Raw genomic sequence first — 110,230 nt, forward strand, 5'->3', positions numbered from 1 at the left:
TCGCGGGCGTCGACGACCGTCAAGTGACGCCCCCGCCGGGCCTACGCGGTCGGGGCGTGCCCTCCCGGCGGGCGCGCCATGAAGACGTCGACGGCTTCCTCCGACTCCACGACGAAGCCGTGGCGTTCGTACAGCCGCCGGGCGGGGCTGCCGCGCAGGACGCTGAGCGCCACGGTCGTGTTCTGCGCGTCGCTCCGTTCGAGCACCGTGCGCAGGACGGCGGAGCCGAGCCCCCGGCCCTGGTGGCGGGGGGCGAGGTAGAAGTGCTCCAGCCACAGCCGGTCCTCGACGGGCCGGACGGTGACGCAGCCGGCGAGGTCGCCGCCGGCCATGACGACGGAGGTGTGCTGCGGGGAGAAGGCGTCCCGCAGCCGCTGCCGGACCCGGTGCTCGTCGTAGCGCCCGAGGCGTTCCAGGTCCGGCCGCATGACCGTGGCCCGCAACTCGACGAGCGCCTCGACGTCGGCCGGATCGCCGGGCCGCAGCGTCCAGTCGCGGGTCTGTGCCTGATCACCCATGGTGGGAGTATCGCAGGCGCCCTCAGTGCGGCACGGCCGCCGCCCGCCTGCCGGCCGTCCGCTGCCCCGCGCCGGCCTCGCGCGGGGCGAGCAGCCGCTGGGCGAGCGCTCCGAAGACCAGCCCGAAGGAGGTCCACAGGGTCACCTGGACGGCGAGCGCCGCCAGGCGGAACTGCCACAGCAGGGTGGCCGGGAAGGTCTTCGGCACCTCGTTGAACGACGGCAGGAACGCGTACGCGAGCCCGACGACGAGGACGAAGAAGGCACCGGCGACCAGCGTCGCGTTCCAGTTGCCCAGGCGGGGGGCGAGGCGCTTGCCGAGGATGACGGTGGCCACGGCCAGCAGCACGCTCAGCGCCACCATCAGGAAGAACAGGGCCGTGCGGGTGCCGATGGTGTCGGGGTCGCCGACGGAGGGCGGGTTGGCCGGGTACTTCAGGAACGGCACGACGTACACCGCGACCAGACCGCCCGCCGCCAGGAGCAGCGCGCTCGCGCGCGGCCCGAAGCGGCCGATGCGGCCGAGGGCGAAGCAGTACGCGAGCGCGGCGATGCCGCCGAACGCGACGCCGTAGACCAGGACACCGGTGGACAGGCCCGCGGTGGACTGCATCGTGCGGCTGACGGCCTCGACGCCGTGCTCGTGGGAGTGCGCCTCCTCGTAGGCGATGGCCGCGTCGACGCGCGGCTCGCCCAGGAAGTAGGCGACGACGAGGGCGAGCAGGCCCGCGGCGAGTCCCGCGAGCATGCCACGCACCAACAGGTTCCGGACGATTGCCGAGTTCATGGTGCTCGTACGTTCCGCGCCGCCGTCAGTGGCAGGGGAAGCCGAGCAGGTGGCGGGCGTCGTGCACCCACTCGTGCACGTCGGATCCGGACATCACGGAGGTGGCGCCCTGTTCGGCGCCGACGAAGTAGAGCAGGACCAGCATCAGAATGCCGAAGAAGACCGCCCAGGGGACGATCGCGCCGATCGGCAGCTTGGCGGGTACGGCGGTGGGGGCGGCGGTCGGCTGGATCGCGGACTGGGCCATGGCAGAACCTCCTGGGGAACTCGCGTCCCGTCTCGGTGGTGCACGAGACGACGGGGCGGGTCTGACTCACCCGCCCCGCACCCCGAAGGTGTGGGAACCGGGCTTACAGTGGCGCGACCGTGCCGGAGTCTCACCGGCTTCCGCGGGACCGTCGTCGGTGTCCGTCGTGGACACCGACCGAGAAGGTACCGCGAAGCGGAGGCGCGGCCAAGGGCGCGAAGGCGCACGACGGCGTGGACGGGACGACCTGTCATCCTTGGGACGACAGGGATGTCGGCCAGGGAAACGGACGTATGACGAGCCGAGTGACGTTGATCTCACCCGCGGTCGGTACGGCGCTGCGGGAGGCCCGGTTCGACGACGACCGTCCTCTCGACGAGACCGGACTGCGGCTCGCACGGGCCGCCCGCGACGGACTCCCCCCGGCGGACCGGTCCTGGGTCTCGCCCGCGGCCCGCTGCCGCGAGACGGCCGCGGCGCTGGGCCTGGAGGCCGTGTGCGCACCGGAGTTGACGGCTCTGGACGTGGGGCGCTGGCGGGGCGCGACCCTGGCGGAGGTGAGCGCGCGGGAGCCGGAGGCGGTGGCCCGGTGGCTGGCGGACCCCGCGTGCGCGCCCCACGGCGGTGAGTCGGTACGGGACTTCTGCGACCGGATCGCCGGCTGGCTGGAGTCGGCGGCGCAGGCGGCGGGGCGGACCGTCGCGGTCGTGGACCCGGAGGTCGTGCGGGCCGCCGCGGTCCGCGCGCTCGGGGCGCCCGGGTCGGCGTTCTGGCGGCTGGACGTACCGCCGTTGACGGCGACCGAGTTCAGCGGGCGGTCGGGGCGCTGGAACCTCCGGCTCGGGCGGGCGCTCCAGGCTCCCCTCACCCGGTAGCCGGCGCTTCGGCAGCCGGCGGGACGGCGCCCGGGTCCACGGCGAACGTGGTGATCACCGCGGCGTGGTCCGAGGGCCAGTCGTTGCCGGCCACGTCCGGCCAGGGGCGCGGGGTGCCGCTGACGAAGGTGGTGGCGTCCAGGACGCGCAGGCCGCGGCCGTTGTGCAGGACGTAGTCGATCCGGTCCTGCGGTTCGGGGCGTCCGCTGCCGTCCTCGTGCTCGGCGTGCACGGGCGACCAGGTGTGACCGGGGTGCTCGGCCGGGTCCGGGTGGGCCTCGCGGTAGGAGTCGCGCAGGCCCGCCTCCTCGGCGGCACGTGTCACCGGCCATGCGACGTCCGGCCGGTCGAGGTGGGAGGGGGCGTTGAAGTCGCCCACCAGCACGACCGGCCGGCTGTCGCCGGCGGTTCGGGAGACCCAGTCGAGCGCCTCCCGCAGCTGCGCGAGGCGCACTTCCTCGTGGGCGATCAGCTCGGCGGCCGGCAGCCTGTCGAAGGCGGCCTCGTAGGGGCCGTACGGCGTGTAGTGGAGGTGGACGGTCCACACGTCGACCTCGCGGTGCGGGCCGAGTCGGACGCGGGCGCCGGCCGCCCCGTAGAAGCCGACGCCGGGGTCGCCGAGGGCGGTCGTGATGGGGTGGCGGCTGATGATGCCGAGGTTCTCGCCGGCGCGGTGGTGGTGCCAGCCGAGGGCGTCGGCGAGTTCCTGGGCGGCGGTGCCGGCGGTCTCCTGGAGGCCGACGACGTCGACGCCGGTCTCCAGGATGACCTTGAGCTGTTTGGCGCGGTGGTCGTCGACCGCGCTGCCGCCGAGCCAGAGGTTCCAGCTCATGACGCGCAGTTCGTGCGGGACCATCGCGCGCAGGTGGTCCGGGGTGACGCCGGTGAGGCTGGTGCGCACGGTCCTGCCGGGTGCCGGGTCGATCGGCGCGAGGGAGGGGACCGCGAGGACGGCACAGCCGGCGGCCTCGGCGGAGCTGACGCCGGTCTGGGTGTCCTCGACGGCGACGCAGGCGGCCGGGTCGGCGCCGAGCAGGCGGCAGGCGGCGAGGTAGGGGTCGGGGGCGGGCTTGGTGCGCTCGGTGTCCTCGGCGGTGACGGAGACGGCGAAGCGTCCGGCCCCGAGCGTCTGCAGGACCGTGTCGGCGACCGCGCGCGGGGAGGCGGTCACCAGGGCGGTGGGCACGCCGTCGCGGGCGAGGGCGTCGAGCAGTTCCAGGGCGCCGGGGCGGGGTACGACGCCGGTGCGCACCCGGTCGGCGAACTCCCGGTGCAGGGCGTCGGCGACCGGCCCCGCCGGGGTGCCGACGGTTCCGGCGAGCCAGGCGGCGGTGTGCTCGACGGGGCGTCCGAGCACCTCCGGCTGGTCGGCGTCGGTCAGCGCCCTGCCGAGCCGGGCGGCGGCCTCCGCCACCGTCAGCCACCACAGCCGCTCGGTGTCGACGAGCGTGCCGTCCATGTCGAACAGGACGGCTTGCAGCGGCGGTTGCGACATGGGGTGCTCACTTTCAGGGGGTGTGGGGGAGGCGGGGTCCGGTGGTACCGGGCGGGGGCCGGGGGTCGGGGCGGGTGTCACTATTCGGCTTCTCCGCGCGGGGCGAACGCCTCGGGGGTCGGGTTCGCCGAGCGGCTCGACTGTCGGGGCCCGGCCTCCCGGACGGGGCGAGTGCCCGGGGCCGGGCTTTGCCAGCGGGGTCGGGTGTCGGGGCTCGGCCCGACCCGGCGGGGCGAGTGCCCCGGGCCGGGTCTTGCCAGGCGGGTCGGGTGTCGGCGACTCGGCTGGACAGGGCTGGGCGAGTGCCCCGGAGCGGGTCTTGCTAAGCGGGTCGGTGTCGGCGGCCAGGCTCGACCAGGCGGGGCGAGTGCCCCGGGGCGGGTCTTGCCAGGCGGGTCGGTGTCGGCGGCCAGGCTCGACCAGGCGGGGCGAGTGCCCCGGGACGAGTCTTGCCAGCCAGGTCGGTGTCAGCAGCCAGGCTCGACCAGGCGGGGCGAGTGCCCCGGGCCGGGTCTTGCCAGGCGAGGTCGGGTCGGGGGCCCAACTCTTGCGGGCCGGGCGCGTGCGGGAGGCCCGGGTTGACCGGGCGGGTCGGGTGGCGGACGTTCGGGCTCGCAGGACTCGGACGTGTCGAAGGCTCGGCTCCTTTCAAGGCGCGTCAGGCTCGGGTCTTGGCCTCAGAAGGCACGTCGGGCGCAGTGCTGACCTCCAGAAAGCCTGCAACCTCACCGACTCGGCCTCAGACGGCGCGTCGGCCTCAGAGCTGAGCCCCACAAGGCCGCCAGCCTCACAGGCTTCGCTTGAGAAGGCGCGGCTACCTCGCAGGCTTCGCTCCAGACGGCACTGCGACCCCACAAGCTTCGCTCCAGACGGCACTGCGGCCTTGCAGGCTTCGCTTCAGACGGCGCGGCGGCCTCAGAAGCATCGCTCCAGACTGCGCTGCGGCCCCACAAGCATCGCTCCAGACTGCGCTGCGGCCCCACAAGCTTCGCTCCAGACTGCGCTGCGGCGGCGCCAGGCTTCGTTCGTGGTGGCTTGGGGTGGGTCGGGGGTCAGGGGGTGCGTTCGGCGAGCAGGACTGGGCGGTTGGGCAGCCACAGGCGTACGGCCGTGCCCGCGGGGAGCGTGGTGGCCTCGTGGGTGGGCACGTCCGCCTTGACCTCCGTGGCGTCGGGGAGGCGGACGGTGAGCCGGGTGGTGGCGCCGAGGAAGGCCGTGGCCACCACGCGGGCGTCGCCCGCCTCGTCGGCCTCGACGTGCACCGCCTCGGGGCGTACCAGGACGTCGACCTCGTGCCCGGCCGGCGCCTCGCCGTCCACCGGCAGCCGCTGCCCGCCCACCTCGACGGCGCCCTGCGACAGGCGTCCCGGTATCCGGCTCATCGTGCCGACGAACTCCGCGACGAAGGCGGTGGCGGGCCGGCCGTACAACTCCGCGGGGGCGGCGCACTGTTCGAGCCGGCCGGCCCGCATCACCGCGACGCGGTCGGCGACCGACAGGGCCTCTTCCTGATCGTGCGTCACGAACAGGGTGGTGATGCCGAGTTCCTGCTGGAGCCGGCGGATCTCCTCGCGCAGGGTCAGCCGCACCTTGGCGTCCAGCGCGGACAGCGGCTCGTCCAGCAGCAGCACGCGCGGACGCAGGGCGAGGGCGCGGGCCAGCGCGACGCGCTGCTGCTGGCCGCCGGAGAGCTGGTGCGGGAACCGCTCCGCCTTGTCGCCGAGGCCGACCAGCTCCAGCAACTCGGCGGCGCGGGCGCGCCGTTCGGCCGTACGCACCTTGCGCATGCGCAGTCCGAAGGCGACGTTGTCGAGGGCGCTGAGGTGCGGGAAGAGGCTGTAGGACTGGAAGACCATGCCGGCGTCACGGCGGTGGGCCGGGACGTGGGTGACGTCCTGGCCGTCGACCAGCACCGCGCCGGAGTCGGGGTGTTCGAACCCGGCGAGCATGCGCAGGGCGGTGGTCTTGCCGCAGCCGGAGGGTCCGAGCAGGGCCAGGAACTCGCCGGGCCGCACGGTCAGGTCGAGGCCGTCGAGGGCGACGGTGGGTCCGAATTCCCGGCGCAGCCCGCGGAATTCGACGGTGGCTGCCTTCTGGCCGGCGGCCCGGTCAAGCGTGGTGAGGGTCATGGTTCATCCCTGGGAGGCGGCGGTGCGGGCGCGGCCGCCGAAGCCGGCGAGCGCGAGGAGCAGGGCCCACGTGACCAGCAGGCTGAGCACGGAGACGGCCACGGACAGCTGGGCCTGGGAGCCGCTGACGCCGACGATCCACACGGCGAACGGGCTGAAGCCCAGCAGCTGGGCGACGGTGAACTCGCCGAGCACCAGCGCCAGCGTGAGGAAGGAGGCGTTGAGCAGCGCCCCGCGCAGATTGGGCAGCACGGCCCGGACGAGCGCCTGCGGTGGGCTCGCCCCGCAGCTGCGGGCGGCCTCGACGAGGGTGCGCACGTCGACCGCGCGCAGTCCGGCGTCCAGGGCCCGGTAGACGAACGGCAGCGCCATCACGACGTAGGCGAGGACGAGCACGAACGGGAAGTCCGGGTTCTGCAGGGCCACGAAGGTCTCGAACAGCGGTGTGCGGGAGAGGTACTCGGGGCCCCACTTCAACACGGTGCCGATGCCGGCGACGAAGGCGATCGGCGGCACGACCAGCGGCAGCGAGCACACGACCTCCACGACGGGCCGCAGCCGGGGCGCGCCCAGGCGCAGGGCGACCGTCGCGGGCACCATCAGCAGCAGGACGAGGGCGATGGTGGCCGCGGCGAGTTCCAGGGAGAGCAGCAGGCTGGAGCCGAAGCCGGCGGTGCCGAGGATCTGCGTGTAGGCGTCGAAGGTGACGCCCTGCCCGGGCACGTCGACCGTGAACACCACGGAGGCGGCGAGCGGGATCAGGAAGTACAGCGCGGCCAGGCCCAGGACGGCCCACCGCCACGCGTTCAGGCGAGCCATCGCGCGCTCCTTCGTTGCAGGGGCAGGTAGACGGCCATGACCAGTCCGGCGACCAGGACCATGTCGAGGCTCAGGGCGAGGGCCACGTTCTCCTGGCCGACCAGGACGTTGCCGGAGATGGCGTCGGCGATCTGCAGGGTGACCAGCGGGACGGAGCTGCCGACCATGGCCGCGGCGGTGGCGTACGCGGCGAAGGCGCTGCCGAACAGCAGCACCAGTCCGCCGAGCAGTGAGGGCAGCAGCACGGGCAGGGCGACGTGCCGCCAGTACTGGACGGCGCTCGCGCCGTTGTTCTGGGCGGCCTCGCGCCACTGGGAGCGCAGGCCCTCCAGGGCGGGGGTGATGGTGAGGACCATCAGCGGGATCAGGAAGTACAGGTAGACGACGACCAGGCCCCAGAAGCTGTAGAGGTCCCAGCCCTGGTCGGCCAGCCCGAGGTGGCGGGTGAGCACGCCCGCGTTGCCGAGGGTGGCGACGAAGGCGAAGGCCAGCGGGACGCCGCCGAAGTTGGCGAGCACGCCGGAGGCGGTGAGCACCGCCTCGCGCAGGGCCCGGAAGCGGGAGGTGACGACGGCCTGCGCGAGGAACAGGCCGAGCACGGCCCCGGTCACGGCGGACACGGCGGACAGCTTGACACTGCCGAGGAGCGCGGTGAGGTAGGCGCCCTGGAGGGAGGCGGTGAGGTTCGCGGTGCTGTACGAGGCGGCGCCCGTGGCCGGGTTCTTGACGGTGAAGGCGCCGTCGAGCATCGCCAGTGCGGGAATCCCGAAGGCGAGCGCGGTGAAGACGAGCAGCGGGAGGACGGCGAGCCAGCCGGGGGCGCGGCGCCGCCGCTTCGGGGAAGCGGCGGTCACCACGTCGGCCCGCGTGAGGGTCGCGGTCATCCGGAGACGGCCTTCCCCCAGCCCTGGGCGAGGACCGTCTTGGCCTTGCTCTGCTGGGCCTCGGTCGGGAAGGAGGGCGTGCCGGAGACCTGGGGCAGCTTGGCGGCGGCCGTCTTGTCGAGGGTGCCGGCCTTCTCCAGGGCGGCCATCAGGACCGGGCGGGCGTAGCCCTTGAGCCACAGGTTCTGGCCCTCGGCGCTGTAGAGGTACTCCTGCCACAGGCGGGCGGCCGCCGGGTGCGGGGCGTCCTTGTTGATGGCCTGCGAGTAGTACTGGGCGTACTTGCCGTCGCCGGGGATGGCGACCTTCCAGTCGAGGCCCTTGGACTTGAACTCCTCGGCGTAACCGGCGTTGAGGTAGTCCCAGTCGATGCTGATCGGGGTCTCGCCCTTCTCGACGGTCGCCGGGGTCGACTCCACGGGCGTGTAGTTGCCGTTCTTCTTCAGCTTGGCGAAGAAGTCGAGGCCGGGCTGGATGTCGTCGAAGGAGCCGCCGTTCGCGAGGGCCGCCGCGTAGACGCCGCCGAAGGCCGAACCGGACTTGGTGGGGTTGCCGTTGAGGGCGACCTGGCCCTTGTACTGCGGCTTGAGCAGGTCGGCGAAGGTGGTCGGGCAGGTCTTGACCCGCTTCGCGTCGCAGCCGATGGAGATGTAGCCGCCGTAGTCGTTGTACCAGCGGGCCTGCGGGTCCTTCTGCGCGGTGGGGATGCCGGCGTAGCCGGCCACCTTGTACGGCGCGAGCAGGCCCTGCTGGGCGGCGCTGAGCGCGAAGGAGGAGCCGAGGTCGAGGACGTCGGGGGCGCGGTCCTGGCCCTGGCGGGAGGTGACGGCGTTGATCTCGTCCTGGCTGGAGCCGTCCGGGTTCTCCACCTGGACCTTGATGCCGTACTTCTTCTGGAAGCCGTCGATCAGGGCGCCGTAGTCGGCCCAGTCGCGGGGCAGCGCGATGGCGTGCAGCGTGCCCTCCTTCCTGGCTGCCTTCACCAGGGCGTCCAGGCCGCCGAAGGCGGCGGCGGAGGTCGCGGTGGCGGCGCTCTTGCCGTCGGCGGTGGTCGACGCGGTGTCGGGGGCGGCACCGCAGGCGCTCAGCGCGAGTGCGGCGACGACGGCCAGGGAGCCGCTCAGGACGGCTGTTCGCGGCAGGGACACGGTCACGGTCTCTCCAGGGGACGCACGAGGGTGAGGCACTACGGAGCACTTGTCTGAACAAGTTGGCCTCAGTAGGCCCGGCATGGGTGTCCCGCTCGTAAACTCTGGTGAAACCCTGACCTCTGTTTCGCTGGAGATCAGGCCACGTTTCGGTCGCGCCGCGATCTCGATTAGGCTGCTCACGCTGTGCACTGCGACCGACTCAGAGGGGAAGCATGGCCGCGCGACACGAGGAGATCGCCGACGAACTGCGCCGGGCGATCGCCCGCGAGGAGTACACGGTCGGCAGTCTGCTGCCCGCCGAGACCGAGCTCGCCGCGCACTACGGCGTCTCCCGGGGCACGGTCCGTCAGGCGGTGGCCGCGCTCACCGCCGAGGGACTGATCGGCTCCCGGCAGGGCGCCCGCCGTGTGGTGCTGGCCAGCCGCCGCAGCCAGAGCTTCGCCGAACTGCGCAGCTTCGCCCAGTGGGCCCGGGGCATGGGGCGCGAGGCGACGGGGCACGTCGTGACGCAGGAGTACCGGCCCGCGACCACCGAGGACGCCGTACGCCTTCAACTCGCCGAAGGAACGGCCGTGTTGCACGTGCTGCGGATACGCGGCCTGGACGGCGAGCCGGTGCTGCTGGAGCGGACGGTGTACGCCGACTGGATCGCCCCGGCCGTCGAGGCGATCGAGCCCGAGTGCCCGTCCGTCACCCAACGGCTGTACGAGGACACCGGGTTGGTCTTCGCCTACGGTGAGCACGTCATCGACGCGGTGGCGGCCGGCGCCCGGGACGCCGAACTCCTCGGCGTCCGCCGCACCAGTCCGCTGCTGCGGGTGCGCCGGGTCACCACGACCCACGAGGGCCGCCCGGTGGAATGGTCCGACGACCGCTACCGCTCGGACGCCGTCAGCTTCAGCGTCCACAACTCGATCGGCAACAACGCCCTGGCCCGGAAGACGGCGGGCTGAGGGGCGACCGGGCGGGCTGGGCGAAGGGCCCCCCGGAGGACGGGGAGCGGCAACGAGGTGCGGGACGGCGGGGAGGGGCGGGTCGCCGGCAGGGGTGGACGGCGGTCGGAAACGGCCCCGGTGACGGCCGTTATCCTCTGCGTCGCACGTGGTGTCCGGACGAGGCCGGGTGGGGTATGGGCGGCGAGAAAGTACGGTGGGGGATTCTGGCGACCGGAGGGATCGCGGCGGCGTTCACGGCGGACCTCGTGGACCTGCCGGACGCGGAGGTCGTGGCCGTGGCCTCGCGGCGGCCGGAGTCGGCCGAGGTCTTCGCCGAGCGCTTCGGGATTCCCCGCGCCTACGGCGACTGGACCGCGCTCGCGCGGGACGAGGACATCGATGTCGTGTACGTCGCCACCCCGCACTCGGCCCACCGCGCCGCCGCCGGCCTGTGCCTGGAGTCCGGGCGGGCCGTGCTGTGCGAGAAGCCGTTCACGCTGAACCTGCGCGAGGCCGAGGAGTTGGCGGCCCTGGCGCGGGAGCGCGGGCGCTTCCTGATGGAGGCCATGTGGATGTACTGCAACCCCCTCATCCGGCGTGCGGCGGCCCTGGTCCGCGACGGCGCGATCGGTGAAGTGCGCGCCGTGCAGGCCGACTTCGGCCTCGCGGGTCCCTTCCCGCCGGCGCACCGGCTGCGGGACCCGGCACAGGGCGGCGGCGCGCTGCTCGATCTGGGCGTCTACCCGGTGTCGTTCGCGCAGTTGCTGCTCGGCGAGCCCGCCGACGTGGAGGGGCGGGCGGTGCTCTCGGACGAGGGCGTCGACCTGCAGACCAGCGCGCTGCTGTCGTGGCCCGGCGGAGCGCACGCCCTGCTGCACTGCTCCATCATCGGCGACTCCCCCAGGACCGCGTCGGTCACCGGTTCACGCGGCCGTATCGACATCCCGCACACGTTCTTCCACCCCGACCGCTTCGTGCTGCACCGCGAGGGCCGCGAACCGGAGGAGTTCACCGCCGACCCGGCCGACGGACGTGTCAACAGCTTCCGCCACGAGGCGGTCGAGGTGATGCGCGCCCTGCGGGCCGGCGAGACCGAGTCGCCGCTCGTTCCGCTGGACGGCACGCTGGCCGTGATGCGCACGCTCGACGCGCTCCGGGACCGTATCGGCGTGCGCTACCCCGGAGAGACGGCCGCAACGGATCTGCTGCCCCGCTGACGCCCTGCCGGGTGATCGGACGCGGCGGCGCGCAGCGTGTCCACCAGCGACACCGGCCGCTCCCAGCGGTACCGGGGGTCCTCGCGGCTAGGACGAGCAGGTTCTCGTAGAGGCGCTGTGCCATGCGCCAGTTCCGCATGGGCAGCCACGCCCATCTGACTGGTCTCACTCGATCGGAAACCCTTCGGTAACGCCCACGGCAAGCGATTTCTCGGCACACGCGTGGCAGATTTTCCAGCAGCAACCGACAGGGTTGGTTCAACGTTCAAACAAGGGAGTTGCCCAGCTCACAGGCGAGAGTACGAGCGCATCCGGTTGACCGGCGGGCCCGAGGCGATGGTGCACGGCGGTTCCGTGACCGACCTGGTGCACCTGCTGGCCGAGTTGCTGGACAACGCGACCACGTTCTCCGCGCCCGAGGACCCGGTGCACGTCACCGCCGCCCACCTTCCGGACGGCCGGGTCGTGGTCGAGATCCACGACCAGGGCGTCGGTCCGAGCCCGCACGACTTCGCCGACCCTCAACCGCAAGCTAGCCGACCCGCCGGCCGTGGACGCCGCGATCTCGCGGCGTGTGGGCCTGTTCGTGGTCGGCCGTCTCGCGCAGCGGCTCGGCATCCGGGTCCAGCTGCGGCCCGCGAAGCAGGGCCGGGGCACCGTCGCGCTGGTCATGCTCCCGCAGACCACGCTGGTGACCGACAGCCGCGGCGCCTTCGCGGACGCCTCCGGTTTCGGGCACTGAGCAAGCCGGCGGGTGGGAACGGCGCCCCCGCCCGACGCCGCGACGATGCCTGCGGCGGCGCTCGCGTGGAACGCGGGGTAGGGGTGTGCACAGGACCCCGAGGCCGCCGTCACCGGCAGGCCGAGCCGCACAGCGAGAGGAAACGGGCAAGTGATCGACATCGCGAGGGAATACCGCCTGGGTCTGCCGGCGTGGATCGACGACGAGGTGGCGGACGTGCCCGCCGTCGTCCCCGACCGCGCCGACCGGATGCGCCTGGTGCACCGCCTGGCCGACCGCAACTGGCGGGAGGAGAGCGGCGGCCCCTTCGCGGCCCTTGTCGCCGAACGGGACACGGGCCGGATCGTGTCGGTGGGTGTCAACGTCGTGCTCGCCTCCGGCATCTCCAGCGCGCACGCCGAAGTCCTCGCCCTGGGGCTGGCGCAGGCCGCGCTCGGCAGCTGGGACCTCGGCGCCGAGGGGCTGCCGGCCCACGAACTGGTGGTCAACTGGCGGCCGTGCGTGCAGTGTTATGGCGCGGCCCTGTGGTCGGGGGTGCGCGGCCTGGTGGTCGCGGGCGAGGGCCCGGAGCTGGAGAAGCTCACCACGTTCGACGAGGGCCCGCTGCGCGAGGACTGGGCCGGGCAGTTGGAGCAGCGGGGCATCGAGGTGGTGCACGACGTGCTGCGGGACGAGGCGCTCGCCGTGTTCCGCGGCTACCGGGAGGCCGTGGACGCCGGCGAGGTCACCGTCTACAACGCCCGGGGCGGCAGCGAGTGACACGTCGTGGCGTCACGGCCCTCGTCACCTTCCACCACCTCCGCATACGAGGGGCCGTCGCAGCCGGCACCCGGGGACGTCCACTCGCCGCCCGGTCGGGGCGGTCAGGCCGGTTGCGCGCCGTCGGACGCGCGCGCCATGTCGACCGCGAGGGCCAGCTGCCGCTGCACCGCCTCGGGCAGCGGGGTGCCCTGCACGGTCCCCACCAGGTCTTCCGCCAGCCGGTGCAGCTTGGTGTTGGTGCGCTGCGAGGTGGTCACCAGCACGACCCAGGCCGCTTCCGGGCTCAGCTGGAAGGACGCCATCAGGATGCCGCGGGCCAGGTCGATGGCGGGCCGGGTGCGCATGGCACGGCGCAGCTCGACGACCTCCCTGAGCAGCTCCTGGTCGATCTCCTCGGGCGAGTGGCGGCCGACGGTGACGGCGGCGAGGGGACCGGCCCGCTCGGCGGGGCCGGGCGAGATGAACAGTTCCCGGGTGCCGGTGAGCTCCAGCAGCCGTTCCACCGTCGGCCCGCAGGCGCGGATGACGACCGTCTTGCTCTGGTCGAGAGCACGCCGGCGCAGGTCGAGCAGGAGGTTGAGCCCGGAGCAGTCGCAGAAGGCGACCTCGCCGAGGTCGAGGTCGACGCCGGTGGTCGAGCGGTCCAGGGCGTCGTGGAGCCGGTCGGCGAGCCGCCGGCCGTCGAGGTCCAGTTCACCGCGGACCGTGACCGTCGTACGGTCCCCGTCCGGTTTCACGTGGAGCGTCGCCGGACCGCGCGATGTCACCGGCGGGGCACCACCGACCTCCTCGCGCGCGGTGTCCTGCGTCGTGAGGGGCTGCGCCGACTGCGCAGGCTCCGGCATGGCGTCTCTCCCTCGCTGTGCTCGCCTGCCTCCGCTACCCAGATTTCCCTGATCGAGCCACATACGTCAACCAATACGTGAAATTTTGTTCGCGTTTTTGAATACCTGAACCACTTCTCGCTAGAGTTGAGACATGGATGGAGTGCCCGAGCCCCACACCGGATGGACCTTTCTGACCAATCACGCCCGCGTGCTGGCGGCCATCGCCGACAACCACAGCGCCCGCATCCGTGAGATCGCCGCCCACTGCCGCCTCACGGAACGCGCCGTCCAGAAGATCATTTCCGACCTGGAGCGGGACGGCTACCTCTCGCACACCCGGGAGGGGCGCACCAACACCTACCGCATCGACCCCGGCAAGGTGCTGCGCCATCCCGCCGAGGCCGGCCTGACCGTGGCCTCGCTGCTGTCCCTGCTGGCGCAGGACGAGGCGGCCCGCACGACCACGACGTCGGCGGACGGCGCCCGGCCGCACGCGCCGGCCTGAGCCGCCGGCCCGCTCGAAGGCGACGGGACGAGGTCCGCTCCGCCCTGCACCGGCGACGACGTAGTCTCGACGGAAGATCGCATCGAGCGGGGAGCGGGCGCGCATGAGTGAGACCGGGGCGGAGCCGGGGAGTTGCTGTGCGCCCTCGGCGGGTCGGCGGGCGGCCGACGCGGGGCCGGCGCCCGTGGCGCGTGCCGGGCGGTCCGCCGCCGGGGAGCGGGGGGACGCCGTACTGCTGCCGGGCGGTTCGTTCCTGATGGGGACCGACGACGCGCAGGGGTTCGCCGAGGACGGCGAGGGACCGGTGCGGAAGGTCACGCTCTCCGCGTTCCTGATCGACGCGTACGCGGTCACCAACGCCCGCTTCGCCCGCTTCGTCGAGGACACCGGCCATGTCACCGAGGCCGAGCGCTTCGGGTGGTCGTACGTGTTCGCCGGCTTCCTCCCGGGCGCGCTGCGCCGGGGTGCGCCCCGGCCGGAGCAGGCCCCGTGGTGGTGCGGTGTGCAGGGCGCCCACTGGCGCGCCCCCGAGGGCCCGGGCAGCACCGTCGACGACCGCGCCGGCCATCCGGCCGTGCACGTCTCCTGGAACGACGCGCTCGCCTTCTGCCGCTGGGCCGGTGCGAGGCTGCCGACCGAGGCCGAGTGGGAGTACGCCGCCCGGGGCGGCCTGGAGCAGGCCCGCTACCCGTGGGGCGACGAGCTGACGCCGGGCGGTGAGCACCGGTGCAACATCTGGCAGGGCCGCTTCCCCACCAAGAACACCGCGGAGGACGGCTACCGCGGCACGGCTCCCGTGGACGCCTACGCACCCAACGGGTTCGGGCTGTACAACGTCGCCGGGAACGTGTGGGAGTGGTGCGCCGACTGGTGGGGCACGCGGCACACCGCCGGGCCGCACACCGACCCGAGGGGGCCCGAGCGCGGGTCCGTCCGCGTCATGCGGGGCGGCTCCTACCTGTGCCACCACTCGTACTGCAACCGCTACCGCGTCGCCGCCCGCACCGCCAACACGCCCGACAGCAGCACCGGCAACCTCGGCTTCCGGTGCGCCTGGGACGCCTGAACATGACAGGTTCGTGAAGACGGGCAACGGTGCCGCAGTTCCCTGCACGACAAGGGACCGGCGATGTGGCAGACCGAGCCACACGACGACGACCGCGGCCGCGACGATCAGCGGGACCCCGGCCAGCGGTGCGCCCGCTCGCGCCTCCTCGCTCGTGTTCTCCGCGTCGGGCACCGAGCCTTCTCCGTCCGACGGCACCTCTCGCGGGGCGCGGGAACGGACGGCCGCACACGCCCTCACACCGCAAGAAGCCGCCCGCCCCCGCCGACGCGTCATCACTTTCACCACTCCCCCGCGCCGTCACCGGCTCCTGAGCCCGTCTTGCCGGGAGATGACCGCCAAGGTGGTCCGCCGACGGCCGTGGATGCGCGGATGGTGTGCCGTCGTGTCCGTTCCTGCGACCGGAGGTGAGCTCACAGCAGGTCGGCGAGACGGTCCACCTGGTGCGGGTCGCGGCCGTAGCAGTAGAGCATGACCTCGTCGGCACCGAGGTCGGTGAACCGGTCGATCGCGTCGCGGATGCCGGCCGGTGTGGTGAGCATGGCCGCGACCATCGTGTCCGCGCGGCCGGTGAAGGCGTAGTACGCGTGCATGGCGGCGCGGGCGTCGTCGACCACGTCGTCGGGGCCCAGCGCGACATTCACCTGCGCCACGATGCGCGGTGCGCCGTCGCGGCCGTACTCCTTCCAGAACCGGCGGACGGTGTCGAACAGCCCACCGGCCCAGGAGGGCGGCGCGGCGGCGAGGAAGCCGTCGCCCCAGCGCGCGACCCGTTCCAGCGCGGGGGGCTGGAAGCCGCCGAAGAGCACTTCGGGGCCGCCGGGCCGGGCGGGCGCGGGGCCGATCGGGCCGACGTCGTCGCCGTAGGGCTCGCCGGACCACAGGCGGCGCAGCAGCGCCAGCTGCGCGTCCAGGCGGCGGCCCCGGGTGCGCGGGTCGGTACCCGCGGCGCGGTGGTCGTCGTCCCGGCCGCCGACGCCCAGGCCGAGGACCAGGCGGCCGCCGGTCATCCGGTCCACGGTGGCGGCCTGCTTGGCGAGCAGGGCGGTGTCCCGCAGCGGGGCGAGCAGCACCTCGGTCTGGACGCGGACGCGGGTGGTGGCGCCGGCGAGGACGGCGAGCGCGGTCAGCGGCTCGGGGTTGTCGTACACGAGCCGGTCGAGCAGGCCCAGCGTGCTGAAGGGTCCGGCGTCGGCGCGCCGGGCCCAGGTGAGCAGGCCGGCGGGGTCGGCGACGGGCAGACCGATGCCTACGTTCATGAAGGAGACCTCCGAGAGGAAGGGTCGGCGAAGTCACTGCCGCCCCTCCGGCACCTCGGTGAGGTGGGACGCTCCCGCTCTGCGGCGTACTTCCGGGGAGTGTCGCGTCGAAGTGATCTCACTGTAGGGCGAGGCGTTCGCGCGGGACAACCGGATATCGCCCGGCCGCCGGCGCCGCGCCGGAGGACCGGTGGGTTGTGTGCCGGTCAGTCCAGGAATTGCGCCAGCAGGCGGTTGAGCCGGGCGGGTTGTTCGGTGGGCAGGGCGTGGTGGGAGACGTCGGGCAGGATCTCGACGGCCGCTTCGGGCAGGAGCCGGCGGACGGCGGCCGCGGTCGCGGGCACGTTGTGGGCGCGGCTGCGTCCGGCGAGGGCGACGAGGGTCGGCACGGTGCAGGCGCGCAGGTCGCGGGACTTGGGGCGGCGCATCGCCACGACCTTCGACCGGTGCGCCGAGGCGGCGTGGTCGAGGAAGGTCCGCCACACGGGGTTCTCGGGGAGGCTCCCGGTCTCCCAGCGGTGGAAGGTGCGGGCGCGCTCGGCGCTCGGGGCCAGCAGCGCGGGCAGTCCGTGGGCGAGGTAGCGCGGGCTCATGGTGGTGAAGCAGTTGACGGGATCGAGCAGGACCAGCCTGTCGACCCGTTTCGGCGCGTGCAGCGCGTAGTTGAGGGCGATCCAGGCGCCGTAGGAGTGCCCACACAGGTGCGCCCGGTCCAGGCCGAGGCCGTCGAGGAGCGTGTCGAGCCAGGCCGTCAGGTCGGCGGCGCCGCGCAGGGGCGCGCCGTCGTGGACGCTGCGGCCGATGTCCCCGATCACGTCCACCGCGTGGAGGCGGTGGGTGCGGGCCAGGTCGGCGGCGGTGGCGAACCACGCCATCGAGGTGGTGCCGCCGCCGGGCAGCAGCACGACCGGCGGACCGTCCTCGGGGCCGCAGATGTGGACACGGGTGGTGCCGTAGGAGGAGGTCAGGTCGAGAGCGTGGACCGGGGCGGGCCACAGCGCCAGGACGGCGTCGTACGCCGCGTGGAATTCCGGTCCATCCTGCACGGCTCCCATGTCCCCCACCTCGACTCGACCGCCGATTATCTCGATGGTCGAGATAATATCGGGTAATGGACGTCGACGAACAAGACCCCGGCCTGCAGCTGGTGCACCTCCTGCGCGCCGTCACGGTCGAACTCGACCTGTTCGCCGCCGAGTTCGCCGACCGCAACGGCCTGCATCCCACGGATGTCCGCGCCCTCATCCACCTGCTGGACGCCGGCCGGGCGGGACTGACCGCCACTCCGGGGTGGCTCGGCGGTCAGCTGGGGCTGAACTCGGCCTCCACCACGGCCCTGGTCGACCGGCTGGAGCGGATGGGGCTGGTGCGCCGGGAACGCGACACCCGCGACCGCCGGCGCGTGCTGCTGGCCGTGGAGGAGAAGGCGGTCGCCATGGGCTGGTCGTTCTTCGGGCCGCTGATCGGGCAGATGGTGACGGCGGTGCGCTCCTTCGACGACACGGAGCTCGCCGCGGTCCGCCGCTTCCTGCTGAGCATGCGGGAGGTCACCGCCGCGGGGCGGGAGTCGCTGCGCGGCTGAGGCCGTCACGGGCGGGCGGTCGGCGGGTCCGGGGCGGCGGCCCCGGGGCCTCCCTTCGCGACAAGGCGGCGTTCCGAGGCGGGGTAAGAGAAGACCTGCTCGGCCCGGAGGGCGGCGGAGGCGTCGGGGCCGTCGCCGTACGGGCGCAGGTCGTTGACCACCCAGGGGGCGGGGCCGCATGCGGTGAGGCCGATACGGACGTACCGGGCCGGGTGCGCGGGGAAGACGGCGTCCTGGGTGAACCAGCGGCCGGAGACCCGGGCTAGGGGGCCGCCGTAGTACGTGCCGTCACGGCTGACGACGATCGTGGAGCCGTACGGCTGTCCGCTGGTGTCGCGTTCGGCGTCGAGGGTGAGCCGGTCGAAGGTCTGCGCCTCTCCCAGGTCCACGGTGAGCCACTGGCCGGGCGTCCGGGCCGCGGCGGCCGCCCAGCGGGTGTTGACGTCCCCGTCGACGCGGCGGAGCGTCGCTGCCGTCGCTCGCGGTCGCGCGTCAACTCCCATGCCGCCCGCGCTGTCGGCGTCCGGGCCGGTCGCAGCCGCTCGACCGGGCCGGCGCGCCGTACTCGTAGGCGCCGATGGCGGGAGGCTCGACGGACGGGGGTGAGACCTCGGCGCGGGCGCCGCTCTTCGTCAGCGGTGGCAGGTGGTGACCGAGGGCGCCACGGGCAGGCGATGCCCGCGAAGCCACCGCCCAGCGACGACGTCCACGCCCGACTCGTCGCCGCCACGCAGCACTTGGCCGGTTCTGGACGAGTCCGTCGGCGCCGTCGCGGACCGTCTCCACCAGCCAGCGGCCGGGCCCCAGGGTGAGCGGCCGGGCGTCGTGCGACTCGGGGCGCCGGCGAGCCTCGTGGATCGCCTGCGTCCGTGTCTCCTAGTCGAGGGCGCTGCCCGCCCGCCAGGTCGCCCAGTCGACGTTCCAGTCGCCGTAGCCGTTGTTGGCGGGCACGGTGTCGGTGGAGTGGACGACCGTGACCGGGTCGCCCAAGTGGACCTGTTCGTAGAACCACTTGGCGTCGGCGGTGCTCATGCCGATGCAGCCGTGGCTGCCGTTGACCCGGCCGAACTTGCCCTCGTTCCAGGGCGCGGCGTGCACGAAGGTGCCCGAGGGGGTGAGCCGGACGTCCCACTTCACCGAACCGAGGTCATAGGCCTCGGGGCCGAAGATCTGCACCGTGCGGGAGTTCATGCGGATCGTGGGCGTCTTCTCCAGGACGACCATCGTGCCGTTCCAGGTCTCGTAGCCCTTCTTGCCGGTGGAGACGGGCAGCGTGCGCAGCTTGCTGCCGTTCCTCGACACCGTCATCGTCTTGCGGGCGGTGTCGACGGTGGTGGTCACCGCGTCGCCGACACGGAAGTTCACGACCCGGTTCTGCGTGCCGTACAGGCCGCCGACGTTCACGCCGTCGAGGTTCATCCGCAGCGTCACGGCGGTGCCCGGCTTCCAGTACGTCCGCGGGCGGAAGTCCACGCGGTCCCTGCCGTCGCGGTCGGTCATCCAGCTCCACGACCCCTCGACGGCCGGGCTGGAGGTGACCTTCAGGCGCCGCTCGACGGCCGCCTTGTCGCGGATGGGCTTGTTGAAGACGACCGAGACGGGCATCGCCACGCCGACCGTGGTGCCCTTGTCGGGCTGGTACTCCCCCACGAACGTACGGCTCTTGGGCGGCTCGGCGGTGGTGAAGGAGGCGTTGCGGCTCAGGTGCCTGCCGTCCGCTCCGGTGGCCCGGGCAACGACCCGGTAGGTCACGCCGGGGGCAAGGGGCTCGCTGGACGTCCAGGTGCCCTTGTCGTCGGAGAGGGTGCCGTGCAGCTTCCCCGGCCCCTCCGCGGTGACCGCCACGGAGGTGATCTTGCCGTCGCCCGCGCGTATGGTCACCTTCCGGTTCACGGCGACGGCCGCACTGTGGGCCGCGGGCGTGATGGTGAGCTGGTCGCGCTGGGCGGCGCCGGATCCGCCGGAGTCCGACGAACTCGTGCACGCCGCCAGCGTCAGCAGTGCCGCGGCGGCCGGCGCGGCGAGGCGCGGGCCGCGGTGGCGCCGGTGGGGGTCCCCGGCGCCGGGCGACGGTGCGGGTGTGCGCTCCATACTTCGTGTACCGCCTTCCGTGCGTCCCGGTGGGCGCTGTGAGACGGTTCGGGTAACCCGCCGGGCGGCCGGGATAACCCGGTCAGCCGGTGGCGAGGAGCTCCAGGGTGTCGATCACACGGTTCGAGAAGCCCCACTCGTTGTCGTACCAGGCGACCACCTTCACATGGCGGCCGTCGACGCGGGTGAGGGCCGAGTCGAAGATGGACGAGGCGGGGTTGCCGGTGATGTCGGAGGAGACCAGCGGGTCCTCGGAGTACTCCAGGACGCCGGCCAACGGGCCCTCGGCCGCGGCACGGTAGGCGGCCAGCACGTCGTCGCGGGTCACGTCGCGGGCGACGGTGGTGTTGAGCTCGACGATCGAGCCGACCGGCACCGGCACGCGGATGGAGTCGCCCGACAGCTTGCCGTCCAGGCCCGGCAGCACCAGGCCGATCGCCTTGGCGGCGCCGGTCGTGGTCGGCACGATGTTGACGCCGGCGGCGCGGGCCCGGCGGGGGTCGCGGTGCGGGCCGTCCTGGAGGTTCTGCTCCTGGGTGTAGGCGTGCACCGTGGTCATGAACCCGTGCTCGATGCCGGCGAGTTGGTCCAGGACCGCGGCGAGCGGCGCCAGAGCGTTGGTCGTGCAGGAGGCGTTCGAGACGATCGTGTGCACCTCGGGGTCGTAGGCGTCGGTGTTGACGCCGTACGCGAGCGTCACGTCGGCGCCGTCGGACGGCGCGCTGACGAGGACCTTGCGGGCGCCCGCGTCGAGGTGCGCGCGGGCCGCCTTGGCGGAGGTGAAGCGGCCGGTCGCCTCCAGCGCGAGGTCGACGCCGAGTTCGGCCCAGGGCAGCCGCCCGGGTTCGCGCTCGGCGAGCACCTTGATGCGGCGGCCGTCGACGACGAGCGTGTCACCGTCCACGCTCACCGGGCGGCCGAGGCGGCCGGCCGTGGAGTCGAAGGCGAGCAGCCGGGCGAGGGCGGCGGGCTCGGTGAGGTCGTTGACGGCGACGACTTCGAGGTCGCTGTCGCGCTCCAGCAGGGCGCGCAGCACGTTGCGTCCGATGCGGCCGAATCCGTTGATGGCGATGCGAGTCATGTGTGAGTCCCTTCGGTGCGTCACCCTCAGCCTCGCGCGCCGAAGCCGGACATGACCTTGGCGGGAGCGCCATGGTTCGCAAGGATCGCGCCAACGTGCCGAACGGGGGTCACTCGCCCCTGGTGAAGGTGCGCCGGTACTCGCTGGGGGTGGTCCCGAGGATGCGCTGGAAGTGCAGGCGCAGATTGGCGCCGGTGCCGAGCCCGACGTCGCCCGCGATCTGCTCCACGCTCCGCTCCGAGCGCTCCAGCAGTTCGCGGGCCAGGTCGATGCGGGCGCGCATCACCCACTGCATGGGCGTGTAGCCGGTGTCCTCGACGAAGCGGCGCGAGAAGGTGCGCGGCGAGACGGCCGCGTGCTGCGCGAGGATCTCCAGGCTGAGCGGTTCGTGGAGCCGGTGCAGGGCCCACTCGCGGGTCGCGGCGAACCGCTCGCCGAGCGGCTCGGGCACGCTGCGCGGCACGTACTGCGCCTGCCCGCCACTGCGGTAGGGGGCCGCGACCAGGCGCCGGGCCGCGTGGTTGGAGGCGGCCACGCCGAGATCGCCGCGCAGGATGTGCAGGCACAGGTCGATGCCGGAGGCGGCGCCGGCCGACGTCAGCACGCTGCCCTCGTCGACGAACAGGACGTTCTCGTCGACCTTGACCCGCGGATGCCTCTCGGCGAGCGCCCGCGTGTAGTGCCAGTGCGTGGTGGCGCGCCTGCCGTCGAGCAGGCCCGTGGCGGCGAGCGCGAAGGCGCCGGTGGAGATGGCGGCCAGCCGCGCGCCCCGCTCGTGGGCGGCGACCAGCGCCTCGACGACGGCCCGCGGCGGGTCCTCGCGGTCCGGGAAGCGGTACCCGGGCACGAACACGATGTCGGCCCACGCGAGCGCGTCGAGCCCGTCGGCGACGTGGTAGGCCAGCCCGTCCCCGCCGGTCACCAGCCCGGGCGCGGCGCCGCACACCCGTACCTCGTACGGCATGCTGGCCCGGGTCGTGAACACCTGCGCCGGAATGCCCACGTCGAGCGGCTTGGCCCCTTCGAGGACGAGGACGGCGACGCGGTGGAGGCGGGTGGGCGGCACGGGGAACAGCGTACGAGCGGGACGCCGCCCCGGCGCGCGGCCCGGGCCGCGGCCCACCTGTGCGTGGCCGCGGTGGTGGGGCACGCCGCCGCGGCCATCGCCAGGACGACGCTCGTCGTCACCGAACGCGCGCTCCACAAACACATCGGCAACGTCTTCCTGGAACTGGGCCTCCTCCCGAGCGACAGCGGCCACCGCCGCGTCCTGGCCGTGCCGGCCCACCTGGCCCACGCACCGGGGGCGGGACGACGTGACGTACGTCCGTCGACCGGGGTCTTCAACTCTTCGGCGGTTGCGGCTACATGGTGACGATGTCGTCGTCGCCGCGTCACCGGGGGTTGTGGGCATGGGTGATTTCACGCACCGGCCGGGCACGGCGTTCGTCGCGGGCGGCACCGGCGGCATCGGGGCGGCGATCGTGCGGACGCTCGCCGAGCGGGGCAGCGACATCGCGTTCACCTACCGGAGCAACGCCGGGGCGGCCGGCACGCTGGCCCGCGAGGTGGCGGCGCGGGGGCGCCGGGTCCGCGTCCTGTGTCTCGACCTGACCGACGACGCGGCCACCGCCCGGGCCGTCACCGAGAGCGCCGGGGCGTCGGGCGGGCTGCACACCCTCGTGTACGCCGCCGGACCGCACGTGCCCATGACCCATCTCGGCACCGTGGCGCCGGCCCGGTTCCGGGCCCAACTCGACGCGGACGCAGCGGCGTTCTTCAACCTCGTCCACCCCGCTCTGCCCCTGCTGCGCGGCAGCCGGGGCAGCGTCGTCGCCGTCACCACCGTCGCCACCCGCCGCTTCCCGGTCCGCGACGGCCTCTCCTCGGCGGCGAAGGGCGCCGTCGAGGCGGTCGCCCGCGCCCTGGCCGCCGAGGAGGGCCGCTACGGGGTGCGCGTCAACTGCGTGGCCCCCGGCATGCTCACCGACGGCAGCGCCGCCCGTCTGATCGACACCGGCGAACTCGACGAGGAGGCCCTCGCGGTCACCCGGCGCAACATCCCGCTGCGCCGCTTCGGGCAGGCCCGCGACGTCGCGGAGGCGGTCTGCTTCCTCGCCTCGGACCGGGCCGGGTTCATCACCGGGCAGGCCCTGGGCGTGGACGGCGGCTACAGCGTCTGACCGGCGTGGTTCCCTTGACGTCGACGATCTCCGCCCGCCCGCCGCAGGAGGACACGACGCCCATGCCCGCCCCTCTCGCCTCCTACGTCGACTCCTGGCACCCGGCACCGGTCACCGACGAGGACGCCCTGCCGCCCGGACCGGCAGCGGCCCTCTCCGCCCTGCTGGACCTGCCCGAGCCCGCCGCCGGGACCGGCGACCCGCTGCCGCCGCTGTGGCAGTGGCTGTACTTCCTGCACTGGGCGCCCCAGCGCGCCCTCGGCCCCGACGGCCACCTGCGCGACGCCCGCTTCCTGCCGCCCGTCCCCGACCGCCGGCGCATGTTCGCCGGCGGACGCAGCGAGATCACCGAGCCGCTGCGCCTGGGCGAGCCCGCCGAACGCGTCAGCAGCCTGGCCGCCGTCACCCCCAGACAGGGCCGCAGCGGCGAGCTGCTCTTCGTCACCGAACGCCAGGAGTTCCGCCAGCGCGGCCGCCTCTGCCTGGTCGAGGAGCAGACGATCGTCTACCGCTCGGGCGACGGCGGCGCGCCGCGCCATCCGGCCACGCTCGGCACCGCGGCCGTACCCGAGTCCGACGGACCGTGGCGGCTGCGCCTGCGGCCGGAGGAGACCCTCCTCTTCCGCTTCAGCGCGCTCACCGCGAACGCCCACCGCATCCACTACGACGCCCCGTACTGCCGGGACGTCGAGGGCTACCCCGGCCTCGTCGTGCACGGCCCCCTGCTGGCCCTGCTGATGCTGGAACTGGTCCGCACGAACGCCCCCGGGCGCCCCGGGCGCCCCGTACGCTCTCTGTCCTACCGTCTGCACCGGCCCGCGTTCGCCGGCGAGCACCTCCTCGCCGCCGGCACACCCGCCGGCGCGCGGGCCGCCCTGCACATCGCGACCCACCGCGAGCCCCGGCACGCCACCGCGGAGGTCACGTTCGCCTGAGGGCCCCCTCACCCGGCGGTGATTCCCCGCGGGGAATGGCCCGCAGCCCCCCGCCCCGGCTACAACAGGCCCGTGGACTTCCCCGGTGCGCTTCGCGAACGTCGTGTCCGTCGTCGGCTCAGCCAGCTGGATCTGGCGCTGCGGGCGGGCACCACCCAGCGCCATCTCAGTTTCATCGAGTCCGGCAGGTCGGTGCCCGGCCGGAACATGGTCGTACGGCTCGCGGAGTCGCTGGAGCTGCCGCTGCGCGAGCGCAACGAGCTGCTGCTGGCCGCCGGGTACGCGCCCGTCTACCCCGAGCGCCCGCTCGACGATCCGGCGCTGGCCCCCGTCCGCACGGCGATCGGCCACCTCCTGCGCGGCCATCTGCCGTATCCCGCGCTGGTCGTGGACCGGGGCGGCGACGTGATCGCCGCGAACACCGCCCTCGACCTGCTCACGCAAGGGGCGGCCCCCCATCTGGTGGGCCCGGGCACGAACGCCTACCGCCTCGCGCTGCACCCCGACGGCCTGGCTCCCCGCATCCGCAACCTCGCCGAGTGGGCCCGCCACATCCTGCTGCGCCTGGACCACCTGCCCGACCTGCGCGCCGAGCTCGCGGGATACGTGCCCGACCTGGCACCGTCCGACGGGGCACTGGGGTTCGCGGTGCCGCTGCGCCTGGCGTCCCCGTACGGCGAACTGCATCTGATGACGACCGTGACCACCTTCGCCACGGCCGTGGACGTCACCCTCGCCGAGCTGAAGCTGGAGGCGTTCCTGCCGGCCGACCAGGCGACCGCCGACGCCCTGGCGGCGGCCACCGGGCCCACGGCCGTGCCGGGCACGGCGGATCAGGCGCCCGGGAACATGTAGTCGGTCCTGATCCGGCCGTCGTCGTCGAGGACGAGGAGATCCACTCCCCCGCCCCTCACGTCGCCGGTCTCGGCGGACACCGCCTCCCACTCCACCTTCACCACGCCGTCGAGGCGGACCGCGTCCGCGCGACGGCGGAAGGTGAGGCCCTGCTTCTCGACGAACTGCTCGTGGCCGCGCGTCACCCGCGTCTCGATCGCGTCGTACCCGCGGGCCTGGAGCGTCTGGTTCCCGAAGCCGAGGTCAGCGGCGACCCGCCTGATCTCCGCGGGCGGATGCAGGACGTGTCTGCCGTCCTCGGCCCACAGCGCTTCGACGGCCGCGCGCCGCCCGGCCGCGTCCGGCACGTTCCACTGAGCGATGTAGCGGTCGGCCAACTCCTGCGGATCGACGTCCGTCATCTCCCACTCCCTGCCGCTGGTCACTGGGGACCCGATCCTGCGGCGCGCGGCGGCGACCGACAATTCCCCGCGGGGAATGGCCGGCGAACCGCCGGGCCCGGAGCGTGAGCGGCGTCACGCGATCACTACGATGAGAGCCCAAGACAACCATGCGGCCGACGCGTCGGACGACGTGCCGGCCGAGGTCGCCGAATGCCAGGGTCCGCTCCCCGGGCTGCGGTGATCTTCCTTCCAGGAGGACCTTCCGCATGTTCCGACGTATTGGCAACGCTGTCGTCCGACATCCCGTCTGGACGATCGTGGCATGGCTGATCGCCGCGGTGGCGATCGTCGCCACGGCCCCCAGCCTGCCCTCGAACAGTGACGAGAGCAGTTTCCTGCCCAAGAGTTACGAGTCCATCAAAGCCGCGGATCTGCAGCAGAAGGCGTTCCCCAGCGCCTTCACGCCGTCCGCGATCGCCCTGTACCAGCGCACCGACGGCGGCAAGCTGACCGCCGACGACAAGAAGGACGTCGCCCGGATCACCAGTGAGCTGGGCAAGAAGCACATCGACCAGGTCCAGAGGGTGATCCCCGGCCAGCCGTCGAAGGACGGCAGGTACGCCCTGACCCTGGTCCAGATGGACAGCAAGAACGCCGGCCAGCCGAAACAGGCCGACGCGGCGAAGGTGCTGCGCGACGACGTCAAGCAGCTCGCCAAGGGCACCGACCTCGACGTCAAGCTCGGCGGCTCCGCCGCCCAGGCCCTCGACCAGCAGGACTCCTCCAAACGCGGGGAGGCCCTGATCGGCATCGGCACCTTCGTGATCATCCTGGTCACGCTGCTGATCATCTTCCGGGCGCCGATCCTCGCCGTCCTGCCGCTGATCCTGATCGGTCTGGTGTCCGCGATCGCCAACGGGCTGATCGCCTACGCCACCAAGCTGTTCGACCTGCAGGCCAACAGTTCCGTCTCGTCCATCCTGATCGTCGTGCTGTTCGGCGTGGGCACGGACTACTTCCTGTTCCTGATGTTCCGTTACCGCGAACGCCTGCGCGCCGGCGACGAACCCAAGCAGGCCATGATCAACGCGGTCGGCCGGGTGGGTGAGGCCATCGCCTCGGCCGCCGGCGCGGTCATCATCGCCTTCCTCGCGCTGGTGCTGTCCACGCTGGGCTTCCTCAAGCAGATGGGCCCGGCCCTGGCGATCGCGGTCGGCGTCACGCTGGTCGCCGGCCTGACGCTGATCCCGGCCGTGGTCTCGCTGATCGGGCCGAAGGTGTTCTGGCCCTCGAAGACCTGGCAGCGGGAGCCGGAGACGGCCCGGTTCGCCGCGCTCGGCCGCGGGGTGCAGCGGCGTCCGGCGCTGACCGCCGCGCTGTCCGGTCTGGTCCTGCTCGCCCTGTCGGTCGGCGTCTTCGGCTACCACGCCACCTTCGACCTCGCCTCGGGCTCCATGCCCAAGACCAAGGAGTCGATGGTCGTCCAGGACGAGATGCAGAAGGCGTACTCGGCGGGCGCCGCCGCCCCCACCGACGTCTACCTCTCCAGCACCGACGGCAAGCCGCTCGACCAGTCGGCCTTCGCCGCCTACGCGCGCAAGCTCGCCGCCGTCGACGGGGTCGCCAGCGCCCGCGAGAACCAGGTCAACAAGGACGGCACCACCGCCGACTTCACCGTCACGCTGAAGTACGAGGCCTCCACCGACAAGGCGATCGACGCCGTCGGCAGGGTCCGCGACGTCGCCCACGCCAACGCGCCGGAGGGGACCACGGCCGTCGTCGGCGGCATGTCGTCGATCTACAAGGACATCGACGCGGCGGTCAACCACGACTACCGCACGGTCTTCCCGGTCGCCGCCGTCCTGATCATGGTGATCCTCGGTCTGCTGCTGCGCAGCGTGGTCGCGCCCTGGTACCTGATCGCCTCGGTGGGCCTGGGCTTCGGCGCCACGCTGGGCGCCACGGTCTGGATCTTCCAGGAGGGGCAGGGCAAGCCCGGGCTGATGTTCATGCTCCCGGTGATCATGTATCTGTTCGTGGTCGCCATCGGCACCGACTACAACATCCTCATGATCGCCCGGCTGCGCGAGGAGGCCCGCGAGGGCCGCGAACCGCGCGAGGCGGCCGGCATGGCGCTCCGGCACGCCGGCCCCACGGTCGCCGCGGCCGGCTTCATCCTGGCGGCCACCTTCGCCACGATGATGCTGGCGGGCAACTCGCTGCTGACGGAGATGGGCTTCGCGGTCTCCTTCGGCATCGCCGTGGCCGCGTTCGTGATGGCGATGTTCTTCACGCCCAGCCTCACCGCGCTGATCGGCCATGCCGCGTGGTGGCCCGGCCACGCCGACCGGGCCCAGACGCCCGCGGGGGCCGCGGGCGCCCCGCCGGTTGCCGCCGGCGAGGAGACCACCGCACACGACCCGGCCGGACGCCGCGGCTAGCGCACGGGGTCGACGGCCCGGCGAACTCCCGGGCCGTCGACCGGCGCGACCTCGGCGGGGAAGGCCGGCGTGCCGGCGGCTCCCCCGTCGCCGGCCAAGCGGGACCGCCGCGACGCCGGCCGGCCCGTACTCTCCGGCAAGGCGGTCCCGTCGCCGTGCCCGGCCGGGACGACGGGCCGGCGCATGCCCGGCCGACCGCGCGCTCCTCAGGCCCTCGCCGCCCCGTCGGCATCGGTGAGCGCCTGCCACGCCGTCGTCATCGTCGCCCCGGCCGAGCGGCCCGGCCCACGGCTTCCGCTCGCTCCAACTCCTCCACCAGCCTGGCGATCTGTGCCTTCTTCGTCTCGATCCCCCGGGCCAGCAGGCGCAGATGGGACGGTGACTCGGGTACGGCCGCCTCGAACTCCGCCAGCCTCCGCCGCTCGACGGCGAGCCGGGTGCGCAGCCGGGCCGCGGGGTCCGGGGGCGCGGGCTGGTGGGGGCCGTTGAAGACCACGTTGTACTTGGGGCGTTCGCTCCACACGACCCGGCGTTCGGCGGCCTCCGCGTCGGGCGGGTAGTCGATCTGGACGCCGATCACCTCGGCTCCCCACGGCTGTTCGCGCAGGTGCGTGCGGACCCGGGTGAGCGGACAGACGGATATGCCGACGTACAGCAGCCCCTCCAGGCCGTAGAGCCGGTACAGCGCGGTGCGGCCCGCGGCATGCAGGCTGCCCTCCTCGTCGAAGAGCGCGCGCAGGAACTGCGCGTCGACGTCCGCCATGGCACGGCCCCCCTCGGTTCGACTCCCGCGGTGCTCGTCCTCGTTCCCACGCTCTCACGCCCCTCTGACAATCCGGCCGGGACCGCTGGTAGCGTTGAACAAAAGTCATGGGTGACACAACGGCTCTCCATGGCGCTGAACTTATTGACCGGCGCGGTGTGGACCACGGGTGCAGATTTCGTCGCGCTCTCGTGTCGGACCCCGATGGCGATCTGAACCGTTCTGCGGTCGTTCAGCCTTCAAAGTCTTTTTCCGAGGCCATAATTCGCCCCCTTTTGCGGCCTTCCCCTACGCCGCCTCAGCCATGGGGGGAGCACAGGGGACTGCGCTATCTTCACGCCACCGCGAGTGCGTGAAGGAGCGGCGAATGCGGGAGTTCACCATCCCTCCACTGGAGTCGGTCCGGCCGGCAGGCGGACTGGCCGACACCGTCTTCACTCGTGCGAGCCAGGATCCCGGCGCGGTCGTACTCGGCAGAAAGGACGAGGACGGCCGGTGGTCCGACGTCACGGCCGCCGAGTTCGGCGCCGAGGTGACGGCACTGGCAAAAGGCTTATTGGCCAGGGGAATACGCTTCGGCGACCGGGTCGCCCTCATGTGCCGGACCCGGTACGAATGGACCCTCCTCGATTTCGCGCTGTGGACGATCGGCGCCCAGGTCGTGCCGATCTACCCCACCGCCTCCGCCGACCAGGCCAGGTGGATACTCCAGGACACCCAAGCGGTCGCGGTGCTGGTGGAGCACGAGGGCAACGCCATGACGGTGGCCCGGACGATGAGCCGGCTGCCGCAACTGCGGCACCTGTGGCAGCTGGACGCCGGCATCCTCCCGGAATTGCTGGACGCCGGAACGGATATCGACGACGCGACCGTTCACCGGCACCGGACGGCGATCACCCCGGGCACCGTCGCGACCGTCATTTACACCTCCGGTACGACGGGACGCCCGAAAGGCTGCGTGATCACCCACGGCAGCCTCATTCACGAGACGGACACCGTCGTAAGCCGCTGGGACCCGGTATTCCATTCCAAGAAGAACGACCAGGCCTCGACCCTGCTGTTCCTTCCCCTGGCGCACGTCTTCGGACGCATGGTGCAGGTCGCCGCGATCCGGGGCGGCGTCCGGCTCGGCCACCAGCCGGAACTGACGGCGTCGGCGCTGCTCCCGGATCTGGCGACGTTCCGGCCCACTTTCATCGTTTCCGTGCCCTACATATTCGAGCGCATCTTCAACGCCTCGCGCCGCAAGGCGGAGAAGGCCGGAAAAGGCCGCGCCTTCGATCAGGCGGTCCAGGTGGCCGTCGAGTACGCCGAGGCCATGGAGGCGCGTGCCTGGGGCGCCGGCCCCGGGCCGTCCGCGCGGCTGCGGTTGCGCCATCAGTTCTGGGACCGGCTGGTGTACGCCAAACTGCGGGCGGCCATGGGCGGGCAGTTGCGCCACGCGCTGTCGGGGGGCTCGGGCATGAAGCGTGACCTCGGACTGTTCTTCGCGGGCGCCGGCATCGCCGTCTACGAGGGCTACGGCCTCACGGAGTCGGCCGCCGCGGCCACCATCAACCCGCCCGAACGCACCCGCTACGGCACGGTCGGCCGGCCCATTCCCGGCACGACGGTGCGCATCGCCGACGACGGCGAGGTCTGGCTGCGCGGCCACACCCTCTTCCAGGGCTACCTCAACGCCCCCGCGGCCACCCGCGAGACCCTGCGCGACGGCTGGCTGCGCACCGGTGACCTCGGCGCCCTCGACGCCGACGGCTATCTCACCATCACGGGCCGCAAGAAGGAGATCGTGGTGACCTCCGGCGGGAAGAGCGTCTCCCCCGTGCAGCTGGAGGAACGCGTCCAGGACCATCCGCTGGTCGCCCAGTGCGTGGTCGTCGGCAACGACCGGCCCTACATCGCCGCGCTGGTCACCCTCGACCCCGAAGCGGTCCGGCACTGGCTCCACATGCTCGGCAAACCCGAGCTGACGGCGGCCGAACTCGTGGCCGACGCGGACCTGGAGACGGAGATACGGCGGGCGGTCATGGCCGCCAACACCCTCGTCTCGCAAGCCGAGTCCATCCGCACCTTCCGTGTCCTGGCCCGCCCGTTCACCGTCGAGCAGGGGCTCATCACGCCGTCGCTGAAACCACGGCGCAACGCCATCGCCGAGGCGTACGCCGAGGAGATCGACGCGCTGTACCAGAAGCGGCTGCAGACCAGATGAGCCGGCGCGCGGAGGAAGGACCCGTCATCGTGCCCGAGGCAGACGGCAGACACCGCCTCACCACGCTCACCGACCCGGACGCCCTGACCGCGTCCCTCGCGGACCTGACACGCGTCTACCTCGACGCGTACGCCGATCCCGAGCTGCTCGCCGGTCTGGAGCCGCCGGAGGAGTTCCTGCGGCGCTACCGGCGAGACCGCCTGGCGCCCGGCGTGCGGCTGGTGATGTCCACGGTCGCCGGGACCCCGGCCGGCTTCGGCTACGGCATCCTGCTCCAGGCCGACACCGACTGGTGGCACAGTCTCACCAACTCCGCCATGCCCGAGTCGTTCACCCGCGAGGACGGACGGCGTACCTTCGCCATCCACGCGATCGTCGTCCGGCCGCCCTACCGGCGGCTCGGCCACGGCAGGGCGATCCACCGCGCGCTGCTGCACGACAACCCGGTGGAGCGCAGCGCCTTCATGCTGCGCCCCCAGATCGCGGCCGCTCTGGCGCTGTGCGAGACGCTCGGCTACCTGTTCGTGGGCGCCGCCCGGCCGCACGGGACGCAGGCGACGTTCCTCAGCATGGTGCGCCCTGTGACCGACGAGGGCACGGACCGGCCGGTCCGCCGGCGCTGACCGCCCGGCGCGCGGAAATGCGTCGCGCGGGGTGCGGGCGAGCCGTTAGCCTCCGCGGGAGCAGAGCGGGGTACGTGACACCGGGAGGAGAGCCGGGATGGCGACGGAGCGCGTACGGACGGGCCGGCTGAGCCTGCTGCTCGACCAGTTCGACTGTGCCCGGGAGCGGGCGCAGGTGCGGCTGGAGGGGCTCGGCGACGAGGAGTACCTGTGGGAGCCGGTGCCGGGCTGCTGGTCGATCCGGCGCCGGGACGAGGCGGTGACGCCGAGGGCGTTCGGGCCGGGTGAGTGGGTGCTCGACCTGGGTGCCGCGGACATCCCCGCGAGCGAGTACGCCGAGGTGGCACGGCAGTTCGCGGACGGCATGACCGTCGCGAAGATCGCCGAGGACTGGAGTGTGAGCGTCGAGCGGGTCGAGGAGGTCCTCGCCCACACCGGTCCCGTGCCGCCGGACGTGTCCCCGGTCACCACGATCGCCTGGCGTCTGGGGCATCTGCACTACGGGTTCGCGGGCGAGTGGGAGTGGACGTTCGGCGAACGCCGCCGGGACCCGAAGCAGATGGTCGACTTCAGCCCGTCCGCCGCCGTGACCCTGGAGCGGTTCTGGGCGGTGATCGACCGCTGGCGCGACAGCGTGGCCACGGTGACCGAGGAACAGCTCGACACGGTCGGCTTCTCGCAGTACCCCTACGGCTCCAACCGCGACGACCGCTTCGTGGACGTGCTGTGGGGCGCCAACCTCGAACTCATCCACCACATGGCCGAGACAGCCCTCCTGCGCGACCTGTGGCAGAACCGCTTCCCCTCGTCACGGACGTAGGCCGCCGGGTCACGGACACCGGCGCAGCCAGTCGTCGAGCGCGGCGACGTTCCAAGGGGGGCGTTGGACCGGAAGACCGAGGCCCTGGTACGGGTGGACGCTGGGCCGTGCGCGAGGTCGATCCGCGCCGGCTGGGGGTTGGACGCGTGCTGCCAGGCGGCCCACTCTTCGGCGGTCGTGGGCAGCGGCGTGCCGTCGCGTCCAGGAAGAGTCAGTCGCCGGTGCTCTGGCGGCGGATTCTGGCGGCCACCTCGTTCTGTTCGGTCTCCCACCACGGGCGTACCCGGTCGGGCGTGGACGGGGTGCCGGGGTCCGGGGCGAGGGTGGCGTGCTGGGCGTCGAGGTGGCGGTCCAGGGCCGCGGTCTGGACGCGTTCGGCGCGCGCCCACTGGGCGAGGACCGCCAGCAGGAACGGCAGCGCGACCAGTTCGGCGATGCCGAGCATCGCGCCGCCGCCGATCTGCTGGTCGTGGTGGACGTCCGGCGCCCAGGACGGCGCGTGGTGCAGATACCACGCACCCGCGATCAACGTGCCGTGCGTCATCACGACCACCCCGGGGACCGCGTCGACGACGCCGTCCAGGAACACCAGCGCCGCCCGCACCGGATGCGTGCACCAGGCCGGCAGCGTCTCCTCCCGGGTCAGCACCGGTACGACGAACAGGCACCCGGCCGCCAGCAGGTTCAGGTACATCAGCTCGTGCAGCCAGCCCACCCGCAGGGCCGTGGCGAAGTACGGCGTGAAGTACACCGTCAGCTCGGTCGCCAGCACCAGCGCCGTACTGACCAGCGGAAACGTCAGCGCCCGCACCACCCGCCCGGTCATCAGCCGCCGCATCCGTGCCCCGGCGCCCGCCGGCAGCGCCGCCACGGCGAGCCGCAGCGGATCACCGAGGGCGAGGCCCAGCGGTGCCACCAGGTCGAGCAGGATGTTCTGCACGGCGGCCGGCCAGAACAGCACATGGTCGTAGACGGCGAGCCCGGACATCGTGGCCACCACCAGCCCGCCCAGCCCCAGCAGCACGAAGGCGGCGGCACGGGCCACCGGCCAGCGCTCCCCGCGCCGGCGCAGCCGCACCACGCCCCACCCGTACAGCGCGCCCAGGGCGAGGACCAGCAGCAGCGCCGGAACGTCCAGCTGCCACGAGGACAGCAGCCGCCCCGCGGTCAGTTCCGCGAGCTGTCCGGCCGACAGATCGGTCACGGCGTACCCCACCATCCGGTTCTTCCTCCCGACGCTCCCGACGCCTCCGGCGTTGCCGACGAGCCGGCGCGGGCGCACACCGGGACGCTAGTCCCCGCCCCCCGGACACCGGACGGCGGGGTCTACGGGACCGGCGCCGTCTCCGGCTCCGCGCCGGCCGCCGCGAGCCGCCGGTTGCGGCGCACGGAGGACCAGAAGGACCAGGCGATCAGGACGACGCCGACGAGACCGGTGATGACCTCGTTGATCTCGTACTGGATGGTGACCATGAGGATCACGGCGAGGGCGCCGATGGCGTAGTGGGCGCCGTGTTCGAGGTAGACGTAGTCGTCCAGCGTGCCCTGGCGCACCAGGTAGACGGTCAGCGACCGGACGTACATGGCGCCGATGCCCAGGCCGAGCGCCATCAGCACGATGTCGTTGGTGATGGCGAAGGCGCCGATCACGCCGTCGAAGGAGAAGGAGGCGTCCAGGACTTCCAGGTAGAGGAACATGAAGAACGCCGCCTGGCCGGCCAGCAGCACCGTCGACTTCGGCTTCTCCTCCTCTTCCTCCAGCCGGTTTTCGAAGTAGCCGGACAGCCCGCCCACCACCAGGTACGTGACCAGGCCGGCGATGCCCGAGGTCAGGACGGTCTGCGCCTTGTCGGCGTGGGCGCCGCCGTGCTGGTGGGCGTGGGTGGCGAAGGTGAAGGACGTGATCAGCAGGGCGATCATCGCGATGCAGACCGACAGCATGTCGACCTTGCCGAGCCTGGCCAGCGGGCGTTCCAGCCAGGCCAGCCACTGGATGTCGCGGTCCTCGAAGACGAAGTCGAGGAAGATCATCAGCAGGAACATGCCACCGAACGCGGCGATCGCCGGGTGCGCGTCGGTGACCAGTTGCTCGTAGCGGTTCTTGTCGGTCAGCGCCAGGTGCACGGCGTCGTACGGATTGAGCCGCGCGGTGACCGCGACGATCACGACCGGGAAGGCCAGCCGCATCCCGAACACCGCGATGAGCACGCCGACGGTGAGGAAGACGGTCTGCCAGAAGGCGTTCATCTTCTTCAGGACCCCGGCGTTGACCACGGCGTTGTCGAAGGACAGGGAGACTTCCAGCACGGCCAGGATCGACACGATGCCCAGGGCGGTCCAGCCGCCGTACAGCACACCAGCGGCCAGGCCGACCGCGGTGACCGCGAACGACCAGCGAAAGGTCCTCAGAAGCACGTGCGTTGTCTATCACGCCCGGCACCGGCGCGAGCACGTCACCCCTCGAACCGATACCCCATGCCGGGCTCGGTGATCAGATGGCGGGGGTGGGCGGGGTCCTTCTCCAGTTTCCGGCGCAACTGGGCCATGTAGACCCGCAGATAGTTGGTCTTGCCGCTGCTCGCGACCCCCCACACCTCCTGGAGCAGGTGTTTCTGCGTGATCAGCCTGCCGGGATGGGTGATCAGGATCTCCAGCAGGTGCCATTCGGTCGGCGTCAGCCGCACGTCCCGCCCGCCCCGGACGACCTTCTTGGCGCACAGGTCGACGGTGAACTCGTCGGTCTGCACCAGGGTCGTCTCGGGGGCCGGCGGATTCTCCTCGGTGCGGCGTACGGCGGCCCGCAGCCGGGCCAGGAGTTCGTCCATGCTGAACGGTTTGGTGATGTAGTCGTCGGCGCCCGCGTCGAGCGCGGCCACCTTCTCCTCCGACGCCTGACGCGCCGACAGGACCAGGATCGGCACCCGGGTCCAGCCGCGCAGGGCCGTGATGACGTCGACGCCGTCCATGTCGGGCAGGCCGAGGTCGAGCATCACGACGTCGGGCTGCCGCGCGGCCGCCAGTCCGAGGGCCGTGGCTCCGTCGGGCGCCGTGTCGACCCGGTACCGGCGTGCCCGCATGTTGATCACGAGGGCCCGTACGAGCTGCGGGTCGTCCTCCACCACCAATACCCTGGTCATCAGCCCCTCTTCGCCACGAGGTCCTTGAGCGCGATGTTGAGTTCGAGGACGTTCACGCGGGGCTCCCCGATGAAGCCGAGCGTGCGTCCGTCGGTGTGGTCCGCGACCAGCCTCTCGACCTCGGCGACCGGCAGCCCGTTCCGCTCGGCGACCCGGTGGACCTGGATCCGCGCGTACTGCGGGGAGATGTCCGGATCCAGGCCGGAGCCGGAGGACGTCACCGCGTCGGCCGGCACCTGAGAGGGGCGGACGCTGTAGCCGGGGACCGTGTTGTCCTTGACCACCTTCGCCTTCGCCGCCTCGACCTGGTCGACCAGGTCCTTGTTGTCGGCGGAGAGGTTGGTGGCGCCCGACAGCAGCAGCTTGTACCGCGTGTTGGCGCTGTTGGTGCCGAGGCCGTTGGCGGGGCGCGGCTGGAAGTAGTCCAGGCCGTAGCCCTGTTGCCCGATCAGCGAGGAGCCGACGACCTTGCCGTCCGCCCTGGTCTCGGAGCCGTTCGCCTTGCCGTGGAACAGCGCCTGGGCCACACCCGTGACGGCGAGCGGATAGACGACGCCGGTCACCAGGGTCAGCACCAGCAGGGCGCGCAGGCCCGCGCCGAGCAACCGGGCGGTGTGCGTGACGGAGTTGTTCATGGCGGTCAACCGATTCCGGGGATGAGGGAGATGAGCAGGTCGATGAGTTTGATGCCGGCGAACGGCGCGATCAGCCCGCCGACGCCGTAGACCGTGAGGTTGCGCCGCAGCATCCGGTCGGCGCTCACCGGCCGGTACTGCACGCCCTTCAGGGACAGCGGCACCAGCGCGATGATGATCAGCGCGTTGAAGACGACGGCGGAGAGGATCGCGGAGTCCGGCGAGGACAGGTGCATGATGTTGAGCTTGTCCAGCCCCGGGTAGACGGCCGCGAACAGCGCCGGAATGATCGCGAAGTACTTCGCGACGTCGTTGGCGATGGAGAACGTCGTCAACGCACCCCGGGTGATGAGGAGTTGCTTGCCGATCTCGACGATCTCGATCAGCTTGGTCGGGTTGGAGTCGAGGTCGACCATGTTGCCGGCCTCCTTGGCGGCCGACGTGCCGGTGTTCATCGCCACGCCGACGTCCGCCTGGGCCAGCGCGGGCGCGTCGTTGGTGCCGTCGCCGGTCATCGCGACCAGCTTGCCGCCGGCCTGCTCCCGCTTGATGAGGGCCATCTTGTCCTCGGGGGTGGCCTCGGCGAGGAAGTCGTCGACGCCCGCCTCCTCGGCGATCGCCCTGGCCGTCAGCGGGTTGTCGCCGGTGATCATGACGGTCTTGATGCCCATGCGGCGCAGCTCCTCGAACCGCTCGCGCATGCCCTCCTTGACGACGTCCTTGAGGTGGACGACCCCCAGCACCCGGGCGCCGTCGGCGTCCTCGACCGCCACCAGCAGCGGCGTCCCGCCCGCCTCGGCGATACGGTCGGTCAACTCCTGCGCGTCCCGGGCGACTTCGCCGCCCCGCTCTTCCACCCACGCGATGACCGAACCGGCCGCTCCCTTGCGGATCCTGCGTCCGCCGACGTCCACGCCGGACATCCGGGTCTGCGCGGTGAAGGCGATCCACTCGGCGCCGGCGAGCTCTCCCTGGTGCCGCTCGCGCAGACCGTACCTCTCCTTCGCCAGGACGACGACGGAGCGGCCCTCGGGCGTCTCGTCGGCCAGCGACGACAGCTGGGCCGCGTCGGCCACTTCGGCCTCGGTGGTACCGGAGACGGGCACGAACTCGGCGGCCTGGCGGTTGCCGAGGGTGATGGTGCCGGTCTTGTCCAGCAGCAGGGTCGACACGTCGCCCGCCGCCTCGACCGCCCGTCCGGACATGGCCAGCACGTTGCGCTGCACCAGCCGGTCCATGCCCGCGATGCCGATCGCGGACAGCAGCGCGCCGATCGTGGTCGGGATCAGGCACACCAGCAGCGCCACCAGCACGACCAACGTCAGGTGGGTGCCCGCGTAGTCGGCGAACGGCGGCAGGGTGGCCACCGCCAGCAGGAAGACGACGGTCAGCGAGGCCAGCAGGATGTTCAGCGCGATCTCGTTGGGGGTCTTCTGCCGGGCCGCGCCCTCCACCAGGTTGATCATCCGGTCGATGAAGGTCTCCCCCGGCCGCGTCGTGATCTTGATGACGATCCGGTCGGACAGCACCTTCGTACCGCCCGTGACGGCGCTGCGGTCGCCGCCGGACTCGCGGATCACCGGGGCCGACTCGCCGGTGATCGCCGACTCGTCGACCGAGGCCACGCCCTCGACGACGTCACCGTCACCGGGGATGACGTCACCGGCCTCGCACACCACGAGGTCGCCGACGGCCAACTCCGTGCCGGGCACCCGCTCTTCGGACTCCCCCACCAGCCGCCGCGCCACGGTGTCGGTCTTGGCCCTGCGCAGGGTGTCGGCCTGCGCCTTGCCGCGGCCCTCGGCGACCGCCTCCGCCAGGTTGGCGAAGACGACGGTCAGCCACAGCCAGGCGCTGATCGTCCAGCCGAACCAGTCGCCCGGGTCCTTGAAGGAGAACACGGTGGTCAGCACCGAGCCGACCCACACCACGAACATCACGGGCGACCTGACCATCACCCGCGGGTCGAGCTTGCGGAAGGCGTCCGGCAGCGACGTGAGCAGTTGCCCGGGGTCGAACAGGCCCGCGCCGACACGGCCTTCGGGGGACTTGTGTCCGGTGGGTGCGTCCTGGTGGGGGGCGAGGGTGGGAGTGGACATGGAGTCCTGCTTCTGTATGTCGGTCTTCTCTATGTCGGACTTCTGTGTGCCGGTCTTCTGTGTGCCGGTCTTCTGTGTGCCGGTGGTCATGACGCCAGCCCCTCGGCCAGCGGGCCCAGCGCCAGCGCCGGGAAGTAGGTCAGACCGGTGATGATCAGGATCGCGCCCACCAGCAGGCCGGTGAACAGCGGCTTCTCGGTGCGCAGGGTGCCGGCGGTGACCGGCACCGGCCGCTGCTCGGCGAGCGAGCCGGCCAGCGCCAGCACGAACACCATCGGCACGAAGCGGCCCAGCAGCATCGCCAGAGCGGTCGTCGTGTTGAACCAGTCGGTGTCGGCGTTCAGGCCCGCGAACGCCGAGCCGTTGTTGTTGGAGGCGGAGGTGAAGGCGTAGAGCACCTCGGAGAATCCGTGCGCACCGGAGTTGAGCATCGAGTGCGGCGGCGTCGGCAGGGCCATGGAGGCCGCCGTGAAGACCAGCACCAGCGCCGGGGTGACGAGGATGTAGCAGGCCGCCAGCTTGATCTCACGCGAGCCGATCTTCCTGCCCAGGTACTCGGGCGTACGCCCCACCATCAGGCCGGCGATGAACACCGCGATCACCGCCATGATCAGCATGCCGTACAGGCCGGAGCCGGTGCCGCCGGGCGCGATCTCGCCCAGCATCATGCCGAGCATCGTCACGCCGCCGCCGAGCCCGGTGAAGGAGGAGTGGAAGGAGTCCACCGCACCGGTCGAGGTGAGCGTCGTCGACACCGCGAAGATCGACGAGGAGCCGACCCCGAAGCGGACCTCCTTGCCCTCCATCGACGCGCCCGCCAGCTGCAACGCGCCCTCGTGGTGGGCGAACTCGGTCCACATCATCAGCGCCACGAAGCCGGCCCAGAGGGTGGCCATGGTGGCGAGGATCGCGTAGCCCTGCTTCACGCTGCCGACCATCACGCCGAAGGTGCGGGTCAGCGAGAAGGGGATCACCAGCAGCAGGAAGATCTCGAAGAGGTTCGTGAACGGGGTGGGGTTCTCGAAGGGGTGCGCGGAGTTGGCGTTGAAGTAGCCGCCCCCGTTGGTGCCCAGCTCCTTGATGGCCTCCTGCGAGGCGACCGCCCCGCCGTTCCACTGCTGCGTGCCGCCCGTGAACTGGCCGACCTCGTGGATGCCGGAGAAGTTCTGGATCGCCCCGCACGCCACCAGTACGAGCGCCGCGATCGCCGCGCCCGGCACCAGGATGCGCAGGGTGCCGCGCACCAGGTCGGCCCAGAAGTTGCCGAGTTCACCGGTGCGCCCGCGGGCGAAGCCGCGCACCAGTGCCACGGCGACGGCGATGCCGACGGCGGCGGAGACGAAGTTCTGCACGGCCAGACCGGCGGTCTGCACGACGTGCCCCATGGTCTGCTCGCCGTAGTAGGACTGCCAGTTGGTGTTGGTCACGAAGGACACGGCGGTGTTGAACGCCTGCGCCGGGTCGACCGAGGAGAAGTGCAGCGAGCCGGGCAGGACGCCCTGCAGGCGCTGGAGCAGGTAGAGGAAGAGCACGCTCACCGCGGAGAAGGCGAGCACCCCGCGCAGATACGCCGGCCAGCGCATCCGCGCGTCCGGGTCGACGCCGATGCCCCGGTAGATCCACTTCTCCGCACGCCAGTGCCGGTCGGCGGAGTAGACCCGGGCCATGTAGGTGCCGAGGGGATGGTAGGCGAGCGCCAACGCGCCTGCGAGGGCCAGCAGTTGGAGGATGCCGGCGAGTACGGGACCCATCGCTTGGCTCAGAACCTCTCGGGGAAGATCAGGGCGAGGACGAGATAGCCCAGCAGGGCGACGGCCACGACCAGGCCGACGACGTTCTCGGCGGTCACAGCTTCGTCACCCCCTTGGCGACGAGGGCCACCAGCGCGAAGCACGCGAGCGTGGTGACGACGAAGGCCAGATCGGCCATCGTGAGCTCCTGGGAGGGGTCGGGAATCCGCGAGCGGATCGGACGCATCGAGGAAACCCCGTCCCGCGGCGGACGCGACGTTCGTTGACGGGTCCCTTACGGCGGCCCGCTCGCCTTTGACGCGACTCTGACGACCCCGGGCCGGCCCGCGGTGGAAAGCGGCGCCCGGCGGGCCGGGACGCCCCTGGGCGGCGGCTGCGGCCACCCGCGTAAGAATCCCGTCAAGATGGGCCCCTGGACGCGAGGACCCCGTCAACGGCGGCTGCTCCTTGTCCTGCGGGCGTCTAGCGTCGGCCCCATGCGACGGAGCGGAGTGCCCGCGCCGGCCGGCGACCGCCACTGGCGGGGCGGGGCCCGGCTCGCGGTGGGCTGCGGCCTGGTCTTCGGCGCCCTGTGTCTGCTGGTGGACTGGGACGCGGACAGCCTCACTCCCCTGCGCGCCGTCCTCTGGCTGGCTCTGTCGGCCGCCGTGTGCGCCGTGCTGCTGCCGCCGCGGGTGAGCGCGGGCCCGGGCTGGCTGGCGGTCCGCGCCCCCCGGCGCCGACGCCTGGTCCGCACCGACGCGCTGACCGTCGTACGGCGGTACGACGGTGTCTCCTCCCACCTGGTCCTGCGCGACGCCGACGACCGGACCCTGTGCCTCGACTCGCGGGTGCTGGCCGCCAACCCCCTGCTGTGGCACGAGCTCGACACCGGTGTCCGGCGCTCCCTGGAGCGGGGCACGCTCCGCCACGGAGCGGACGTCCTGGACCGGCTGGGCCGCCGTATCGACGACGAGACGGCCGAGGCGGTGCTGCGCGCGTCGGGACTCTCCTGAGGCGGACCCGTGCGTCGATCGAGCCGCCACCTGGATAATCTGCTGACGTGACGACCGAGTTGGCCCTGCTGTCCCGAGTCGCCTGGCACGGACAGGAGATCACCGCGCCCCGGCTGCGCGGGCTGCTGGCGTTGCTGGCGGACGACCTGCGGGCCGGATGCAGCACCGCGCGCCTGGTGGAGGGGCTGTGGCCCGACGAGTTGCCGGAACGCCCCGGCAAGGCGTTGCAGGTGCTGGTCTCACGGCTGCGCTCGCAGCTGGGCGCCGACCTGATCGAGAGCACGCCGACCGGCTACCGGCTGGCGCTGGAGGAGACCCAGGTCGACAGTTCCGCCCTGCTGCGGCATGAGACGGCAAGCGCCGAGCGGGCGCGGGCCGGCGATCACCAGGGCGCCCTCGCGCAGGCCGAGGCCGGCCTGGCGCTGTGGGACGGGACGGTGGACGCCGGAGCGGGTGAGGACCTGCACGATCCCGTCGTGGCGCTGCGCACCGACCGCGCCCGGGCCGTGCGGTCGCTGGTCCGCTGCCGCGCGCTCGCGCTCGCCCGGCTGGGGCGGCGGGAGGAGGCGGCGGCGCCGCTGGCCGACCTGGCCCGCCAGGCACCGCGCGACGAGGAGGTGCTGGCGGAGCTGCTGCGCTGCGAGGCCGCCACGGCGGGCCGGGCGGCGGCACTGACGCGGTACGACGCCTACCGCCGCCGGTTGCGCGAGGAGCTGGGCACCGATCCCGGGCCCCGGCTCAAGGCCCTGCACCAGGAGTTGCTGACCGCGGACGTGACACCGGTGCGTCACGGCGTGCCGCACGAGCCGAACCCGCTGCTGGGCCGGGAGGCCGACGTCGCCGCCGTGGCCGGCCTGTTGCGCGACGCCCGCGTGGTCACCGTCGTCGGCCCCGGCGGACTGGGCAAGACCCGGCTGTCGTACGCGGTGAGCCGGGCCGCCGAGCAGCCCGTGGTCCACTTCGTCCCACTGGCCGGTGTCACGGCCGACGAGGACGTGGCCGACGAGGTGGCCTCGGCCGTCGGCAGCACGGAGGGCCGGCAGTTCGCCGCCGGCGGGGACGCCGTCAGCGCCGTCGTCGCCGCCCTCGGCCGCGGGCCCGTCCTGCTGGTGCTGGACAACTGCGAGCAGGTGCTCGCCGGTGTGGCCGCCCTGGTCCAGACGCTGGTGTCCCGGTCGAAGGAGCTGCGGGTCCTGACCACCAGCCGGGCCCCGCTGGGGCTGACCTCGGAGTCCGTGTACGCCCTGCCCGAGCTCGCCCTGAAGACTGCCGTCGAGCTGTTCGAACAGCGGGCGCGGGCGGCCCGGCCCGGTGTGGAACTGCCCGCCGACCGGGTCGCCGAGATCTGCCGCCACCTGGACGGGCTGCCGCTCGCCGTGGAGCTGGCCGCGGCCCGGGTGCGGGTGCTGTCCGTCGCCGACATCGCCCACCGGCTGCGCGACCGCTTCGCGCTGCTGCGCGGCGGCGCCCGGGACGCGCCCGAGCGCCACCGCACGCTGCAGGCCGTGGTCGAGTGGAGCTGGAACCTGCTGGAGCCCGACGGCCGGGCGGCGCTGCGCGCGCTGTCGGTGTTCCCCGGCGGCTTCACCGAGGACGCGGCGGAGTACCTGCTCGGGGACCTCGACGAGGACCCGCTGACCCTGCTGGAGCAGCTCGCCGACCAGTCCCTGGTGAAGGTGGACGACAGCCCGTCCGGGGTGCGCTTCCACATGCTGGAGACGCTGCGGGAGTTCAGCGCGGCCCGGCGCGCCGAGGCCGGTGAGGAACAGGCGGTGACCGACCGGTTCCTGGCCTGGGCGCGGGACTTCGGCCGCGCCCACCACGACGTGCTCTTCGGCGCCGACCCGCGCCCGTCCTGGATGCGCGTACGGGCCGAGCAGGACAACCTCGTCCTCGCCCTGCGGCATGCCCTGGCCCGCGCCGACGGAGCCGCCACCGCCGCGCTCACCGCCGTCCTGGCCTCCCTGTGGTCCACCGACTCCAACTACGCGCGCCTGGCCGGCCTCGCCTCCGAGACCGGCGGGCCGCTGTCGCACTACCGTCCCGACCCCGGGCACCCGCAGGACGTGGAGGCCGCCCGCAGCGCGGCGACCGTGTGCGCGGCCGTGCTGTTCATGGGCCAGGGACCGCACGCCGTACGGCAGTTGGTGACCCTGCGGCGGCTGCCGCCCGCGCCGCCGGACACGGTGCTGCGGGCACTGGCCGTGGTGCTCGGCGCCGTACCGGAGATCCGGGCGCCGCGCTACGAGCGGCTGACGGAGCTGTGCGAGGCCGGCGAGCCGCTGCTGGCGGGCGTCGCGTCGGCCGTGGCCAGCTATGTGTGGGAGTCCGAGCACGAGACGGAACGCGCCCTGGAGTACGCCCGCCGGATGCTGGACAAGCTGGAGCCGTCCGGCAATCCGTCGATGCTGCTGCTGGGCCACGGGCGGATCAGCGAGCTGTGCCTGCGGTCCGAGCGGGGCGCGGAGGCGTACGAGCACCTGCGGGCCGCGCTCGCGCTGGACGGGTTCGGCGACGGGTCGGACACGCTGGGCATCCGCTGGGGTCTGGTGCTGGCCTGTCTGCAGCGCGGGGAGATCGACGAGGCCGAGTACTGGCTCGGGCTCACGGCCCCGGACCGTCCGAGCGAGGGGGCCGAGATCTACACCTTCGACCTGCCGGTGCGCGCGGAGATCGCCCTGGCCCGGGGGCTGACCGAGGTGGGGCTCGGGCTGTGGCGCCGGGCGGTGGAGCGGATCCGGGAGAGCTCGCCGCAGTACGCCGGGGACCCCTTCGCGGACACGTGGGGGCTTCAGCTGCAGTCGGCCGCGCTGGCGGCGCACGCCCAGCACGGCCGGCCGGAGCCGGTGGCGGCGCTGGCCGAGCAGTTGCGGGAGCGGCTGCTGCGGCTGCTCGCCGGCCGCCCCGACGACCCCTCCCCGGTGGAACTCCCGGTGTACGGCACGGTCCTGCTGGCCCTCGCCCACACCGGCCTGGCCCGGGGCGACGCCGCAGCCGTACGCCTGGTGGCCCTGACCGAACGCATGCCGGTGGTACGGGAATTCCCGGTACTGTCCGCGACGCGGTCGCGGCAGGCCGCCGAGCAGGCCGACAGGGCGGCGTACGACGAGGCGAGGTCGTCGTACGCCGCCCTGGGGCGGGAGGAGCTCAGGGCCGCGGCCCTGCGCGAGCTCACCGGCGCGGCTCGCGGGTGAACAGGGCCTTGGACCACAGGTAGCCCAGGACGGTCAGGCCCAGGCACCAGCCGACGGCCAGCAGCGCGTTCCTGGTGCCGATCCCGCTGCCCAGCAGCAGGCCGCGCAGGGTCTCGATGGCGGGCGAGAAGGGCTGGTACTCGGCGAACCAGCGGAACCAGCCCGGCATCGCGTCCACCGGTACGAAGGCGCTGGACAGGAAGGGCAGCATGACCAGCGGCGTCCCGATGTTGCTGGCGCCCTCGGCGTTGGGGCTGATCATGCCGATCCCCACGGCCAGCCAGGTCAGGGCGAGGCTCACCAGGGCCATCAGGCCGGCCGCGGCGATCCACTCCACCGGCGCGGCGTCGGGCCGGAACCCGATGGCCAGGGCGATGCCCAGGACCACCACCAGGGCCATCAGCGTCTGGATGACGCTGCCGACGACGTGGCCGATCAGCACGGAGGCGCGGGAGATCGCCATGGTGCGGAAGCGGGCCATGATGCCCTCGGTCATGTCGGTGGCGACGGAGACCGCGGTGCCGAGCGAGGTCATGGCCACGGTCAGCATGAGGATGCCGGGGACGAGGTAGGCGACGTACTCGCCGCGGTCGGCGTGGCCGCCGGTGATGCCGGCGCTCATGACGTTGCCGAAGACGTAGACGAACAGCAGCAGCAGGATGACCGGGGTGAGCAGGAGGTTGAGGGTGAGGGAGGGGTAGCGGCGGGCGTGCAGGAGGTTGCGCCGCAGCATGGTCATGTTGTCGCGGAAGGGGTTGGCGCGCGGGAGGGTGCGGGAAGAGGTGCGGGGGGCGGACTGGACGGTGCTCATCGGACGGTCTCCTTGGTGGCGGAGGCGGACTGGGCGGGGAGGGAGCTGCTGCCGGTCAGGGCGAAGAACACGTCGTCCAGGTCCGGGGTGTGCACGGACAGTTCGTCGGCCTCGATGCCGGCCGCGTCCAGCCAGTCGAGGATGGCGCGCAGCTCGCGCTGGCTGCCGCCGCTGGGGATCTGCAGGGTGAGCGCCTCGTCGTCGCGGGTGGTCTCGCGCAGCGCGGTGGCCGCCCGCTCGTAGTCCTGCGGGTCGGAGAAGCGCAGCCGCACGTGGCCGCCGGGCACGAGCCGCTTGAGCTCCTCGGCGCTGCCCTCGGCGACCAGCCGGCCGCCGTCGAGGACCGCGATGCGGTCGGCGAGCTGGTCGGCCTCCTCCAGGTACTGGGTGGTGAGGAAGACGGTGGTGCCGCCGGAGACCAGCTCGCGGATGATCTGCCACATGGTGTGGCGGGAGCGGGGGTCGAGGCCGGTGGTCGGCTCGTCGAGGAAGATGATGCGCGGGTCGCCGACCAGGGTCATGGCGATGTCGAGGCGGCGCTTCATGCCGCCGGAGTAGGTGGAGGCGGGCTTCTTCGCGGCCTCGGTGAGGTCGAAGCGCTCCAGCAGGCCGGCGACGACCCGCCGTCCCTCGGCGCGCGGGAGGTGGTGCAGGTCGGCCATGAGGAGCATGTTCTCCTCGCCGGTGATCAGCCCGTCCACGGCGGAGAACTGGCCGGTGACGCCGATCGCGGCCCGTACCGCCTGGGCCTCGGTGGTGAGGTCGTGTCCGTCGATGCGCGCCTGGCCGCCGTCGGCGGAGATGAGCGTGGACAGGATGTTGACCACCGTGGTCTTGCCGGCGCCGTTCGGGCCGAGCAGCGAGAAAACGGTGCCCGCGGGCACCTGGATGTCGATGCCGTCGAGGACGGTCTTGTCTCCGTAGGACTTGCGCAGCCCGGTGGCTGCGATCGCGGATGCCTGGCTCGTCGTCATGCCGTAGAGCTTGCGACCGGGGCGGTTCAAAACGGCTTCAGCGTGGTTTCAGCACCCCGGCAGGAATCCCGGGGCGCTGAAACCCGCGGACGCCCGGGTGGGCCGCACGATCGGGGCAGTACGGGTCGCCGGGCGGTCCCGGCCCCGCGTTGACTGGTTACGGCGGTGTCCGGCGCGCGGGGACCGCGGGAGGAGGCGGCATGGCGTGGACGGCGCGGCTGCACCGCCTGCGTGCCGGTGCCGAACGGCGATTTCCCGTGCTGACGGCGCTGACCGACCGGCTGCTGTCCGCGAACCTCCTGGACGCCGGGACCAGGCTGGCCGCGCAGGCGTTCCTCGCCGCGGTGCCGCTGCTGTTCGCCATCGCGGCCTTCACCCCGGCGGGCGTGCGCGACCAGCTGCGCGACTCGCTGCGTTCCATGTTCGGGCTGACCGGCGCGTGCGAACGGCAGGTGCAGCAGGTCCTCGGCGATTCCGTCGACCCGACCGTGCGCGAGACCAGCGGCGCGGTCGGCCTGGTGGTGGCGCTGGTCTCCGCGACCGGCTTCAGCCGCGCCATGACCCGGGTGTGCGAGCGTGCCTGGCGGCTGCCCCGAGCCGGCGCGCGCATCGCCGCCTGGCGCTGGGTGGCGTGGCTGCTGGTGCTGGTCCTGGTGGTCCTGCTCCAGGGACCGATCCGCGAGGGGTTCGGCGTCGGCCTCTGGCTCGGCACACCGCTGATGTTCGTGCTCGGCGTCGGCGTGTGGCTGTGGACCCAGCGCCTGCTGCTGGCGGCCCGCGTCCCCTGGCTGCCGCTGCTGCCCGGAGCGGTCCTCGCCTCGGCCGCGACCACCGCGCTGGGCCTGACCGCGCGCGTGTACGTGCCCAACGCCCTCAACCGCGCCCTGGACGAGTACGGCTCCCTCGGTCTGGTCCTGGTCATGCTGTCCTGGCTGATCGTCCTGTGCGGCGCGGTCACCTTCGCCGTGACCATCGGCGCGGTGCTGGCCGGGGAGCCGCCGCTCGACCGGTACCTCGCGGTCAGCCGGCGAACCAGGCCGCGACCGCCACCACGGTGAAGAAAACCACGACGGGACCGAGCGGAAGCCCCCGGTCACGGCTCGGTGCCGGTCGGGCGGGGCGCAGTTCCGGGTGCGCGTGGAGCAGGGCGACGTCCCGCACCATGCGCACGTACGACGGACGCAGGCCGAGGCGCTGCTCGGCCCGCGGCAGGCCCACGCCGCGGAGTCGCCAGGTGCCGCCGTCCCACAGGGTCAGCTCCACACTGCCTTGCGACGTGTACCGCGCCTGTCGCAGCCGGTCCCACGGAACATGCCGCACGTGCCACGCCCCCGTGAGCCAGAGCCCCGAACTGTCCGCCACCACCCGCCAGTTGAGCTGTACGGCGGCGACGCCGGCGAGGGTCAGGGGGCCGGGCAGCAGCACGGCCCGCCAGCCGAGGCCCTCCGTCAGGAGCAGGTGGACGACGGAGGTGAGGCTCGCCACCATGCCCACGACCAGAGCGAGGCCGCACGTCCGGGCCGCCGTGCCCGGTCCCCAGCGCACGGGCTCTTCCGCCCCGGCCAGGGGCGGGCGTCCAGGCGGGCCGGTCACGGCCGCGTCGGGTCCGCGGCCGGGGCGTGGCAGCCGGACCGGAGCCGTCGAGCGGACGACGACCGGGCGGGCGTCGCGGTCGGTGCCGGCGAGGACGAGTTCACCGCCTTCGTACGGCGCGCCGAACATCACGGCCTCGTGCAGCCGGGCGTCCAGGGCGTGCGCTGCGCCGAGGGTGAGCGACTCCTCGGCGCGGGCGCTCCCGGGTGGATCCACGGCGCTCGGAACCGGCGTGAAGCGGCCGACGAGCAGCGGCGTGCGGGCGTGCGTGTCGTGCGCCGCGTGGATCCGGATCCGCCCGTCGTCGCCGATGGCCGCCAGCACCCGTAGCGCGGGCACCGGCGCACGGCGCAGGGCGGCGGCGCGGCGCCGGACGGTCAGGCCGGTGAGCAGCAGGGAGACGCCCGGCAGGCCGGCGGCCAGGGTGAGCAGTTGCCAACCGAAGGCGTCGTAGGGCTCGGCCGCAAGGCGGCGCCGGGTCCCGTTCTCCAGTACGGTCACCGTGCTGCCGACGCGGTAGTCCTCCGGGTAGGACGCGGTGATCCTCAGGTGCCGGGCGTCGTCGGTGCGCACCCGGACGGACACGTCGTCGCGGCCCACCACGGTCGCGGCGGTGCGCACGGCGCCCGCCGCGAGGCGCTGGTCGGCTCGGATGCCCTCCACTGCCTGAGCGACGGTGAAGACGGCCACGGCGAGGAGCAGCAGCCCCGCCGCGATCGGGATCGTCCCGCGTCTGAGCGGGGGGTCCGGGGCGGGCAGGGGGTGCCGGGTGCTGGCGGCGCGCGTGGCGGCGTCTCGCTGCCGTCGGCGGGCGGCGAGGCGTTCGCAGGCGGCCGCGCAGCCGAAGGCCAGGGCGAGGAGGACGGAGAGGTTGGCGGCCACGGTCGTCGGTGCGCCTCCCGGCAGCTCCGCCCGGCAGACGACGACCGCCAGAGCGGGCGCGGCGACCAGCGCCAGCTCCGGCAACCGGGCGAGCCAATACAACAGCCCCGCGACCAGGCCCAGTTCCGCCATGCCGGCCCAGTCCGGGCCGCAGGGTGCGGCGTCGCTGCACGGCCGGTCCGGTGTCGCCACGTTCGCCCACACCACGCTGACGAGCAGCGCCGCGACGGACCACGAGGGCCGCGCCCAGGGCGCGCTGCGAGCGCGTTGCCACCGGGCGGCGTCCTCGCCGGACCACGGGGGCGCGCCGGCGGGCACGGAGGCGGACGGTATCGGGACAGGCGTGTCGGACACCCGAGGATTATGAACCGTAAGAATTCGGCCACCCCCCTTGGGGGAGACGGAGGTTAGCCTCCTGCCATGACGACGGACGTGAACCGGGTGCCGCTCTTCTGCGATGTCGCCCTGGCCGCGCGCATCGAGCACGCCGAGGCCCGGCTGATGGCCGCAGCGGCCGAGGCCGCCCGGGCGCGCCGGGGGGACGGCAGGGGGTTCGTGCGGTGGCTGGCCGGTGGTGCGGCCACCTTCGCCGCGCACGAGTCGCCCTTCAACAAGGTCGCCGGGCTCGGCTTCGACGGGGTGCCCGAGGCGGCCGAACTCGACACCGTCGAGCGGGCCTTCGCCGACCTGGACGCGCCCGTGCAGGCGGAGGTGGCCGAGCTGGCCGATCCGGCGGTGGGCGCCCTGCTGACGGGGCGCGGCTACCGGCTGGTGTCGTTCGAGAACGTGCTGGGGCTCGCCCTCACGGGCGCGTACGAGCGGGCGACGCCCGCGGGCATCGAGGTCCGGGTCGCCCGCGACGACGAGTTCGACGCCTGGCTGGACGTCGTCGCCGAGGGTTTCGCCCACCCCGACGCCCACGGCGTGCCGTCCCACGAGGACTTCTCCCGCCAGGCCCTGCTCGACGCCGAACGCGACTTCGCCGCCGCCGGTGTGGTGCCCTACCTCGCCCGGTGCGACGGCGCCGTGGCGGGCGGCGGCAGCCTGCGCACGACGGCGGGCATCGCCCAGCTGACGGGCGCGGCGACGGCGCCCGCGTACCGGCGGCGCGGTGTCCAGACGGCCCTGCTCTCGGCCCGGCTCGCCGATGCGGCGGCCGCCGGGTGCGACATCGCCGTGGTGACGACCCAGCCGGGTTCCCGGTCCCAGCACAACGTGCAGCGCCGGGGCTTCGATCTGCTGTACGCCCGTGCGGTGCTCGTGAAGGAGACGGGGCGCGCGGCATGAGGGCGAAGGAGGTAAGCGGCGGGCGGGGAGGTCGTCGAGGCCGATCCCGCCGGTGCGGCGGTGATCCGCGGCGGCGCGGCTCCTCGACGGCGTGGCTGACGGTGTCCTGGTCGCGGTCGGCTCGGACACGGTCGGACACGGGACGGGGGCACGGAACGGTCCGGGCCGGCGGCCGTGAGCGTCCGTCCGCGCGGCCGGGCGATCAGCGCGCTGTGCCGGACGTGCCTCAGTGGTCGCCGTCCCGGCGGGACCGCGCGATGATCCACGCGGCGCCGCGCTCGGCCAGGACCCGCCTGCGTTCCCACCGGGAGCGCCGGGCCACGCGGGCCGGGGGCCGCACGGCCGGCGGTGCGGCGGCCAGCTCGGCGAGACGGGCGGCGGCCCGGGCGAGCTGTGCCTGTGCCCGGCGGCGCTGCGCGGTGGAGCCGGCCTTCAGCAAGGCCGTGTAGAGCCCTTCGACCTCGGCCAGGGCGGCGCCCAGCCGCAGATTCGCCTCACGCACCCGCCGCATGTCCCCGCCCGGCATGCACGCCCTTCTTCCCCCGATACAGCCCCTTCGCAGGGCTCAACACCCCGTCCATTTCGATTATTGCGCAATTCCGCAACACATCTCCCGGACATCGGGCAGAGCGTCCGCCCGGCGCCGACGGCGGCCTGCGGGGAGGTGGCGGCGCGCACGATCACGGAGAGCGCCAGGGCGGACAGGTCCGTTAGGCCCTGGAAGAGCTCCCCGCACCCTTCGAGCAGCTCCCGGCCGACCCGTGCGGCGGCGCTCCCACCGGCCAGGGCGCGCGCTTCGAGCCGGCGGGACAGTTCGTCGAGCGGCGCGGAGAGGCACGGCAGTTCGGCGGAAGCGCCGAGTCCGGGTCGTGTTCTGATCAGGTGACAGGTGGTCGACGGGTCGTCTGCGAGGGGGCGCCGGAGATCGCCAGGGGGGCAGGTTCTTCTTAAGGTTGCGCAAGCACGTAACACACGGACTGGAGGAGTACGACGTGGGCATCATCGGCTGGATCGTTCTCGGGCTGCTCGCCGGGGCCATCGCCAAGATCCTGCTGCCCGGACGTGACCCGGGTGGCCTGATCGGCACCACCCTGATCGGCATCGCGGGCGCCTTCGTCGGCGGCTGGCTGTCGGTCCGCTTCCTCGACCGCCCAGTCGAGAAGCACTTCTTCGACCTCTACACCTGGGGCGCGGCGATCGGCGGTTCCCTGGTGCTGCTCATCGGCTACCGGCTGCTGTTCGGCAACTCACGGGACTGACCGGGCCGGCAGCCGGGTCCGGCCCCCGTCGAGAGTGATCGACAGACCCTCGTCGGTGACGTCGACCGCCGTCGCCTTCAAGCCCAACGGGTAAGCGACGTCGGCGCGTTGGGCCAGCCGGCCGCGGATGCGGTCGACGAGGGCGGCGGGGGCCGGAGCGCCGAGGACGTCGGCGCTCTGGAGGTCCAGTGCGACACGGCCGTCCTTGAGGCGGGGTTTCAGCGTGGCGCGGCCCAGCCCGCCGTCGAGGTCCAGGGTCAGCGTGCCGGACGTGGCGTCCGCGCGCACGGCGCTGACCCGCAGCCGGCCGCCCGCACCGGACGTCATGTCCCGCAGGGAGCCGGTGGGGACCTCCACGTCGGCGTGGGTGTGCGCGACCGTGCCCGAGCGGTGACCGCTCAGACGTACGTCGTCGAGGCGCGCACGGACCGACACGTCCGGGACCGGACCGAGAACCGCGTGGTCTCCGGTGACGGTCACGGCGTCGAGGTGCCGCTCGTACAGGTCGAGCAGGGCCGGACCCCCGGTGATGTCGACGCGCACGTCACCGTCCTTGCCCAGGGCCCGGCCCACCGCGGCCGCCAGACGGCTGTGCAGCAGCGCGCGGGCGGCGAGTTCGGCGGCGCCGGCGAAGAGCAGGGTCAGGGCCAGGGCGGCGGCGGTGAGAGTCAGGGCCCGGTGGCGGCGGAGGGCGGAGCGGATCACGTACGGTCCCCCGAGGCGGCCTCGGCGACGGTGTACGCGGCGTCCGGCTCGGCGGTGGCCGCGGCGGACGGGCCCTCGGGGTCCAGGTGGGGCAGGAGCCGCTCCAGGAAGCCGGGCAGCCACCAGTTGGCCCGGCCCAGCAGGTACATGGTGGAGGGCACGAGCACCAGCCGGACCACGGTGGCGTCGATGACGACGCTGACGCCCAGACCGAGGGCCAGCATCTTGATCACCACGTTGGTGGAGAGCAGGAACGCCAGGAAGACGCTGGTCATGATGAGCGCGGCGCAGCTGATGACACGGGCGGTGCCGGCCAGGCCCGCGGCCACGCTGCGGTGGTTGTCCCCCGTGTGCAGCCAGGACTCGCGGATACGGGAGAGCAGGAAGACCTCGTAGTCCATGGAGAGGCCGAAGACGATCGCGAACATCATCATCGGCACGTACGACTCGACCGGGACCGGTTCCTCGACGCCCAACAGGCCGCCGCCCCAGCCCCATTGGAAGACCGCGACGACGACGCCGTAGGCGGCGCCGATGGACAGCAGGTTCAGCAGAGCGGCCTTCAGGGCGACCAGGAGGCTGCGGAAGACGGTGAGCAGGAGCAGGAAGGCCGCCGCGACGACGACCGTGACGATGACCGGGAGGCGGTCCACGACCACGTCGCGGAAGGCGAGTTGGGCGGCGGTGACGCCGGTGACGTAGCCGTGGGCGCCCGTGCCGGCGAGCACGTCGGGCAAGGTGTCGTCCTGAAGCCGGTGCATCAGGGCGGAGGTGCCCTGGTCCTGCGGTCCGGAGTCCGGGGTGACGGTGGCGACGAGCAGGGTGTGGTCGTCGCTGCTCACGGGGGTGGTGGCGCGGGCGACACCAGGGGTCGCGGTCAGCGCGTCCCGCAGCCGCCGGGCGAGGGCGGCGGGGTCGGTGCCGCTGCCGTGGAGGTCGGCGACGACGGTGAACTGGCCGTTCGTGCCGGGCCCGAAGCCGTCGGCGATCAGGTCGTAGGCGCGGCGGTCGGTGTACGCGGTCGGGTCGGCTCCGTTGTCGACGTGGCCCAGGCGCAGGGAGGCGGCGGGAACGGCCAGTACGCCGAGGACGAGCGCGCCCACGGCGAGGAAGAGCCAGGGACGGCGGCCCACCGTGGCGGCCCAGCGGTGCCAGGTGTCGGCCGTGCCGGTCGGTTCGTCGACGGGGGTGCGCACCCGCCAGCGGTCGATGCGGTGGCCGGCCAGGCCGAGGAAGGCGGGGGCCAGGGTGAGCGCGGCGACGGCCGCGACCAGGACGGTCAGGCCGGCGGCGACGCCGAGGGTGCCGATGAAGGTGACGCCGGACGCGTACAGGCCGCCCAGGGCGAGGGCGACGGTGGCCGCGGCGACGATCACCGCGCGTCCGCTGGTGGCGACGGCCCGGCCCGCGGCCTCGGCGGGATCGTCGAGGCCGTGCAGCAGCCTCCGGTGACGGGTGATCAGGAACAGCGCGTAGTCGATGCCCACGCCCAGGCCCATCATCGTGGCCAGGGTGGGCGCGGCGGCGCCGAAGGTGAACGCCGCGGCCAGCAGCCCGAGCAGGGAGAGGCCCGACAGCAGTCCGACGACGGCGGTCAGCAGCGGCAGCCCGGCGGCGGCGAGGCTGCCGAACCCGGTCAGCAGCACGACGACGGCGGTGGCGAGGCCGATCACCTCCGACAGCCGGTCCTGGGCCTTCGGGCGCGCCAACTGCCCCAGCGGGCCGCCGTATTCGACCTCCACCCCGTCGGCGCGCAGGCCGTGGACCGCGTCGTCGACGCCGTCGAGGTAGGACACCTCGAAGCGGGCCGGGTTCTGGCCGAAGCGGACGGTCATGACGGCGGTGGCGCCGTCGGCGGAGACCGCGCCGGGTGTGCCGAGCGGATCGCTCACCGAGATCACCTCGGGCAGGCGCCTCAGCCGCGTCGCCGCGGTGTCGACGGCACCGCGATGGGCGGCGAGGGTTCCGCTGCCGGTGTGCAGCACGACCTGGGCGGCCGTGCCGCGGACGTCGGCGGAGCCGTGCGCGTCCAGCAGGTCGGCGCCGGTCTGCGCGGAGGTGCCGGGCAGCGAGAAGTCGTCGTCGTACGTGCCGCCCCAGGCGCGGTCGGCGCCCGCGGCGGCCAGCAGCGCCAGCAGCCAGACGCCGAGCACCCACCAGGGCCGCCGCGCGCACCCGCGGCCGAGCCGGTGCAGGAGGCCGACGGGAGGGGAGGGTTCGGTGGTGGTCGTGTCGGGGGTGTGGGTCATTGCGTCGTTCCTGGTCGCGGGCGGGGTGGCGGATGGGGCGGGTTCGTCACGTCGGGGTACGCGGGGTCACCGCCGGTCCTGCTGCCGGAACCGGCTGCGGCGTTCCGCCCAGCGCCGCACCTGTTCGCCGTAGCCGCCGGCGAGCGCCTTGTCGCGGATCGCCGTCCGCTGCTCGTCGCGTGCGTCCCCGGTCAGGCCGCGCAACCGCGTGAGGTCCTGCCGCAGCTGCTCCGGCAGCGCCCGGAAGCGGCGCTGCGCCGTCTCGGCCCGGGTCCGTACGCGGGTCCCGTACCGTCCGGCGAGTGCGTCCTGCCAGATCCGGGCCGCCTCCTGCTGCCGTTGCGGCGGGTCCATGGTGCGCAGCTTCTCCAGGTCGGCACGGAGGTCCGCGGGCAGCCGGCCGGGCAGCGGGCGCGGGTCGGTGCCGACGAGGCCGATCGTGTCGGCGTCGGCCAGGGCGACCGCCGGGGTGCTCACGGCGGTCGTGGCGGTGCCGTCCGGCCGGGCCGCGGACGCCGTCCACGCGAGCGTGGTGACGGCGGCGGCCGTGGCGACGGCCAGCGCGGTGGCGCGGACCCGGCGGGACACGGCGGTACCGAAGCGGTGCACGGTCGATCATCCTCCGTTGCTGGTCTGACTCGGTCTCGCGGCCCAGCGTGGCCGGGGTGTGCGAGCGGGACGTACGGCGAATGTTCGGGGCGTGTAAGGCCCGGCCGCCGGCCGTGCTCGCGCCGGCCGGGGGTGGCTAGCATCGAGGCCGGGCCGCGAGGAGAGAGGCACATGCCGGACAGCAAGGGACTCGTCCTGGTCGTCGAGGACGAGCGCAACATCGCCGACCTGCAGCGGCGCTATCTGAGCCGGGAGGGCTTCGGCGTCCATGTGGAGAGCGACGGCGACGCCGCCCTGGCCGCGGTCCGCAGGATGCGCCCCGTGGCGATCGTGCTGGACATCGCCCTGCCGGGTACGGACGGCATGGAGGTGTGCCGGCGGCTGCGCGAGGAGGGCGACTGGACACCCGTGCTGTTCGTGACCGCCCGCGACGAGGTCACCGACCGCGTCCTGGGCCTGGAACTCGGCGGCGACGACTACCTCACCAAGCCGTTCTCCCCGCAGGAGCTGGTCGCCCGGGTCAAGAGCCTGCTGCGGCGCGCCGCCGGTCCGCGGCGGGACCCGGTGCGCCGGGTCGGGCGCCTCACGCTGGACACCGGCCGCCGCACCCTGCACGTCGACGGCGGGCCGGTGGAGCTGACGACCACCGAGTTCAACCTGCTCGCGTTCCTGATGGACCACCCCGGCCAGGTGTTCACCCGCGAGCAGTTGCTGGCGCAGGTCTGGGGGTACGCCGGCTACCGGGACACGCGGGTGATGGACGTCTACGTCTCCCAGCTGCGCGCCAAGCTGGGAGACGCCAGTCCGCTGCGCACGGTCCGCGGGGTCGGGTACGGCGTCACCGACGGCGGCCGATGAGCGGCGCACGCCGTCGCGGCTCCCTGGCCGCGCGCATCGTGCTGCTGACCACCGCCGTGGCCGCCGTGGCCGCCGTGGTGACCGGGCTGTTCGCCTGGCGGATGATCCGCACGAACGCCGAGGCACAGGAACGCGACGAGCTCTCCCGCCAGGCGGAGGTGCTGGCCCGGACTCCGCCGCTGGCCTCCTGGATGCTGGAGCGGCAGCAGCGCATCGCCGGACCGGAGGACATCGGGCTCGCTCTGGTGCGCCCGTCGGGCGCGGTGGACGGGCCGGCGGCGGCCGTCGTCGGCGCCGCGGAGGCTCGGGCGCTGCTCGCGGGCCGCGACGTGTCGGCCACCGCGCGTCTGGAGGGGCGGCCGGTGCTGGTGGAGGGCGTGCCGAGCGCCACCGGCGGCGGGCTGGTCCTCACCCGGCCGATGAGCGCCGTGGACGAGGCCACCGCGCGGATGCGCGGAGCGCTGGTGCTCCCCCTCGCCCTGGGGCTGGCGGGCGCCGCGGTGGCCGGCGCGCTGCTGGGCCGCCGCCTGGCCCGCCCGCTGGTCTCGGCGGCGCGCGCGGCGCACCGGCTGTCCGAGGGCGAGCGCGGCCTCACCGTGCCGGCTCGCGGGCCGGCCGAGCTGGCGGAGCTGGCCGGCGCGCTGCACACGCTCGACGCGGCGCTGGCCCGCAGCGAGAACCGGCAGCGGGACTTCCTGCTCTCCGTCTCGCACGAGATCCGCACCCCGCTGACCACCGTGCGCGGCTATGCCGAGGCACTCGCCGACGAGGTGGTCACCGGCGACGAGGTCCCCGAGGCCGGGCGCATCCTGCGCTCGGAGATCGAACGGCTGGAACGGTTCGTCGGCGACCTGCTGGCCCTGGCCCGCCTGGAGGCCGACGACTTCCGGCTGGATGCCGGCGAGGTGGACCTGGACGCGCTGCTGGCGGAGGCGGCCACGGCGTGGTCGGCGCGGTGCGCCGGGCACGGCGTCGACTTCCGCGTCGAGCGCCCGAAAGGGCCGCTGCCGCTCATCACGGACGGTTTCCGGGTACGGCAGCTGATCGACGGCCTCGCCGAGAACGCCCTGCGCGTCACCCCGGCCGGCAAGCCCCTCGTCCTGGCCCTGGAACGGGACGGCACCGGGGCGCGGCTGCAGATCCGTGACGGCGGGCCCGGCCTCACCGAGGACGACATCGCGGTCGCCTTCGAACGCGGCGCCCTGAGCGAGCGCTACCGGGGCGTCCGCCCCGTGGGCAGTGGCCTCGGCCTGGCCATCGCCCACCGCCTGACCAGCCGGCTGGGCGGCACCATCACCGCGACCGCCCCCGCCCCCGAGGGCGGTGCCTGCTTCACCGTGCACCTGCCGTCCCGCCCTGCCGGCCTTGCCCTGCCGGCCTCCGGCGACCCCACCTCGACCTGATACCCCCAGGGGTATTTGACGCCAACCCGCCGACCGCCGTACTCTCGCCCCCAGAACACCCCCCGGGGTATTTCTGCGGCCGTTCACCCTCCCCGGTCACCCCTTCGAGCAAGGGCGAACCAGGGCCTGGCGCATACCCCGGGGGGTAACCACAGCCCCCATCCGGCACGGAGGTCAGCCGACCATGTTCTTCGCCCAGTACTACCTCGACTGCCTCTCCCAGGCGTCGTACATGATCGCCGACGAGACCACCGGCAGGGCCGTCGTCGTCGACCCGCGCCGTGACGTCTCCGAGTACCTCTCCGACGCCGCCGAGCACGGTTTCACCATCGAGGCGGTCATCAACACCCACTTCCACGCCGACTTCCTCGCCGGCCACCTGGAACTGGCCCACCGCACCGGCGCCTGGATCGGCTACGGGCGGCGCGCCGAGGCCGAGTACCCCGTCCGCAAGCTGACCGACGGCGAGCGCATCAGCCTCGGCGACGTGCAGCTGCGGATTCTCGAAACGCCGGGCCACACCCCGGAGTCGATCAGCGTCCTGGTCCACGAGCACGCCACCGACACCGTCCCCTACGGCGTCCTGACCGGCGACGCGCTGTTCATCGGCGACGTCGGCCGCCCCGACCTGCTGGCCTCCGTCGGCGTCACCGCCGACGAACTCGGCCGCATGCTCTACGACACCGTCCAGAACAAGCTCATGGCCCTGCCCGACGCCGTCCGGGTCTTCCCCGCCCACGGAGCCGGTTCCGCCTGCGGCAGGAACCTCTCCACCCAGCGCCGGTCCACCATCGGCGAGCAGCGTGCCACCAACTACGCCTGCCGGCCCATGAGCCGGGACAGCTTCGTCGAACTGGTCACCGCGGGCCAGCCCTCCGCGCCCGCCTACTTCGTCTACGACGCCCTCCTCAACCGCAAGGAGCACGGCCTGTTCGACGCGGCCGCCGCAGCCCGGCCCCTGTCCGCCGAGGAGTTCACGCGGCGGCGCGCGGCCGGCGCGGTCGTCGTCGACGCCCGTTCCCCGCAGGACTTCGCCGCCGGTCATCTGCGCGGCTCGGTCAACGTGCCCGCCGACGGTCGCTTCGCCGAGCAGGCCGGCACGGTCGTCACCCCCGACCGGGACGTCCTCGTGGTCGCTCCCCAGGACCGTGAGGAGGAGATCGTCACCCGGCTCGCCCGGATCGGCTTCGACAGGGTCGGCGGCTACCTGCGTGAACCCGAGGCCGCCTTCGTGGAGTTGGCCGATGAGACGGAACAGGCCGGCCGCCTGACCACCGGCGAACTCCGGCGGCTGCTCGACGGCGGGCAGCCACCGGTGGTGGTGGACGTGCGCAACACCGCCGAGCGCGAAGAGGGCTTCATCCAGGGCTCGTTGCACATCCCCCTGGCCGAACTCGCCCGCCGCGCCCACGAGATCCCCGCCGACCGTCCCCTCGTCGTGCACTGCGCGGGCGGCCACCGCTCCTCCGTCGCCGCCAGCCTGCTGCGGCACCAGGGCCGTACCGACGTCTCCGACCTGCTCGGCGGCTACGGCGCCTGGCTCGCCCAGCCCGCGGCCGCCGGCGCCTGAGCAGCCGCACCCCTCCCCCCTCCCCCTCGACAGCAAGGAACCCCACCCCGATGACCACCCGTGCCGACCAGCCCCGCCTCGACCCGGACACCCTGCGCGAGCTGACCCGATCCGGCGACGGCCCCCGCCTGCTCGACGTGCGCACCCCCGGCGAGTTCCGCACCGCCCACATCCCCGGCTCCTACAACGTCCCCCTCGACACCCTGCGCGAACACCGCGCCGAGCTCCTCCGCCACCTCGACGAGGACGTCGTGCTGGTGTGCCGCTCCGGCGCCCGCGCCACCCAGGCCGAACGAGCCCTCGCGGAGGCGGGACTGCCCAACCTGCGCGTCCTCGACGGCGGCGTCACGGCCTGGAAGAGCGTCGGGGGTCCGCTCACCCGCGGTCCCGAACGCTGGGAGCTGGAGCGCCAGGTGCGACTGGTCGCCGGAAGCATCGTGCTCGTCACCGGTGTCGCGGGGATGTTCGTGCCCGGGCTGCACCTCGTCGGCACGGCCGTCGGCGCCGGGCTGACGATCGCCGCGCTCACCGACACCTGCGCACTGGGCATGCTGCTGTCCAAGCTGCCCTACAACCGCGGTCCGCGCGCCGACCTCGACACGGTCGTCGCCGCTCTGCGGGACCCGGCGTGATCGTCCTGGTCGTCACCGCCTCCCTGCTGATCGGCGCGGCCCTGGGCGTCCTGGGCGGGGGCGGTTCCCTCCTGACCGTGCCCGTCCTGGGCTACCTCGCCGGGATGGACGCCAAGGAGGCCATCGCCACCTCGCTGTTCGTCGTCGCCGTCACCAGCGCCGCCGGGGTCGTCCCGCACGCCCGCGCCGGCCGGGTGCGCTGGCGCACCGGGCTGCTGTTCGGGGCGGCGGGCATGACCGGCGCGTACGCGGGCGGACGGCTCGCCCGGTTCGTCCCCGGCACGGTCCTGCTGATCGCGTTCGCGCTCATGATGGTCGCCACCTCGGTCGCCATGATCCGCGGCCGGCGCCGGGAGCCGGTCCGGCCGCGCCGCGAACGGCCAACGGGCGCCGTCCTGTTGAACGGCGTGGCCGTCGGTCTCGTCACCGGGCTGGTCGGCGCCGGCGGCGGCTTCCTCATCGTTCCCGCCCTGGCCCTGTTCGGCGGGCTGCCGATGCCGGTCGCGGCCGCGACCTCGTTGCAGGTGATCGCCCTCCAGTCGTTCGCGGGGTTCGCCGGTCACCTCTCCGGCGCGCACGTGGACTGGCCGGTGGCGGCGCTCGTCACGTCGGCGGCCGTCGCCGGCAGCCTCGCCGGCGGCCGGCTCGCCGGGCGCATCCCGCAGGAGACGCTGCGCAGGGCGTTCGGCTGGTTCGTCGCCGCCATGGGCGTCCTCGTGCTGGCCGGGCAGACCGGCCCCGGCGTGCGCCACGCCCTCGTGAGCAGCCCCTGGACGTGGTCCGCGGCGGCGGCCGCGGGCGCGGGCCTGACCGGCTGGTACGTCCTGCGCCACCCACGGCCGGAGGGCACGGCCCGCCGGGGGCCGTGACCGGGGCGCGGCCGGCCGCTCGTCAGCGGAGCACCACCGTGCGTCTGCCCTGTACGAACACGCGGCCTTCGCAGTGCCAGCGGACCGCCCGGGCCAGGGCCGCCGACTCGGCGTCGCGGCCGATGGCGGCCAGGTCGTCGGGGGTGTGGCTGTGGTCGACGCCGATGACCTCCTGGGCGATGATCGGGCCCTCGTCGAGGTCGGCGGTGACGTAGTGGGCGGTCGCGCCGACGAGTTTGACGCCTCGCTCGTGGGCCTGGTGGTAGGGCTTGGCGCCCTTGAAGCTGGGCAGGAACGAGTGGTGGATGTTGATCATCCGCCCCGCCATCCGGGTGCACAGGTCGTCGGAGAGCACCTGCATGTAGCGCGCGAGGACGACGAGGTCGACGTCGAACTCGTCGACGAGCCGGAGGAGTCGGGCCTCGGCCGCGGGTTTGGTCGCGGCGGTGACCGGCACGTGGAAGAACGGGATGCCGTGCCAGGTGACGAGTGCCTCGTGGTCGCGGTGGTTGGAGACCACCGCGACCACGTCGAGGGGCAGGTCGCCGGTGCGGGTGCGGAAGAGCAGGTCGTTGAGGCAGTGGCCGTAGCGGGACACCATGACCAGCACGCGGCGCCGGGCGTCGGCCGGTTCGAGGTGCCAGCGCATGGCGAACGACGCGGCCACGGCGGCGAATGCGCGGCGCAGGGCGTCGGTGGTGTGCTCGCCGCCCGCGGTCGCGAAGCGCACCCGCATGAAGAAGTGGCCGTCGCGGCGGTCGCCGAACTGGTGGTTGTCGACGATGTCGCTGCCGTGGTCGAGCAGGAAGCGCGAGACGGCGTGGACGATCCCCGGCGCCTCGGGGCAGTCGAGGGTGAGGACGTGTTCGGTCGGTGTGGCCATCACGGCACCTCCGGGCCGCGGAACTCGCTCATCGCGTCGATGAGCCAGCGGGCCAGGTAGTCGGCGAACGAGGAGCGCGGCAGCAGGCGGTACGCCGGCGTGTCGTCGGTCTGCCACAGCAGTACGGCGACGGGGCCGACCGTGGTGGACACCGCCTGCCCGGCGGCGAAGGCGCGCGGGTGCAGGTCCAGTGGGCAGCCCTTCTCCAGCACCTGCCGGGCGGCCGGGCCGGCCAGTTCCAGCGTGGTGCGGTGGGCGGAGACGTCCACGGCCGAGCCGGGGTCGCCGCCGAGGGCCTCGCGCAACTCGGCGGTCAGGGCGGCCGGTTCGGCCTGCGAGAGCACGAGCCACTCGTCGGGGCCGAGCCAGGCGACCGTGTGCGGGCCGGCCGCGGCGGTCTGGCCGCACCGCCCGGGCAGCGGCGCCCCCAGGGTCTTCCGGACGCGGTCGGCCGCTTCGGACGCGGGGGCGACCCGCAGGTTCACCATGGTGAGGAAGGGCCGTTCGGACAGGGTGACCGCGCGGGCTCCGGTGACCGTGGCGGCGCGCATCCGCTCGTGCAGGTGCGCCAACGGGCTCACCCGCAGGTGGGTCGTCGGTTCAGCCATCTCGCCTGGTCCCTTCGGGGTCGTAGAGGACGGAGTCGGTCACCTCGACGGGGACGAGGTCGTCGCCGACGGGGGCGAGCAGGGTCTCGCCGATCCTGGCCCGCCCGCCGGCGACCAGGGCGAGCGCGAAGGGGCGGCCGAGGGCCGGGCTGTGGTAGCTGGAGGTGACGTGGCCGAGCATCGGCACCGGAAGCCTCGCCAAGTCGGCGTCCGGCGAGACCAGTTGGGTGCCCTCGGGCAGCCGGGTCGTACGGTCGCTCGGCAGCAGGCCGACGAGCTGTTTGCGGTCGGCGCGGGCGGTGTCGGCGCGGGAGAAGGACCGCTTGCCGATGAAGTCCTTCCGCTGGGAGACCACCCAGCCCATGCCCGCGTCCTGCGGGGTGACGGTCCCGTCCGTGTCCTGGCCGACGATGATGTAGCCCTTCTCGGCGCGCAGGACGTGCATGGTCTCGGTGCCGTAGGGGGTGATGCCGTACGGCTGCCCGGCCGCGTACACCTGCTCCCAGACGGACAGGCCGTACCAGGCCGCCACGTTGATCTCGTAGGCGAGTTCGCCGGAGAAGGAGATCCGGCAGATGCGCGCCGGGACGCCGCAGGCCAGGGTGGTCTCGCGGAAGGCCATGAAGGGGAACGCCTCGGCGGACAGGTCGAGTTGCGGCACGAGGCGGGCGACGACCTCGCGCGACTTCGGGCCGACGACGGCGATCGTCGCCCACTGGTCGGTCACCGAGGTGCAGTGCACGTCGAGTTGGGGCCACTCGGTCTGCAGCCACTCCTCCAGCCAGTCCAGGACCGCGGCGGCGTTGCCGGTCGTGGTGGTCATGAAGTACCGGTTGTCGTCGAGGCGCAGGGTCACGCCGTCGTCGAAGATCATGCCGTCCGGCTTGCACATGACGCCGTAACGGGCCGTGCCGGGCGTGAGCTTCTTGAAGGCGTTGGTGTAGACGCGGTTGAGGAACTCGCCCGCGTCCGCGCCCCAGATCTCGATCTTGCCGAGGGTGGAGGCGTCCATGACGGCCACGCCCTCCCGGGCCGCGCGGCACTCGCGGGCCACGGCCGTGTCCTTGTCCTCACCGGGCCGCGGGTAGTACCAGGGTCGCTTCCACTGCCCGACGTCCTCGAACCTCGCGCCGTGCGCGACGTGCCAGGCGTGCAGGGAGGTCGTCCGCTCGGGGTCGAACAGCGCGCCGCGCTCGCGCCCGGCCAGGGCGGCGAAGGCGATCGGCGTGTAGGGCGCCCGGTAGGCCGTCGTGCCGATCTCGCCCGGCGAGCCGCCGAGGATCGCGGCGATCACGCCGATCGCGTTGACGCCGGAGGTCTTGCCCTGGTCGTTGGCGGTGCCGAGGGACGTGTAGCGCTTGACGTGTTCGACGCCGCGCAGGCCGGCGCCGGTGGAGCGCAGGACGTCGGCGACGGTGACGTCGCGCTGGAGGTCGACGAAGCGGGTGTCCTCCTCGCCGTCGGGGCCCGGCACCAGCCACAGGGCGCGGGTGGGGGCCGGGGGCCGCGCGGCGACGGGCGGCGGTACGGGGACCGCGAACCCGGCGTCCGTCGCGGCCCGCGCACCGGCCCGGGCTCCTTCGGCCAGGCAGTCGTCGAGGTCGTACGTCCCCCGGGCCGCCCCCACGACCTGCTGGTCTCGCACCGCGCCGTCGGGGACGAAGGCCACCAGTTCCTCGTCCCAGCGCAACCGGCCCTGGCGCTGGCTGTGCAGGTGCACCACGGGGCTCCAGCCGCCCGAGACGGCGAGCAGGTCGCAGTCGAAGGACCGTGCGGCGCCGGTGAGCCGGCCGTCGGCGTCGAGGGACCGGACGGTGACGCCGGTCAGCCGCCGCTCCCCCGCGGTGCCGACGACGGCGCTGCCGGTCAGCACCCGCACGCCGGTCGCGCCCGCGATCTCGGCGGCGCGGCCGGTGCGTTCGGGGCGCGCGTCCACCACGGCGGCGATGTCGACGCCGGCCGCGTGGAGGTCGGCGACGGTGTCGTAGGCGCTGTCGTTGGTCGTGCTCACCACGGCCCGCGAACCGGGCACGACGGCATACCGGTCGAGGTACGTGCGCACGGCGCCGGCGAGCATCACCCCGGGCCGGTCGTTGCCGGCGAAGACCAGCGGGCGTTCGTGCGCGCCGGTCGCGAGGACGACCTGGCGGGCCCGGATGTGCCACACGCGCTGCCGTGAGACCCCCTCGGCGGGGGCGTCGGTGCCGAGGTGGTCGGTGCGCCGCTGCAGGGCCAGCACGTAGTTGTCGTCGTAGGACCCGAAGGCGGTGGTGCGGCGCAGGACGACGGCCTCGGGGGCGGCGTCGAGCGCGGCGCGCAGTGCGTCGGTGCGGGAGAGGCCGGCGCCGAGCAGGCAACCGCCGGGCTCGGGCTGGTCGTCGAGGAGGAGCACCCGGGCGCCGGAGCCCGCGGCAGCGGCGGCCGCCGCGAGGCCGGCCGGTCCGGCGCCGACGACCAGGACGTCGGTGTGGACGTTCTTCTTGTCGTACACGGCCGGGTCGGGGGTCGGGTCGAGCCGGCCCATGCCTGAGAGCGTGGTGGCGGACAGGCCGTCGTAGAGCTCCACGGTGGTGGCCGGGAGCATGCCCTCCGAGCACGGACCGGTCACCTGGAGCAGGGCGTTGGGCTCCTCGACGCCCGCGGTGACGATGCCGCGCGGGCGGCCGCGGTAGAGCGACGGGCCGGCCTCGACGATGCCGTGGGCGAGCATCGCGGAGGCGACGGTGTCCCCCGGGTGGCCGGTCAGCTCCCGTCCGTCGAGGGTGAACCGCAGCTCGGTGGCGCGGTCGATGCGGCCGCCCCGCGGCAGCCGGAAGCGCTGGTCGGTCATCGGTCGCCTCCGGGGCGGGGCTCGTCGGGGCGGTAGGAGGTCAGCACCTCGTGGGTGGCGGTGTCCCGCAGGACGTTGAACCAGCGGCGGCAGCCGGTGCTGTGCACCCACCGCTCGGCGAAGGGGCCCTTGGGGTTGTCGCGGTAGAAGACGTACTCGGCCCACTGCTCGTCGGTGAGGTCGTCGGGGTTGCCGGGGTAGGGGACGTGGGCCTGTCCGCCGTAGTGGTACTCCGTCTCGTCCCGGGGGCCGCACCATGGGCAGGTGATCAGCAGCATGGTGTCCTCTCCTCAGTGGGCCACGGCCGCGGCGCCGTGTTCGTCGATCAGCGCGCCCGTCGTGAAGCGGTCCAGGGCGAAGGGGGCGTTGAGGGGGTGCGGTTCGCCCGTGGCGATGGTGTGCGCGAAGGTCCAGCCGGCGGCCGGCGTGGCCTTGAAACCGCCGGTCCCCCAGCCGCAGTTGACGTAGAGGTTCCCGACGGGGGTGGTGCCGATGATGGGCGAGGCGTCCGGCGTGACGTCGACAATGCCGCCCCAGGTCCGCAGCACGTGCGCCCGCGCGAAGACGGGGAAGAGTTCGACGGCGGCGGCCATCTGCTGCTCGATGACGTGGAAGGAGCCGCGCTGCCCGTAGCCGTTGTAGGCGTCGACGCCCGCGCCCATCACCAGTTCGCCCTTGTGGGCCTGGGAGACGTAGACGTGGACGTGGTTCGACATGACCACCGTCGGGTGCACCGGCTCGTGCAGTTCGGAGACGAGGGCCTGCAGGGGGTGCGACTGCACGGGCAGCCGTACGCCCGCCCGCGCGGCGAGCACGCTGCTGTGCCCGGCCGCCGCCAGACCGACCCGCCCGGCGTGGATGCGGCCCCGGCTGGTCTCCACGCCCACCACCCGGTCGCCGTCCTTGAGGAAGCCGGTGACCTCGCAGTTCTGGATGAGGTCGACGCCCAGTTCGTCGGCGCGGCGGGCCAGCGCCCAGGCGACGTGGTCGTGCTTGGCGATGCCGGCACGGGGCTGGAAGGTGCCGCCGAGGACGGGATAGCGGGTGTGGGGCGAGACGTTGAGGATGGGGCAGACCTCGGCGACCTCGTCCGGCTCCAGCCACTGGGCGTCGACGCCGTTGAGCCGGTTGGCGTTGACGCGGCGCACGCCCTCGCGGACGTCCTGCAGGGTGTGCGCGAGGTTGAGGACACCGCGCTGGCTGAACAGGAAGTCGTACTCCAGCTCCTGCGGCAGCCCTTCCCACAGCTTGAGCGCGTGCTCGTAGATCGCCGCGCTCTCGTCCCAGAGGTAGTTGGAGCGGATGATCGTGGTGTTGCGGGCCATGTTGCCGCCCGCGAGCCAGCCCTTCTCCAGGACGGCGACACGGGTGATGCCGTGGTTCCTGGCGAGGTAGTAGGCGGTGGCCAGGCCGTGGCCGCCCGCGCCGACGATGACGACGTCGTAGGAGGAGCGCGGCTCGGGGTTGCGCCACAGGAAGTCCGGGTGCTCCGGCAGCGGTTGTGCGGTCATGCCGCGGCTCCGTTCGCGTAGAGGGGGAAGGCGCCGGTCAGCTTCTCCACCCGGGCCCGCAGTTCGTCGTCGGGCCGCTCGCTCTTGAGGGTCTCGGCGATGATGTCGGCGACCTCCCGGAACTCCGGCTCGCCGAAGCCGCGGGTGGCCAGGGCCGGGGTGCCGATGCGCAGGCCGGACGACACCATCGGCGGGCGCGGGTCGAAGGGCACCGCGTTGCGGTTGACGGTGATGCCGACGCGGTGCAGGCGGTCCTCGGCCTGCCGTCCGTCGAGCGCGGAGTTGCGCAAGTCGACCAGCACCAGGTGGACTTCGGTGCCGCCGGTCAGCACGGTGATGCCGGCCTCGGCCACGTCGTCGGCGAGCAGCCGTCCGGCGAGGACGCGGGCGCCGCGCAGGGTGCGCCGCTGGCGCTCCCTGAACTCCTCGCTCGCCGCGGCCTTGAAGGCCACCGCCTTCGCGGCGATGACGTGCTCCAGAGGGCCGCCCTGCTGCCCCGGGAAGACCGCCGAGTCGATCTTCTTGGCGAGGCCGGCGCGACTGAGGATCACACCGCCGCGCGGCCCGCCGAGGGTCTTGTGGGTGGTGGTCGTGACGATGTCGGCGTACGGCACCGGGTTCGGGTGGAGACCCGCGGCCACCAGGCCGGCGAAGTGCGCCATGTCCACCAGCAGGTAGGCGCCCACGGCGTCGGCGATCCGGCGGAAGGCGGCGAAGTCCAGCTGCCGCGGGTACGCCGACCAGCCCGCGACGATCAGTTTCGGCCGGTGCGCGCGGGCGAGCCGTTCGACCTCGTCCATGTCGACGCGCAGGTCACCGGCGCGTACGTGGTACGGCACGGCCTCGTACAGCCTGCCGGAGAAGTTGAGGCGCATGCCGTGGGTCAGATGGCCGCCGTGCGCCAGGTCGAGGCCGAGGATCGTGTCGCCGGGGTCGAGCAGCGCGGACATCGCGGCCGCGTTGGCCTGGGCGCCCGAGTGCGGCTGGACGTTGGCGGCCTCGGCGCCGAACAGCTCCCTGACCCGGTCGACGGCCAGGCGCTCGACGACGTCGACGTGCTCGCAGCCGCCGTAGTAGCGGCGGCCCGGGTAGCCCTCGGCGTACTTGTTGGTCAGCACCGAGCCCTGGGCCTCCAGCACCGCGAGCGGCGCGAAGTTCTCGGAGGCGATCATCTCCAGGGTGGACTGCTGGCGGGCCAGCTCGGCGTCGACGGCCGCGGCGACCTCCGGATCGAGCTCGCCGAGCGGGCGGGAGAGGGACGGGGTGGGCGTCGGGGCGGCTGCCATCTGTGCACCCTCCTGGGGGCCAACTAATGGGCAACTGATATATCAGACTGTGCGGTACGGTATGGGAGCTCGCCGGAGAGGTCAAGGGGGCATCGATGCAGCAGGTGGCGACAGAGTCCGTCAGCGAGGAGCCGACGCTCGCCGAACGGGCCTACCGGGCCATCCGTGACCGGCTGGTCATGCTGGAGATCCGCCCGGGCTCGCCCATCAACGAGGAGCAGCTGGGGCAGTCGCTCGGGGTCGGCCGCACTCCGGTGCGCGAGGCGCTCAAGCGGCTGCAGTACGAGCGGCTGATCACGACGTATCCGCGGCGCGGCACCTTCGCCACCGAGGTCAACATCACCGACCTCGCCCACATCTCCGAGGTGCGCCAGGAGCTGGAGCCGCTGGCCGCCGCCCAGGCCGCGCGCCGGGCCACGGCGGCGGACCGGGCGGCCCTGACGGCCCTGCGGCGGGAGCTGGCGGGCGCGCACGCCGGGCGACAGGACACCTCCGCGCTGATGCACCTCGACCTCCGGGTGCACCGCGCCGTCTACGCCGCCGCGCACAACCCGTATCTGGAGGACACCCTCGTCCGCCACGACAACCTGGCCACCCGGATCTGGTGCCTGTTCATCGACCGCCTGTCCGACATGGCGGGCCACGTCGAGGAGCACGGGCCACTGATCGACGCGATCGTCACCGGCGACGCGGAACAGGCCGCCCGGCTGGCCCGCGCCCACGTCGAGGGGTTCGAGCGCGCCATCCGAGCGGCCATCTGAGTGTTCAGCTCCAGGCCGTCACCGGTGTGAACGAGCTGTCCTGCCGCAGGATGTCCGTGCCGTCGGCCACGTCGAGCCGCACCTGGTAGTTGTAATGGCGCAGGTAGTACCCGGGGTAGTTGTACGACTCCCAGCGGATCGAGCCCGACGCCGTGCCCGTCCTGGCGATGAACGTCGCGTCCTTCGCGAACGTCGCGGTGCCGTCGTTCGCGTCGAAGCGGCCCCGGAAGTCGTAGTGGCGCAGATAGTTCCCGGCGGAGTCGCGGAAGGAGAAGGCGCCCGGGTCGGCGAGGCCGGGGACGACGGTGAAGGTGGCCGCCTGCTTCTCGGCACTCGTGCCGGCGCTCGTCACCACGGGCAGGTTGAGCAGCGAGGACTGCTCCTGCCAGTAGCGGGTCGGGGAGTTGGCCGACTGGAACGAGCGGGTGACGTTCGTCGCGAGGCTCGGTCCGCCCGACACCGTCTCCTTGATGACGGTGAAGTGCCGCGCCGTGCCCGAGATCGCCGGCAGGGCCTTGGGCGCGGTCCAGGTCGCGAACGTGTCGTAGCTGTCGCTGTAGTAGTACGTGCCGTCGCCATAGCCGTCGAAGAAGACGCGCCAGGCGCCGTTGTCGAGCCGCACGACGGACGGGCCCTCCCGGTAGCTGCCCCAGCCCGCCCAGTCGCCGGTCCTGGTGAGGGTGTAGGGGCCGGTGAGGCTGGACGCCGTGCCGTACTCGATGTACTTCGTCGTCTCGTTCTTCGTGAACGCGTGGTAGGCCGAGCCGATCCGCACGAGGTAGGTGTCGATGTGGTTCGGGCCGATGCCGGAGAGCGCGACCGGCGAAGTCCACGCCGTCAGCGCGGAGTTGGTGGCCGTCATGACGTACGGGGTGAAGATCCACTCGTCGTCGGTCGTCGAGCAGGAGACGATGACGTTCACGCTGCCGTCGCCGTCCACGAACCACTCCGGCGCCCAGGCCCGGGAGAGGTCGGTGATCGGCACCGTGTAGTCGTACAGGAAGGTCCAGTTGACGCGGTCCGAGCTGCGCGCGAAGCCGATCGTCGTGCTGACGTCCTGCCAGGTGTGCGTGGTGTAGGTCAGGTAGTAGTAACCGTCGGTGTGCTTGAAGATGCTGGCGTCGCGGATGCGGTTGCCCGGCGGCGTGTAGGCCGAGGACCGCACGAGGCGGAAGTCGGTGGCGTCGTCGGACTGGTAGACGTTCACCGTGCCGTCGTCGCTGTCGAGGAAGGGCACGATCGTGTAGCGGGTGGCCGAGCCGGCGGCGGGGGCGGCGGCGGAGGCCGTGCCGAGCAGGCCGGGCAGTTCGCCCAGCGCGAGGGCCGCGGCGGGGAGGGCGGCCATCGCGCGCAGGAGGGCGCGGCGGGACGGGGCGGGGGGACGAGTGGTCACGTGCGGCTCCTTGGTCCATCCCGAACCCATGCGTTCGTGATGTCGAACGCGGTTCGGTGAATCGGTCAGAAGGTAGAGGTGGGGCGTGTGCGCGTCAATGCTTCGCGCAGGGCTGGACACCACCTGTGTGACGGATGCGTTCACCGCCAACCGCCCTGCGGACAAGGGGCGTTCGAGATTCCGTACCACGGCGGGCCGCCGCACGTTACCGTTCGGTAGACAGCCCGCTTCCGGAGGTGTCCCGCATGACGCTCGACCGTTCCGCAGGCCTGGCCGAGTCCGCCCGGGCGCTGGCCGCGGGGGAGGTCACCTCCCGGGCGCTCGTCGAGCGGGCCCTGGCCCGCATCGAGGCCGCCCAGCCCACGATCAACGCCTTCCGGATCGTGCGGACCCCGGCCGCCCTCGCCGAAGCCGACGCGGCCGACCGGGAGTTGGCCGCCGGCGTGCGCACACCCCTGCTGGGCGTGCCCGTCGCCGTCAAGGACGACATGGACGTCGCCGGCGAGCCGACCGCCTTCGGGTGCGCGGGCGAGTTCCCGGCGGTCGCCGAGGACGGGGAGGCCGTACGGCGGCTGCGGGCGGCCGGAGCCGTCATCGTGGGCAAGACGAACACCTGCGAGTTCGGGCAGTGGCCGTTCACCGAGGGACCCGCGTTCGGGGCCACCCGCAACCCGTGGAGCCTGGACCACACCCCGGGCGGCTCCTCCGGCGGTTCGGCCGCCGCCGTCGCCGCCGGGCTCGTCCCCGCCGCCCTCGGCTCCGACGGCGCGGGCTCCGTGCGCATCCCCGCCTCGTGGACCCACCTCGTCGGCATCAAGCCCCAGCGCGGCCGCATCTCCACCTGGCCGCGCGGCGAGTCGTTCCAGGGCATCACCGTCAACGGCACCCTCGCCCGCACGGTCGCGGACGCGGCCCTGCTGCTGGACGCGGCGAGCGGCAACCACGCCCGCGACCCGCACCGGCCGGCCCCCGTCGACGCCTTCGCGGCGGTCGGGCGCGACCCCGGCCGGCTGCGCGTCGCGCTCTCCCTCAAACCGCCGTTCACCGCCGTGCCCGCCCGCCTGCGGCCGGAGGTCCGCACGAAGGTACGCGAACTCGCCGAGAAACTTGCCCAGTTGGGACACACCGTCGAGGAGGCCGATCCGCCCTACGGCCAGATCGGGCTCACCTTCGTCCCGCGGGCCACCGCCGGCCTCGCCGAACGCGTCCGCGAGGCGCCGTTTCCCGCGCTCCTCGACCGGCGCACCCGCGACGCCGCCCGGCTGGGCCGGCTGCTGGGCGGGGCGCCCCTGCGGGCGGCACGGCGCGCGGAGGCGGTGCTGCACCGCCGCATCGGCGGCTTCTTCCGGTCCTACGACGTGATCCTCGCGCCCACGACGGCCGCTCCCCCGCCACGGGTCGGCGCGCTGCTGCCGCTCGGCGGTTTCGCCACCGACCGGGCGATGATCGCCGCCTGCCCCTACGCCTGGCCGTGGAACGTGCTGGGCTGGCCCGGGATCAACGTGCCGGCCGGCTTCGTCACCGGCGGACTGCCGGTCGGCGCCCAACTGCTGGGCCCCGCCGGGAGCGAACCCCTGCTGATCTCGCTCGCCGCGCAGCTGGAGGCGGAGCTGCGCTGGCACGAGGCGTGGCCGCCGCACACCGTCACCTCGGATTCCCCGGCCGCGTGACGGCGTTCGGCTCGTGCCCTGTGACGCTCGTACCCTGTGACCATGGACGATGCGTCGATGGTCGGGCTGATGGGGCGGGTCACCGGCACGGTCGGACCCGGGCTCGTCGGCGAGGTGATCGTCCGGGTGCGCGGCGGGGCCGAGCACTTCCTGGCCTACGCGGCCGGGGACGCGGGCCGGATCGAGCGCGGCACGGTGGTGATGGTGGTGGAGTACCTGCCGCCGCGGACGGTCTACGTCACTCCCGCGTACGACAGTTGAGCCCGCTCCCGCCCAGGTGAGGGGCGTGCGAGGGCCTTCGTGTCAAGAATGCGACAAGGATTCTCCGGCGTCTTCCCGCGGGCCTCGCGCGGGCGCACACTCCCTTCGTTCGGTGCCGGAAGGGCACCATGCAAAGGGGGCGCATGCCGATGGTTGTCGGCGTCGTTGCGGGGGTGGCGGTCGTCGCCGTCCTCGTCCTGATCGGTCTGTTCAAGCTGATGTGGCGGGTGGCCGAGCCCAACGAGGCGCTGGTCATCTCCGGCTCCAAGCACCGTATGGAGGGCTTGGAGGAGGGCATGGGATTCCGCATCGTCACCGGGCGCGGCACGCTGGTGCTGCCCGGTGTGCAGGTGGTGCGCAAGCTCTCCCTGGACCTGAACGAGACCGAACTGCACGTGGACTGCGTGACGCACCAGGGCATTCCGCTGAAGGTGCGGGGCGTGGTCATCTTCAAGGTGGGCGACGACTTCGTGTCGATCGCGAACGCCGCCCGCCGCTTCCTCGACCAGCAGAAGCTGATGTCGGAGCGGGTGCACAACGTGTTCGCCGGTCATCTGCGGTCCATCGTCGGCGGGTTGACGGTCGAGGACATGATCCGCGACCGGGAGAAGCTCACCGGGCAGACCCGGGCGGCCTGCGGTACGGAGATGGAGAAGCTGGGGCTGATCGTCGACTCGCTGCAGATCCACGAGATCGAGGACCCGACCGGCTACATCCAGAACCTGGCGATGCCGCACGCGGCGGCCGTCCAGCGGGACGCCCGCATCGCACAGGCCGAGGCGAACCGGCTCGCCACCGAGGCCGAGCAGCAGGCGTTCGCCCGGATGGCGGAGGCCACCCGGGACAGCGAGATCCTGCAGGCCGGCTACCAGGCCGAGCGGGACAAGGCGGCGGCGAGCGCGCAGCAGGCGGGGCCGCTCGCCGCTGCGGCGGCCCGGCAGGAGGTCGTCGTCCAGGAGACCCGGGTCGCCGAACTGGAGGCGCACCGGCGCGAACAGCAGCTCCAGGCCGACGTCCGCAAGCCGGCCGACGCCAAGGCGTACGAGAAGCGCACGCTGGCCGAGGCCGAGCGCGATGCGCGTATCTCCGCCGCCGAGGCCAAGGCCAAGGAGACGGAGCTCGCGGCGGCGGCCGAGGCGACCCGGGTCAAGACGGCCGCGGGCGCCGAGGCCGAGGCGACCAAGACCCGGGGTGCCGCGACCGCGGCCGCCACCCGGGCCACCGGTGAGGCGGAGGCGGCCGCCGCGCAGGCCAAGGGGCTCGCGGCGGCCGAGGCGACGAAGGCCAGGGGCCTCGCGGAGGCGGAGGCCATCAAGGCGCGGGCCGCCGCGCTCGCCGAGAACCAGGAGGCCGTGGTCGCCCAGCAACTCGCCGAGAACTGGCCGGAGATCGTCCGGGCCGGCGCGTCCGCCTTCGGCAACGTGGACAACATGGTGCTGCTCAACGGCGCCGACGGCATGGCCGACATGTTCGCCAAGGCCCTGACGATGGGCGGCACGGGGCTGGGACTGGCCCGTCAGCTCCTGGCCTCCATGAACCAGAACGGCCAGACGGCCAACGGCACGTCGTCCCTGAACGGCGTCTCGGCACCGCCGGCACAGCGGGTGCCGGTGGAGAAGGACGAGGGGTAACCGTCCCCGGCCGGCGGCGCGTTCTCCCGGGGCTTCCAGGGCTTTCCTGAGGGGCGCGCCGCCGGTTGCGGGGGCGGTCGAGTCCGGGCAGGGCCACCGTCGTGGTGTGCGGCGCGGACGCCCTGTTCGCCGACACGGCCGTTCACCACGAGGTCCTTCGCCGACCGGCTCTCCCGCGGGCTGTTCCTCCGTGTCGGGGCGGTGACCGAACCCGCGGGGCCCACGCCTTAGGGTGCCCCCGTGACTGCGTTTACCCCTGACACCGATGAGAACGTGCCCGGCCGCTACGGCCCCTCCGCCACCACGGAGGCCGATCCCCGTGAGGTCGGTTCGGTGCGCACCGAGTACTCCCCCGCGCACGACGGGGATCCCGACCCGGGCGAGATCGTGTGGACCTGGGTGCCCTTCGAGGAGAACGACGGGCGGGGCAAGGACCGGCCCGTGCTCGTCGTGGCCCGCGAGGCCGCCGGCACCCTGCTCGCCGTGCAGCTGTCCAGCAAGCGGCACGACGGCGACCGCGAGTGGGTGGCGATCGGCAGCGGGCCGTGGGACAGGTCGGGGCGTGACTCGTGGGTCGACGTGGACCGGGTGCTGCGGCTGCACGAGGCCGGCATGCGCCGGGAGGCGTGCGCCCTGGACCGGGGACGGTTCAACCTGGTGCGACACCGGCTGCACGAGCGCTACGGGTGGCGCTGAGCGCCGCTCCAGCCGCGTTCAGCTGAGCGTCAGAAGGCCCACACCCAGGGCGATCAGGCCCGCGACCTTGGCCGCCTCCAGGGCGACGTAGTACAGGTGCTCACGCGAGCGCGGCAGGTCCTCGCCCGCCAGGATCCGGTCCGACCTGCGGTTCAGCCGCGGGCGTACGACGAGCAACTGGGCCAGCAGCAGCACGCAGACGACGGCCACCGGGGCCACCACCCCGGCCGTCGCGTCCCCCGCGCCGACGGCCGCCACCGCCGCCACGGCGAGCGCGGCCTCGACGAGGTTCAGCGCCCGGAAGACCAGCCGCCCGATCCCCAGGCCGACGGGGATGGTCACGCCGGGCGCGCGGAACTTCAGCGGGGCCTCCAGGAACGAGATCGCCAGCACCATCCCGAGCCAGACGAAGGTGACCGCGACCGCGACGGCGGCCCACGTGGGGTACATCAGACGTGCCTTTCTGCAGTGGTGCCGGACGCAGGCGCCAAGTGGGCGACGCACGCGCCGGGTTCGGCGAAGGGTTCCAGCTCCGTCGCGGTCAGCGCGGCACCGAGCTCCGCCAACGCGCCCTGCATCAGAGCCAGATGGAGCGGGCACACCAACTGGCCGTACTCCTCGGCCAGTTCGAGGAAGGGGCAGTGCCGCAGCCGGATCCGCGAGGGCACGGCGCCCTCCGGCTCGGGGGCGAAGCCGAGGTCGTCCAGCAGGCCGACGAGACGCGCCGCCGCCCGCTCGGCGTCCGGCTCCTCGAACGGCGCGGGCTGCTCCACGAGGAACCGGCCCCAGGCCCGCCCGGTCTCCACGACGTCGGCACGGCCCGCACCCGGGCTCGCCGCGAGCCGGCTGAGCAGCATCCGCGCGAGCAGCTGGTAGCCCCGGCTTCCGCTCCGGTCCATGCCCGGGCGTGGGGTATAGACGGTACGCGGCCGCCCCGGACCGGCGGGTTCCGCCGGCCGCCGTTCGACCAGGCCCTCGTCGACCAACGTGTCCAGGTGGAACCGCACGGTGTTGGGGTGCACGCCGATCCGCTCGGCCGTCTCCGTGACCCCCAGCGGGGCCGGGGCCGCCCGCAGCAGGGCGAGGATCTCGTCGCGGCGGGGACTCGTCCGCGTGCGTGGCATGACCGCCCACCCTTCCACCGGCCGGTATTTTCTCCAAATCCCACCTGTAATAATAGGACCACCCAACCGGAGCTGCGGGAGCGGGGCTGCGGTCGCGGTCGCGGGGCTGTGGTCGGGTCGCGGGAGCGAGGGACCAAAGCCGCCGGACTGCGGGCCGAAGCCACGGAAGGCCGCGGGCCGTAACGGCGGAAGACCACGGCCCGGGACGACAGGGACCGCAAGCCGGAACCGCGAGAAACGACGACTGGAACAGCGGGAGACCAAGGCCGGAGCGGCGGAAGACCCAAAGCCCCCAGCCGTGGGAAAGCGGAGACCGGAACCGCGGAAGACCTACGACCCCCGCGGCGGGGAACCGGAGACCGACGACCCGGAGACCGACGACCCCAGCCGCGGGAACCGGAGTCCGGAAACCGTGGAAGACCTACGAGCTCAGCGGCGGGACGCCGGTGACCGGAACGGCTGGAGAGTGAGCGACATGAGCGGAGACGCACCCATGACACACGGCCGCGAAGAGCCGCCCGTCCCGCGCACCCTCTGCCACGTCGGCGCCCTGGCCACCGGCCCCGCCGCGGCCGACTCCACCGGCGCCCTCTGGAAACTCGCCGAGAGCGGGCGCCAGCTCGACGCCAACCTGGTGCGGCTGGCCCCGGGCCGCCACATCGCCCCGCACGCGGAACCCGACCTCGACGTGCTGGTCCTGGTGGTGTCCGGCGACGGCGTCCTGGGCGCCGGCCCGGAACAGGAGCCGCAGCCCCTCACCCCGGGCACCCTGCTCTGGCTCCCCCACGGCTCCACCCGCAGCATCACCGCCGGCGCCGACGGCCTCGCCTTTCTGACGGTCCACCGCCGCCGACCCGGTCTGCAGATCCGCCCGGCCGGCTGACCGCGCCCTAGGGCTGGAGCAGGCGCTCCGGGAACGCCCGTACGAACGCACCGCGCACCGCCTGTCCCGTCGTACGGTCCAGGATCCCGAACACCACGTGCTCGAACCGCGCCGCGAACCGCCCGCCCGGCCCGAGCAGCGCCCGGAAGGCGCCGGCCACCTGCGCCGGGTCGTTGCGGAAGACCCCGCAGCCCCAGGCGCCCAGCACCAGCCGCCGGTAGCCGTGCGCGGCGGCCGTCTCCAGCACCCGCTCGGCGCGGACGGCCAGCGCCCGCGGCAGCTCGGCGGCCCGCTCCGGAGCCGTACGCAGGACCACTCCCGCGTTCGGGGCCGCCGCGGTCAGGAAGCCCACGCGGTAGGGCTCGTCCAGCAGGTGTCCGCGGTCGTCCCGGAAGACCGGCACGGACGGCGAGTGGATGACGCGGTCGGTGTAGAACGGGTCGCGATGGGCGCGGTGGTGGTCGTAGAACTCGGGAGCCCGCAGCAGGCAGGTGTACAGCGCGGAGGTGCGGCACAGCGCCTCCTCCTGGGCCTGCGCGCCGTTCAGGAAGCCGCCGCCGGGGTTGCGGGCCGAGGCGAAGTTCAGCACGGCCACCTCGCCGCCGAGCCGGTGGGCGGCCTGGAGGCTGCTCTCGCCGGTGACCTCGACGTGGGTGTCGACGGGCCCGGAGGGCTCGGGCACCCGCACCGGCTCCGGCCCGTACATCCGCGTCCCCGCGCGCGCCGCCTCGACGGCCGCGCCGATGGACACCTCGCGGCCGCCGGAGGCGGTGTACGCCCCGGCCGCCACGATCTGCTCCGTCTGCCGTGCGATCTCGCGCAGGCGCGCGCTCATGGCACCACCCCCGTGTGCGCCACGGTCGCGCGCCCCGCGTACTCCCCCGTCGTGCTCATGCAGGCATCGTGGGCGATGTCGGCGCCGCGGCGCAACGGAGTTTCCCGGTCCTCGCAAACGCCCAGGAAAAGTGGGGGAAACTGCCGGAAGTAAGAGATTACCGAGCCGGAACGTCCCGCTACGCACCCTTGTGCGAAGCGACGCGAGGGTTTTGGGTGGGACGAGTGCCGCCGTCCGGGCGCCTCTCGGCCGGGCCGGTGGCATGGTGGAATATCAGGAGGGATCCAGACATGTCCGACTCGGCAAGTGACTGTACGGACCACCGCAGCGCAGTCACCGAAGCCGAAGTGGAGGCCCTGATCCGGGGCATCTGCTTCAAGACCGGCCCGCCCCGCACCCTCGGGGTCGAAGTGGAATGGCTCGTCCACGAGCTGCGCAGCCCGCGGCTCCCCGTGACACCCGAACGACTCGATGCGGCCTACGCCGCACTGCGGACCGTGCCCCTGAGGTCGGCGCTCACCGTCGAACCCGGCGGCCAGCTGGAACTGAGCTCGCCGCCCGCCGCCTCCCTGACGGAGTGCATCGGTACCGTCTCCGCCGACCTGGACGCCGTACGGGCCGTCCTCGCCGAGCAGGATCTCGGCCTCGTCGGCGTCGGAAACGACCCCTGGCACCCGCCCCGCCGGTTCCTGCGCCAGCCGCGCTACGACGCCATGGAGACCTGGCTGGACCGCACGGGTCCGGCCGGCCGGGCCATGATGTGCACCTCCGCCTCCGTCCAGGTCTGCCTGGACGCCGGCTACGAGGAGCCCGGGCCGCTCGGGCACGGGCGGCGCTGGTGGCTGGCGCACCAGCTGGGCGCGGTCCTGGTGGCCGCGTTCGCCAACTCCCCGCTCGCGGCGGGCCGTCCGACGGGCTGGCGGTCCACCCGGCAGCGGCTGTGGATGGAGATCGGACCCGGCCGGGCGGGGGCGCCCGCGCTGGACGGCGACCCGCGCGCCGCCTGGGCCCGGCACGTCCTGGACGCGCCGGTGATGTGCGTCCGCCGCGACGCCGGACCCTGGGACGTCCCGGACGGGCTGTCCTTCCGGGAGTGGACGAGGTCCGGGGCGCCGACCCGGGAGGACCTCGCCTACCACGTCACCACGCTGTTCCCGCCGGTGAGGCCGCGGGGCCACCTGGAGCTGCGCATGATCGACGCGCAGCCCGGCGACGACGGGTGGATCGTGCCGCTCGCCGTGGCGACGGCGCTGTTCGACGACCCGGAGGCCGCCGAGACCGCCTATCGCACGGTCAAGCCCCTGGCCGAGCGGGCGATGGGGCTGCCCGCCCCGCACAACCCGCTGTGGACCGACGCGGCCCGCCTCGGCCTGGCCGACCCCGAGCTGCACGAGGTGGCCGTCGTCTGCTTCAGGACGGCCCTGGAGGCCCTGCCCCGCCTCGGTGCGGGCCCTCGGGTGACGGACGCCGTCACGGAGTACCTGGAGCGCTACGTCCTCAAGGGCCGCTCCCCCGCCGACGACCTGCTCGACCGCCTGCGCTCCACGGTGAGCCGCGCTCACGGGAAGGACATCCGCACATGACCGACCCCGCCCTCGACGCCGACGCGCTCAGGGAACGGGCCCTGACCACCCTGGTCACCGCCCGCGACCGGACCACCCTGCTGACCTCCTGCGTCGACGACCCCGACCTCACCGCCCAGCACTCGCCGCTGATGTCGCCGCTGGTGTGGGACCTGGCGCACATCGGCAACCAGGAGGAGCTGTGGCTGCTGCGGGCCGTCGCCGGCCGGGAGGCGATGCGCCCCGAGATCGACGGCCTCTACGACGCCTTCGAGCACCCGCGCGCCGAACGCCCGTCGCTGCCGCTGCTGCCGCCCGCCGAGGCCCGCGCCTACGCGGCGGAGGTGCGCGGCCGGGTGCTGGACGTGCTGGAGAGCGCCGACTTCCACGGCACCCGGCTGACGGAGGCCGGGTTCGCCTTCGGGATGATCGCGCAGCACGAACAGCAGCACGACGAGACGATGCTGATCACCCATCAGCTCCGCAGGGGCCCGCAGGCCCTGACCGCCCCCGACCCGGACCCGGTGCCGCTGTTCACGGGCCCGGCCGAAGTCCTCGTCCCGGGTGGCCCGTTCACCATGGGCACCTCCGACGAACCGTGGGCGCTGGACAACGAGCGCCCGGCGCACCGGCGCGAGGTGGACGCCTTCTACATCGACACCACGCCGGTGACCAACGCCGCCTACCAGGCGTTCATCGACGACGGCGGCTACGACGACGAGCGCTGGTGGACGGCCGAGGGCTGGGCGCACATCCGCGGCAACGCGATCCACGCCCCGCTGTTCTGGCGCCGGGACGGCAGGCAGTGGCTCCGGCGCCGGTTCGGTGTCACCGAGGTCGTGCCGCCCGACGAGCCGGTGCTGCACGTGTGCTGGTACGAGGCCGACGCCTACGCCCGCTGGGCCGGGCGGCGGCTGCCGACCGAGGCCGAGTGGGAGAAGGCCGCCCGGCACGACCCGGCCGGCGACCGTTCGATGCGCTACCCGTGGGGCGACGCCGACCCGGAGCCCGAGCACGCCAACCTCGGCCAGCGGCATCTGCGCCCGGCCCCGGCCGGCAGTTACGCCAAGGGTGAATCGCCGCTTGGGGTACGGCAGTTGATCGGTGACGTGTGGGAGTGGACGGCGAGCGACTTCCTGCCCTACCCGGGTTTCAGGGCCTTCCCGTACAAGGAGTACTCGGAGGTGTTCTTCGGCCCCGAGTACAAGGTGCTGCGCGGTGGTTCGTTCGCCGTGGACCCGGTCGCCTGCCGGGGCACCTTCCGCAACTGGGACTACCCGATCCGGCGGCAGATCTTCTCCGGGTTCCGCACCGCCCGCTCCGCGGGAGCCGTCTGATGTGCCGTCACCTCGCCTATCTGGGACCCGAGGAGCCGCTGGGCCGGCTCCTCGTGGAACCGGCGCACAGCCTGTACCGCCAGTCGTGGGCGCCGCGACGGCAGCGCTACGGGACGGTCAACGCCGACGGTTTCGGGGTGGGTTGGTACGCCGCGGGCGACCCGGTGCCGGCCCGGTACCGCCGGGCGGGGCCGATCTGGGCCGACCTGTCCTTCGCCGACCTGGCCCGGGTGGTGCGCTCCGGCGCGCTGCTGGCCGCCGTACGCGATGCGACCCTGTCGGGTGCCGACGCCGAGGCAGCGGCGGCGCCGTACGCCACCGGCCCGTGGCTGTTCAGTCACAACGGCGCCGTCCAGGGGTGGCCGCGGGCGCTCGCCTCCCTGGTGCCGTCCCTGCCCGCGGTGGACGTGCTGTCGCTGGAGGCCCGCAACGACTCGGCGTTCGTGTGGGCGCTGGTGCTGGCCCGGCTGCGGGCGGGCGACGACGAGGCGCAGGCGCTGGCCGACACGGTGCTGGAGGTCGCCGCGGCGGCCCCCGGCTCCCGGCTGAACCTGCTGCTGACCAACGGCGAGGCCGTCACCGCGACCGCCTGGGGCGACACCCTCTGGTATCTGACGCACCCCGGTCGTGGCACCGTCGTGGCCTCCGAGCCCTACGACGACGATCCGCACTGGCAGGAGGTCCCCGACCGCACCCTGCTCGCGGCCAGCGGCACCGACGTGCTGCTGACGCCGCTCAAGGAGCCGAGCGAAGCCCTGCCCTCCGCACCATCGAAGGAGCCCCGTACGTGAGTCCGTTCCTTCTGACCCGCACCCTGCCCGAGGACGCCACCGAGGCCGCCCTGCGCGCCGACGTCCTGCACGGCCTGACCCGCAGCCCCAAGACGCTGCCGCCGAAGTGGTTCTACGACGCCCACGGCAGCGAGCTGTTCGAGCAGATCACCGAACTGCCCGAGTACTACCCGACGCGCGCCGAGCGGGAGATCCTCATCGCCCGCTCCGGCGAGATCGCGGCGGCCACCGGCGCCCGCACCCTGATCGAGCTGGGCTCCGGCTCCTCGGACAAGACGCGCCACCTCATCGACGCTCTCACCGGCCTGCACACCTACGTCCCCGTCGACGTGAGCGAGAGCGCGCTCACCCAGGCCGGGCAGGCGCTGGTCGGCGAGCGGCCCGGACTCCACGTGCACGCCCTGATCGCCGACTTCACCGCCCGCCTGACCCTGCCGGACACTCCGGGGCCACGGCTGGTGGCGTTCCTCGGCGGCACGATCGGCAACCTGCTGCCCGCCGAACGGGCCGTCTTCCTGGCCTCGATCCGCTCCCTGCTCTCCCCCGGCGACGCGCTGCTCCTCGGCACGGACCTGGTCAAGGACGAGCGGGTGCTGGTGCGGGCCTACGACGACGCGGCCGGGGTGACGGCCGCGTTCAACAAGAACGTCCTGACCGTCGTCAACCGCGAGCTGGGCGCCGACTTCGATCCCGGCGCCTTCGACCACGTGGCCCTGTGGGACGCCGACAACGAGTGGATCGAGATGCGGCTGCGCTCGCGCGGCGCGCAGACGGTGAAGGTGCCCGCGCTGGACCTGGCCGTCGACTTCGAACCCGGGGAGGAACTGCACACCGAGATCTCCGCCAAGTTCCGCAAGGCGGGCGTGCGCGACGAACTCGCCGCCGCCGGGCTGGAGTTGACGCACTGGTGGACGGACGAGGAAGGACGTTTCGCGCTGTCGTCGAGCGTGGCCCGCTGACGTACGGCACGGTCACGGACGTCGACGTGAGGGTGGAGGGGGCCGCGCGGCAACGCGGCCCCCTCGCCGCATCCGGTCATGGTTCGCAACCGGTCGGGCCCGGCACGCGTTCTGATCGTCCCCGCGGCCGACCGCCTCGCGCGCCGGCCGCCCGTGGGGCACGGTGGAGGGAACAGAGAGGAGCACCCGCATGTCGAACCACACGTACCGGGTCACGGAGATCGTCGGCACCTCGCCCGACGGCGTCGACCAGGCCATCCGCAACGGCATCGCCCGTGCCTCGCAGACGCTGCGCAACCTGGACTGGTTCGAGGTGACACAGGTGCGCGGGCAGATCGAGGAGGGGCAGGTCGCGCACTGGCAGGTCGGTCTGAAGGTGGGCTTCCGGCTGGAGGAGTCGGATTGACCCTCAGGTCCGCCCCTCTCGTTCCTGCGCCACCTTCAGCTCGGCGGACGGCGCTGCCCACCGGGCCCGTACGACGGTGAAACCCGCCCGTTCGGCGTCCTCGCACACCAGTTCGTCGTCGTCGACCAGGACCGCGATCTCACGGGTGCGGGCGAGGGTGCGCAGGGTCTCCAGCTTGGTGCGGCGGGCGGGCCTGCGGTCGGCGTCGCGCCGCATGTGCAGGCGCCCGTCGGGCAGCCCGTGCGCGGCGAGCCAGTCCAGGGTGTCCCGCCGGCACCGCTCGGGCCGACCGGTCAGGTAGACGATCTCGCACTCCTTCGCGCTCTCCCGCGCCAGCGCCACGCCCTCCGGGATCGGCGGGTCGTCGGGGGCGGCGGCGAAGAAGGCGTCCCAGTCGCGCGGCTTGCGCTCCAGGAAGCGCTGGCGGTGCGCGGTGTCGGCGAGGGTGTTGTCGAGGTCGAAGACGGCGAGCGGGCGCCTGCTGCGGTCGGTCACGGCACCCACCCTAGGCACGCCTGCCACCCACGCGCCGCGTCCGCGGGCCGACGCCTGCCGAAAGGACGAAGCAACCGGCCCGACCAGACCGCCGGCCTCGATCTGCGCGCTGCGCTGCTTCGTACCGGTCGCCGGTCACCGGCCCTTCGGGCGGGCCGCCGCGCCCCTGCGCCCGACCCAGCCGACGCTGTCGCGGCAGATGCGACGGCTGAAGCGGTACATCCGGATGACCCTCCTGCCTGGCACCCCGGGGCGTCACGCTCACCCCGGGCGGACGGCGCAGGACAGGGCCCGGCGCACCGTGTCCGGGGCGTGGGGCTGACGGTGGGGTGCTGTCGCTGGGCGCGGAGTGCCTCAGCGCCGTCCTGCCGGCGCCCCCGTGCCGCAGTCCGCCCACGCGACGGATGCCCGGTTGGCCGGCCGTGTGGGACGCCGACCGGCGTCGGCGACCCGCTGACCGTCCGTACGGATTGAGACAGCCTGGCCGGAACAATTGGTCCGGACTATTTCCCGTGGAGGTCCTTTTCGCAGGCAGCGCGGGAGCCGCGACATGCCTCAGGCGTGCGAACCGGCCATGTCCGCACAACAATTCATCCCGCCAGTTGATTGTCCAAAGAAGGCGCTGACATACTCCGCTTCCGGCCTCGTCGCCACCCCACGACAAGGCCGCCGGGATCTTCACACGAAATCCCCGAGAAGACCAGAGTGAATTCGAAAACCGAGGAATTCGGATTCACGAACCCCCCACCAGGCCCGCACCTCACCAGCGCGTCCGGCCGCTCTTCAGCGCGCCCCGAACCGGACGCCCGACGGCTCCCCGGAGCCGGTGCGCGGCACGAAGCGGCAAAGAAGGTGCTTTTGTGCCCGAACAGTCAGCATGGCCCGACGATTCTCCGGCGTACCGCGTCACGAACTCCCCGGCGTACCGCGTCCCGCCCGAGGACCAGACGGACCCACCCCCGATATCCGACCACCCGGAATTCCATTCCCTGCGCCACGCCCACCGCCGGTTCGGCGCCCGAGCGACGGTGTGGTCCGTCGGGGTCTTCCTGCTCTACGTGCTGCTGTCGAGCTTCGCTCCGAGCCTCATGAACCAGCCCCTGGCCGGCCACCTCACCTTCGGACTCGCCCTGGGCCTCGGCCAGTTCGTCGTCATGGCCGTGACCGTGTGGGCGTACACCCGGCACATGCGCACCCGTGTCGACCCGCTCGCCCGCGGGGTGCGCGCACACCTGCACCAGCGCGCGACCCGCCGGACCCGCACCACCGCATCGAGGGGGTACCGCTCATGGTGACCCGGGCCGCCGGCGTCGTCGACAAGGTCAGTCTCCAGCTGACGTTCCTGATGTTCCTCTCGGTCGTCGTGGTCACCCTGTTCATGGCCCTGCTGACCGCTCCGCACCGCGACGAGATCAGCGAGTTCTACCTCGGCAACCGCGCCATGTCGCCGCTGCGCAACGGCCTCGCGATGTGCGGCGACTACGTGTCCGCCGCGACGCTGCTGGGCAGCACCGGACTGGTCGCGCTCTACGGCTACGACGGCCTGCTCTACCTCGGCGGGACCACGGTCGCGTGGATGATGGTGGTGCTGCTGATCGCCGAACCCCTGCACCACTCGGGCACGTTCACACCGGGCGACATGGTCGCCCTGCGGCTGCCCCGCATGCAGCGCCCGGTGCGGATCGCGCTCGCGGTGTGCACGCTGACCATCGGGGTGCTGTACCTGGTGGCGCAACTCGTGGGCAGCGTAGCCCTGTTGACCCAGTTCACCGGGGTACCGGGCGCCACCACCCGGATGTTGTGCGTGGCCGTCATCGGCGGCATCGTCATCGTCTACGCTTCCATCGGCGGCATGCCGGGCGCCACCGTCATCCAGATCATCAAGGCCGTGATGCTGCTGGCCGGGGTGTCCATCGCGGCGGTGATGGTCCTGCACCGCTACCACTGGAGCCCCGACGCGCTGCTCTCCGCGGCCGCCGACCACAGCGGCACCGGCACCCGCTTCCTGGAACCCGGGCTGCGCTACGGCGCCAGCACCTCCAGCAAGCTGGACTTCTTCAGCCTCGAACTGGCCATCGTGCTCGGCCTGGCCGCCCTCCCCCATGTGCTGATGCGGCTGCTCGCCCCGCGCACCGGCGCCGTCCTGCGCTCCTCCGTGGTCTGGGCCGTGAGCCTGGTCGGCCTGATCTGCTTCGCCGCCGGCATCCTCGGCCTGGGCGCCGCCGCCGTCGTCGGCACCGGCACCATCTCCGCGAACGACCACACGGGCAACGCGTCCATCCTGCTGCTCGCCCAGGCCCTCGGCGGCGGCCTGCTCACCGCCCTGCTGTCCTGTCTGGCCTTCGTCACCCTGCTCGCCGTCGCCGCCGGCCTCACCCTGGCCGCGGCCTCCTCCCTCGCCCACGACCTGTACGGCGAGGTGATCCGCAGGGGCCAGGCGACCGAGACGGAGGAACTGACCGTCGCCCGCCTGTCCGCCGTCGTCATCGGCGTCCTCGGCATCCTGCTCGCCCTCGTCGCCTGGCAGGCCAACACCGCGACGCTGGCCTTCCTCGCCTTCGCCATCGCGGCGTCCGCGATCCTGCCGACGATCGTCTACAGCCTGTTCTGGCGCCGCTTCACCGGGCAGGGCGCGCTGCTCAGCCTCTGGGGCGGCCTGGTGTGCTCCGTGCTGCTGGTCGTCTTCTCCCCGGTGGTCTCCTCGACGCCGACCTCGATGTACCCGGACTCCGACTTCGCCTGGTTCCCGCTGCAGAACCCCGGCATCGTCTCCATCCCGGCGGGCTTCCTGCTCGGCTGGCTCGGCACGGTGCTGAGCGGCCGTCAGGCGGAGGCGATGCCCGAGGAGTTCGAGGTGAAGATGCTGGTGGGCAGCGAGCCCTGAGCCGGCCCCTCGCGGGGACCACGGCCACCCCGGTGCGCGCCGCGGTCCCCGCACCCCGCATGCTTGCGTCATGCTCTCTCGTACGACCCTGATCGGCGCCGCCCGGCAGCGCCCCTGCACGCTCGTCGTCTGCCGGGGCTGCTGCTGCGGCGATTCCCGTAAGTTTCCCGGCACCGATCACGCCTGGCAGCTGGAGCGGCTGCGGGCCGCGGCGGCCGAGCACGGTTTCCAGGTGCGGACGACCGACTGTCTCGGCCCCTGCGACCAGGCGAACGTCATGGTCGTCCAGCCCTCGGCCGCGGGCCGGCAGGCCGGCGGACGGGCCACCTGGATCGGCTTCGCCCTGGACGACGACTGCACCGAGGAGGTCGTGCGGTGGGCCGCGGCGGGCGGCCCGGGCCTGGCGGAACCGCCGGTCACGCTGGAGCTCCAGTTCATCCGGCCGCCCCGGGAGGCACGGGCCCGGGCGCGCCGCTGACCCGGGCGGAACATCCCCGTCGGAATAACGGCACCCCTTTCCGGCGTCGACACCATGTGACCAGCACCGTCCGTCTCTCCGTCCTCGACCGCTCCCGCACCCGGGAGGGGCACACCCCCGCCGAGGCGCTGCGGGACACCGTGCGGCTGGCGCGGGAGGCCGAGGCGCTGGGTTACCACCGCTTCTGGGTGTCGGAGCACCACGGCGTGCCCGGCGTCGCCGGTTCCGCGCCGACCGTGCTCGCCGCCGCCGTCGCCTCCGCCACCCGCACGATCCGGGTCGGCACCGGCGGGGTCATGCTGCCCAACCACCAACCCCTCGTCGTCGCCGAGCAGTTCGGCGTGCTGGAGTCGCTCTTCCCCGGGCGGATCGACATGGGCCTGGGCCGCTCCGTGGGCTTCACGGACGGGGTGCGCAGGGCACTGGGCCGCGACAAGGGCGCCGCCGAGGACTTCGCCGCCCAGCTCGACGAGCTGCTGGGCTGGTTCCGCGGCACCTCCGCGACGGGCGTGCACGCGCGACCCGCCGAGGGGCTGACCGTGCCGCCGTTCGTGCTGGCCATGGGCGAGGGAGCCGGGATCGCGGCCCGCGCCGGGCTGCCGATGGTGATCGGCGACCTCAGGAACCGGGAGCGGATGCGCCGCGGCATCGACCACTACCGGGCCGCGTTCCGCCCCTCGCCCTGGGCCGCGCAGCCGTACGTCGTCGTCTCCGGCACCGTCGCCGTCGCCGCCACCCCCGAGGAGGCCCGGCGGCTGCTGGTGCCGGAGGCCTGGTCGATGGCGTACTCCCGCACGCACGGCACGTTCCCGCCGCTGCCGCCCGCCGAACGCGTCGAGTCCCTCGCCATGACCGCCAAGGAGCGCGGCCTGTACGAGTCGGGGCTCGCCGGGCACATCGCCGGCACCGAGGAGCAGGTCGCCCACGAACTGGAGACGGTGCTGAAGGAGACCGGGGCGCAGGAGCTCCTGGTCACGACCAGCACGTACGACCGCGAGGCCCTGCTGGACTCCCTGCGGCGGCTCGCCGGCATCCTCCCGCAGCTGTCGCCCTCCGCCTAGACGTGCACGGAGACCTGCCTGATCCCCGCGGCGGGCAGCCGTGGCGCAGCCGTCGCGGCGGCCCACCTGTCCGCTCCCGGGACCCGCCCGCCCGTCGGCGTAGAATCGCGGGGTTTGTCCCGCCGCAGCCGACCGACCCCGTACGGAGCCCTCCTCCATGCACAGCCCCCACGACCCGTACGTCCGGGTCCGCGGCGCCCGCGAGCACAACCTCAGGGGCGTGGACGTCGACATCCCCCGCGATGTGCTGACCGTGTTCACCGGCGTCTCCGGCTCGGGCAAGTCCTCGCTCGCCTTCGGCACGATCTACGCCGAGGCGCAGCGCCGCTACTTCGAGTCGGTCGCCCCGTACGCGCGCCGTCTCATCCACCAGGTCGGCGCGCCGAAGGTCGGCGAGATCACCGGCCTGCCGCCCGCGGTCTCGCTCCAGCAGCGCCGCGCGGCGCCGACCTCCCGCTCCTCGGTCGGCACGGTCACCACCCTCTCCAACTCGCTGCGCATGCTGTTCTCCCGCGCCGGCGCGTACCCGCCCGGCGCCGAGCGTCTGGACTCCGACGCCTTCTCCCCCAACACGGCGGCCGGCGCCTGCCCCGAGTGCCACGGACTGGGCCGAGTGCACCGTACGACGGAGGAGTTGCTGGTCCCCGACCCCTCGCTGTCGATCCGCGAGGGTGCCGTCGCCGCGTGGCCGGGTGCCTGGCAGGGCAAGAACCTGCGCGACATCCTCGACGCGCTCGGGTACGACGTGGACCGGCCCTGGCGTGAACTGCCCGCCGAGCAGCGGGAGTGGATCCTGTTCACGGACGAGCAGCCGGTCGTCACCGTGCACCCGGTGCGCGACGCGGACCGCATCCAACGGCCTTATCAGGGCACGTACACGAGCGCCCGCCGGTATGTCATGAAGACCTACTCGGACACCAGGAGCGCGACGCTGCGGGCGAAGGCCGAGCGGTTCCTGACCAGCGCGCCCTGCCCCGCGTGCGGCGGCGCCCGGCTGCGTCCGGAGGCGCTGGCGGTCACCTTCGCGGGTCGTACGATCGCCGAACTCGCCGCGTTGCCGCTGGCCGAGCTCGCGACGCTGGCGACCGCCGACGACGGGCCCGCCCGCGTCCTCACCGGCGACCTCCGGTCCCGTATCGCGCCCGTCCTCGAACTCGGCCTCGGCTACCTCAGCCTGGACCGGCCGGCTCCCACCCTCTCCGCCGGCGAGCTCCAACGACTGCGCCTGGCCACGCAGTTGCGCTCCGGGCTCTTCGGGGTGGTGTACGTCCTGGACGAGCCGTCCGCGGGACTGCACCCGGCCGACACGGAGGCCCTGCTGACGGTCCTCGACCGGCTGAAGGCGGCGGGCAACTCGGTGTTCGTGGTCGAGCACCACCTCGACGTGGTGCGGGGCGCCGACTGGCTGGTGGACGTGGGCCCGGGAGCCGGTGAGCACGGCGGGCAGATCGTGTTCAGCGGTCCGCCGGCGCGGCTGGAGACGGTGGCGGAGTCGGTCACGGCCCGCTTTCTGTTCCACCGCTCCCCCGCTCCCGAACGGCAAGTCCGGTCCGGGCGGGGCGCGTTGAGGGTCGGTCCGGTCACCCGGCACAACCTGCGCGGAGTGACGGCGGAGTTCCCGCTCGGGGTCCTGACGGCGGTCACGGGTGTGTCGGGGTCCGGGAAGTCCACGCTGATCGGGGAGATCACGCAGGACGCGGCGGGTGTCGGCCGGCTCGTCGCGGTCGACCAGAAACCGATCGGCCGCACCCCGCGCTCCAACCTGGCCACCTACACGGGCCTGTTCGACGTGGTCCGCAAGGTGTTCGCCGGCACGGAGGGGGCCAGGCGCCGGGGGTACGGCGCGGGCCGCTTCTCCTTCAACGTGGCGGGCGGGCGCTGCGAGACCTGCCAGGGCGAGGGGTTCGTCAGCGTCGAGCTGCTGTTCCTGCCGAGCACCTACGCGCCGTGCCCGGACTGCGGCGGGGCCCGCTACAACCCGGCGACGCTCGAAGTGACCTACCGGGGACGGAACATCGCCGAGGTGCTGGACCAGACGGTGGAGTCGGCGGCGGAGTTCTTCGCCGGCACCCCGGCCGTCGCCCGCAGCCTGGGCACGCTGCTCGACGTGGGGCTCGGCTATCTGCGCCTGGGCCAGCCGGCGACCGAGCTGTCCGGCGGGGAGGCGCAGCGCATCAAGCTCGCGAGCGAGCTCCAGCGTGGCCGGCGCGGGCACACCCTCTACCTTCTCGACGAGCCGACCACGGGGCTCCACCCGGCCGACGTCGAGGTCCTGATGCGCCGGCTGCACGGCCTCGTGGACGCCGGGCACACCGTCATCGTCGTCGAGCACGACATGTCCGTGGTGGCCGGCGCGGACTGGGTCGTCGACCTCGGGCCGGGCGGCGGGGACGCGGGCGGGCGGATCGTGGCGGCGGGGACGCCGGCGCAGGTGGCCCGGGCGGCGGGCAGCGCGACGGCACCGTATCTGGCACGGGTCTTGGGGCAGAGGCACTCCTAGGCCCATCCTGTCCGGACGGACCGGACCGGACCGAACGTGACGAGGCAAGGAGGCCGCCGTGCCGTTCGATGTGATCGTGGAGATCCCGCAGGGCTCCCGGAACAAGTACGAGATGGACCACGCACTGCACCGCATCCGGCTGGACCGGATGCTGTTCACCTCCACCCAGTACCCGGCCGACTACGGCTACATCGACCACACCCTCGGCCGCGACGAGGACCCGCTCGACGCCCTGGTCCTGACCGGCGACCCGACCTTTCCCGGCTGCACCATCGAGTGCCGGGCCGTGGGCATGTTCTGCATGACCGACGAACACGGCCCCGACGAGAAGATCCTGTGCGTCCCCGCCCACGACCCGCGCTATGCCGACGTCCAGGACATCGACGACATCCCCGAGTTCGACCGGCTGGAGATCACGCACTTCTTCGAGGTCTACAAGGACCTGGAGCCCGGCAAGTCCGTCGAGGGCTCCCACTGGGAGGGACGCGACGCGGCCTACGCCGAGATCGAGGCCTCCCGCCGGCGCGCGGCCGGCGCGGCCTGAGGGCGACGGGCGGGAAGCAGGGGCCCGCTCTCGTGGTGCGGGCCCCTGCCGTGCGGGGGTGCCTTACGGGTTGACCTGGGTGCCGCCGAAGGTCACGACCAACTGGCCGCTGGAGGCGAAGGACCACCCCAGGGCGCCGTCGTAGGAGGCGCAGCGGGAGCCGTTGGTGCCGGTCCAGAACTGGTTGGAGCTGTCGGCGTCGCCGACCGTCTTGTCGTTCGAACCGCTCACGTCGAAGCGGCACGAGGTGTTGTTGCGGAAGACCGAAGTACCCGCGTCGAAGGAGAAGTTGCGCTCGGCGTTGTCGATGCTCGCGTTGTTGGAGATCGTCATCGTGCCGGGGTTGCTGTTGTACGTGAAGCCGTGGTGGCCGTTGTCGTAGGCGATGTCGTGCTGCACGACGTGGTTCACCGCGATGTCGTCGCCGCCCAGCTTGTAGCCGTTGCGGTCGCCGTCGCCGCTCTGGCTGCCGTCGGTCAGGGTGCCGTTGCCGTAGGAGAGGGAGTACTCGATGGTCACCGGGCCGATGGCGCCGGTGTCGGTCTTGGTGTAGAGGTCCCAGCCGTCGTCGATGTTGTTGTGCGAGACGTCGTACCGGAAGACGTTGCCGGTGCCGGTGGTGAGCTTCGCGGCGAAGCCGTCCGCGTCCTCGCCGTCGGAGTCGGCGTTGTCGTGCGACTCGGAGCTGACGACCAGGTTGTTCGACGGCCACTGGCTGCTGGGCGTGCTGGAGGCGATCCGGCCCAGCTGGAGTCCGGTGTCGTGGTTGTACGCCGTCACCGTGCGCTCGACGACGTTGTTGCTGCCGCCCACGTAGATGCCGTTGTCGCCGGCGTGCTGGACCGTGAGGCCGTACAGGTGCCAGTAGTTGGCGAAGAGCTGCAGGCCGCGGTTGGAGGAACTCTCGCTCTGCGCCGAGAAGTCCAGCACCGGCTTCTCGCCCGGGTAGGCGGACAGCGTGGTGCGGGCGCTGGAGGTGCCGTCGCTGCCGGCGGGGATGGTGACCGTGGAGGAGTAGTTGTAGGTGCCGCCGCGCAGGTAGATCGTGCCGCCGGCGGGGATCCGGCTGATCGCCGAGGTCAGCGTCGTCGGCGCCGACTCCGTCCCGGCCGCGCTGTCGGTTCCGCTCGGCGACACGTACAGCACCGTGCCGGTCGCCGCCGCGCTCACGTCCGCGTCGACGTAGTCGATGTTGGGCAGGCCGGCGGACGTGGTCGGGCTGAGCCGGATGGTGTTGCTGCCCGCCGCGACGGGCACCGTGAGGGTCTTCGTCGCCCACGTCGACCAGGCGCCGGTGCCCTCGAAGGACGCGGAACCGGCCGCCGTGCCGTTCACGGTGATGTCCGCGGGCCGCGCGGTGGTGGTGCCGTTGGCGAAGCGGACGCCGAGGGTGGCGGTGCCCGCGGCCGAGGCGTTCACGGTGAATTGGAGAGAGGCGCCGGCGGCGTTGGTGCCGTTGCAGAAACCGCTGCCGGAGTAGCCGGTCCAGTCGGAGTCGATGGTGCCCGTGCAGACCGCCGGGGAGCTCTCGGCCTCGATGCGGGGAAGGGGGGACGCGGCCTGCGCCGTCGTGCCGGACAGCGCGACGACGGTGCCGGTCAGCAGGCTGGCGCACGCCAGGACGGATCTCGTTCGCATGGTTGGTCTCCAGTGCGAGTGCGGGTGCGGGTTCCGGTCAGGTCGGTTCCGATGTCAGAAAGCGCTGTCCAGAAAGCGCTTTCCCACGGAAGCTAGAACTGCTGTCCTGGGCACGTCAAGAGTCCGGTACATGATCCTTGTTCACGTACATGGACAGAGTGGTGACGAGGTCCCGTGGCAGACCGTGGGTGTCGTGCAGGTAGGCGTAGTCCTCCTCGTGCAGCGGCCTGTCGTACTCCGGGCGGCCGAGGATGCGTCGTCCTCGGTCCAGGAGCCGGTCGAAGCGCCGTTCCTCGTCCAGGAGGAGGTCGAGGAGCCGGCCGGCGTCACCTTGCTGGCGGAAGTGGTCGAGGGTGTGCCGGACGAGTTCGAGGGGCAGGTCGGACAGGGTGCGCGAGGGGTCGTCGCGGCGCAGCGTGGTCAGGACGCGCCGGACGAGGCGGCGCAGGACGTGACCGCGGCCGGTGTGGGAGGGGCGCACGCCGTCGCCGAGGACGACGACGCTGGAACGCAGGTGGTCGCCGACCAGCCGCGTCGAGGGGCCGTCCAGCTCCCACAGCCCGGGCAGCAGACGCCGCCAGGGCTCGAACAGGTCGGTGTCGTACACCGAGGTGCGGCCCTGGAGGACGGCGACGAGGCGTTCCAGGCCCATCCCCGTGTCGATGCCCGGTCGCGGGAGGGGCTGGAGGGTGCCGTCCTCGTGGCGGTGGTGGCGCATGTGGACGTGGTTCCAGATCTCCACCCAGCGCGGGTCGGTCGTGGGGCGGCCCTCGGGCGGGGTGTCCCCGGTCCACACGAAGATCTCCGAGTCGGGGCCGCAGGGGCCGGCGGGGCCGTTGGACCACCAGTTGTCGTCCCGGGTGAGCTCCACGGGCACACCCAGCTCCTGCCAGGTCTCCAGGGATGCGCGGTCGGGGCCGGCCTGGTCGTCGCCGCCGAAGACGGTGGCGTACATCCGCCGCGGCGGGATGCCGAAGCCGTCGCGCAGCAGTTCGTACCCCCACCGCAGGCTCTGCGGATGGCCGTAGTCGCCGAGCGACCAGGAGCCGAGCATCTCGAAGACCGTCAGGTGGGTGAGGTCGCCGACCTCGTCGAGGTCGGTGGTGCGCAGACAGCGCTGGACGTTGACCAGGCGCCGGCCCCGGGGGTGGGGGCGGCCCAGGAGGTAGGGCGTGAGCGGGTGCATGCCGGAGGTGGTGAACAGCACCGGGTCCGAGGGCGGGGGCAGCAGTGAGCCGCCGCCGATGAGCCGGTGTCCCCGCTCGCGGAAGAAGTCGACGAAGGTCTCGACGGTCTGGTCGGTGTTCATCGCGGTGTCCTTCGGGTCGGGGCGACCGGAAAGAACCGCGTAAGACGGGTGCGAGGCAGGAGGGCGCGACGTCCCGGCGGTCCGTTTCCGGCCGCCGGGAGAAAGGGATGGGTCAGGCGTCGGCTGCCGGCGAGCTGGTCGCTCGCGCGGCTGCGGTGTGGGTGTGCCCGAGACCCGTCATGGCGTTCACGCTAACAGGGCGCCCGCGGACCGTCGCGGGATTTTCCGCCGGGGTCCGGGCCGCCGACGCGGCGTGCGTCCAGCCCGGTTGGGCCGCCGTGTCCGGCTGCGCGGCCCGTGCCAGCTCGCGGCGGTCGGGATGGGCGCCCGCCGGGATGATGGCGCGTACGTCGACCTCGGCGACCAGCCCGCGCGTGCACGCCACCCGCCACACGGACGCCAGCAGCGAGTCCTCGCCGATGAAGGCGGGGGCCGTGCTCGCCGACCCGCCGGTGACCCGGTACCGCAGGTGCACCGGCTGCACGGGCACACCGGCGTCGAGGGCGGCCTGGAAGACGGCCCGCCGGAAACTGCCCTGGGCGCGCCCGCACCAGGTGCTGCCCTCGGGGAAGACGCCGACGGCCTGCCCCTGGCGCAGGACGTCGGCGATGCGGGCGACCGTCTGCGGCAGCGCCTTCAGCCGGGTGCGGTCGATGAACAGGACGCCGCCGCGCGCCGCGAGCGGGCCGGCCACCGGCCAGTCGCGGATGTCGGACTTGGCGAGCATCCGGGCCGGGCGGACGGCGGCGAGCAGCGGGATGTCCAGCCAGGAGATGTGGTTGGCGACCAGCAGCAGGCCGCCGGTGGGCACGGTGGCGCCGGTGATCCGGACCCGGACCCCCGCGGCCCGTACGATCCACCGGCACCACCGTCTGACCCACCCGGCGGGGATCAGCCCGCCGAGCGGCGACAGTGCGACCCCGGCCAGCATCAGGGCCACGACCGCCGCCATCCGCAGCACGGCGAGGGGTACGGCCGTGACGGAAGCCGTCGGCTCGATGCACGCCCTGGGGGTGCAGGGCGCGCTGGGCTGCCAGACGCTCATCAGGCCGGGACGAGGGAGAGGAAGTGCCGCAGATAGCGCGCGTTGACGCGGCGCATCGACAGCAGCACATACAGGTCGGCGACCCCGAAGTCCGGGTCGTGGGCGGGCTCGGCGCACACCCAGGCGCCCAGGCGCAGGTAGCCGCGCAGCAGGGCGGGGAGCTCGGCGGGGGCGGCCGGGGTGGCGGCGTCCGGCACCCAGGGCAGCAGCGGGCGTACCCGGTACTCCTCGGGCGCCAGGTGCTTGGCCCGCACCCGCTGCCAGGTGGCCGCCGCGAGGGCGCCGCCGTCGGCGAGCGGGATGGAGCAGCAGCCGGCCAGCCACTCGTGGCCGCGGTCGACCATGTAGCGGGCGATGCCGGCCCAGATCAGGCCGATGACGGCGCCGTCGCGGTGGTCGGGGTGGACGCAGGAGCGGCCGACCTCGACCAGGCCGGGGCGGATCGCGTCGAGCGCGGTGAGGTCGAACTCGCCCTCGGAGTACAGTCGTCCGGCGACCGCCGCCCGGTCCGGGGGCAGCAGCCGGTAGGTGCCGACGACCTGGCCGGTGGTCTCCTCGCGGACCAGCAGGTGGTCGCAGTAGGCGTCGAAGGCGTCGATGTCGTGGCCCGGCTGCGGGGTGGACAGCAGGGCGCCCATCTCGCCGGCGAACACCTCGTGGCGCAGCCGCTGCGCGGCCCGCACGTCGGCTTCGTCGCCGGCCAGGGAGACGGTGTAGCGGGTGGGGGCGGCGGGCTGCGGGGGACGGTCGAGCGTGGAAACGCCGGTCATGGCTCTCTCCTGGTCGCGGGCCGGTCGGCGGAGCGGAGGCGGACCGGTGGGCGCGGTCTGCCGACCCTGTTCTTCCGATGCCGGCTGACCTTCGCGTGACGGACGCAGAGAGCGCGGGTGTGGGCTTGTTGAACGGCTCGCCCCGGAAATGGCGGGACTTCGCCCCGGACAAGCGAGACGGGGCCGGGGAGCACCGTCCCGGCCCCGCCCGTCCGCACCCGACGGCGAACGCTCTTTCTTCCGGCTGACGCGAGCGGGTCTTACCGCTTGGCCACCTTCCGGGTGGCCCGCAGCCACTCCTTGTTCATGCTGGTGATGGACATCAGCGGGATGCCCTTCGGGCAGGCCGTCGCGCACTCCCCCGTCAGCGTGCAGCCGCCGAAGCCCTCTTCGTCCATCTGCGCCACCATGTCCAGCACCCGCGTCTCCCGCTCGGGCGCCCCTTGCGGCAGCACGTTCAGATGGTTGACCTTGGCCGAGGTGAACAGCATCGCCGCCCCGTTGGGACACGCGGCCACGCACGCCCCGCAGCCGATGCACTCGGCGTGCTCGAACGCGTAGTCGGCGTCCGGCTTGGGCACCGGCGTCGCGTGCGCCTCCGGAGCGGCGCCCGTCGGCGCGGTGATGTACCCGCCGGCCTGGATGATCCGGTCGAACGCCGACCGGTCCACGACCAGGTCCTTGATCACCGGGAACGCGGCGGCCCGCCACGGCTCGATGTCGATCGTGTCGCCGTCCTTGAAGGACCGCATGTGCAGCTGGCAGGTCGTCGTCCGCTCCGGCCCGTGCGCGTCGCCGTTGATGACGAGGGAGCACGCGCCGCAGATGCCCTCGCGGCAGTCGTGGTCGAAGGCGACCGGGTCCTCGCCCTTGAGGATGAGCTCCTCGTTGAGCGTGTCGAGCATCTCCAGGAACGACATGTCGGAGGAGATGCCGTCCACCTCGTACGTGGACATGGCGCCGTCGGCGTCGGCGTTCTTCTGCCGCCAGACGCGCAGGGTGAGCTTCATGCGTAGCTCCGCTGGGTGGGGTGGACGTACTCGAAGACCAGGTCTTCCTTGTGCAGGGTCGGCGCCTCGCCGGTGCCGGTGAACTCCCAGGCGGCCGCGTACGCGAACTCGTCGTCCTTGCGGGCGGCTTCGCCGTCCGGCGTCTGGGACTCCTCGCGGAAGTGGCCGCCGCAGGACTCGGTGCGGTGCAGCGCGTCGAGGCACATCAGCTCGGCGAGTTCCAGGTAGTCGACGATCCGGTTGGCCTTCTCCAGCGACTGGTTGAACTCCTCGCCGGTGCCGGGGACCTTGATGCGCCGCCAGAACTCCTCCCGGATCTGCGGGATGCGCTCCAGCGCCTTGCGCAGACCGGAGTCGGTGCGGGCCATGCCGCAGAACTCCCACATGAGTTCGCCGACTTCGCGGTGGAAGGAGTCGGGCGTGCGGTCGCCGTCGACGGACAGCAGCAGGTTCAGCCGGTCCTGCGTCTCGGCCAGCACCTCCTGGACCACGGGGTGTTCGTCGGTGACCTCGCCCTGGTGCGGGTTGCGGGCGAGGTAGTCGTTGATGGTGGCCGGCAGCACGAAGTAGCCGTCGGCCAGGCCCTGCATCAGGGCGGAGGCGCCGAGGCGGTTGGCCCCGTGGTCGGAGAAGTTGGCCTCGCCGATCGCGAACAGGCCCGGGATGGTGGTCTGCAGGTCGTAGTCGACCCACAGTCCGCCCATCGTGTAGTGCACGGCCGGGTAGATCCGCATCGGCACCTCGTACGGATCCTCGTCGGTGATCCGCTGGTACATGTCGAAGAGGTTGCCGTACTTCGCCTCGACGGCCTTGCGGCCCATCCGCTTGATGGCGTCGGCGAAGTCGAGGTAGACGCCCTGCCCGCCGGGACCCACTCCCCTGCCCTCGTCGCAGACGTTCTTCGCGGCACGGGAGGCGATGTCACGCGGGACCAGGTTGCCGAAGGACGGGTAGATGCGCTCCAGGTAGTAGTCGCGCTCGTCCTCGGGGATCTTGTTCGGCGGCCGGTCGTCGCCCTTGGCCCTGGGCACCCAGATCCGGCCGTCGTTGCGCAGCGACTCGCTCATCAGGGTCAGCTTGGACTGGTGGTCGCCGGTGCGCGGGATGCAGGTCGGGTGGATCTGCGTGAAGCAGGGGTTGGCGAAGTAGGCGCCGCGGCGGTGGGCCCGCCAGATGGCGGTGGCATTGGAGTTCATGGCGTTCGTCGACAGGTAGAAGACGTTGCCGTAGCCGCCGCTGGCCAGGACGACGGCGTCCGCGAAGTACGTGGAGATCTTCCCGGTGACCAGGTCCCGGGCCACGATGCCGCGCGCCCGTCCGTCGACGACGATCAGGTCGAGCATCTCGGTGCGCGGGTGCATCTCCACGTTCCCGGCAGCGATCTGCCGGCTCAGCGCCTGGTACGCGCCGAGCAGCAGTTGCTGGCCGGTCTGCCCGCGGGCGTAGAAGGTCCGGGAGACCTGCACGCCGCCGAAGGAGCGGGTGTCGAGCAGGCCGCCGTACTCCCGCGCGAACGGGACGCCCTGCGCCACGCACTGGTCGATGATCTCCACGGAGATCTGCGCGAGCCGGTGCACGTTGGACTCGCGGGCCCGGAAGTCGCCGCCCTTGACGGTGTCGTAGAACAGCCGGTGGATGGAGTCGCCGTCGTTGCGGTAGTTCTTGGCCGCGTTGATGCCGCCCTGCGCGGCGATGGAGTGGGCGCGGCGCGGGGAGTCCTGGTAGCAGAACTGGACGACGTGGTAGCCCTGTTCGGCGAGCGTGGCGCCCGCCGAGCCGCCCGCCAGGCCGGTGCCGACGACGATGACGGTGTGCTTGCGGCGGTTGGCGGGGTTGACCAGCTTGGCCTCGAAGCGGCGCTTGTCCCAGCGCTCGTTGATCGGTCCGGACGGGGCCTTGGTGTCGGCGACGGGCTCGCCGGTCGTGTAGTCGGCGTAAGAGGTCATGTCAGCTCACCACTCCGGTCATGACGCCCACGGGCACGGCGATGAAGCCGGCCGTGAGCAGCAACGCGAGGACGTTGGCGATGGTCTTCAGGGCGCGGTCGCGGGTGCGGCTGCCGACGCCGAGGGTCTGGGCGGCGGACCAGAAGCCGTGCCGGACGTGCAGGCCGAGGGCGAGCATGGCGACGATGTAGATGACGTTGCCGTACCAGGTGGAGAAGGTGTCCACGACGTTCTGGTACGGGTGGCCTTCCTGGAAGCCGCCCGGGTGCACGGTGCCGGTGGTCAGGTCGAGGATGTGCCAGACGATGAACAGGCCGAGGATGACGCCGCCCCAGCGCATGGTGCGGGTGGCGTAACTGGCCTTCGCCTTCTTGTGGACGTACCTGCTCGGCCGCGCGTTGATGTCGCGGCGGCTGAGCTGGTAGGCGGAGACGGCGTGCGCGACGACCGCGACGATCAGCACGACGCGGATCAGCCACAGCGTCCACTCGTAGTGCATGAACGGTTCGCCGACGGTGCGCAGCCAGTGCGCGTAGTGGTTGAACTCCCCGGGGCCGAAGAAGATCTTCAGGTTGCCGATCACATGAGCGACCAGGTACAGCAGCATGATCACGCCGCTGACGGCCATCACGGTCTTCTTGCCGACGGTGGAGTCCCACACGGTGCGCGCCATGGACGGCCGTCGGTCCGTCCGCGTTGCCAGAGCCATGGGTCCTGACGTTAGGGCCGTTCGGCCCCATCGGTCCAAGACATGGTCCAGCTTGATTCCATAGGCTGCGGCTATCGTACGACCATGCAGTTCCAGCAACTCCAGTACTTCGTGGCCGTGGCCGAGACCCGGCACTTCACCCGGGCCGCCGAGCTGGTCCACGTCGCCCAGCCGTCCCTGTCCCAGCAGATCAGGGCGCTGGAGCGGGAACTGGGCGCCGATCTGTTCCTGCGGGCGCGCGGCAACATCACGCTCACCGACGCCGGCGAGGCGCTGCTGCCGCTGGCCCGGCGCATCCTGGCCGACGCGGAGACGGCCCGCTACGAGGTGCAGGAGCTGGTGCAGCTGCGCGGCGGGCGCGTCAGGCTGGGCGCGACGCCGAGTCTGTGCACGGGTCTGCTGCCGGACGTGCTGCGCGCCTTCCACGACCGCTACCCCGGCGTCCGGCTGCTGATCGAGGAGGGCGGCTCCCACGACCTCGTCCGGGAACTCGCGCGCGGCGCCCTCGACCTGGCCCTGGTGGTGCTGCCGCTGCCCTCGCCGTCGCCGGCGCTGACGACGGTGGAGCTGCTGCGGGAGGACCTGGTGGTCGTCTCCTCACCGGAGGCGCCGGCGCCGGGCGGTCCGGGCCGGCGCACGGTGCGCGTCGCGGATCTGGAGGGCGAGCGGCTGGTGATGTTCCGGCACGGCTACGACCTGCGGGAGCTGACGGTGGCCGCCTGCCGCGCGGAGGGCTTCGAGCCGGACTTCGCGGTGGAGGGCGGCGAGATGGACGCGGTGCTGGGGTTCGTGCGGGCGGGACTGGGGCTGGCCGTCGTGCCGCGCATGGTGGCGACCCGGTCGGGGCGGGGCCTGCGAGTGACTCCGCTGGCCAGGCCGGGGCTGCACCGGACGATCGCGCTGGCCCACCGCAGCGATGTGGCTCCGCCGCGGGCGGCGCGGGAGTTGCAGCGGATGCTGCTCGAACGGTGACGGGGGCAGGGTGCCGGGTGCGCCGTGGGAGCCTGGCTATGTCGGGGGGTGGGGGTTCGCCGTGGTCGTTGGCGCCGTTCCCCGCGCTGCGGCAGGGGCGCGGCGGGCCGCGGCCGCCTTTCGTACGTCCTCCAGCGGGACTCCCGCCTGTTCGCACAGGGTCGCCAGGTCGAAGTAGAGCGTCTCGCCGGCCATCAGACCGTGCCGGAACGGGACGACGTTGGCGAACGGCACCTCGAAGGACCCGCCGCCGGGCGGGACGCCGAGCCAGTCGCCGCGGCTGGTGCCGCGCAGGTGGCCCCACACGGCGATGACGTCCTCGCCGAAGGCGATGCCCTGGTCCTCGGGGGCCAGGTCGGGGAAGGCGACGAAGTACTGCTGCTCGTAGGCGGCGCGCACCGCGTCCCGGCCCTGGCTGCGCAGGCCGAGCGGCTGTGTCTCCAGGAAGCAGTCGTCGACGAAGGTCCGCAGGATGCCGTCGACGTCCCGAGCCGCCTCCGCCGCGCGGTGGGCCTCGAAGAGCCGGCGCATGTCGGCGATGCCCATACCCATGCCCCCGCTCCTTTCGCTGCTCGGGCGCCGGGAACCCCTCTTCGATCGTAGGAACCGCCCCGCGCGGGGGCCACCCGGGCGCGGGGCGGCACCGCGGTCGGGCGGCGCGCCCCGCCTGGAGGGCCACCTCACCAGGCGCGCACGAGGTGCCGTAGGGGTCGCCGGACCGGAACCGGACCGGGTCGGTGTAGCCGGGTGGCACGATGACGCCGCCCCAGTGCCAGAACCCGAGGACATCGACGCCCTCGTCGGCCTGCTCGCCCGGACGCCACGGCCACCGGCGCCGGTGGCGGACTCGTCGACGCCGCGCCGCGTCCGGTGACGGGCGCCGGGCAGGTCGCCCGCTGCTTCGCCGACCGGTCCGCGGCGCTGCCCGGCCTGACGCTGGTGGAGCGCACGGTCAGCGGCCGGCCGGGGCTGGTGGTCCAACGCGGCGGTGCCACCGCGTCGGTGATGGCCTTCGACGTCGCGGGCGACCGGATCCGGCACGTCCGGGCGGTCCTCCACCCCGGCAGGCTCCGTCCGTGGACGGGACGGTGACCCTCACTCGATGTCGGCGACGACCGACCCGACGCGTTCGGCGAGGTCCGGGTCGCGCCGCACCAGGTGGGTGGCGTAGCCGACGGCGGCGAGCAGGGCGGCCAGGGCCGCGTAGGGGAACCAGTTGTACGGCGCCGGCTGGCCGGGCTTGGCGAGGTAGTACAGCGGCACCAGGATCGCCAGCGCGCCGATCGAGGGCAGCAGCAGGTGCCGTACCGTGCGGAACTCCTGCGGCCGGTAGCGGCGGTAGTACAGCGGCAGGGCGATGTTGGAGGCCAGGTAGACCAGCAGGATCAGGATGGTGCCCAGGGTCGAGGACTCGGTGAAGAAGACCACGGGGTCCATCGGCCCGCCGTCGGCCCCGAGCAGGTGGCCCAGGCCCCAGCCGCCGATGATCAGCAGGGCGGTGACGGCGAAGGTGACGATCGCGTTGTTGGGCGTACGGCGCAGGGGGTGGACGTAGCCGAAGAAGGACGGCAGCAGTCCTTCCCGTCCGGCGTTGAAGACCAGCCGGGCCTGGGAGTTGATGCCCGCGATCAGCACGCCGAGGGTGGAGGTCAGGCCGCCGACGTAGGCGAGGAGGGCCAGCGCGCCGAGGGTGTCGTCGGCGACGTCGATGAAGGGGATGGGCGAGTCGCCGAGGCGCTGGACGTCGTAGTCGAAGCCGGTGACGGTGGCGTAGGAGAAGAGGATGTAGCTCACCGTCATGATCGCCACCGAGGAGAAGACGGCGCGGCCGACGTTGCGCCGCGGGTTCTCGGTCTCCTCGGCGAGGGCCGCCGAGTTCTCCCAGCCGACGAAGAGGTACACGGCGAGCGGGAAGCCGGCCGCCAGTCCTTTGACGCCGTGGGTGATGTGGCCGGGCAGGAAGGGGTCGGCGGACAGGGCGCCGCGGTGTTCGAAGAGGGCCGCGACCGAGACCACGACGAGGACCAGCATCTCCACGGCGAAGAAGTAGCCGGCCCACTTGGTGGAGACGACGATCCCGCGCAGCATGAGCACCACGGAGGCGCCGGTCAACAGCAGGGTCCAGATGATCCAGGGGATGTCGACGCCGGTGTAGTGGTGCAGGGTGATCTGCACGAACCCGCCCGAGATCGCGATGACGGAGGCCATCGCGATGATGTAGCCGAGGCCGGCCAGCAGCGCGGTGGTCACGGCGCTGACCGGCCCGAAGGTCTTGCCGACGAAGGTGATGAAGCTGCCCGCCGAGGGGTGGGCCCGGGAGAACTCGGCGAGCGTGTTGCCCAGCAGGGCGACGGCGACGCCCGCGGCGGCGATGGTCAGCGGGGAGGCGACGCCGGCGGTGGTGGCCAGGAAGGCGAAGCCGAAGAAGAAGCTCATGGCAGGGCCGACGTTGGCCATGGTGGCGGCGGCGATGTCCGCCATGCCGAGCACGCCGCCGCGCAGCCGCTGGGGCGGCCCGGCGGCAGGGCCCGAGGTCGGCAGCGGGCCGACGGCTCCGGGGTCGGGCATGGCGCCAGCTCCTTCGGGGGACGGTGGTCGAGCGGTGGGGGTGTCGAGCGGTGGGGGCCTGAGCGGGGAGGGGGTCAGCCGGGTACGGCGTGGCGGTGTGCCTTCACCGCGGCGACGGCCGGGGCCATCGCGCCGCGCGCGAGCTCGTCGAGCAGGTCGGCGTGGTGGCGGTTGCGGGCCCGCACGACGTCGGGGGGCGGGGCGGGCACCAGCAGGCACCGGCGGCCGAGCAGGTCGGCGGCGAACTCGCGCATGCCGGGTCCGCCGAGCGCGTCGGCGAGGTCGAGGTGGAAGCGGGTCTCCAGTTCGAGCAGCCGGGCCGGTGCGTCGCTGCGGTCCATCTCCTCCACCAGTGCGCGCAGCCCGTCGAGCCCGGCGTCGGCCACCTCGCCCACCGCGTGGGAGACGAGCCCACACTCCAGCAGCACGTGGACGGCGTCCAGCGAGGCGGCCTGGACGGGGTCGTGCAGCACGGCGGCGACCGTCTCCCACTCCCGGGCGACGAAGGTGCCGCCCGCCCGGCCGCGCCGGCGGTCGAGCAGGCCGTCCTGGCACATGCCCTCCAGGGCGCGGCGCACGGTGATCTCACTGATCCCCAGTTCCTCGGCGAGCACCCCGGCGTCCGGCAGCCGGTCCCCCGGCGCGGCCGACCGCAGCCGCACCCGCAGGGCGATGCGCGACCGGACGAGTTCGGCGCCCGTCAGGCCCCGGCCGGGCAGCACACGGGCGTCCAGCACCTCGGCGCCCGGCGCGGGACGCGCGGGACCTGGCTGGCTGTACGGGCCGAACTTGCCCGCTGCGTTCACCACGACGACACCCTAACGGCGACCACGTTGCCGGTCGGTGAAGGAGCCCCCGCGAAAAATAGAGCAACATGAACATTTAAACAAGACTGTTTTTTTGGATCGCACTGAACTAATTTTCGTGCCGCCCGCTCCGCTCCCCTCCCTGGATGGCGAGATGACCACAACCCTCCCCCAGAGCCCGCCCACCGAGTCCGGTCTCAAGCCCGGACTCAAGAACCGTCACCTGTCGATGATCGCCATCGGCGGGGTCATCGGCGCCGGTCTGTTCGTCGGCTCCGGCTCCGGCATCGCCGCCGCCGGCCCCGGCATCCTCGTCTCCTACGCCCTCGTCGGCCTCCTCGTCGTCCTCGTGATGCGCATGCTGGGCGAGATGGCCGCGGCCAACCCGACCTCCGGCTCGTTCTCCGCGTACGCCGACCGGGCCCTGGGCCGCTGGGCGGGCTTCACGATCGGCTGGCTGTACTGGTTCTTCTGGGTCGTGGTGCTCGCCGTGGAGGCCACCGCCGGGGCGAAGATCCTCGCCGGCTGGATCCCGGCCGTCCCGCAGTGGGGCTGGGCCCTGATCGTGATGGTCGTCCTCACCGCCTCCAACCTGGCCTCGGTGAGCTCCTACGGCGAGTTCGAGTTCTGGTTCGCCGGCATCAAGGTCGTCGCCATCGCCGCGTTCATCGTGGTCGGCGCGCTCGCGATCTTCGGGGTGCTGCCGGGCTCGGACCACCCGGCGTCCGGGTTCTCCAACCTGACCGCGCACGGCGGGTTCCTGCCGAACGGGCCGGGCGCGATCCTCACCGGCGTGCTGATGGTCGTCTTCTCGTTCATGGGCAGCGAGATCGTCACGCTGGCGGCGGGCGAATCCGAGAACCCGCGGGCCGCGGTCACCAAGGCGACCAACAGCGTGATCTGGCGGATCGCCGTCTTCTACCTGGGCTCCATCCTGATCGTCGTCTCCCTGCTGCGCTGGGACGACCCGGCGATCCTCAAGGACGGCTCGTACGTGGCCGCGCTCAGCTCGATCGGCATCCCGCACGCCGCGCAGATCATGAACGCCATCGTGCTGACCTCGGTGCTGTCCTGCCTCAACTCCGGCCTGTACACGGCCTCCCGGATGGCGTTCTCGCTCGGCGGGCGCAACGACGCCCCCGCGTCCTTCGCCCGCACCACCTCCCGCGGTGTGCCGCAGACGGCCATCCTGGCCTCGGTGGTCTTCGGCTTCGTCGCGGTCGCCTTCAACTACCTGTGGCCGGACACCGTCTTCCAGTTCCTGCTCAACTCCTCCGGCGCGATCGCCCTGTTCGTCTGGCTGGTGATCTGCTTCTCCCAGCTGCGCATGCGCCGGATCATCCAGCGCGAGGCCCCGGAGAAGCTGGTCGTCAGGATGTGGCTGTACCCCTACCTGACCTGGGCCACCATCGCCCTGATCACCTTCGTGCTGGGCTACATGCTCACCGACACGAGCGACGGCGGCGGCCGCGACCAGGTGGTCCTGTCGACGCTGGTGGCCGTGGCCGTGGTGGTCTTCGCCCTGGTCCGCGAGCGCCTGTCCGGCAGGGGCAAGACGCCGGCCGTCGGGTCCTCAGGACCGGTGCGGTAGGAAACGCACCGTCACGTAGGTCTCGCCGGGCCCGGGGGGCCGGCTCCAGGACCGGGTGCGGAAGGTGTGCAGCCGCCCGTGCCCGAAGGCGAACCGCGGCAGCCGTACCCCGAACGCGTCCGCCAGGGCCTCCAGCGCCCGCCGTTCGCCCAGCCGCTCCGCCGGCGGCTCGTCCGCGCGGAAGAGCCGGTCCGGGTCCAGCGCGGTCGGCACGGTCCCCTGTCGGTCGACGGCGTCCCCGCGGACGGTGAAGCCGTACCGGTCCTCGCCGTCCACCGCGACCGACAGGTGGAAGACCCTGGGACGGTGCGGACGGTGCCCTCTGAAGGGCTCGCTCCACACCGTCACCGCGCGCGTGCCCCGGGAGGCGGCGAGGCCCGGGGAGGCGAACCGCCGCTCGTCGAAGTGCCCGAGCGGCGCGGCCTCGAAGGCGAAGCTCCAGCCGGTGCCCGCCCGGCCGACGGCGGCCACCGCCTCGTCCGCCCACGCCGGGCCGTCCTGGTCGCCGCGGCCGGTCGTTCTCGCCTCCCACAGCGTCATCGGCTCGCCGAGCGCCGCCGCACCGTCGCCGAGCCGGTCAGGCAGGTCGCCCGGCTCCACGCCCTCCACCAGGACGAAGCGGTACGACACCAGGAAGTCGCCGGGGTCTCCGTCCGCCAGCCAGGCCAGCCCCGGCGGATCCACGTCGGGCGTCGCGGCCGGAACGTCGCCCCGCTGTCCGGCCCGGGGTGTGGCGAGCAGTTCCCGGCCCCGCTCCGGGGTGAGCAGCGGGCCGAGCAACGGGTCGGCACACAGGCCGACCGGGGCGAGGTGATCCGGGCCGAGGGGCCGCCACTCGGGCAGGGCCGCGCGCAAGGTGTGCCAGGCCGCGTCCGTGTCACCCCAGCGCGCCTGCTCGCGCGCCCGCTCCACCGCACGCCCGAAGGGGCCCCCGGCGGTGTAGCGGAAGCCGCCCGCACGGACCTGCCCGCAGACCTCGTCCGCCAGCGCGCGGACCTCCTCGCCGACCCGGCCCAGGACGCGCAGCAGCGCCCCGTCGTCCCGGCGCTGACGCGCCTCCTCGGCCGCCAGCACCGGCAGCAGCTCCGGCGCGTACACCGGGTCGGTCGCCAGGCCGCGGTAGTCGACCAGATACGTCTCCCCCAGCAGGCGGCGGATCTGGTCGCGCAGCCCCTTCGCCCGCGGTCTGCCGTACGCGACGGCCTCCGCCAGGGCGGCCGACGCCCGCTCGTACCGCCCGGCCAGCGTGTCCAGCCGGGCGGCCTCGACGGACGCGTCCAGGGCGCGCGTCGTGGCGTTCGCGAACACGGTCCCCGCGCGCTCGCAGCGGTCCACCTGCAGGTGGTGGAACTCCCGGTACATGGCCTCCATGAACACACGGAACGACGCGTACCGGGTGGGGGCGTCCGCGTGCCACGAGGCCCAGCAGTACACCGCCCACTCCCCCGCCTCGTCCACGTCGCCGGGGTCCAGCAGGACGTACAGCGCGTCCGACTCGACGTCCAGTTGCAGCGCCCGCTGCCACATCCCGGCCAGCAGCACGTCCTCGGGCGAGGGGTCCTCGTCGAGCTCGCCCGGGAAGTACTCCGACAGGCCCGCCGCGTCCTCGTGCCACCGGACCTGCTCGGTGCCGGCGAGCAGCCACACGAAGCCGCCGGCGTGCCGCCAGCCGTCGCTGACCGCCAGGAACGTGCGGTACGAGGGCGGCAGCCGGTGCCCGAGCCGCTCCTCCAGGGCGCGGATCCGCTCCTCGGACGCGGGCGGGAACCCCAGCCACCGCGTGCGCAACGGCTCCTCGTCGCGCGCGTGCCGCCGGTCCTGCGGCTGCTGCGCGTCCGCCCACTCCTGGCTCCACCGGGTCAGGAAGGCCCGCCAGTCCTCGCTCGTGTCCGTCATACGGGCGATCCTGGCAGCAGGCACTGACAACGGCTCCGCCCCGCAGGGCGGTTCACCCCGTGGCGTCCACCAGGGCCAGTTCGTGCAGGCGGTCCGGCGGGCCCGGGCGGGCGTAGTACCAGCCCTGGGCCGTGTCGCAGCCCAGTATCCGCAACTGCTCGGCCTGGGCGCCGGTCTCCACGCCCTCCACGGTGACGGCGAGGTCGAGGCTGTGGGCGAGGGAGACGATCCCCTCGACGATCTTGAGGTCGACGGGGTCGGCGGGGAACTGCTGCATGCTCTGGGTGAAGGAGCGGTCCAGCTTGAGGATGCTCACCGGCAGCCGGCGCAGGTTCGCCAGGTTCGAGTAGCCCGTGCCGAAGTCGTCCAGGGCGATGTCGACGCCCATCTCGGCGAGCCGGCGCAGGGGTTTGAGGAGGTCGTCGTCGGCGCCGATCAACGCCGACTCCGTCACCTCCAGGCACAGCGCGTCCGGCTCGACACCCGTGCGCTCCAGGATGTCGACGGTGTCCTGCACCAGCCCGGGATGGGTGAGCTGGCACGGCGAGAGGTTGACGTTGATGCGCAACGGCCCGGCGTCGGTGTGCCGTTCGCGCCACTCGCGGGCCTGGCGCACCGACTGCTCCAGCACCCAGCGGCCCAACGGGACGATCAGGCCGGTGTGTTCGGCGAGCGGGATGAACCGGTCCGGGCCGAGCACCCCGTGCTGCGGATGCAGCCAGCGCACCAGCGCCTCCGCGCCGCGCACGCTGCCGTCGCCGAGGTGCACCAGCGGCTGGTACTCGATGAAGAACTCGTTGCGGTCCAGGGCCGCCGGCAGGGCCGTGGTCAGCCCGTGCCGGGTGATGGCGCGGGCGTCGGCCTCCTCGTCGGCGAGCTCGAAGCGGTTGCCGCCCGCCGACTTGGCCCGGTACATCGTGATGTCGGCGCTGCGCAGCACCTCCGCGGGGCTGCGCTCGCCCGCCGGGCCCTCGACGACGCCGATGCTGCCGCGCACCGTCAGCTCCCGGCCGTCGATGCTGATCGGCGCGATGAGGGCGTTCATGATGCGGGTGGCGAGCTCGTCGACCTCGCGCTCGGTGTCGGGGCCGGTGGTCAGCGCCACGAACTCGTCGCCGCCGAGCCGGGCGACCATCTCGCCGGGCGCGGTGGCACACGCCTGCAACCGGTCGGCGACCTCCACGAGCAGCCGGTCGCCGGCCGCGTGGCCGAGGCTGTCGTTGACGGTCTTGAAGCCGTCCAGGTCGAGGTAGCACAGCCCGAAGCGCTGGCCCGCGCCGGCGCCCAGCGCCTTCTCCAGGCGTTCGAAGAAGAAGGTGCGGTTGGGCAGGCCGGTGAGCGCGTCGTGAGTGGCCTCGTAGCGCAGCCGGAGGTTGAGCAGCCGGCGCTCGGTGGTGTCCTCCATGAGGGCGAGCTGGTACTGCGGGTTGCCGTCCGGGTCGCGCAGCAGGGAGACCGTCAGGTTGGTCCACAGGACCGTTCCGTCGGGGCGGTAGAAGGCCTTTTCGACGTGGTAGTGCTCGCGCTCGCCGCGGACGAGTTCGTCGTAGAGCCGCCAGGTCTGCGGCGCGTCCTCGGGATGGGTCCACTCCTGCACCCGGCGGCCGCGGATCATCGTCTCCGAGACGCCGAACATGCGCAGCAACGCCCCGTTGACCTGGAGGATGTTGCCGTCCAGGTCGGCGATGCCGATCCCTATGGCGGCGCCCTCGAAGACCGCGCGGAAGCGGGCCTCGGTGGCGTGCAGCGCCTGCGCGACGACGCCCTGCGCCTTGAGGGCGGCGGCCGAGATGGCCTCCTGCTCGGCCAGCGTCCGCCGGCGCAGCGCCTCGGCGAACCCGGCGGCCATGGCGTGCTGCAGCCGCGCCGAGCGGGCCCGCAGCTCCTCCTGGTCGCCGTCGCCGCCGCAGTAGAGCACCAGGTAGGCGTCCACGCAGTCCAGCGAGCGGCTGAGCGCCTCCGGGTCGGTGCAGTGCGCCCCGACCAGGGCGGCGCCGACCGCCCGGCCCTCCTCCGCGTCCAGGATCCTGGCGTGCAGGGCCGCACTCAACCGCCGGGCCAGCGGCAGGAGTTCCGCTTCGAACTCGACCCGGGTCAGCGACGTCGACGTCACCGGGAACACCGCCCGGCTCCAGATCGTCGCGAACCGGCGCAGTCTGTCCTCCGGCCCGTCCGGCTCCGCGATCACGCCGTACGCCCCACGCCGGCGAAACCGGAGAAGGCCCAGGGATCCTCGTCCTCCGGCGCCGTCTCCGGCCGCCAGTGCGGCATCGGCACCAGTCCCGGTTCCACCATCTCGTACCCCTCGAAGAACCGCGCGATGTCCTCGCGCGAGCGCATGATCAGCGGGTTGCGAATGTCCTTGTACACGTCGACCGTGCCCGCGGCCCGCTCCGGTGGCAGCGGGATTCCCTCGTACGAGGCATGGGTGAGGACCAGCAGGCTGCCGGGCGCGCACGCCTCGCGCAGCCGGGCCACCGCCTCGTACGGGTCGTCCTCGTCTTCCACGAAGTGCAGTATGGCAACGAGAAGCAGCGCCACCGGCCGGTTCAGGTCGATCAGCCGGTGAAGTTCGGGGCTGTCGAGGATCTCCCGGGGCTTGCGCAGGTCGGCGGCGACCACTCCGGCGTCCTCGTTGCCCGCCAGGACCGCCTGGCTGTGCGCGACGGCGACCGGGTCGTGGTCGACGTAGACGACGTGCGCGCCGGGGCTGGCCGCCTGGGCCACCTCGTGGACGTTGCCGAAGGTCGGGATGCCGGAGCCGATGTCGAGGAACTGCGTGATGCCCTCGCCGGCCGCGTACCGCACCGCCCGGCGCATGAACGCCCGGTTCGCCTGCATGATCTTGGGCAGCCCCGGCATGAACTCCATGGCCTTGCGGGCGGCTTCCCGGTCGACCTCGAAGTTGTGCGAACCGCCCAGGTAGAAGTCGTAGATCCGCGAAACGCTCGGCACCGAGATGTCGATGCTCCGGGGGGCCCAGGCGGGACGTTCCATCTATCTCTCCAAGGCGTAGGCGATCCGGTGTTCGAGCTGAGGCTACTGATCGCCTGCCAACGGGGCGAGCCGAACCGGAAATTGACCGTCCGTTCCCGGTCACTGCCTGCGGCACGTGCCACCACAAGTCGCACAAAAGCGGTCCGCCCCCTCCGTGCGGCGCGGAGGGAGCGGACCTTGCGATCGGGCGCGTCGGGTGCGGTCGACCCTGGGGAGGTGACGCCTACTTCTTCGGCGCGCCGATCGGCTTTCCGGAGGGGGCCATGACGTACCAGGTGCCCCCGACGCCCTGGCCGTTGGTGTCCCCCGGCTTGGTGTCACCGGAGAAGGTGTACGCCGGCCAGCAGTCGACGGTCATCTGCTTGACGCCGTCGGGCCGGGTGAAGCCCATCAGGCCCTTCTTCTCGATGCCCTTGGTGTCGCTCGCGTCGACCGGGGCGACGGCCGGCCACTTCTCCAGGCAGGCGCCGGTGCAGTTGGAGATCACCTTCGGCCAGGCGACGTCCTTGATGAACCGGTAGACCGTCATGCCGTTCTTGTCGACGACGATGTCCCCGAGCTTGGGGTCCTTGCGCACCGACAGGCCCGGCAGGCTGGCGAGCGTGGCCTTCTTGCCGTCGGGGGCGAGCGCGTACCACTTGCCGCCCACGCCCTGGCCGGCGATGTCCCCGGCCTTGGTGTCCTTGGCGTAGCGGTACGCCGGCCAGCCGCCGATGGTCAGCTGCTTGGTGCCGTCGGGCCGGGTGACCTCGCCGAGCAGGGACTTGTCGATGCCGGCGCCGGCCGTCGCGTCGTCCGCGGGCACGGGCGGCCAGGTCTTGGCACAGTCGCCCTCGCAGTTGGACTTGGGCGGCTCGGCGGTGTCCTCGTCGAACCGGTAGAGCGTCAGGCCGTTGCCGTCGGTCAGCACCTTGCCCAGCTCGGCGTTGTCGGTGACGGCGAGCTTGCCCGCGGGCGAGGTCTGGGTCGCCGAGCCCGAGCCGTCGGCGCCGTAGCCGTTGCTGGGGCTGGCGGTCGCACCGACGCCGACGCTCCCGTAGTCGCCGGCCGCGGCCGTGGCGCCCACGTTCTGGCTGCCCACCGAAGACGCGCCGCCTTGCTGACCGCACGCCGTCGTCAGCGCCAGCACGGCCGCGGCGCCCGCTACCAGCGAGGCGCTCCGCCAGGAGGTCTTCATGGTCAACTCCCCATAATCACAAGGCTGTTGCAGCGCCCTGCTGCGCCGCCGCACGACACTGGGTACGCACGGCGGTGGCGTTTGTGTTCAACCGGCGCACAAATTTCTTTCCGGAACCTGTGACCCTGGCGCGTCATCCCGCACATGCGTGCGCATCCACGACACGCAAGGAGGACGCGGATCAAACCGCCGTACGCCCGGCTTCCTTCGTTCGGACCAATCCCCGGCGGCTGCGGCGTGGGGCGGCCGGTGAAGGCCCATGATCCTCGTCGTGCACCGACTCGAACCGACCCGATCCGCCCTCGCCGCCCGGGTGTTGGCCCTGGTCACGCTGGCGTGGCTGCTGGTGGGCGCGCCGGCCGGCCCGGCGGCGGCCGACGCCTGCGCGTACGCCTCGACCGGGCCGGACGGCACCGAGGCGGTGGCGGTCGCCGGGCACCCGCCCTGGCCGACGCCTCCGGCGTGCCCGACACCGCCACCGTGCCCCACGCCCACCCCGACCCCCACGCCCACCCCCGCGCCGCCGAAACCCAGCCCCACCCCGAAGCCGAAGCCGACCCCGCCCCGGCCGAAACCCACCCCCAGGCCCGCGCCCCCGCCACCGCCCCGGCCGGCCCCGGCACCGACGCCTCCCCCCGCCCCGCGCCCGGCGGCACCCCTCCCGGCGGCCCCCAAGCCCACCCCGCCGCCGAGCCGCAAGCCCACCCCCCG

The 110,230-nt window shown here is 73.0% G+C and carries 104 protein-coding genes, 3 pseudogenes and 1 riboswitch (2 of these 108 only partly in view); of the genes and pseudogenes, 49 read left to right on the forward strand and 58 right to left on the reverse strand.

The annotated features are described in order from the left end of the window. Positions 1–27 carry the end of a cupredoxin domain-containing protein gene (locus ACYF6T_RS01620; protein WP_461692746.1) on the forward strand. It extends 645 nt beyond the left edge of the window, so the window shows 27 of its 672 coding nt (coding positions 646–672); its start codon lies beyond the left edge, outside the window; its stop codon occupies positions 25–27. A gap of 14 nt (positions 28–41) precedes the next feature. Here ACYF6T_RS01620 and ACYF6T_RS01625 read toward each other — a convergent pair whose 3' ends face one another. The 3 genes from ACYF6T_RS01625 to ACYF6T_RS01635 are packed head-to-tail and all read right to left on the reverse strand — an operon-like array spanning position 42 to position 1,552. Continuing rightward, positions 42–518: a GNAT family N-acetyltransferase gene (locus ACYF6T_RS01625; protein WP_461692748.1), complete on the reverse strand. Its 477-nt coding sequence runs from the start codon at positions 516–518 to the stop codon at positions 42–44. A 22-nt stretch (positions 519–540) separates the two neighbouring features. After that, positions 541–1,305, reverse strand: coding sequence for a CbtA family protein (locus tag ACYF6T_RS01630; protein WP_461692750.1), 765 nt, complete (start codon positions 1,303–1,305; stop codon positions 541–543). A 25-nt stretch (positions 1,306–1,330) separates the two neighbouring features. Beyond that, complete coding sequence (locus ACYF6T_RS01635) at positions 1,331–1,552, reverse strand: CbtB domain-containing protein (protein WP_461692751.1); 222 nt, start codon at positions 1,550–1,552, stop codon at positions 1,331–1,333. 35 nt (positions 1,553–1,587) lie between these two features. Beyond that, positions 1,588–1,733: riboswitch (cobalamin riboswitch) on the reverse strand. Positions 1,734–1,845: 112 nt separating this feature from the next. On the opposite strand from ACYF6T_RS01635, the gene ACYF6T_RS01640 reads away from it, so the two are divergent. Continuing rightward, positions 1,846–2,427: a histidine phosphatase family protein gene (locus tag ACYF6T_RS01640; protein WP_461692753.1), complete on the forward strand. Its 582-nt coding sequence runs from the start codon at positions 1,846–1,848 to the stop codon at positions 2,425–2,427. Here the strand turns inward: ACYF6T_RS01640 and ACYF6T_RS01645 are convergent. From ACYF6T_RS01645 to ACYF6T_RS01665, 5 genes are all read right to left on the reverse strand, one after another. Continuing rightward, on the reverse strand, positions 2,417–3,922 hold the full coding sequence (locus tag ACYF6T_RS01645) for an HAD-IA family hydrolase (protein WP_461692754.1): 1,506 nt from the start codon (positions 3,920–3,922) through the stop codon (positions 2,417–2,419). The genes ACYF6T_RS01640 and ACYF6T_RS01645 overlap by 11 nt on opposite strands. A 1,052-nt stretch (positions 3,923–4,974) precedes the next feature. Beyond that, the gene (locus ACYF6T_RS01650) at positions 4,975–6,051 is read right to left on the reverse strand and encodes an ABC transporter ATP-binding protein (protein ID WP_461692756.1); all 1,077 of its coding nucleotides are present in this window, start codon (positions 6,049–6,051) and stop codon (positions 4,975–4,977) included. Between the two features lie 3 nt (positions 6,052–6,054). Then, positions 6,055–6,870 carry an ABC transporter permease gene (locus ACYF6T_RS01655; protein ID WP_461692758.1) on the reverse strand — a complete coding sequence of 272 codons (816 nt, stop codon included), beginning with the start codon at positions 6,868–6,870 and terminating at the stop codon, positions 6,055–6,057. Beyond that, positions 6,858–7,754: an ABC transporter permease gene (locus ACYF6T_RS01660; protein ID WP_461692759.1), complete on the reverse strand. Its 897-nt coding sequence runs from the start codon at positions 7,752–7,754 to the stop codon at positions 6,858–6,860. The genes ACYF6T_RS01655 and ACYF6T_RS01660 overlap by 13 nt, the downstream gene beginning before the upstream one ends. Beyond that, a complete protein-coding gene (locus ACYF6T_RS01665) occupies positions 7,751–8,908 on the reverse strand; it encodes an ABC transporter substrate-binding protein (RefSeq protein ID WP_461692760.1) in 1,158 nt (385 codons plus the stop codon). The genes ACYF6T_RS01660 and ACYF6T_RS01665 overlap by 4 nt, the downstream gene beginning before the upstream one ends. Before the next feature lie 209 nt (positions 8,909–9,117). On the opposite strand from ACYF6T_RS01665, the gene ACYF6T_RS01670 reads away from it, so the two are divergent. The 4 genes and pseudogenes from ACYF6T_RS01670 to ACYF6T_RS01685 all read left to right on the forward strand — a co-directional run bounded on the left by ACYF6T_RS01670 (position 9,118) and on the right by ACYF6T_RS01685 (position 12,558). Continuing rightward, positions 9,118–9,858 (forward strand): GntR family transcriptional regulator, encoded by a 741-nt coding sequence (locus ACYF6T_RS01670; RefSeq protein WP_461692761.1) that lies wholly within the window; start codon positions 9,118–9,120, stop codon positions 9,856–9,858. A 176-nt stretch (positions 9,859–10,034) separates the two neighbouring features. Then, entirely contained in the window at positions 10,035–11,057 is a 1,023-nt protein-coding gene (locus tag ACYF6T_RS01675; RefSeq protein ID WP_461692762.1) for a Gfo/Idh/MocA family protein, read from the forward strand. A gap of 300 nt (positions 11,058–11,357) precedes the next feature. Further along, positions 11,358–11,742: pseudogene (locus ACYF6T_RS01680) on the forward strand (ATP-binding protein); the annotation flags it as partial. Between the two features lie 207 nt (positions 11,743–11,949). Further along, a complete protein-coding gene (locus ACYF6T_RS01685; RefSeq protein WP_461692763.1) occupies positions 11,950–12,558 on the forward strand; it encodes a tRNA-specific adenosine deaminase in 609 nt (202 codons plus the stop codon). Between the two features lie 104 nt (positions 12,559–12,662). Here ACYF6T_RS01685 and ACYF6T_RS01690 read toward each other — a convergent pair whose 3' ends face one another. Further along, positions 12,663–13,406 carry an ANTAR domain-containing protein gene (locus ACYF6T_RS01690; RefSeq protein ID WP_461692764.1) on the reverse strand — a complete coding sequence of 248 codons (744 nt, stop codon included), beginning with the start codon at positions 13,404–13,406 and terminating at the stop codon, positions 12,663–12,665. Between the two features lie 133 nt (positions 13,407–13,539). On the opposite strand from ACYF6T_RS01690, the gene ACYF6T_RS01695 reads away from it, so the two are divergent. Both ACYF6T_RS01695 and ACYF6T_RS01700 read left to right on the forward strand, forming a co-directional pair. Further along, positions 13,540–13,893, forward strand: coding sequence for a helix-turn-helix transcriptional regulator (locus tag ACYF6T_RS01695; RefSeq protein ID WP_461692765.1), 354 nt, complete (start codon positions 13,540–13,542; stop codon positions 13,891–13,893). Between the two features lie 103 nt (positions 13,894–13,996). Further along, the gene (locus ACYF6T_RS01700; RefSeq protein WP_461692766.1) at positions 13,997–14,959 is read left to right on the forward strand and encodes a formylglycine-generating enzyme family protein; all 963 of its coding nucleotides are present in this window, start codon (positions 13,997–13,999) and stop codon (positions 14,957–14,959) included. Positions 14,960–15,372: 413 nt separating this feature from the next. On the opposite strand, the gene ACYF6T_RS01705 is transcribed toward ACYF6T_RS01700, so the two are convergent. Both ACYF6T_RS01705 and ACYF6T_RS01710 read right to left on the reverse strand, forming a co-directional pair. Continuing rightward, positions 15,373–16,218 (reverse strand): LLM class flavin-dependent oxidoreductase, encoded by an 846-nt coding sequence (locus ACYF6T_RS01705; protein ID WP_461692768.1) that lies wholly within the window; start codon positions 16,216–16,218, stop codon positions 15,373–15,375. A 206-nt stretch (positions 16,219–16,424) separates the two neighbouring features. Next, entirely contained in the window at positions 16,425–17,273 is an 849-nt protein-coding gene (locus tag ACYF6T_RS01710; RefSeq protein WP_461692769.1) for an alpha/beta fold hydrolase, read from the reverse strand. A gap of 56 nt (positions 17,274–17,329) precedes the next feature. Here ACYF6T_RS01710 and ACYF6T_RS01715 point away from each other — a divergent pair, with 56 nt between their 5' ends. After that, entirely contained in the window at positions 17,330–17,800 is a 471-nt protein-coding gene (locus ACYF6T_RS01715) for a MarR family winged helix-turn-helix transcriptional regulator (protein ID WP_461692770.1), read from the forward strand. Positions 17,801–17,805: 5 nt separating this feature from the next. Here the strand turns inward: ACYF6T_RS01715 and ACYF6T_RS01720 are convergent, their stop codons facing one another. The 5 genes and pseudogenes from ACYF6T_RS01720 to ACYF6T_RS01740 form a co-directional block, all read right to left on the reverse strand. Beyond that, entirely contained in the window at positions 17,806–18,303 is a 498-nt protein-coding gene (locus ACYF6T_RS01720) for a discoidin domain-containing protein (protein WP_461692772.1), read from the reverse strand. Positions 18,304–18,432: 129 nt separating this feature from the next. Beyond that, positions 18,433–18,616, reverse strand: a pseudogene (locus ACYF6T_RS01725) (glycoside hydrolase family 97 catalytic domain-containing protein); the annotation flags it as partial. Between the two features lie 60 nt (positions 18,617–18,676). Continuing rightward, on the reverse strand, positions 18,677–19,891 hold the full coding sequence (locus tag ACYF6T_RS01730) for a L,D-transpeptidase (RefSeq protein WP_461692773.1): 1,215 nt from the start codon (positions 19,889–19,891) through the stop codon (positions 18,677–18,679). 82 nt (positions 19,892–19,973) lie between these two features. Then, complete coding sequence (gene gap, locus ACYF6T_RS01735) at positions 19,974–20,972, reverse strand: type I glyceraldehyde-3-phosphate dehydrogenase (protein ID WP_461692775.1); 999 nt, start codon at positions 20,970–20,972, stop codon at positions 19,974–19,976. A gap of 109 nt (positions 20,973–21,081) precedes the next feature. Beyond that, positions 21,082–22,038, reverse strand: a complete 957-nt coding sequence (locus tag ACYF6T_RS01740) for a GlxA family transcriptional regulator (protein ID WP_461692776.1) — start codon at positions 22,036–22,038, stop codon at positions 21,082–21,084. 78 nt (positions 22,039–22,116) lie between these two features. Here ACYF6T_RS01740 and ACYF6T_RS01745 point away from each other — a divergent pair. From ACYF6T_RS01745 to ACYF6T_RS01760, 4 genes and pseudogenes are all read left to right on the forward strand, one after another. Beyond that, positions 22,117–22,347, forward strand: a pseudogene (locus ACYF6T_RS01745) (hypothetical protein); the annotation flags it as partial. Between the two features lie 37 nt (positions 22,348–22,384). Further along, complete coding sequence (locus ACYF6T_RS01750; RefSeq protein WP_461692778.1) at positions 22,385–23,155, forward strand: SDR family NAD(P)-dependent oxidoreductase; 771 nt, start codon at positions 22,385–22,387, stop codon at positions 23,153–23,155. A gap of 62 nt (positions 23,156–23,217) precedes the next feature. Beyond that, positions 23,218–24,090, forward strand: a complete 873-nt coding sequence (locus tag ACYF6T_RS01755) for an HTD2 family dehydratase (RefSeq protein ID WP_461692780.1) — start codon at positions 23,218–23,220, stop codon at positions 24,088–24,090. A 72-nt stretch (positions 24,091–24,162) separates the two neighbouring features. Next, a complete protein-coding gene (locus ACYF6T_RS01760) occupies positions 24,163–24,945 on the forward strand; it encodes a helix-turn-helix domain-containing protein (RefSeq protein WP_461692782.1) in 783 nt (260 codons plus the stop codon). Here the strand turns inward: ACYF6T_RS01760 and ACYF6T_RS01765 are convergent. Continuing rightward, positions 24,924–25,346, reverse strand: coding sequence for a hypothetical protein (locus ACYF6T_RS01765; RefSeq protein ID WP_461692783.1), 423 nt, complete (start codon positions 25,344–25,346; stop codon positions 24,924–24,926). The two genes, ACYF6T_RS01760 and ACYF6T_RS01765, sit on opposite strands and share 22 nt — an antisense overlap. 248 nt (positions 25,347–25,594) lie before the next feature. On the opposite strand from ACYF6T_RS01765, the gene ACYF6T_RS01770 reads away from it, so the two are divergent. Then, positions 25,595–27,769, forward strand: coding sequence for an MMPL family transporter (locus ACYF6T_RS01770; RefSeq protein ID WP_461692784.1), 2,175 nt, complete (start codon positions 25,595–25,597; stop codon positions 27,767–27,769). A gap of 256 nt (positions 27,770–28,025) precedes the next feature. Here the strand turns inward: ACYF6T_RS01770 and ACYF6T_RS01775 are convergent, their stop codons facing one another. Next, positions 28,026–28,532 carry a GIY-YIG nuclease family protein gene (locus tag ACYF6T_RS01775; protein WP_461692786.1) on the reverse strand — a complete coding sequence of 169 codons (507 nt, stop codon included), beginning with the start codon at positions 28,530–28,532 and terminating at the stop codon, positions 28,026–28,028. A 367-nt stretch (positions 28,533–28,899) separates the two neighbouring features. On the opposite strand from ACYF6T_RS01775, the gene ACYF6T_RS01780 reads away from it, so the two are divergent. The 3 genes from ACYF6T_RS01780 (at position 28,900) to ACYF6T_RS01790 (ending at position 32,184) form a co-directional block, all read left to right on the forward strand. Continuing rightward, entirely contained in the window at positions 28,900–30,741 is a 1,842-nt protein-coding gene (locus tag ACYF6T_RS01780; RefSeq protein ID WP_461692787.1) for an AMP-dependent synthetase/ligase, read from the forward strand. Positions 30,742–30,770: 29 nt separating this feature from the next. Next, positions 30,771–31,364, forward strand: a complete 594-nt coding sequence (locus tag ACYF6T_RS01785; protein WP_461692789.1) for a hypothetical protein — start codon at positions 30,771–30,773, stop codon at positions 31,362–31,364. Between the two features lie 97 nt (positions 31,365–31,461). Next, positions 31,462–32,184: a DinB family protein gene (locus tag ACYF6T_RS01790; protein WP_461692791.1), complete on the forward strand. Its 723-nt coding sequence runs from the start codon at positions 31,462–31,464 to the stop codon at positions 32,182–32,184. Positions 32,185–32,395: 211 nt separating this feature from the next. Here the strand turns inward: ACYF6T_RS01790 and ACYF6T_RS01795 are convergent, their stop codons facing one another. From ACYF6T_RS01795 to ACYF6T_RS01830, 8 genes are all read right to left on the reverse strand, one after another. Beyond that, on the reverse strand, positions 32,396–33,403 hold the full coding sequence (locus tag ACYF6T_RS01795; protein WP_461692792.1) for a cytochrome c oxidase assembly protein: 1,008 nt from the start codon (positions 33,401–33,403) through the stop codon (positions 32,396–32,398). Positions 33,404–33,510: 107 nt separating this feature from the next. Beyond that, positions 33,511–34,599 carry a DUF475 domain-containing protein gene (locus tag ACYF6T_RS01800; RefSeq protein WP_461692793.1) on the reverse strand — a complete coding sequence of 363 codons (1,089 nt, stop codon included), beginning with the start codon at positions 34,597–34,599 and terminating at the stop codon, positions 33,511–33,513. 38 nt (positions 34,600–34,637) lie between these two features. Beyond that, on the reverse strand, positions 34,638–35,321 hold the full coding sequence (locus ACYF6T_RS01805; RefSeq protein ID WP_461692794.1) for a response regulator: 684 nt from the start codon (positions 35,319–35,321) through the stop codon (positions 34,638–34,640). Beyond that, positions 35,321–35,956, reverse strand: a complete 636-nt coding sequence (locus tag ACYF6T_RS01810) for a potassium-transporting ATPase subunit C (protein ID WP_461692796.1) — start codon at positions 35,954–35,956, stop codon at positions 35,321–35,323. Before ACYF6T_RS01810 ends, ACYF6T_RS01805 begins: the two co-directional genes overlap by 1 nt. 5 nt (positions 35,957–35,961) lie before the next feature. Next, positions 35,962–38,055, reverse strand: a complete 2,094-nt coding sequence (gene kdpB, locus ACYF6T_RS01815) for a potassium-transporting ATPase subunit KdpB (RefSeq protein WP_461693231.1) — start codon at positions 38,053–38,055, stop codon at positions 35,962–35,964. Positions 38,056–38,141: 86 nt separating this feature from the next. Next, positions 38,142–39,806, reverse strand: a complete 1,665-nt coding sequence (kdpA, locus tag ACYF6T_RS01820) for a potassium-transporting ATPase subunit KdpA (RefSeq protein ID WP_461692798.1) — start codon at positions 39,804–39,806, stop codon at positions 38,142–38,144. An 8-nt stretch (positions 39,807–39,814) separates the two neighbouring features. Continuing rightward, positions 39,815–39,904, reverse strand: a complete 90-nt coding sequence (kdpF, locus tag ACYF6T_RS01825) for a K(+)-transporting ATPase subunit F (RefSeq protein ID WP_009326374.1) — start codon at positions 39,902–39,904, stop codon at positions 39,815–39,817. Continuing rightward, entirely contained in the window at positions 39,901–40,032 is a 132-nt protein-coding gene (locus ACYF6T_RS01830) for a hypothetical protein (protein WP_461692801.1), read from the reverse strand. The genes kdpF and ACYF6T_RS01830 overlap by 4 nt, the downstream gene beginning before the upstream one ends. A gap of 250 nt (positions 40,033–40,282) precedes the next feature. Between ACYF6T_RS01830 and ACYF6T_RS01835 the strand changes: the two genes are divergently transcribed. Continuing rightward, positions 40,283–40,801: a hypothetical protein gene (locus tag ACYF6T_RS01835; protein WP_461692802.1), complete on the forward strand. Its 519-nt coding sequence runs from the start codon at positions 40,283–40,285 to the stop codon at positions 40,799–40,801. A 47-nt stretch (positions 40,802–40,848) separates the two neighbouring features. Further along, positions 40,849–43,995, forward strand: a complete 3,147-nt coding sequence (locus ACYF6T_RS01840; protein ID WP_461692804.1) for an ATP-binding protein — start codon at positions 40,849–40,851, stop codon at positions 43,993–43,995. Here ACYF6T_RS01840 and ACYF6T_RS01845 read toward each other — a convergent pair. Together ACYF6T_RS01845 and ACYF6T_RS01850 are read right to left on the reverse strand one after the other, a co-directional pair. After that, the gene (locus ACYF6T_RS01845) at positions 43,973–44,806 is read right to left on the reverse strand and encodes an ABC transporter permease (RefSeq protein WP_461692806.1); all 834 of its coding nucleotides are present in this window, start codon (positions 44,804–44,806) and stop codon (positions 43,973–43,975) included. The genes ACYF6T_RS01840 and ACYF6T_RS01845 overlap by 23 nt on opposite strands. Beyond that, complete coding sequence (locus tag ACYF6T_RS01850; protein WP_461692808.1) at positions 44,803–45,780, reverse strand: ATP-binding cassette domain-containing protein; 978 nt, start codon at positions 45,778–45,780, stop codon at positions 44,803–44,805. The genes ACYF6T_RS01845 and ACYF6T_RS01850 overlap by 4 nt, the downstream gene beginning before the upstream one ends. 200 nt (positions 45,781–45,980) lie before the next feature. Here ACYF6T_RS01850 and ACYF6T_RS01855 point away from each other — a divergent pair, with 200 nt between their 5' ends. Further along, positions 45,981–46,838: a YhjD/YihY/BrkB family envelope integrity protein gene (locus tag ACYF6T_RS01855; protein WP_461692810.1), complete on the forward strand. Its 858-nt coding sequence runs from the start codon at positions 45,981–45,983 to the stop codon at positions 46,836–46,838. Here ACYF6T_RS01855 and ACYF6T_RS01860 read toward each other — a convergent pair. Beyond that, a complete protein-coding gene (locus tag ACYF6T_RS01860; RefSeq protein ID WP_461692811.1) occupies positions 46,801–48,609 on the reverse strand; it encodes a hypothetical protein in 1,809 nt (602 codons plus the stop codon). The genes ACYF6T_RS01855 and ACYF6T_RS01860 overlap by 38 nt on opposite strands. Positions 48,610–48,675: 66 nt before the next feature. On the opposite strand from ACYF6T_RS01860, the gene ACYF6T_RS01865 reads away from it, so the two are divergent. After that, positions 48,676–49,542: a GNAT family N-acetyltransferase gene (locus tag ACYF6T_RS01865; RefSeq protein ID WP_461692812.1), complete on the forward strand. Its 867-nt coding sequence runs from the start codon at positions 48,676–48,678 to the stop codon at positions 49,540–49,542. Positions 49,543–49,768: 226 nt separating this feature from the next. On the opposite strand, the gene ACYF6T_RS01870 is transcribed toward ACYF6T_RS01865, so the two are convergent. Then, complete coding sequence (locus ACYF6T_RS01870) at positions 49,769–50,068, reverse strand: hypothetical protein (protein ID WP_461692813.1); 300 nt, start codon at positions 50,066–50,068, stop codon at positions 49,769–49,771. A 466-nt stretch (positions 50,069–50,534) separates the two neighbouring features. Between ACYF6T_RS01870 and ACYF6T_RS01875 the strand changes: the two genes are divergently transcribed. Next, positions 50,535–50,801 carry a GlsB/YeaQ/YmgE family stress response membrane protein gene (locus ACYF6T_RS01875; RefSeq protein ID WP_461693233.1) on the forward strand — a complete coding sequence of 89 codons (267 nt, stop codon included), beginning with the start codon at positions 50,535–50,537 and terminating at the stop codon, positions 50,799–50,801. Here ACYF6T_RS01875 and ACYF6T_RS01880 read toward each other — a convergent pair. The 3 genes from ACYF6T_RS01880 to ACYF6T_RS01890 form a co-directional block, all read right to left on the reverse strand. After that, positions 50,790–51,506 (reverse strand): LmeA family phospholipid-binding protein, encoded by a 717-nt coding sequence (locus ACYF6T_RS01880; RefSeq protein WP_461692814.1) that lies wholly within the window; start codon positions 51,504–51,506, stop codon positions 50,790–50,792. The two genes, ACYF6T_RS01875 and ACYF6T_RS01880, sit on opposite strands and share 12 nt — an antisense overlap. Then, on the reverse strand, positions 51,503–53,755 hold the full coding sequence (locus ACYF6T_RS01885; RefSeq protein WP_461692815.1) for an MMPL family transporter: 2,253 nt from the start codon (positions 53,753–53,755) through the stop codon (positions 51,503–51,505). The genes ACYF6T_RS01880 and ACYF6T_RS01885 overlap by 4 nt, the downstream gene beginning before the upstream one ends. A 66-nt stretch (positions 53,756–53,821) precedes the next feature. Further along, positions 53,822–54,364: a hypothetical protein gene (locus ACYF6T_RS01890; protein ID WP_461692816.1), complete on the reverse strand. Its 543-nt coding sequence runs from the start codon at positions 54,362–54,364 to the stop codon at positions 53,822–53,824. Between the two features lie 171 nt (positions 54,365–54,535). On the opposite strand from ACYF6T_RS01890, the gene ACYF6T_RS01895 reads away from it, so the two are divergent. The 5 genes from ACYF6T_RS01895 to ACYF6T_RS01915 all read left to right on the forward strand — a co-directional run bounded on the left by ACYF6T_RS01895 (position 54,536) and on the right by ACYF6T_RS01915 (position 59,696). Further along, positions 54,536–55,222: a response regulator transcription factor gene (locus ACYF6T_RS01895; protein WP_461692817.1), complete on the forward strand. Its 687-nt coding sequence runs from the start codon at positions 54,536–54,538 to the stop codon at positions 55,220–55,222. After that, entirely contained in the window at positions 55,219–56,625 is a 1,407-nt protein-coding gene (locus ACYF6T_RS01900; RefSeq protein ID WP_461692818.1) for a sensor histidine kinase, read from the forward strand. Before ACYF6T_RS01895 ends, ACYF6T_RS01900 begins: the two co-directional genes overlap by 4 nt. Before the next feature lie 184 nt (positions 56,626–56,809). Next, entirely contained in the window at positions 56,810–58,195 is a 1,386-nt protein-coding gene (locus tag ACYF6T_RS01905; protein ID WP_461692820.1) for an MBL fold metallo-hydrolase, read from the forward strand. A 50-nt stretch (positions 58,196–58,245) separates the two neighbouring features. Next, positions 58,246–58,827 carry a rhodanese-like domain-containing protein gene (locus ACYF6T_RS01910; RefSeq protein WP_461692822.1) on the forward strand — a complete coding sequence of 194 codons (582 nt, stop codon included), beginning with the start codon at positions 58,246–58,248 and terminating at the stop codon, positions 58,825–58,827. Beyond that, positions 58,824–59,696 carry a sulfite exporter TauE/SafE family protein gene (locus ACYF6T_RS01915; RefSeq protein WP_461692824.1) on the forward strand — a complete coding sequence of 291 codons (873 nt, stop codon included), beginning with the start codon at positions 58,824–58,826 and terminating at the stop codon, positions 59,694–59,696. Before ACYF6T_RS01910 ends, ACYF6T_RS01915 begins: the two co-directional genes overlap by 4 nt. A 22-nt stretch (positions 59,697–59,718) precedes the next feature. Here ACYF6T_RS01915 and purU read toward each other — a convergent pair whose 3' ends face one another. Genes purU through glyA form a run of 6 tightly spaced genes read right to left on the reverse strand, consistent with a single transcriptional unit; the run spans position 59,719 to position 66,814 of the window. Next, entirely contained in the window at positions 59,719–60,579 is an 861-nt protein-coding gene (purU, locus tag ACYF6T_RS01920) for a formyltetrahydrofolate deformylase (protein WP_461692826.1), read from the reverse strand. Continuing rightward, complete coding sequence (locus tag ACYF6T_RS01925) at positions 60,579–61,187, reverse strand: sarcosine oxidase subunit gamma (RefSeq protein WP_461692827.1); 609 nt, start codon at positions 61,185–61,187, stop codon at positions 60,579–60,581. Before ACYF6T_RS01925 ends, purU begins: the two co-directional genes overlap by 1 nt. Further along, a complete protein-coding gene (locus ACYF6T_RS01930) occupies positions 61,180–64,017 on the reverse strand; it encodes a sarcosine oxidase subunit alpha family protein (protein WP_461692828.1) in 2,838 nt (945 codons plus the stop codon). Before ACYF6T_RS01930 ends, ACYF6T_RS01925 begins: the two co-directional genes overlap by 8 nt. Then, positions 64,014–64,295, reverse strand: coding sequence for a sarcosine oxidase subunit delta (locus ACYF6T_RS01935; protein WP_461692829.1), 282 nt, complete (start codon positions 64,293–64,295; stop codon positions 64,014–64,016). Before ACYF6T_RS01935 ends, ACYF6T_RS01930 begins: the two co-directional genes overlap by 4 nt. 12 nt (positions 64,296–64,307) lie before the next feature. Next, complete coding sequence (locus ACYF6T_RS01940) at positions 64,308–65,528, reverse strand: sarcosine oxidase subunit beta family protein (protein WP_461692830.1); 1,221 nt, start codon at positions 65,526–65,528, stop codon at positions 64,308–64,310. After that, a complete protein-coding gene (gene glyA, locus ACYF6T_RS01945; protein WP_461692831.1) occupies positions 65,525–66,814 on the reverse strand; it encodes a serine hydroxymethyltransferase in 1,290 nt (429 codons plus the stop codon). The genes ACYF6T_RS01940 and glyA overlap by 4 nt, the downstream gene beginning before the upstream one ends. A 95-nt stretch (positions 66,815–66,909) precedes the next feature. Here glyA and ACYF6T_RS01950 point away from each other — a divergent pair, with 95 nt between their 5' ends. Beyond that, positions 66,910–67,575: a GntR family transcriptional regulator gene (locus ACYF6T_RS01950; RefSeq protein ID WP_461692832.1), complete on the forward strand. Its 666-nt coding sequence runs from the start codon at positions 66,910–66,912 to the stop codon at positions 67,573–67,575. Positions 67,576–67,579: 4 nt separating this feature from the next. Here ACYF6T_RS01950 and ACYF6T_RS01955 read toward each other — a convergent pair whose 3' ends face one another. Continuing rightward, positions 67,580–68,968, reverse strand: a complete 1,389-nt coding sequence (locus ACYF6T_RS01955) for a glycoside hydrolase family 43 protein (RefSeq protein WP_461692834.1) — start codon at positions 68,966–68,968, stop codon at positions 67,580–67,582. 245 nt (positions 68,969–69,213) lie between these two features. On the opposite strand from ACYF6T_RS01955, the gene ACYF6T_RS01960 reads away from it, so the two are divergent. The 4 genes from ACYF6T_RS01960 to ACYF6T_RS01975 all read left to right on the forward strand — a co-directional run bounded on the left by ACYF6T_RS01960 (position 69,214) and on the right by ACYF6T_RS01975 (position 73,226). Further along, entirely contained in the window at positions 69,214–70,638 is a 1,425-nt protein-coding gene (locus ACYF6T_RS01960; RefSeq protein ID WP_461692836.1) for an amidase, read from the forward strand. 42 nt (positions 70,639–70,680) lie between these two features. Beyond that, positions 70,681–70,899 (forward strand): hypothetical protein, encoded by a 219-nt coding sequence (locus ACYF6T_RS01965; protein ID WP_461692838.1) that lies wholly within the window; start codon positions 70,681–70,683, stop codon positions 70,897–70,899. A 143-nt stretch (positions 70,900–71,042) separates the two neighbouring features. Continuing rightward, positions 71,043–72,530 (forward strand): SPFH domain-containing protein, encoded by a 1,488-nt coding sequence (locus ACYF6T_RS01970; RefSeq protein WP_461692839.1) that lies wholly within the window; start codon positions 71,043–71,045, stop codon positions 72,528–72,530. A gap of 240 nt (positions 72,531–72,770) precedes the next feature. Then, positions 72,771–73,226 (forward strand): type II toxin-antitoxin system PemK/MazF family toxin, encoded by a 456-nt coding sequence (locus ACYF6T_RS01975; protein WP_461692841.1) that lies wholly within the window; start codon positions 72,771–72,773, stop codon positions 73,224–73,226. Between the two features lie 18 nt (positions 73,227–73,244). Here ACYF6T_RS01975 and ACYF6T_RS01980 read toward each other — a convergent pair whose 3' ends face one another. Both ACYF6T_RS01980 and ACYF6T_RS01985 read right to left on the reverse strand, forming a co-directional pair. Next, the gene (locus tag ACYF6T_RS01980) at positions 73,245–73,676 is read right to left on the reverse strand and encodes a hypothetical protein (protein WP_461692843.1); all 432 of its coding nucleotides are present in this window, start codon (positions 73,674–73,676) and stop codon (positions 73,245–73,247) included. Beyond that, positions 73,676–74,350, reverse strand: a complete 675-nt coding sequence (locus ACYF6T_RS01985) for a helix-turn-helix transcriptional regulator (protein ID WP_461692844.1) — start codon at positions 74,348–74,350, stop codon at positions 73,676–73,678. The genes ACYF6T_RS01980 and ACYF6T_RS01985 overlap by 1 nt, the downstream gene beginning before the upstream one ends. Before the next feature lie 475 nt (positions 74,351–74,825). Between ACYF6T_RS01985 and ACYF6T_RS01990 the strand changes: the two genes are divergently transcribed. After that, positions 74,826–75,233, forward strand: coding sequence for a hypothetical protein (locus ACYF6T_RS01990; RefSeq protein WP_461692846.1), 408 nt, complete (start codon positions 74,826–74,828; stop codon positions 75,231–75,233). A gap of 7 nt (positions 75,234–75,240) precedes the next feature. Here the strand turns inward: ACYF6T_RS01990 and ACYF6T_RS01995 are convergent, their stop codons facing one another. Next, positions 75,241–76,068 (reverse strand): TIGR02452 family protein, encoded by an 828-nt coding sequence (locus ACYF6T_RS01995; protein WP_461692848.1) that lies wholly within the window; start codon positions 76,066–76,068, stop codon positions 75,241–75,243. Between the two features lie 290 nt (positions 76,069–76,358). On the opposite strand from ACYF6T_RS01995, the gene egtA reads away from it, so the two are divergent. The 5 genes from egtA (at position 76,359) to ACYF6T_RS02020 (ending at position 81,123) form a co-directional block, all read left to right on the forward strand. Further along, a complete protein-coding gene (egtA, locus tag ACYF6T_RS02000; protein WP_461692850.1) occupies positions 76,359–77,651 on the forward strand; it encodes an ergothioneine biosynthesis glutamate--cysteine ligase EgtA in 1,293 nt (430 codons plus the stop codon). Beyond that, on the forward strand, positions 77,648–78,967 hold the full coding sequence (gene egtB / locus ACYF6T_RS02005) for an ergothioneine biosynthesis protein EgtB (RefSeq protein WP_461692852.1): 1,320 nt from the start codon (positions 77,648–77,650) through the stop codon (positions 78,965–78,967). The genes egtA and egtB overlap by 4 nt, the downstream gene beginning before the upstream one ends. Then, complete coding sequence (gene egtC, locus ACYF6T_RS02010) at positions 78,967–79,758, forward strand: ergothioneine biosynthesis protein EgtC (RefSeq protein WP_461692853.1); 792 nt, start codon at positions 78,967–78,969, stop codon at positions 79,756–79,758. Before egtB ends, egtC begins: the two co-directional genes overlap by 1 nt. Continuing rightward, positions 79,755–80,717, forward strand: a complete 963-nt coding sequence (egtD, locus tag ACYF6T_RS02015) for an L-histidine N(alpha)-methyltransferase (RefSeq protein WP_461692854.1) — start codon at positions 79,755–79,757, stop codon at positions 80,715–80,717. The genes egtC and egtD overlap by 4 nt, the downstream gene beginning before the upstream one ends. A 190-nt stretch (positions 80,718–80,907) precedes the next feature. Continuing rightward, positions 80,908–81,123: a dodecin gene (locus ACYF6T_RS02020; protein ID WP_461692856.1), complete on the forward strand. Its 216-nt coding sequence runs from the start codon at positions 80,908–80,910 to the stop codon at positions 81,121–81,123. 3 nt (positions 81,124–81,126) lie between these two features. On the opposite strand, the gene ACYF6T_RS02025 is transcribed toward ACYF6T_RS02020, so the two are convergent. Beyond that, positions 81,127–81,618 carry a phosphatase domain-containing protein gene (locus ACYF6T_RS02025; protein WP_461692858.1) on the reverse strand — a complete coding sequence of 164 codons (492 nt, stop codon included), beginning with the start codon at positions 81,616–81,618 and terminating at the stop codon, positions 81,127–81,129. On the opposite strand from ACYF6T_RS02025, the gene ACYF6T_RS02030 reads away from it, so the two are divergent. From ACYF6T_RS02030 to ACYF6T_RS02060, 7 genes are all read left to right on the forward strand, one after another. Continuing rightward, a complete protein-coding gene (locus ACYF6T_RS02030) occupies positions 81,569–81,940 on the forward strand; it encodes a LysR family transcriptional regulator (RefSeq protein ID WP_461692860.1) in 372 nt (123 codons plus the stop codon). The two genes, ACYF6T_RS02025 and ACYF6T_RS02030, sit on opposite strands and share 50 nt — an antisense overlap. A gap of 538 nt (positions 81,941–82,478) precedes the next feature. After that, entirely contained in the window at positions 82,479–82,913 is a 435-nt protein-coding gene (locus ACYF6T_RS02035) for a DUF485 domain-containing protein (RefSeq protein WP_461692861.1), read from the forward strand. Further along, on the forward strand, positions 82,907–84,502 hold the full coding sequence (locus ACYF6T_RS02040) for a solute symporter family protein (protein WP_461692863.1): 1,596 nt from the start codon (positions 82,907–82,909) through the stop codon (positions 84,500–84,502). The genes ACYF6T_RS02035 and ACYF6T_RS02040 overlap by 7 nt, the downstream gene beginning before the upstream one ends. A 70-nt stretch (positions 84,503–84,572) precedes the next feature. Next, positions 84,573–84,980 carry a (2Fe-2S) ferredoxin domain-containing protein gene (locus tag ACYF6T_RS02045; RefSeq protein WP_461692865.1) on the forward strand — a complete coding sequence of 136 codons (408 nt, stop codon included), beginning with the start codon at positions 84,573–84,575 and terminating at the stop codon, positions 84,978–84,980. Between the two features lie 56 nt (positions 84,981–85,036). Beyond that, positions 85,037–86,041 carry an LLM class flavin-dependent oxidoreductase gene (locus ACYF6T_RS02050; protein WP_461692866.1) on the forward strand — a complete coding sequence of 335 codons (1,005 nt, stop codon included), beginning with the start codon at positions 85,037–85,039 and terminating at the stop codon, positions 86,039–86,041. Between the two features lie 157 nt (positions 86,042–86,198). Further along, positions 86,199–88,541, forward strand: a complete 2,343-nt coding sequence (locus ACYF6T_RS02055) for an ATP-binding cassette domain-containing protein (protein WP_461692868.1) — start codon at positions 86,199–86,201, stop codon at positions 88,539–88,541. Positions 88,542–88,599: 58 nt separating this feature from the next. Then, a complete protein-coding gene (locus ACYF6T_RS02060) occupies positions 88,600–89,085 on the forward strand; it encodes an inorganic diphosphatase (protein WP_461692870.1) in 486 nt (161 codons plus the stop codon). Between the two features lie 63 nt (positions 89,086–89,148). On the opposite strand, the gene ACYF6T_RS02065 is transcribed toward ACYF6T_RS02060, so the two are convergent. From ACYF6T_RS02065 to ACYF6T_RS02095, 7 genes are all read right to left on the reverse strand, one after another. Further along, positions 89,149–90,723, reverse strand: a complete 1,575-nt coding sequence (locus tag ACYF6T_RS02065; RefSeq protein ID WP_461692871.1) for a carbohydrate-binding protein — start codon at positions 90,721–90,723, stop codon at positions 89,149–89,151. A 115-nt stretch (positions 90,724–90,838) separates the two neighbouring features. Further along, positions 90,839–92,032 carry an alanine--tRNA ligase-related protein gene (locus ACYF6T_RS02070; protein ID WP_461692873.1) on the reverse strand — a complete coding sequence of 398 codons (1,194 nt, stop codon included), beginning with the start codon at positions 92,030–92,032 and terminating at the stop codon, positions 90,839–90,841. Positions 92,033–92,144: 112 nt separating this feature from the next. Beyond that, a complete protein-coding gene (locus tag ACYF6T_RS02075) occupies positions 92,145–93,077 on the reverse strand; it encodes a lysophospholipid acyltransferase family protein (protein ID WP_461692874.1) in 933 nt (310 codons plus the stop codon). After that, positions 93,077–93,847, reverse strand: coding sequence for a GNAT family N-acetyltransferase (locus tag ACYF6T_RS02080; RefSeq protein ID WP_461692875.1), 771 nt, complete (start codon positions 93,845–93,847; stop codon positions 93,077–93,079). Before ACYF6T_RS02080 ends, ACYF6T_RS02075 begins: the two co-directional genes overlap by 1 nt. Before the next feature lie 260 nt (positions 93,848–94,107). Further along, positions 94,108–94,857, reverse strand: a complete 750-nt coding sequence (locus tag ACYF6T_RS02085; protein WP_461692876.1) for a succinate dehydrogenase/fumarate reductase iron-sulfur subunit — start codon at positions 94,855–94,857, stop codon at positions 94,108–94,110. After that, positions 94,854–96,803, reverse strand: a complete 1,950-nt coding sequence (locus ACYF6T_RS02090; protein WP_461692877.1) for a fumarate reductase/succinate dehydrogenase flavoprotein subunit — start codon at positions 96,801–96,803, stop codon at positions 94,854–94,856. The genes ACYF6T_RS02085 and ACYF6T_RS02090 overlap by 4 nt, the downstream gene beginning before the upstream one ends. Before the next feature lies 1 nt (position 96,804). After that, on the reverse strand, positions 96,805–97,476 hold the full coding sequence (locus tag ACYF6T_RS02095) for a succinate dehydrogenase (RefSeq protein ID WP_461693234.1): 672 nt from the start codon (positions 97,474–97,476) through the stop codon (positions 96,805–96,807). Positions 97,477–97,596: 120 nt separating this feature from the next. Here ACYF6T_RS02095 and ACYF6T_RS02100 point away from each other — a divergent pair, with 120 nt between their 5' ends. After that, positions 97,597–98,484, forward strand: coding sequence for a LysR family transcriptional regulator (locus tag ACYF6T_RS02100; RefSeq protein ID WP_461692878.1), 888 nt, complete (start codon positions 97,597–97,599; stop codon positions 98,482–98,484). 36 nt (positions 98,485–98,520) lie between these two features. Here the strand turns inward: ACYF6T_RS02100 and ACYF6T_RS02105 are convergent, their stop codons facing one another. Then, positions 98,521–99,036 carry an ester cyclase gene (locus tag ACYF6T_RS02105; RefSeq protein WP_461692880.1) on the reverse strand — a complete coding sequence of 172 codons (516 nt, stop codon included), beginning with the start codon at positions 99,034–99,036 and terminating at the stop codon, positions 98,521–98,523. A gap of 318 nt (positions 99,037–99,354) precedes the next feature. On the opposite strand from ACYF6T_RS02105, the gene ACYF6T_RS02110 reads away from it, so the two are divergent. Next, positions 99,355–99,576 (forward strand): hypothetical protein, encoded by a 222-nt coding sequence (locus ACYF6T_RS02110; RefSeq protein WP_461692881.1) that lies wholly within the window; start codon positions 99,355–99,357, stop codon positions 99,574–99,576. A gap of 3 nt (positions 99,577–99,579) precedes the next feature. Here ACYF6T_RS02110 and ACYF6T_RS02115 read toward each other — a convergent pair whose 3' ends face one another. Together ACYF6T_RS02115 and ACYF6T_RS02120 are read right to left on the reverse strand one after the other, a co-directional pair. Next, complete coding sequence (locus ACYF6T_RS02115) at positions 99,580–101,052, reverse strand: APC family permease (RefSeq protein WP_461692883.1); 1,473 nt, start codon at positions 101,050–101,052, stop codon at positions 99,580–99,582. A 74-nt stretch (positions 101,053–101,126) separates the two neighbouring features. Beyond that, positions 101,127–101,861, reverse strand: coding sequence for a FadR/GntR family transcriptional regulator (locus ACYF6T_RS02120; protein WP_461692885.1), 735 nt, complete (start codon positions 101,859–101,861; stop codon positions 101,127–101,129). Between the two features lie 151 nt (positions 101,862–102,012). Between ACYF6T_RS02120 and ACYF6T_RS02125 the strand changes: the two genes are divergently transcribed. Continuing rightward, a complete protein-coding gene (locus ACYF6T_RS02125) occupies positions 102,013–103,449 on the forward strand; it encodes an amino acid permease (RefSeq protein ID WP_461692887.1) in 1,437 nt (478 codons plus the stop codon). Here the strand turns inward: ACYF6T_RS02125 and ACYF6T_RS02130 are convergent. The 4 genes from ACYF6T_RS02130 to ACYF6T_RS02145 form a co-directional block, all read right to left on the reverse strand. After that, on the reverse strand, positions 103,432–105,345 hold the full coding sequence (locus ACYF6T_RS02130) for an SMI1/KNR4 family protein (RefSeq protein ID WP_461692888.1): 1,914 nt from the start codon (positions 105,343–105,345) through the stop codon (positions 103,432–103,434). The genes ACYF6T_RS02125 and ACYF6T_RS02130 overlap by 18 nt on opposite strands. 52 nt (positions 105,346–105,397) lie before the next feature. Further along, the gene (locus tag ACYF6T_RS02135; RefSeq protein WP_461692890.1) at positions 105,398–107,533 is read right to left on the reverse strand and encodes a putative bifunctional diguanylate cyclase/phosphodiesterase; all 2,136 of its coding nucleotides are present in this window, start codon (positions 107,531–107,533) and stop codon (positions 105,398–105,400) included. After that, positions 107,530–108,342, reverse strand: a complete 813-nt coding sequence (locus tag ACYF6T_RS02140) for an SAM-dependent methyltransferase (RefSeq protein WP_461692892.1) — start codon at positions 108,340–108,342, stop codon at positions 107,530–107,532. The genes ACYF6T_RS02135 and ACYF6T_RS02140 overlap by 4 nt, the downstream gene beginning before the upstream one ends. Before the next feature lie 223 nt (positions 108,343–108,565). After that, a complete protein-coding gene (locus ACYF6T_RS02145) occupies positions 108,566–109,519 on the reverse strand; it encodes an SCO0930 family lipoprotein (RefSeq protein WP_461692894.1) in 954 nt (317 codons plus the stop codon). 271 nt (positions 109,520–109,790) lie between these two features. On the opposite strand from ACYF6T_RS02145, the gene ACYF6T_RS02150 reads away from it, so the two are divergent. Further along, a protein-coding gene (locus ACYF6T_RS02150) for a hypothetical protein (RefSeq protein ID WP_461692896.1) crosses the window boundary here: on the forward strand, positions 109,791–110,230 show its 5' portion. 145 nt of this gene lie beyond the right edge of the window; 440 of the gene's 585 nt are visible here — the first part of the coding sequence; it begins with the start codon at positions 109,791–109,793; the stop codon falls past the right edge of the window.

This window comes from Streptomyces sp. 7R007, from assembly GCF_054850255.1.

Excerpts from the sequence above, each read along its gene's own strand:
- ACYF6T_RS01625 (WP_461692748.1), bottom strand. The coding sequence starts at position 518 with ATGGGTGATCAGGCACAGACCCGCGACTGGACGCTGCGGCCCGGCGAT.
- ACYF6T_RS01630 (WP_461692750.1), bottom strand. The coding sequence starts at position 1,305 with ATGAACTCGGCAATCGTCCGGAACCTGTTGGTGCGTGGCATGCTCGCG.
- ACYF6T_RS01635 (WP_461692751.1), bottom strand. The coding sequence starts at position 1,552 with ATGGCCCAGTCCGCGATCCAGCCGACCGCCGCCCCCACCGCCGTACCC.
- ACYF6T_RS01640 (WP_461692753.1), top strand. The coding sequence starts at position 1,846 with ATGACGAGCCGAGTGACGTTGATCTCACCCGCGGTCGGTACGGCGCTG.
- ACYF6T_RS01645 (WP_461692754.1), bottom strand. The coding sequence starts at position 3,922 with ATGTCGCAACCGCCGCTGCAAGCCGTCCTGTTCGACATGGACGGCACG.
- ACYF6T_RS01650 (WP_461692756.1), bottom strand. The coding sequence starts at position 6,051 with ATGACCCTCACCACGCTTGACCGGGCCGCCGGCCAGAAGGCAGCCACC.
- ACYF6T_RS01655 (WP_461692758.1), bottom strand. The coding sequence starts at position 6,870 with ATGGCTCGCCTGAACGCGTGGCGGTGGGCCGTCCTGGGCCTGGCCGCG.
- ACYF6T_RS01660 (WP_461692759.1), bottom strand. The coding sequence starts at position 7,754 with ATGACCGCGACCCTCACGCGGGCCGACGTGGTGACCGCCGCTTCCCCG.
- ACYF6T_RS01670 (WP_461692761.1), top strand. The coding sequence starts at position 9,118 with ATGGCCGCGCGACACGAGGAGATCGCCGACGAACTGCGCCGGGCGATC.
- ACYF6T_RS01675 (WP_461692762.1), top strand. The coding sequence starts at position 10,035 with ATGGGCGGCGAGAAAGTACGGTGGGGGATTCTGGCGACCGGAGGGATC.
- ACYF6T_RS01690 (WP_461692764.1), bottom strand. The coding sequence starts at position 13,406 with ATGCCGGAGCCTGCGCAGTCGGCGCAGCCCCTCACGACGCAGGACACC.
- ACYF6T_RS01695 (WP_461692765.1), top strand. The coding sequence starts at position 13,540 with ATGGATGGAGTGCCCGAGCCCCACACCGGATGGACCTTTCTGACCAAT.
- ACYF6T_RS01700 (WP_461692766.1), top strand. The coding sequence starts at position 13,997 with ATGAGTGAGACCGGGGCGGAGCCGGGGAGTTGCTGTGCGCCCTCGGCG.
- ACYF6T_RS01705 (WP_461692768.1), bottom strand. The coding sequence starts at position 16,218 with ATGAACGTAGGCATCGGTCTGCCCGTCGCCGACCCCGCCGGCCTGCTC.
- ACYF6T_RS01710 (WP_461692769.1), bottom strand. The coding sequence starts at position 17,273 with ATGGGAGCCGTGCAGGATGGACCGGAATTCCACGCGGCGTACGACGCC.
- ACYF6T_RS01715 (WP_461692770.1), top strand. The coding sequence starts at position 17,330 with ATGGACGTCGACGAACAAGACCCCGGCCTGCAGCTGGTGCACCTCCTG.
- ACYF6T_RS01720 (WP_461692772.1), bottom strand. The coding sequence starts at position 18,303 with ATGGGAGTTGACGCGCGACCGCGAGCGACGGCAGCGACGCTCCGCCGC.
- ACYF6T_RS01730 (WP_461692773.1), bottom strand. The coding sequence starts at position 19,891 with ATGGAGCGCACACCCGCACCGTCGCCCGGCGCCGGGGACCCCCACCGG.
- gap (WP_461692775.1), bottom strand. The coding sequence starts at position 20,972 with ATGACTCGCATCGCCATCAACGGATTCGGCCGCATCGGACGCAACGTG.
- ACYF6T_RS01750 (WP_461692778.1), top strand. The coding sequence starts at position 22,385 with ATGGGTGATTTCACGCACCGGCCGGGCACGGCGTTCGTCGCGGGCGGC.
- ACYF6T_RS01755 (WP_461692780.1), top strand. The coding sequence starts at position 23,218 with ATGCCCGCCCCTCTCGCCTCCTACGTCGACTCCTGGCACCCGGCACCG.
- ACYF6T_RS01765 (WP_461692783.1), bottom strand. The coding sequence starts at position 25,346 with ATGACGGACGTCGATCCGCAGGAGTTGGCCGACCGCTACATCGCTCAG.
- ACYF6T_RS01770 (WP_461692784.1), top strand. The coding sequence starts at position 25,595 with ATGTTCCGACGTATTGGCAACGCTGTCGTCCGACATCCCGTCTGGACG.
- ACYF6T_RS01775 (WP_461692786.1), bottom strand. The coding sequence starts at position 28,532 with ATGGCGGACGTCGACGCGCAGTTCCTGCGCGCGCTCTTCGACGAGGAG.
- ACYF6T_RS01780 (WP_461692787.1), top strand. The coding sequence starts at position 28,900 with ATGCGGGAGTTCACCATCCCTCCACTGGAGTCGGTCCGGCCGGCAGGC.
- ACYF6T_RS01790 (WP_461692791.1), top strand. The coding sequence starts at position 31,462 with ATGGCGACGGAGCGCGTACGGACGGGCCGGCTGAGCCTGCTGCTCGAC.
- ACYF6T_RS01795 (WP_461692792.1), bottom strand. The coding sequence starts at position 33,403 with ATGGTGGGGTACGCCGTGACCGATCTGTCGGCCGGACAGCTCGCGGAA.
- ACYF6T_RS01805 (WP_461692794.1), bottom strand. The coding sequence starts at position 35,321 with ATGACCAGGGTATTGGTGGTGGAGGACGACCCGCAGCTCGTACGGGCC.
- ACYF6T_RS01810 (WP_461692796.1), bottom strand. The coding sequence starts at position 35,956 with ATGAACAACTCCGTCACGCACACCGCCCGGTTGCTCGGCGCGGGCCTG.
- kdpB (WP_461693231.1), bottom strand. The coding sequence starts at position 38,055 with ATGTCCACTCCCACCCTCGCCCCCCACCAGGACGCACCCACCGGACAC.
- kdpA (WP_461692798.1), bottom strand. The coding sequence starts at position 39,806 with ATGGGTCCCGTACTCGCCGGCATCCTCCAACTGCTGGCCCTCGCAGGC.
- ACYF6T_RS01830 (WP_461692801.1), bottom strand. The coding sequence starts at position 40,032 with ATGCGTCCGATCCGCTCGCGGATTCCCGACCCCTCCCAGGAGCTCACG.
- ACYF6T_RS01835 (WP_461692802.1), top strand. The coding sequence starts at position 40,283 with ATGCGACGGAGCGGAGTGCCCGCGCCGGCCGGCGACCGCCACTGGCGG.
- ACYF6T_RS01845 (WP_461692806.1), bottom strand. The coding sequence starts at position 44,806 with ATGAGCACCGTCCAGTCCGCCCCCCGCACCTCTTCCCGCACCCTCCCG.
- ACYF6T_RS01850 (WP_461692808.1), bottom strand. The coding sequence starts at position 45,780 with ATGACGACGAGCCAGGCATCCGCGATCGCAGCCACCGGGCTGCGCAAG.
- ACYF6T_RS01855 (WP_461692810.1), top strand. The coding sequence starts at position 45,981 with ATGGCGTGGACGGCGCGGCTGCACCGCCTGCGTGCCGGTGCCGAACGG.
- ACYF6T_RS01865 (WP_461692812.1), top strand. The coding sequence starts at position 48,676 with ATGACGACGGACGTGAACCGGGTGCCGCTCTTCTGCGATGTCGCCCTG.
- ACYF6T_RS01870 (WP_461692813.1), bottom strand. The coding sequence starts at position 50,068 with ATGCCGGGCGGGGACATGCGGCGGGTGCGTGAGGCGAATCTGCGGCTG.
- ACYF6T_RS01885 (WP_461692815.1), bottom strand. The coding sequence starts at position 53,755 with ATGACCCACACCCCCGACACGACCACCACCGAACCCTCCCCTCCCGTC.
- ACYF6T_RS01895 (WP_461692817.1), top strand. The coding sequence starts at position 54,536 with ATGCCGGACAGCAAGGGACTCGTCCTGGTCGTCGAGGACGAGCGCAAC.
- ACYF6T_RS01900 (WP_461692818.1), top strand. The coding sequence starts at position 55,219 with ATGAGCGGCGCACGCCGTCGCGGCTCCCTGGCCGCGCGCATCGTGCTG.
- ACYF6T_RS01905 (WP_461692820.1), top strand. The coding sequence starts at position 56,810 with ATGTTCTTCGCCCAGTACTACCTCGACTGCCTCTCCCAGGCGTCGTAC.
- ACYF6T_RS01910 (WP_461692822.1), top strand. The coding sequence starts at position 58,246 with ATGACCACCCGTGCCGACCAGCCCCGCCTCGACCCGGACACCCTGCGC.
- purU (WP_461692826.1), bottom strand. The coding sequence starts at position 60,579 with ATGGCCACACCGACCGAACACGTCCTCACCCTCGACTGCCCCGAGGCG.
- ACYF6T_RS01925 (WP_461692827.1), bottom strand. The coding sequence starts at position 61,187 with ATGGCTGAACCGACGACCCACCTGCGGGTGAGCCCGTTGGCGCACCTG.
- ACYF6T_RS01930 (WP_461692828.1), bottom strand. The coding sequence starts at position 64,017 with ATGACCGACCAGCGCTTCCGGCTGCCGCGGGGCGGCCGCATCGACCGC.
- ACYF6T_RS01935 (WP_461692829.1), bottom strand. The coding sequence starts at position 64,295 with ATGCTGCTGATCACCTGCCCATGGTGCGGCCCCCGGGACGAGACGGAG.
- ACYF6T_RS01940 (WP_461692830.1), bottom strand. The coding sequence starts at position 65,528 with ATGACCGCACAACCGCTGCCGGAGCACCCGGACTTCCTGTGGCGCAAC.
- glyA (WP_461692831.1), bottom strand. The coding sequence starts at position 66,814 with ATGGCAGCCGCCCCGACGCCCACCCCGTCCCTCTCCCGCCCGCTCGGC.
- ACYF6T_RS01950 (WP_461692832.1), top strand. The coding sequence starts at position 66,910 with ATGCAGCAGGTGGCGACAGAGTCCGTCAGCGAGGAGCCGACGCTCGCC.
- ACYF6T_RS01960 (WP_461692836.1), top strand. The coding sequence starts at position 69,214 with ATGACGCTCGACCGTTCCGCAGGCCTGGCCGAGTCCGCCCGGGCGCTG.
- ACYF6T_RS01965 (WP_461692838.1), top strand. The coding sequence starts at position 70,681 with ATGGACGATGCGTCGATGGTCGGGCTGATGGGGCGGGTCACCGGCACG.
- ACYF6T_RS01970 (WP_461692839.1), top strand. The coding sequence starts at position 71,043 with ATGCCGATGGTTGTCGGCGTCGTTGCGGGGGTGGCGGTCGTCGCCGTC.
- ACYF6T_RS01980 (WP_461692843.1), bottom strand. The coding sequence starts at position 73,676 with ATGTACCCCACGTGGGCCGCCGTCGCGGTCGCGGTCACCTTCGTCTGG.
- ACYF6T_RS01985 (WP_461692844.1), bottom strand. The coding sequence starts at position 74,350 with ATGCCACGCACGCGGACGAGTCCCCGCCGCGACGAGATCCTCGCCCTG.
- ACYF6T_RS01990 (WP_461692846.1), top strand. The coding sequence starts at position 74,826 with ATGAGCGGAGACGCACCCATGACACACGGCCGCGAAGAGCCGCCCGTC.
- ACYF6T_RS01995 (WP_461692848.1), bottom strand. The coding sequence starts at position 76,068 with ATGAGCGCGCGCCTGCGCGAGATCGCACGGCAGACGGAGCAGATCGTG.
- egtA (WP_461692850.1), top strand. The coding sequence starts at position 76,359 with ATGTCCGACTCGGCAAGTGACTGTACGGACCACCGCAGCGCAGTCACC.
- egtB (WP_461692852.1), top strand. The coding sequence starts at position 77,648 with ATGACCGACCCCGCCCTCGACGCCGACGCGCTCAGGGAACGGGCCCTG.
- egtC (WP_461692853.1), top strand. The coding sequence starts at position 78,967 with ATGTGCCGTCACCTCGCCTATCTGGGACCCGAGGAGCCGCTGGGCCGG.
- ACYF6T_RS02020 (WP_461692856.1), top strand. The coding sequence starts at position 80,908 with ATGTCGAACCACACGTACCGGGTCACGGAGATCGTCGGCACCTCGCCC.
- ACYF6T_RS02040 (WP_461692863.1), top strand. The coding sequence starts at position 82,907 with ATGGTGACCCGGGCCGCCGGCGTCGTCGACAAGGTCAGTCTCCAGCTG.
- ACYF6T_RS02045 (WP_461692865.1), top strand. The coding sequence starts at position 84,573 with ATGCTCTCTCGTACGACCCTGATCGGCGCCGCCCGGCAGCGCCCCTGC.
- ACYF6T_RS02055 (WP_461692868.1), top strand. The coding sequence starts at position 86,199 with ATGCACAGCCCCCACGACCCGTACGTCCGGGTCCGCGGCGCCCGCGAG.
- ACYF6T_RS02065 (WP_461692871.1), bottom strand. The coding sequence starts at position 90,723 with ATGCGAACGAGATCCGTCCTGGCGTGCGCCAGCCTGCTGACCGGCACC.
- ACYF6T_RS02070 (WP_461692873.1), bottom strand. The coding sequence starts at position 92,032 with ATGAACACCGACCAGACCGTCGAGACCTTCGTCGACTTCTTCCGCGAG.
- ACYF6T_RS02075 (WP_461692874.1), bottom strand. The coding sequence starts at position 93,077 with ATGAGCGTCTGGCAGCCCAGCGCGCCCTGCACCCCCAGGGCGTGCATC.
- ACYF6T_RS02080 (WP_461692875.1), bottom strand. The coding sequence starts at position 93,847 with ATGACCGGCGTTTCCACGCTCGACCGTCCCCCGCAGCCCGCCGCCCCC.
- ACYF6T_RS02085 (WP_461692876.1), bottom strand. The coding sequence starts at position 94,857 with ATGAAGCTCACCCTGCGCGTCTGGCGGCAGAAGAACGCCGACGCCGAC.
- ACYF6T_RS02090 (WP_461692877.1), bottom strand. The coding sequence starts at position 96,803 with ATGACCTCTTACGCCGACTACACGACCGGCGAGCCCGTCGCCGACACC.
- ACYF6T_RS02095 (WP_461693234.1), bottom strand. The coding sequence starts at position 97,476 with ATGGCGCGCACCGTGTGGGACTCCACCGTCGGCAAGAAGACCGTGATG.
- ACYF6T_RS02100 (WP_461692878.1), top strand. The coding sequence starts at position 97,597 with ATGCAGTTCCAGCAACTCCAGTACTTCGTGGCCGTGGCCGAGACCCGG.
- ACYF6T_RS02105 (WP_461692880.1), bottom strand. The coding sequence starts at position 99,036 with ATGGGTATGGGCATCGCCGACATGCGCCGGCTCTTCGAGGCCCACCGC.
- ACYF6T_RS02115 (WP_461692883.1), bottom strand. The coding sequence starts at position 101,052 with ATGCCCGACCCCGGAGCCGTCGGCCCGCTGCCGACCTCGGGCCCTGCC.
- ACYF6T_RS02125 (WP_461692887.1), top strand. The coding sequence starts at position 102,013 with ATGACCACAACCCTCCCCCAGAGCCCGCCCACCGAGTCCGGTCTCAAG.
- ACYF6T_RS02130 (WP_461692888.1), bottom strand. The coding sequence starts at position 105,345 with ATGACGGACACGAGCGAGGACTGGCGGGCCTTCCTGACCCGGTGGAGC.
- ACYF6T_RS02140 (WP_461692892.1), bottom strand. The coding sequence starts at position 108,342 with ATGGAACGTCCCGCCTGGGCCCCCCGGAGCATCGACATCTCGGTGCCG.
- ACYF6T_RS02145 (WP_461692894.1), bottom strand. The coding sequence starts at position 109,519 with ATGAAGACCTCCTGGCGGAGCGCCTCGCTGGTAGCGGGCGCCGCGGCC.